The sequence below is a fragment of the Nonomuraea sp. NPDC003707 genome (genome assembly GCF_053587055.1).
The window spans coordinates 1-115110 of the sequence record NZ_JBSFNK010000034.1; the positions used below are offsets into that span (position 1 = coordinate 1).

Annotated in this window: 97 protein-coding genes and 1 pseudogene (1 of these 98 only partly in view); 33 read left to right on the forward strand and 65 right to left on the reverse strand. The window is 71.7% G+C overall.

Translation table 11 applies throughout. The features are described from left to right. Positions 1–391: pseudogene (locus tag ACWDRB_RS52000) on the forward strand (RNA polymerase subunit sigma-24); the annotation flags it as partial. On the opposite strand, the gene ACWDRB_RS52005 reads toward ACWDRB_RS52000, so the two are convergent. From ACWDRB_RS52005 to ACWDRB_RS52030, 6 genes are all read right to left on the reverse strand, one after another. Next, the gene (locus ACWDRB_RS52005) at positions 355–1596 is read right to left on the reverse strand and encodes a low temperature requirement protein A (RefSeq protein ID WP_449907722.1); all 1242 of its coding nucleotides are present in this window, start codon (positions 1594–1596) and stop codon (positions 355–357) included. The pseudogene ACWDRB_RS52000 and the gene ACWDRB_RS52005 overlap by 37 nt on opposite strands. A 245-nt stretch (positions 1597–1841) precedes the next feature. Then, entirely contained in the window at positions 1842–3062 is a 1221-nt protein-coding gene (locus ACWDRB_RS52010) for an amidohydrolase family protein (protein ID WP_449907724.1), read from the reverse strand. A 126-nt stretch (positions 3063–3188) separates the two neighbouring features. Continuing rightward, positions 3189–6077: a M36 family metallopeptidase gene (locus ACWDRB_RS52015; protein WP_449907726.1), complete on the reverse strand. Its 2889-nt coding sequence runs from the start codon at positions 6075–6077 to the stop codon at positions 3189–3191. A gap of 235 nt (positions 6078–6312) precedes the next feature. Next, the gene (locus ACWDRB_RS52020; protein WP_449907727.1) at positions 6313–7263 is read right to left on the reverse strand and encodes an ARPP-1 family domain-containing protein; all 951 of its coding nucleotides are present in this window, start codon (positions 7261–7263) and stop codon (positions 6313–6315) included. Then, on the reverse strand, positions 7260–8615 hold the full coding sequence (locus ACWDRB_RS52025; RefSeq protein ID WP_449907728.1) for a vWA domain-containing protein: 1356 nt from the start codon (positions 8613–8615) through the stop codon (positions 7260–7262). Before ACWDRB_RS52025 ends, ACWDRB_RS52020 begins: the two co-directional genes overlap by 4 nt. Positions 8616–8653: 38 nt before the next feature. Further along, positions 8654–9679 (reverse strand): macro domain-containing protein, encoded by a 1026-nt coding sequence (locus ACWDRB_RS52030; RefSeq protein WP_449907730.1) that lies wholly within the window; start codon positions 9677–9679, stop codon positions 8654–8656. A 468-nt stretch (positions 9680–10147) separates the two neighbouring features. Here ACWDRB_RS52030 and ACWDRB_RS52035 point away from each other — a divergent pair, with 468 nt between their 5' ends. Beyond that, positions 10148–10453, forward strand: a complete 306-nt coding sequence (locus ACWDRB_RS52035; protein WP_449907732.1) for a transposase domain-containing protein — start codon at positions 10148–10150, stop codon at positions 10451–10453. Here ACWDRB_RS52035 and ACWDRB_RS52040 read toward each other — a convergent pair. The 20 genes from ACWDRB_RS52040 to ACWDRB_RS52135 all read right to left on the reverse strand — a co-directional run bounded on the left by ACWDRB_RS52040 (position 10344) and on the right by ACWDRB_RS52135 (position 33018). After that, complete coding sequence (locus ACWDRB_RS52040; RefSeq protein WP_449907733.1) at positions 10344–10847, reverse strand: hypothetical protein; 504 nt, start codon at positions 10845–10847, stop codon at positions 10344–10346. The two genes, ACWDRB_RS52035 and ACWDRB_RS52040, sit on opposite strands and share 110 nt — an antisense overlap. A gap of 141 nt (positions 10848–10988) precedes the next feature. After that, complete coding sequence (locus ACWDRB_RS52045) at positions 10989–11612, reverse strand: DNA-binding response regulator (RefSeq protein ID WP_397369646.1); 624 nt, start codon at positions 11610–11612, stop codon at positions 10989–10991. Then, positions 11609–12739 (reverse strand): sensor histidine kinase, encoded by a 1131-nt coding sequence (locus tag ACWDRB_RS52050; protein WP_449907735.1) that lies wholly within the window; start codon positions 12737–12739, stop codon positions 11609–11611. The genes ACWDRB_RS52045 and ACWDRB_RS52050 overlap by 4 nt, the downstream gene beginning before the upstream one ends. Positions 12740–12808: 69 nt before the next feature. Next, positions 12809–13447 carry a response regulator transcription factor gene (locus ACWDRB_RS52055; protein WP_355201267.1) on the reverse strand — a complete coding sequence of 213 codons (639 nt, stop codon included), beginning with the start codon at positions 13445–13447 and terminating at the stop codon, positions 12809–12811. Continuing rightward, positions 13444–14637: a sensor histidine kinase gene (locus ACWDRB_RS52060; RefSeq protein ID WP_449907737.1), complete on the reverse strand. Its 1194-nt coding sequence runs from the start codon at positions 14635–14637 to the stop codon at positions 13444–13446. The genes ACWDRB_RS52055 and ACWDRB_RS52060 overlap by 4 nt, the downstream gene beginning before the upstream one ends. After that, complete coding sequence (locus ACWDRB_RS52065) at positions 14616–15419, reverse strand: ABC transporter permease (RefSeq protein WP_449907738.1); 804 nt, start codon at positions 15417–15419, stop codon at positions 14616–14618. Before ACWDRB_RS52065 ends, ACWDRB_RS52060 begins: the two co-directional genes overlap by 22 nt. Next, positions 15416–16333, reverse strand: a complete 918-nt coding sequence (locus ACWDRB_RS52070; RefSeq protein ID WP_355201272.1) for an ABC transporter ATP-binding protein — start codon at positions 16331–16333, stop codon at positions 15416–15418. The genes ACWDRB_RS52065 and ACWDRB_RS52070 overlap by 4 nt, the downstream gene beginning before the upstream one ends. After that, entirely contained in the window at positions 16330–16638 is a 309-nt protein-coding gene (locus ACWDRB_RS52075) for a hypothetical protein (protein ID WP_397369651.1), read from the reverse strand. The genes ACWDRB_RS52070 and ACWDRB_RS52075 overlap by 4 nt, the downstream gene beginning before the upstream one ends. 45 nt (positions 16639–16683) lie before the next feature. Beyond that, complete coding sequence (locus tag ACWDRB_RS52080) at positions 16684–16998, reverse strand: hypothetical protein (RefSeq protein ID WP_350736943.1); 315 nt, start codon at positions 16996–16998, stop codon at positions 16684–16686. After that, positions 16998–18383, reverse strand: coding sequence for a SagB/ThcOx family dehydrogenase (locus ACWDRB_RS52085; protein WP_449907741.1), 1386 nt, complete (start codon positions 18381–18383; stop codon positions 16998–17000). Before ACWDRB_RS52085 ends, ACWDRB_RS52080 begins: the two co-directional genes overlap by 1 nt. Then, complete coding sequence (locus tag ACWDRB_RS52090; RefSeq protein ID WP_449907743.1) at positions 18380–20638, reverse strand: TOMM precursor leader peptide-binding protein; 2259 nt, start codon at positions 20636–20638, stop codon at positions 18380–18382. Before ACWDRB_RS52090 ends, ACWDRB_RS52085 begins: the two co-directional genes overlap by 4 nt. 28 nt (positions 20639–20666) lie before the next feature. After that, positions 20667–23885 carry a type 2 lanthipeptide synthetase LanM gene (gene lanM, locus ACWDRB_RS52095; RefSeq protein ID WP_449907745.1) on the reverse strand — a complete coding sequence of 1073 codons (3219 nt, stop codon included), beginning with the start codon at positions 23883–23885 and terminating at the stop codon, positions 20667–20669. A 1-nt stretch (position 23886) separates the two neighbouring features. After that, the gene (locus ACWDRB_RS52100) at positions 23887–26496 is read right to left on the reverse strand and encodes an ATP-binding cassette domain-containing protein (protein ID WP_449907747.1); all 2610 of its coding nucleotides are present in this window, start codon (positions 26494–26496) and stop codon (positions 23887–23889) included. Next, the gene (locus ACWDRB_RS52105; RefSeq protein WP_449907748.1) at positions 26493–28658 is read right to left on the reverse strand and encodes a cysteine peptidase family C39 domain-containing protein; all 2166 of its coding nucleotides are present in this window, start codon (positions 28656–28658) and stop codon (positions 26493–26495) included. The genes ACWDRB_RS52100 and ACWDRB_RS52105 overlap by 4 nt, the downstream gene beginning before the upstream one ends. Next, the gene (locus ACWDRB_RS52110; protein WP_449907750.1) at positions 28651–29367 is read right to left on the reverse strand and encodes a hypothetical protein; all 717 of its coding nucleotides are present in this window, start codon (positions 29365–29367) and stop codon (positions 28651–28653) included. The genes ACWDRB_RS52105 and ACWDRB_RS52110 overlap by 8 nt, the downstream gene beginning before the upstream one ends. Before the next feature lie 6 nt (positions 29368–29373). Continuing rightward, on the reverse strand, positions 29374–29667 hold the full coding sequence (locus tag ACWDRB_RS52115; RefSeq protein ID WP_350736926.1) for a hypothetical protein: 294 nt from the start codon (positions 29665–29667) through the stop codon (positions 29374–29376). Positions 29668–29756: 89 nt separating this feature from the next. Further along, positions 29757–30047 carry a hypothetical protein gene (locus ACWDRB_RS52120; protein ID WP_350736923.1) on the reverse strand — a complete coding sequence of 97 codons (291 nt, stop codon included), beginning with the start codon at positions 30045–30047 and terminating at the stop codon, positions 29757–29759. 127 nt (positions 30048–30174) lie between these two features. Further along, the gene (locus ACWDRB_RS52125; RefSeq protein ID WP_449907752.1) at positions 30175–30954 is read right to left on the reverse strand and encodes a hypothetical protein; all 780 of its coding nucleotides are present in this window, start codon (positions 30952–30954) and stop codon (positions 30175–30177) included. Between the two features lie 286 nt (positions 30955–31240). Next, the gene (locus ACWDRB_RS52130) at positions 31241–31576 is read right to left on the reverse strand and encodes a thiocillin family RiPP (protein ID WP_397369660.1); all 336 of its coding nucleotides are present in this window, start codon (positions 31574–31576) and stop codon (positions 31241–31243) included. Positions 31577–31803: 227 nt separating this feature from the next. Further along, complete coding sequence (locus tag ACWDRB_RS52135) at positions 31804–33018, reverse strand: MFS transporter (RefSeq protein WP_449907754.1); 1215 nt, start codon at positions 33016–33018, stop codon at positions 31804–31806. Positions 33019–33104: 86 nt separating this feature from the next. Here ACWDRB_RS52135 and ACWDRB_RS52140 point away from each other — a divergent pair, with 86 nt between their 5' ends. Beyond that, positions 33105–33557: a winged helix-turn-helix transcriptional regulator gene (locus tag ACWDRB_RS52140; RefSeq protein ID WP_364259290.1), complete on the forward strand. Its 453-nt coding sequence runs from the start codon at positions 33105–33107 to the stop codon at positions 33555–33557. A gap of 262 nt (positions 33558–33819) precedes the next feature. On the opposite strand, the gene ACWDRB_RS52145 is transcribed toward ACWDRB_RS52140, so the two are convergent. Continuing rightward, positions 33820–34323 carry an N-acetyltransferase family protein gene (locus ACWDRB_RS52145; RefSeq protein WP_449907757.1) on the reverse strand — a complete coding sequence of 168 codons (504 nt, stop codon included), beginning with the start codon at positions 34321–34323 and terminating at the stop codon, positions 33820–33822. Between the two features lie 263 nt (positions 34324–34586). On the opposite strand from ACWDRB_RS52145, the gene ACWDRB_RS52150 reads away from it, so the two are divergent. The 3 genes from ACWDRB_RS52150 to ACWDRB_RS52160 all read left to right on the forward strand — a co-directional run bounded on the left by ACWDRB_RS52150 (position 34587) and on the right by ACWDRB_RS52160 (position 38089). After that, positions 34587–35339, forward strand: coding sequence for an NAD(P)H-binding protein (locus tag ACWDRB_RS52150; protein ID WP_449907759.1), 753 nt, complete (start codon positions 34587–34589; stop codon positions 35337–35339). Between the two features lie 90 nt (positions 35340–35429). Further along, the gene (locus tag ACWDRB_RS52155; protein ID WP_449907761.1) at positions 35430–37010 is read left to right on the forward strand and encodes a hypothetical protein; all 1581 of its coding nucleotides are present in this window, start codon (positions 35430–35432) and stop codon (positions 37008–37010) included. Positions 37011–37186: 176 nt separating this feature from the next. Then, positions 37187–38089, forward strand: a complete 903-nt coding sequence (locus tag ACWDRB_RS52160; RefSeq protein WP_449907763.1) for a TauD/TfdA dioxygenase family protein — start codon at positions 37187–37189, stop codon at positions 38087–38089. Positions 38090–38214: 125 nt separating this feature from the next. Here ACWDRB_RS52160 and ACWDRB_RS52165 read toward each other — a convergent pair whose 3' ends face one another. From ACWDRB_RS52165 to ACWDRB_RS52235, 15 genes are all read right to left on the reverse strand, one after another. Beyond that, positions 38215–38739 carry a flavin reductase family protein gene (locus ACWDRB_RS52165; protein WP_449907765.1) on the reverse strand — a complete coding sequence of 175 codons (525 nt, stop codon included), beginning with the start codon at positions 38737–38739 and terminating at the stop codon, positions 38215–38217. Between the two features lie 146 nt (positions 38740–38885). Further along, complete coding sequence (locus ACWDRB_RS52170; RefSeq protein ID WP_449907766.1) at positions 38886–39410, reverse strand: NADPH-dependent FMN reductase; 525 nt, start codon at positions 39408–39410, stop codon at positions 38886–38888. Next, positions 39407–40744 carry an LLM class flavin-dependent oxidoreductase gene (locus ACWDRB_RS52175; protein WP_449907767.1) on the reverse strand — a complete coding sequence of 446 codons (1338 nt, stop codon included), beginning with the start codon at positions 40742–40744 and terminating at the stop codon, positions 39407–39409. Before ACWDRB_RS52175 ends, ACWDRB_RS52170 begins: the two co-directional genes overlap by 4 nt. Continuing rightward, on the reverse strand, positions 40741–41631 hold the full coding sequence (locus ACWDRB_RS52180; protein ID WP_449907769.1) for an ABC transporter permease: 891 nt from the start codon (positions 41629–41631) through the stop codon (positions 40741–40743). Before ACWDRB_RS52180 ends, ACWDRB_RS52175 begins: the two co-directional genes overlap by 4 nt. After that, a complete protein-coding gene (locus ACWDRB_RS52185; RefSeq protein WP_397373327.1) occupies positions 41624–42430 on the reverse strand; it encodes an ABC transporter ATP-binding protein in 807 nt (268 codons plus the stop codon). The genes ACWDRB_RS52180 and ACWDRB_RS52185 overlap by 8 nt, the downstream gene beginning before the upstream one ends. After that, the gene (locus ACWDRB_RS52190) at positions 42427–43437 is read right to left on the reverse strand and encodes an ABC transporter substrate-binding protein (RefSeq protein ID WP_350736880.1); all 1011 of its coding nucleotides are present in this window, start codon (positions 43435–43437) and stop codon (positions 42427–42429) included. The genes ACWDRB_RS52185 and ACWDRB_RS52190 overlap by 4 nt, the downstream gene beginning before the upstream one ends. Before the next feature lie 174 nt (positions 43438–43611). Continuing rightward, entirely contained in the window at positions 43612–44736 is a 1125-nt protein-coding gene (locus tag ACWDRB_RS52195; RefSeq protein WP_449907772.1) for an LLM class flavin-dependent oxidoreductase, read from the reverse strand. Next, on the reverse strand, positions 44733–45773 hold the full coding sequence (locus tag ACWDRB_RS52200; RefSeq protein WP_449907774.1) for an LLM class flavin-dependent oxidoreductase: 1041 nt from the start codon (positions 45771–45773) through the stop codon (positions 44733–44735). The genes ACWDRB_RS52195 and ACWDRB_RS52200 overlap by 4 nt, the downstream gene beginning before the upstream one ends. Then, entirely contained in the window at positions 45770–46984 is a 1215-nt protein-coding gene (locus tag ACWDRB_RS52205; protein WP_449907776.1) for an LLM class flavin-dependent oxidoreductase, read from the reverse strand. Before ACWDRB_RS52205 ends, ACWDRB_RS52200 begins: the two co-directional genes overlap by 4 nt. Beyond that, the gene (locus ACWDRB_RS52210) at positions 46981–48303 is read right to left on the reverse strand and encodes an NtaA/DmoA family FMN-dependent monooxygenase (protein WP_449907778.1); all 1323 of its coding nucleotides are present in this window, start codon (positions 48301–48303) and stop codon (positions 46981–46983) included. Before ACWDRB_RS52210 ends, ACWDRB_RS52205 begins: the two co-directional genes overlap by 4 nt. Positions 48304–48399: 96 nt before the next feature. Next, positions 48400–49728 carry a lanthionine synthetase LanC family protein gene (locus ACWDRB_RS52215; protein ID WP_350736869.1) on the reverse strand — a complete coding sequence of 443 codons (1329 nt, stop codon included), beginning with the start codon at positions 49726–49728 and terminating at the stop codon, positions 48400–48402. A 32-nt stretch (positions 49729–49760) separates the two neighbouring features. Further along, entirely contained in the window at positions 49761–51368 is a 1608-nt protein-coding gene (locus ACWDRB_RS52220; RefSeq protein ID WP_449907780.1) for a dipeptide ABC transporter ATP-binding protein, read from the reverse strand. Further along, positions 51365–52171, reverse strand: a complete 807-nt coding sequence (locus ACWDRB_RS52225; protein WP_449907782.1) for an ABC transporter permease — start codon at positions 52169–52171, stop codon at positions 51365–51367. Before ACWDRB_RS52225 ends, ACWDRB_RS52220 begins: the two co-directional genes overlap by 4 nt. Beyond that, positions 52168–53139, reverse strand: a complete 972-nt coding sequence (locus ACWDRB_RS52230) for an ABC transporter permease (RefSeq protein ID WP_449907784.1) — start codon at positions 53137–53139, stop codon at positions 52168–52170. The genes ACWDRB_RS52225 and ACWDRB_RS52230 overlap by 4 nt, the downstream gene beginning before the upstream one ends. Next, positions 53136–54746, reverse strand: coding sequence for an ABC transporter substrate-binding protein (locus ACWDRB_RS52235; RefSeq protein WP_449907786.1), 1611 nt, complete (start codon positions 54744–54746; stop codon positions 53136–53138). The genes ACWDRB_RS52230 and ACWDRB_RS52235 overlap by 4 nt, the downstream gene beginning before the upstream one ends. A 112-nt stretch (positions 54747–54858) precedes the next feature. Here ACWDRB_RS52235 and ACWDRB_RS52240 point away from each other — a divergent pair, with 112 nt between their 5' ends. After that, a complete protein-coding gene (locus ACWDRB_RS52240) occupies positions 54859–55191 on the forward strand; it encodes a putative quinol monooxygenase (RefSeq protein WP_357745995.1) in 333 nt (110 codons plus the stop codon). Positions 55192–55285: 94 nt separating this feature from the next. Here the strand turns inward: ACWDRB_RS52240 and ACWDRB_RS52245 are convergent, their stop codons facing one another. Next, positions 55286–58123, reverse strand: coding sequence for a beta-galactosidase (locus ACWDRB_RS52245; protein ID WP_449907789.1), 2838 nt, complete (start codon positions 58121–58123; stop codon positions 55286–55288). A gap of 222 nt (positions 58124–58345) precedes the next feature. Between ACWDRB_RS52245 and ACWDRB_RS52250 the strand changes: the two genes are divergently transcribed. Genes ACWDRB_RS52250 through ACWDRB_RS52275 form a run of 6 tightly spaced genes read left to right on the forward strand, consistent with a single transcriptional unit; the run spans position 58346 to position 65837 of the window. Next, positions 58346–59569, forward strand: a complete 1224-nt coding sequence (locus ACWDRB_RS52250) for an ROK family protein (protein ID WP_449907790.1) — start codon at positions 58346–58348, stop codon at positions 59567–59569. Then, complete coding sequence (locus ACWDRB_RS52255) at positions 59566–60366, forward strand: ABC transporter permease (protein ID WP_449907792.1); 801 nt, start codon at positions 59566–59568, stop codon at positions 60364–60366. Before ACWDRB_RS52250 ends, ACWDRB_RS52255 begins: the two co-directional genes overlap by 4 nt. Beyond that, complete coding sequence (locus ACWDRB_RS52260) at positions 60363–61133, forward strand: ABC transporter ATP-binding protein (protein ID WP_397373340.1); 771 nt, start codon at positions 60363–60365, stop codon at positions 61131–61133. The genes ACWDRB_RS52255 and ACWDRB_RS52260 overlap by 4 nt, the downstream gene beginning before the upstream one ends. Positions 61134–61180: 47 nt before the next feature. Next, on the forward strand, positions 61181–62149 hold the full coding sequence (locus ACWDRB_RS52265) for an aliphatic sulfonate ABC transporter substrate-binding protein (RefSeq protein WP_449907795.1): 969 nt from the start codon (positions 61181–61183) through the stop codon (positions 62147–62149). Further along, the gene (locus ACWDRB_RS52270; RefSeq protein WP_449907796.1) at positions 62146–63615 is read left to right on the forward strand and encodes a sulfatase-like hydrolase/transferase; all 1470 of its coding nucleotides are present in this window, start codon (positions 62146–62148) and stop codon (positions 63613–63615) included. Before ACWDRB_RS52265 ends, ACWDRB_RS52270 begins: the two co-directional genes overlap by 4 nt. Further along, positions 63612–65837 (forward strand): family 43 glycosylhydrolase, encoded by a 2226-nt coding sequence (locus ACWDRB_RS52275; RefSeq protein ID WP_449907798.1) that lies wholly within the window; start codon positions 63612–63614, stop codon positions 65835–65837. The genes ACWDRB_RS52270 and ACWDRB_RS52275 overlap by 4 nt, the downstream gene beginning before the upstream one ends. Positions 65838–65873: 36 nt before the next feature. On the opposite strand, the gene ACWDRB_RS52280 is transcribed toward ACWDRB_RS52275, so the two are convergent. Genes ACWDRB_RS52280 through ACWDRB_RS52295 form a run of 4 tightly spaced genes read right to left on the reverse strand, consistent with a single transcriptional unit; the run spans position 65874 to position 69777 of the window. Further along, positions 65874–66680 (reverse strand): ABC transporter permease, encoded by an 807-nt coding sequence (locus ACWDRB_RS52280; protein ID WP_449907800.1) that lies wholly within the window; start codon positions 66678–66680, stop codon positions 65874–65876. Beyond that, positions 66677–67534 carry an ABC transporter permease gene (locus tag ACWDRB_RS52285; RefSeq protein ID WP_449907802.1) on the reverse strand — a complete coding sequence of 286 codons (858 nt, stop codon included), beginning with the start codon at positions 67532–67534 and terminating at the stop codon, positions 66677–66679. Before ACWDRB_RS52285 ends, ACWDRB_RS52280 begins: the two co-directional genes overlap by 4 nt. After that, positions 67531–68733 (reverse strand): ABC transporter substrate-binding protein, encoded by a 1203-nt coding sequence (locus ACWDRB_RS52290; protein WP_449907804.1) that lies wholly within the window; start codon positions 68731–68733, stop codon positions 67531–67533. The genes ACWDRB_RS52285 and ACWDRB_RS52290 overlap by 4 nt, the downstream gene beginning before the upstream one ends. Positions 68734–68742: 9 nt before the next feature. Then, positions 68743–69777 carry an ABC transporter ATP-binding protein gene (locus ACWDRB_RS52295; RefSeq protein WP_449907806.1) on the reverse strand — a complete coding sequence of 345 codons (1035 nt, stop codon included), beginning with the start codon at positions 69775–69777 and terminating at the stop codon, positions 68743–68745. Positions 69778–69939: 162 nt separating this feature from the next. Here ACWDRB_RS52295 and ACWDRB_RS52300 point away from each other — a divergent pair, with 162 nt between their 5' ends. Continuing rightward, on the forward strand, positions 69940–71925 hold the full coding sequence (locus ACWDRB_RS52300; RefSeq protein ID WP_449907808.1) for a glycosyl hydrolase family 28-related protein: 1986 nt from the start codon (positions 69940–69942) through the stop codon (positions 71923–71925). Positions 71926–71964: 39 nt separating this feature from the next. Here ACWDRB_RS52300 and ACWDRB_RS52305 read toward each other — a convergent pair whose 3' ends face one another. The 3 genes from ACWDRB_RS52305 to ACWDRB_RS52315 form a co-directional block, all read right to left on the reverse strand. Next, positions 71965–72840 carry a fumarylacetoacetate hydrolase family protein gene (locus ACWDRB_RS52305; RefSeq protein WP_449907810.1) on the reverse strand — a complete coding sequence of 292 codons (876 nt, stop codon included), beginning with the start codon at positions 72838–72840 and terminating at the stop codon, positions 71965–71967. 72 nt (positions 72841–72912) lie between these two features. After that, the gene (locus tag ACWDRB_RS52310; protein ID WP_449907811.1) at positions 72913–74370 is read right to left on the reverse strand and encodes a multicopper oxidase family protein; all 1458 of its coding nucleotides are present in this window, start codon (positions 74368–74370) and stop codon (positions 72913–72915) included. Continuing rightward, entirely contained in the window at positions 74367–74786 is a 420-nt protein-coding gene (locus tag ACWDRB_RS52315; protein WP_449907813.1) for a hypothetical protein, read from the reverse strand. Before ACWDRB_RS52315 ends, ACWDRB_RS52310 begins: the two co-directional genes overlap by 4 nt. 197 nt (positions 74787–74983) lie before the next feature. Between ACWDRB_RS52315 and ACWDRB_RS52320 the strand changes: the two genes are divergently transcribed. Together ACWDRB_RS52320 and ACWDRB_RS52325 are read left to right on the forward strand one after the other, a co-directional pair. Then, positions 74984–76105 carry a sensor histidine kinase gene (locus ACWDRB_RS52320; protein ID WP_355201351.1) on the forward strand — a complete coding sequence of 374 codons (1122 nt, stop codon included), beginning with the start codon at positions 74984–74986 and terminating at the stop codon, positions 76103–76105. A 65-nt stretch (positions 76106–76170) separates the two neighbouring features. Beyond that, a complete protein-coding gene (locus ACWDRB_RS52325; RefSeq protein ID WP_355201456.1) occupies positions 76171–76836 on the forward strand; it encodes a response regulator transcription factor in 666 nt (221 codons plus the stop codon). Between the two features lie 203 nt (positions 76837–77039). Here ACWDRB_RS52325 and ACWDRB_RS52330 read toward each other — a convergent pair whose 3' ends face one another. After that, positions 77040–78230 carry an Ig-like domain-containing protein gene (locus ACWDRB_RS52330; RefSeq protein ID WP_449907815.1) on the reverse strand — a complete coding sequence of 397 codons (1191 nt, stop codon included), beginning with the start codon at positions 78228–78230 and terminating at the stop codon, positions 77040–77042. Between the two features lie 193 nt (positions 78231–78423). On the opposite strand from ACWDRB_RS52330, the gene ACWDRB_RS52335 reads away from it, so the two are divergent. Both ACWDRB_RS52335 and qcrB read left to right on the forward strand, forming a co-directional pair. After that, positions 78424–79044: a hypothetical protein gene (locus tag ACWDRB_RS52335; protein WP_449907817.1), complete on the forward strand. Its 621-nt coding sequence runs from the start codon at positions 78424–78426 to the stop codon at positions 79042–79044. 65 nt (positions 79045–79109) lie between these two features. Further along, complete coding sequence (qcrB, locus tag ACWDRB_RS52340; RefSeq protein ID WP_449907818.1) at positions 79110–80624, forward strand: cytochrome bc1 complex cytochrome b subunit; 1515 nt, start codon at positions 79110–79112, stop codon at positions 80622–80624. 39 nt (positions 80625–80663) lie between these two features. On the opposite strand, the gene ACWDRB_RS52345 is transcribed toward qcrB, so the two are convergent. Beyond that, a complete protein-coding gene (locus tag ACWDRB_RS52345; RefSeq protein WP_449907820.1) occupies positions 80664–82280 on the reverse strand; it encodes an IS200/IS605 family accessory protein TnpB-related protein in 1617 nt (538 codons plus the stop codon). Positions 82281–82692: 412 nt separating this feature from the next. On the opposite strand from ACWDRB_RS52345, the gene ACWDRB_RS52350 reads away from it, so the two are divergent. Then, on the forward strand, positions 82693–83604 hold the full coding sequence (locus tag ACWDRB_RS52350; RefSeq protein ID WP_449907822.1) for a polysaccharide deacetylase family protein: 912 nt from the start codon (positions 82693–82695) through the stop codon (positions 83602–83604). A gap of 168 nt (positions 83605–83772) precedes the next feature. Here the strand turns inward: ACWDRB_RS52350 and ACWDRB_RS52355 are convergent, their stop codons facing one another. The 6 genes from ACWDRB_RS52355 to ACWDRB_RS52380 all read right to left on the reverse strand — a co-directional run bounded on the left by ACWDRB_RS52355 (position 83773) and on the right by ACWDRB_RS52380 (position 92947). Beyond that, entirely contained in the window at positions 83773–85692 is a 1920-nt protein-coding gene (locus ACWDRB_RS52355) for a serine/threonine-protein kinase (RefSeq protein ID WP_449907824.1), read from the reverse strand. A 193-nt stretch (positions 85693–85885) separates the two neighbouring features. Then, the gene (locus ACWDRB_RS52360) at positions 85886–88642 is read right to left on the reverse strand and encodes a DUF5682 family protein (protein ID WP_449907826.1); all 2757 of its coding nucleotides are present in this window, start codon (positions 88640–88642) and stop codon (positions 85886–85888) included. After that, positions 88639–89754, reverse strand: a complete 1116-nt coding sequence (locus tag ACWDRB_RS52365) for an ATP-binding protein (protein WP_449907827.1) — start codon at positions 89752–89754, stop codon at positions 88639–88641. Before ACWDRB_RS52365 ends, ACWDRB_RS52360 begins: the two co-directional genes overlap by 4 nt. A 12-nt stretch (positions 89755–89766) precedes the next feature. Then, on the reverse strand, positions 89767–91077 hold the full coding sequence (locus ACWDRB_RS52370) for a vWA domain-containing protein (protein ID WP_449907829.1): 1311 nt from the start codon (positions 91075–91077) through the stop codon (positions 89767–89769). After that, complete coding sequence (locus tag ACWDRB_RS52375) at positions 91074–92456, reverse strand: hypothetical protein (RefSeq protein WP_449907831.1); 1383 nt, start codon at positions 92454–92456, stop codon at positions 91074–91076. Before ACWDRB_RS52375 ends, ACWDRB_RS52370 begins: the two co-directional genes overlap by 4 nt. Beyond that, positions 92456–92947: a hypothetical protein gene (locus tag ACWDRB_RS52380; protein ID WP_449907833.1), complete on the reverse strand. Its 492-nt coding sequence runs from the start codon at positions 92945–92947 to the stop codon at positions 92456–92458. The genes ACWDRB_RS52375 and ACWDRB_RS52380 overlap by 1 nt, the downstream gene beginning before the upstream one ends. 209 nt (positions 92948–93156) lie before the next feature. On the opposite strand from ACWDRB_RS52380, the gene ACWDRB_RS52385 reads away from it, so the two are divergent. Next, the gene (locus ACWDRB_RS52385; RefSeq protein ID WP_350736787.1) at positions 93157–93795 is read left to right on the forward strand and encodes a GntR family transcriptional regulator; all 639 of its coding nucleotides are present in this window, start codon (positions 93157–93159) and stop codon (positions 93793–93795) included. A gap of 10 nt (positions 93796–93805) precedes the next feature. Here the strand turns inward: ACWDRB_RS52385 and ACWDRB_RS52390 are convergent, their stop codons facing one another. After that, the gene (locus tag ACWDRB_RS52390; RefSeq protein ID WP_449907835.1) at positions 93806–94519 is read right to left on the reverse strand and encodes a DUF1932 domain-containing protein; all 714 of its coding nucleotides are present in this window, start codon (positions 94517–94519) and stop codon (positions 93806–93808) included. A 51-nt stretch (positions 94520–94570) separates the two neighbouring features. Beyond that, positions 94571–94888: a hypothetical protein gene (locus tag ACWDRB_RS52395; protein ID WP_449907837.1), complete on the reverse strand. Its 318-nt coding sequence runs from the start codon at positions 94886–94888 to the stop codon at positions 94571–94573. 130 nt (positions 94889–95018) lie between these two features. Here ACWDRB_RS52395 and ACWDRB_RS52400 point away from each other — a divergent pair, with 130 nt between their 5' ends. After that, on the forward strand, positions 95019–95933 hold the full coding sequence (locus tag ACWDRB_RS52400; protein WP_449907839.1) for a ketopantoate reductase family protein: 915 nt from the start codon (positions 95019–95021) through the stop codon (positions 95931–95933). Further along, complete coding sequence (locus ACWDRB_RS52405) at positions 95930–96286, forward strand: ArsR/SmtB family transcription factor (RefSeq protein WP_449907840.1); 357 nt, start codon at positions 95930–95932, stop codon at positions 96284–96286. Before ACWDRB_RS52400 ends, ACWDRB_RS52405 begins: the two co-directional genes overlap by 4 nt. Positions 96287–96405: 119 nt before the next feature. Here ACWDRB_RS52405 and ACWDRB_RS52410 read toward each other — a convergent pair whose 3' ends face one another. After that, on the reverse strand, positions 96406–96642 hold the full coding sequence (locus ACWDRB_RS52410; RefSeq protein WP_449907842.1) for a hypothetical protein: 237 nt from the start codon (positions 96640–96642) through the stop codon (positions 96406–96408). A 303-nt stretch (positions 96643–96945) separates the two neighbouring features. Between ACWDRB_RS52410 and ACWDRB_RS52415 the strand changes: the two genes are divergently transcribed. Together ACWDRB_RS52415 and ACWDRB_RS52420 are read left to right on the forward strand one after the other, a co-directional pair. Then, positions 96946–97215 carry a hypothetical protein gene (locus ACWDRB_RS52415; RefSeq protein ID WP_394492397.1) on the forward strand — a complete coding sequence of 90 codons (270 nt, stop codon included), beginning with the start codon at positions 96946–96948 and terminating at the stop codon, positions 97213–97215. A 758-nt stretch (positions 97216–97973) separates the two neighbouring features. After that, positions 97974–98300 carry a hypothetical protein gene (locus ACWDRB_RS52420; protein ID WP_449907844.1) on the forward strand — a complete coding sequence of 109 codons (327 nt, stop codon included), beginning with the start codon at positions 97974–97976 and terminating at the stop codon, positions 98298–98300. 485 nt (positions 98301–98785) lie between these two features. Here ACWDRB_RS52420 and ACWDRB_RS52425 read toward each other — a convergent pair whose 3' ends face one another. After that, positions 98786–99121: a hypothetical protein gene (locus tag ACWDRB_RS52425; RefSeq protein ID WP_449907846.1), complete on the reverse strand. Its 336-nt coding sequence runs from the start codon at positions 99119–99121 to the stop codon at positions 98786–98788. A gap of 378 nt (positions 99122–99499) precedes the next feature. Between ACWDRB_RS52425 and ACWDRB_RS52430 the strand changes: the two genes are divergently transcribed. The 6 genes from ACWDRB_RS52430 (at position 99500) to ACWDRB_RS52455 (ending at position 106686) form a co-directional block, all read left to right on the forward strand. Then, positions 99500–100792 carry an outer membrane protein assembly factor BamB family protein gene (locus tag ACWDRB_RS52430; protein ID WP_449907848.1) on the forward strand — a complete coding sequence of 431 codons (1293 nt, stop codon included), beginning with the start codon at positions 99500–99502 and terminating at the stop codon, positions 100790–100792. Positions 100793–101004: 212 nt separating this feature from the next. Then, positions 101005–101742 (forward strand): PIG-L deacetylase family protein, encoded by a 738-nt coding sequence (locus tag ACWDRB_RS52435; RefSeq protein ID WP_363967067.1) that lies wholly within the window; start codon positions 101005–101007, stop codon positions 101740–101742. Next, complete coding sequence (locus ACWDRB_RS52440) at positions 101739–102437, forward strand: 4-carboxy-4-hydroxy-2-oxoadipate aldolase/oxaloacetate decarboxylase (protein WP_449907850.1); 699 nt, start codon at positions 101739–101741, stop codon at positions 102435–102437. Before ACWDRB_RS52435 ends, ACWDRB_RS52440 begins: the two co-directional genes overlap by 4 nt. A 5-nt stretch (positions 102438–102442) precedes the next feature. Next, on the forward strand, positions 102443–103603 hold the full coding sequence (locus ACWDRB_RS52445; protein WP_449907852.1) for a 4-oxalomesaconate tautomerase: 1161 nt from the start codon (positions 102443–102445) through the stop codon (positions 103601–103603). Positions 103604–103656: 53 nt separating this feature from the next. Further along, positions 103657–104607, forward strand: coding sequence for a VOC family protein (locus ACWDRB_RS52450; protein ID WP_449907854.1), 951 nt, complete (start codon positions 103657–103659; stop codon positions 104605–104607). A 138-nt stretch (positions 104608–104745) separates the two neighbouring features. Next, the gene (locus tag ACWDRB_RS52455; RefSeq protein WP_449907856.1) at positions 104746–106686 is read left to right on the forward strand and encodes a glycosyl hydrolase family 18 protein; all 1941 of its coding nucleotides are present in this window, start codon (positions 104746–104748) and stop codon (positions 106684–106686) included. A gap of 50 nt (positions 106687–106736) precedes the next feature. Here ACWDRB_RS52455 and ACWDRB_RS52460 read toward each other — a convergent pair whose 3' ends face one another. Then, a complete protein-coding gene (locus tag ACWDRB_RS52460; RefSeq protein WP_449907857.1) occupies positions 106737–107594 on the reverse strand; it encodes an aldo/keto reductase in 858 nt (285 codons plus the stop codon). Between the two features lie 175 nt (positions 107595–107769). On the opposite strand from ACWDRB_RS52460, the gene ACWDRB_RS52465 reads away from it, so the two are divergent. Continuing rightward, on the forward strand, positions 107770–108600 hold the full coding sequence (locus tag ACWDRB_RS52465) for a hypothetical protein (RefSeq protein ID WP_449907859.1): 831 nt from the start codon (positions 107770–107772) through the stop codon (positions 108598–108600). Positions 108601–108606: 6 nt separating this feature from the next. Here the strand turns inward: ACWDRB_RS52465 and ACWDRB_RS52470 are convergent, their stop codons facing one another. Together ACWDRB_RS52470 and ACWDRB_RS52475 are read right to left on the reverse strand one after the other, a co-directional pair. Further along, positions 108607–109551 carry a hypothetical protein gene (locus ACWDRB_RS52470; protein ID WP_449907861.1) on the reverse strand — a complete coding sequence of 315 codons (945 nt, stop codon included), beginning with the start codon at positions 109549–109551 and terminating at the stop codon, positions 108607–108609. An 11-nt stretch (positions 109552–109562) separates the two neighbouring features. After that, positions 109563–113036, reverse strand: coding sequence for a serine/threonine-protein kinase (locus ACWDRB_RS52475; protein ID WP_449907863.1), 3474 nt, complete (start codon positions 113034–113036; stop codon positions 109563–109565). Between the two features lie 229 nt (positions 113037–113265). Between ACWDRB_RS52475 and ACWDRB_RS52480 the strand changes: the two genes are divergently transcribed. After that, positions 113266–114267, forward strand: coding sequence for a LacI family DNA-binding transcriptional regulator (locus tag ACWDRB_RS52480; RefSeq protein ID WP_449907865.1), 1002 nt, complete (start codon positions 113266–113268; stop codon positions 114265–114267). Positions 114268–114282: 15 nt separating this feature from the next. Further along, positions 114283–115110: the 5' portion of a sugar ABC transporter substrate-binding protein gene (locus tag ACWDRB_RS52485; RefSeq protein WP_350736737.1), read on the forward strand. 450 nt of this gene lie beyond the right edge of the window; only the first 828 of its 1278 coding nucleotides appear in the window; the start codon lies at positions 114283–114285; the stop codon falls past the right edge of the window.

The following is a 115110-nucleotide window of genomic DNA, read 5'->3' on the forward strand; positions in this document are numbered from 1 at the left end:
CCTCCTCACCGCCTTCGTCGCCGCCGCCCGCTCCGGCGACATGACCGCACTCGAAGAGCTCTTCGCCGCGGACGTGATCAGCTACTCCGACGGCGGCGGCGCCGTCCGCGCCTCCCGCTTCCCCGTGGTGGGCGCGGAGCGGGTGGCGAAGTACCTGAGGGCGTTCGCGAGCCGGTTCTGGGTCGGGGTCGAGGTGGCCTGGGCGAGCACGAACGGCCAGACCTCAGCGCTGCTGAGCCGCGACGGACAGGTGTTCACGGTCCTCACCGTCAACGCCTCGGACCAGGGCATCGACCAGGTGCTGTGGATGATGAACCCCGCCAAGCTCAGCGCCATGTCCACCGCCGCCGAAGGTCACGACTCGCCGGAGGCGGACAGCAGCGGGCCCTGACGACGCCTCCCGACGGCCGCGGTCGTGATCGAGACGGCGACCAGCAGCACGCAGAGGGCCGTGATCGCCGCGACCACGGCGGCCACCCCGATCCAGGGCGCCGCGAGCGGCAGCAGCAGGACGGCGGCGACGCAGCCCAGGACCGCGGCGGGATAGATGACGGGCTCGGCGGCGACCAGCGCGTGCGCCGCCCACAGCAGAGCGAGATACACACCGACCGGGATGGCGACCGCGTAGCCGAGTGCCTGCGGCGACGCCGCGACCGCGTGCCCGCTCTGCTCCACCGCCACCTCCAGCCCCGCGCCGAGGGCCGCCAGTGCCGCGAAGATGCCGTAGTGGCCGTACCCCCACAGGTACGAGCGATGCCGGCGGTCGCTGAGCCCCTCCCCCGCCTCGATGAGGAAGTACAGCCACCAAAGCGCGAACAGCAGCACGAGCCCGCAACCGGCGATGACGACGAAGGCTCCCCTGATCTGGCCCGCTTCGAGCGCTCCCTCGACTCCCCTGCTCGCGGCCAGCACGCTCTCACCGAGCAGAATGATCGTGAACAGGCCGTAGCGCTCGGCGATGTGGTGCGGGTGCCAGGTGGTGGGCCTGGCCCGTTCCGCCCACCGCGGCACCGAGAGTTCCAGTACGTCCAGGAAGACAAGGACCAACAGTCCGACGAAGGAGGGCAGCAGGCCCAGCTCCGCGAACAGGTAGCGCAGCGCCCAACCCGCCGTCACGAGGCCGATGCCGGCGGCGTAGCGCAGCGCGGTGCGTCGGCCGGCCGGGTCTTCGAGACCGGCTCGCAGCCATTGGGCGACGAGCCCGATCCTCATGATGACGTAGCCGAGGGTGATGATGCCGTAGTCGGAGTGACTGAACGCGGCGGGCACGCCGGCGGCGAGGGTCAGCACGCCGGCCATCTGCACCATCGTCAGCAGCCGGTAGGCGACATCGTCGGTGTCGTAGGACGAGGCGAACCAGGTGAAGTTCATCCACGCCCACCAGATCGCGAAGAACACCTGGAGGAACGGGACCAGTGCGGCGAGGCCGTGACCGTCGGCGAGGTTGTGCGCGAGCTGGGCGGTGACGGCGGCGACCGCGACCACGAAGGTGAGGTCGAACAGCAGCTCGAGCTGGCTCGAAGCGCGGTGCGGCTCGTCGATGGGGCGGGCGCTCATCCGGACCCGCAGGCGGATGGTGGTGCCGGTGGGTGGCAAGGTCTCGCTCCTGTCGCTGCGCAACGTCCGGTCCGTCTGTAAGACAGGGCGGCGGCCCGGTCTGTGACAACTCGGCACCGAAAGCTGTCACAGATCGCAAGGGTGTCTTGTCTGAGCCGGCAAGCATCGTGGGGCCGACATGGGTAGCGACCGATCGAACAATTACGCGGTCAATCGGCTGGGCTGATCCTTTTGGCAGGGTTGGTGTCAGGCGGCCCACCGCCTCGTCGGGCAACGGGCGGGTGTCAGGCGGCCTGCCTACGTCGTACGCCGCCTCGCCACACCTCCTCGATGGCCCGGGAAGCCGTGATGTCCGTGGTCGGGTCGCCGTTCACGAGCAGCAGGTCGGCCCGGAGGCCAGGGGCGATGCGGCCCCGGTCCGTCAGGCCGAAGAGGCGGGCCGTGGTGCCGGTGGCCGCCGCGAGCGCCTGCTCCGCCGTCCAGCCCGCCTCCGTCAGCAGGAGCAGCTCGTGGTGCAGGCCCGCCCCGTGCACCGGCCCGAACGGGGTGCAGTCCGTGCCCGCCAGCACCGGCACCCCCGCGCGTCGCAGGGCCGCGGCCGCGTGCGAGGCGTTGATGACACCCTGGGAGTGCATGGGGATGTCCGCCCACTCCCGGCCGAACGTGGCCTTCGAGCGGTCCGACATGCGCGCGGCGATCCGCGGGTCGCGCAGCAGTTCCCGGCCGTTCGGGTCGCCGGTGACGGCCTCGATGTAGGTGATCGTGCTGATCACGAACGCGTCGTACGCGGCGATCCTGGCCGCCATCTCCTCGGCCTGCTCCTCGTTCACGTCGGAGTACAGGTGCGCGAGCCCGTCGGCGCCCGCGTCCAGGGCGATGAGCGCCTCCCTGGCGGTGACCGTGTGCGCGATGACCCGCAGGCCGGCGGCGTGCCCGGCCTCGACCAGGACGGCGGCGAGCTCGGAGCCGAGGGCGGGCAGCCGCATCCCGGACGACCCGCCGTCGTCGATGGCGATCTTGAGGTAGTCGACGCCCTCGGCCAGCCGGGCCTCCACGAACGCCTTGGCCTCGCCCGAGTCGGCCACCGTGTCGAGGGTGCGGTCCGTGCCGAGGGCCTTGAGCACGTCCGCGGTCATGATCTGGGTCGGGTGCCCGTTCGGGGCGGTGGCGATCATGCTGGAGCTGCGGATGTCGGCCACGTCGTCGCGTTCGGCGGCCTGGCGGCGCTGGGCGGCGAGGAGCGGCGGCAGGTTGTTCATGTCGAGCTCGGTGGTGACGCCGAACGTCAGCGCCTCGGCCAGGTCGCCCTCGAAGGCGTGCGTGTGGGCGTCGATCAGGCCCGGCAGCAGGGTCTTCCCGGCGCCGTCGATCACGGCGTCCACGTGGCCGGCGACCTCGCCGCCGATGGCGACCGCGCCGATGCGGTCGCCGTCGATCACCACGTCGGCCACCGGCACGGTCCGCTCGCCGTCGAAGACCCGGACACCACGAATCAGGGTACGCATACTTCTCCCCCAGATAATTCGATATCTAACTAGCTCTGCCTCGAATAGTACGACCTCGAACTACCAGAGAGCAAACACGCGAACGGCCCGCGCCCAAGAGGACGCGGGCCGTACGGAATCACGACCTCAGTGCGAGAACGCCTGGAACTCGGCCGCCCTCACCTGCTCCCGCTGCGGGCTGGCCGTGGCGCAGTCCGTCGCGGAGTTCGGATCCTGGTCCTGCTCACCGGCGTACAGCGGATTGCCGGTGCACTGCGTGCTGAGCACCCGGAACATCAGATGCGTGGCACTCGTGGCCCGCACGTCGAACGACTTGAAGATCATGTCGGCGCCGCGGGGACGCGGCAGCCCCGACTTGAAGGCGTCCGCGGGGCTGGTGTAGATCTTCGTGAAGTTCGCCGGGTCGGTGCAGCCCGAACCGCAGGCCAGCACCTCGAACGAGCGCACACTGGAGAAGCGGTTCTGCCCGCCCGGGTCGGCCGCGTCGTTGACGTTGGGCCGCAGCATCGCGCTCACCTGCACGCGGCGGACCTTGACCGGCGCGTCACCCGCCAGGTCCACCACGACCGACTTGCCGGCGGGCGCGCCGGTGAGCGAGGCCCAGTTCGTGGCCTCGGTCTCGTCGATCAGCTTGGCCTGGTTGACGCCGTCGCCCGCGGCCGTCGCGCCGCCCGCCGCCGAGGCGAGGTTGCGGGTCAGCGGCAGCGGGAGCGGCAACTGCACGCCGCCCACCACCACGAACTTCAGCCGCGTGTGCCCGAACCCGTTGCCCGCCACGATGAACGAGTACACGCCGGGCGTCATCTCCACCGTGTCGCCCAGCGGCGTCGCCGGGTCGGTGTCGGCGACCGGGACCGCGCGGCCCTCGTAGTCGCCCACGTACAGCCGCAGCGCCGCACCCTTCGCCTCACCCAGCGGCTTGAGCTGCAGCGAGCCGTTCTTGCCCGCGGGGTTGACGAAGCTCGGCGTCGGGTCGGCGTCGTTCGGGCCGGTGCTGGCCGCGCCCTTGCCCAGGCCGTGCTCGGCGAACGCGCGCCACATGATGTCCTGGTTCTTGCCGCCGAACCGCATCACGTCGGCCGCCAGCAGCGCGTCGCGGTGGTCGACGTAGCTGACCGCGCCCGAGGCCATCAGCAGCAGGGCGTCGAACGACAGCTGCGCCCAGCGCCGGTTGCCCGGGCACCGCTCGACCGGCGTCTGCCCGTCCGCGCAGGCCCGCTGCTGCCTGGCCGTGCCGTCGCCGTACCGCTTGACGAACGCCGCGCGCACGTCGAACTGGGTCGCCGACCAGATCTCGCCGTCCGCGTGCACCTGCTGGCCGACGATGTCGTACGCGACGTCGCTGTAGTTCAGCGGCGACTTGGACATGTCGTAGTTCCTGATGCCGCGTTCCTTGTCCCCGGTCACGTAGCCGCCGGTCACGTACGGGGTCAGGCCCGAGGGGCGGAAGCCGTACTCGAAGAGGTGCTCCATCGCGAACAGGTCGGAGGTGCTCTCGTTCATGGCCCCGGCCTGGGCGCCGCTCCAGCCGGCGTTCGGGCCGCCGATCATGCGGCCGGAGATCGCGTGCGTGTATTCGTGGCCGATGACCGACATGTCGTAGTCGCCGTCCACGCAGGGCGAGTAGAACGAGCCGGCGATCGGCTGCCACAGGTACATGTTCGTGATCGGCGCGAGCCCGTCAGGGCCGGTGATCTGGTTGGCGTTGTCGCGCACGGACAGCACCCGCGCGCCGGCCTGCGCGTTCCCCTGCTCGGCGTCGCCGCCGAGGCCGCCGCGGGCGCCGTTGTCCGCCTGCATGTTCCAGGCCGTCTCGGTGAAGCCGAGCCGATACGACCAGTCGTGCATGCGGTTGTGCATGGCGTTCAGGTTGGCGATGGCGGCTTCCAGGTCGGCCTCGCCGGCCTGGTCGAACACCGCCGGGTCGCACTTGGACTCGTGCCAGGTGTTCTTCCACGGGAAGAGGTAGTTCCTGCTCGGGGTGAGCACGTTGGTGCGGGTCCCGACGGAGAACGGGTCGCCGTTCGCCCGGTTCTCGGTCGTCTTGGTCGCGTTGCCGGCGCTGGTGTTCGTCGAGGCGTCCGTGGTGTGGTCGACGTCCCACGCCTTGCCGGTCGCCGGGTCGCCGCCGGTCACGTAGTCGCAGCCGGGGCCCGCCGCGAAGCACCAGGTCTGGCGGGTGTCGCGGGAGGAGTAGTCGTCGCGCGGGTTCGCCGGGAAGGCCTTCCAGCGCGGGTTCTCGGGGTCGAAGTGGTCGACCAGGTTCTCCCGTACGAGGATGGCGCCGCTGACGGCGTCCACGTGCGTCGTGTACCCCGCCGCCTCGCCGCTCGAGCCGCCGATCAGGACCACCTGGTACGCGCTGTGCACCCCGTCGGGAGCGGGCACCGCCACCGGCGTGGCCTGCTTGGTGGCCGCCGTGGCCAGGTCGATGCCGCCGTCCCTGGCCGCGAGCTCCAGCGCCTGCTGCGCGGTGATCGTCGCGGCCGGCGGCGCCTCCGTCTCGCGGGACAGCGAGGAGGTGACGTGCCTGATCTGGCCGTTCACCACGCCGATCGCGACGAGGCCGTCCACGCCGGCCGGCAGGTCGCCGAAGCGCTGGCGCAGCAGCACGGCGTGACCCGCGCCGACGGGGTTGACCGCGACCCGCTCCAGCGCGTCCACCGCCTGCGCGGACAGTCCGAAGACGGTGGGGTTGTTCTTGAGGTACGTGCGGGCGGCCTGCTCGGGATCGGACCCGAGTCCTTCGGCCAGCGGTTCGGCGCTGGTGACGGCCGCGGGGGTGCCGAGAGCGTTCCAGCGGATCTCGGCCGCCGTCCCGGCGCTGCGGGCGTTCAGTCCGGCGGGCGGGGCGACCCTGCCCTGCCGGTTGTCCACGTCCGGCTTGCCGTGCTCTTCGGCCTGGAAGTCATGGATGGGGGCCTGCCCGCCGGGTTCGCCCCGGGCGGGCCCTGCGAGGGGTAGTGCCGACGCGGCGAGCGCGACGGCGACGAGTGCACTGCGTAACCAGGACAACGGTTCCCTCCTGCGTCTCAGGGATGCGCGGATTGCACGCATCCCGCAAGAGGTAACACCGAGTCTGGGGGCTGGCAAGATCTCAGTGCGGGACCGGTGGCCGGCGCCTCGGCGGACCATAGAGCCGTTCTCAAAACGACGCCCTTACATGGCATGAGGGGTTGAGCCCGCCGTGCCCGGCGCAGTTCCCGCACTGATCATTCAACCTGTCGTCGTGGACCCGCCGCAACCGGATTTACCGGCTCGCGAACAGCGACGCGTACACCGGCCGCCCGTGCTCGGTGACCACCTGGCCGGCCAGCCCGTCGCCGGTCACGGTGGACAGCCGCAGGTCGAGGTAGCGCTCCTCCTCGACCATGCGCACGTCACCGGCCGGCGCGGGCAGCCAGGAGGCCACCTCTGCCTGACGGGCGGCCCGGTCGCGCGCCAGCTCCGCGCGCAGCTCGGCCAGGCTGCCCGCCTCGTACGGCTCCGCGTGGGCCTGCCCGGGCTCGGCCCGCCAGGCGGCGACCCCGTACGCGAAGCAGACCAGCGCCATCCACATCTCGGCGAAGTACACCGGATCGGGCGCCAGCTCCAGCCCCGCGAACCTGTCGCCCACGAAGAACAGCGCGCCGAGCTGCCCCGGCAGCAGTTCCAGCCGGCTCTGGAACTGGGTCAGCGTCGCCCGCTTGCGCGACAGGATCTGCTCCAGGTGCCCGCGCGACGGCAGCCCGCACGCGGCGTTGAGCTCGGAGATGTCCGGCCACAGCTTGGCGTAGTCGTGGTGCCCGCGCAGCTCCAGCGCCTTGGCCCGCAGCTCCACCGGCAGCACGAAGAACCACTGGTCGCGGCCCTCCAGGTAACCGCCCTGGCCGGCCTGGACGCAGCAGGCGTCGTCGAACCGCCTCGTCTGCCCGGCGCCCATCAGCGCCGCGGAGCACAGGGCGTGGTTCTGGGCGGCGTCCTGGATGTAGCCGATGTGCAGCGGCACGATGGCCACGCCCTCGCGGGCGCCGTTGAGCAGCTCGACCCGGCCGTACCCGACGACCCGCTCGAGCTTCAGCCCGGAACGGGGCGGCACGATGCCGGGCCGCTCGGGGCCCCAGATCGGCACCATGGTCAGCGCCCCGGCGCGCTGTGGCGCGCCCGCGCGGTAGCCGCGCAGGTCGAGCGGCGCGGGCAGGAGCGTCTCAAGTGCGGTCATGTGCGTCCTCCTTCCAGACGGCTCAGCATGGCCGTACGGATCCAGTCACGGCCGGGCGCGCAGTGGCCGAACAGCCACGGCAGCAGCCCGGCGAAGTCGTCCTGATGCCAGAACGGCCGGCGCGGCAGCAGCGACGCCGGGTCGCGCAGGGTCAGGTCGTCGCCGGCGGTGAACGTGGCCTGGCAGAGCACCACCGGAGTGGTGACGCCCGCGCGGGGCAGCGTGGCCGCCACCCTGGCCAGGTCGCCCGGCAGGACGTTCTCGTAGCCGTCGGTCACGATCACCACCAGGTCGGGGCGGGTGTCCAGGGCGTCGAGCAGCCGGGTCGCCAGGTCGGTCGCGCCATCGACGGTCTCGCCCGCCGTGAGGCGCTCGCGGACCTCGGGGGCCTCGGCAGTCTCGATCACCGTGAGGCGCTCACAAACCTCACCCGTCTCGACCACCGTGAGGCGCTCACAGACCTCGGCCAGGACCAGCCTCAGCGCCGCGGCCTGCGACATGACCGCCCACTCGCGATCGCCGTACCCGCGCATGGAGCCCGACGTGTCGAGCACCACGGCCACGTGGCCGGCCAGGCGCGGCAGCCCGCGCGTCGCCTCGGCCACGTAGCCCGCCAGCGCGGGCCGCAGCTCGGCGGCCGGCCCACCCCGGTAGAGGTGCACCAGCGTCGCGGCGATGTCGCCCCGGTTGGTCGGCGTCACGATCGGCGGGCGCTCCCCGACCTGGTCGAGCGGCGCCGGCGGCTCCTGCGGGGCCTCCGCGCCGTACGTGCCGGGCGCGTAGAGCGCGCGCACCCGCCCGATCGCCGCGGCCGGGTCGGAGGTGAAGCGCAGCAGGCTCCTGCGCAGCCGGCCGGAGCCGGTGTCGCCCTCCGCGATCAGGCGGGCGCACCCACGCGCGGTCGCCTTGCCGAGCGCATGCTCGAAGCAGTCGACCAGCGCCGGCCGACGCGCCTCGATGAGCGCGTCCGCCTCCGGGTGCTCCAGGACGAACGCGACGACGGCCCGTGTGGCGTGCTTGTGGTTGACGCGCAGCCGCCGCAGCGCCAGGAGCGCGGTGACGGCGTACGCCGGCGGCAGGCCGAACATGAGCGCCCTCGTGACCTTGGCCAGAGTCGCGCGGGTGCGCTCGTCCAGGCCGTCCTGCGAGGCGGCCAGCGTGCACAGCAGCACGCGGGCCCGCTGCCAGGGGAGCACACCGGGCACCAGCGCCAGCAGCGCGTATCCCTCGGGGTCGCTCAGCCGGGCAGTGCGGTGGAGCTCCGCGTCGTCCCAGGCCAGATCGCCGCCCCTGGACAGGATCAAAGGGGCGTCGTGCGTCCTGAAATGCTGGAGAAGAGCCGGGATGTCCACGAGATCGAGATTAAGGAATCCGGCCCGCCGGGCGACACCTATTTTTGGCGGGTACGTTTCTTCCCGGCCTTCCCGGCCGGAGAGATATGCGCGCCGGCGTCAAGTGCTTTTTCGCAGACCGCCAATTCCGCGTCGGTGTAGGCCAGCAAATAGACGGTTTCGACGTGCCGGGGGCGACCGTCGGCCAGGTGGGCGACAATGGCCGTCAGCATGCTCTGGACCGTGGACTCGACGTCGGCCGCCGCCTCACCGGTCCCGAAGATGGGAAACACGATCGAGGCGGCCCGCCGCCCGCCGTCGGCGATCTCCTCGGCCCGCAGGAACACGTTGCGCACGCACGTACCCAGATTGTCCACCCGGCGGTACCCGACGCCGGCGGCCCCGTGGACGGCGGCGGCGTGCACGATGCCCATGACGCCGTTGCGCTCGGCGAGCTGGTGCGCCCGGGTCACGATGGCGGTCCCCGGCTCCACGGGCACGTTGGCGCCCACCCGCCGGCCGAGTTCGTCGGCCACGCAGTCCTCGACCACCCGCTCGGTCAGGGGATCGCGCCGCGCGCCCTCGTACCGGATGACGGCGGAGATCGACCGCTCGTGGAACCTGGACATCTGCATGTCGGTGTTCTCGGAGTTCACCCAGACGTCCACGTCCTTGACGTTGCGCAGGTCGCCGGTGATGAGCACGAGCCGCCGGGAGGGCCGGCCATGGACCGTGTATTCGTACGTGCGGGTCTCCTCGATGGGCTGCGGCTGCCGCATCTTCGCGTGCGTGTCGATCTGCCCGCGCAGCACGCGGATCTCCTTCCGGTATTCGTCGGCCCGGCCCGCGGTGCGCAGGGAACGCAGCCCGTACCACCAGATGAACGCCCACAACCCGACGGCGCCCGTCATGGTGGCACCCTTGATCTCGGCGGAGAATTGGCTCTGCGGGAAGAATGAGAACAGGAGCGTGACGGGAAAGAGGGCGAGCAGGGTCCAGGAGATCATGTGCACCCGCTCGTTTCCACCGTCCGGCGCGCGCCACTGCCAGGCGAAGGCACCGAGACCGAGGACGAGACTGAACACCGCCGTAAGCAGAACAACGGGATCGGCCTTCATTCGCTCTCCCATCCGAAAAAAACGGGACGCGATTATCAGGCTAATACGTCAGCGAAGTTTACGGGGTAGGTGGGCCGAGAATCACCCACCCGTTGCCCGACTGGATGATGGTCCTGCTGACACCCACCCCGACACCACAAAGGACCTCGCTCCGCTCGGACTGCCCTTCCGGTGGCGCGCCTGACGGCGCACCCGCGCCTGACGGCGCCATCGAACCCACCCGTTGACCTGCGAAGCGGTGGGCCGTCTAATGCCCACCCCGGACCGTGCGCCTTCCGGGCCAGGTCGGCCGATGGCACGTCGTTTATTTGCCAATCGGGGCGACATTGATCGCCCATTACCCGACCACCCGTTCGCTGCAGGGCGCACCGCATAAGGAGTCCGGTGAGCGCTCCAATGCCGTTCAGATAGCGATCTTGCCGGTAGCATCACTTGATGATCTTGTCGGGTGATACAGGCGGTTCGGGGGGGTTGACGGATCTGGTCGCGGTCAGCGCGCTGACCTCGCTGATCCCTCGCCAGGTCCTGGACGCGGCCATCACCATGCACGGATGCGGGGAGCGTCGCGTTCGCAAGCTCCCCGCGCACGTGGTCGTCCACCTGCTGATCGCGTTGTGTACCCCGGGTCAGATCACCAGGGCGTCGTGCAGACCGCCCGGCTGCCGGGGACTCCCGCCGGGGCGCCGCAGGCGCGGAACTTCAGGTTCGGGTCGCTCGACGTGCGCGCGGCCGGCGTTATGACGATCTCGCCGTCCCAGCGCGCCTCGAACGGCCCGCAGTACCCCCACGTCCTGCCGCCGTCGGTGGTCACGTCCAGCGTGACCCAGTCGCCCTTCTTGGCCCCGGAGAGCTGGGCCCAGCCGTGCTGGATGCCCTGGATGTAGCCGGACATGACGTTGAACTGGGGACGCCCGTTGGCGCCACCCCACCGCACCATCCGCACGGACTGCGGATTGTTGCCGGTGTAGTGCCACCAGCCGCCGCAGTCGATCGGCCCTGCCGCCGCCCGCGCCCCCGTCGTCGCCGCCGTCGTCCCAATGGTCGTCGCCGCCCCCGCCGCGGCCGGGGCGGTCAGGAGCGCCCCCATGACGACGGCCGCCGAAGCCACGACCAGGCCGAGTTGCCTTCCACGCATGTGTTTTCCCCTCCGTGTCGAACCGGGTCCCCCTTGCACCGACACGTTAGGAAACGGACCTGTCGTGGCCCTGTCGTCGCGCTGTCGCCAGCCGGGCCCGGCCACCCCCCGGGATCGGGGTGCCGGACGAGCGAGGGCCGGTCAGGTGTGGCGGAGGCCTTCGATCCAGCCTGATTCGGCGGCGATGCGGACGGCGTCGGTCCTGTTGCGGGCGCCGGTCTTGGTGATGGCGCTGGAGATGTAGTTGCGGACCGTCGCGGCCGACAGGTGGAGTTCGGCGGCGATCTCGCCGGTGCTGGCGCCCGAACCGACCAGGCCGAGCACGGCCACCTCCCGCTCGGTGAGCGGGGTCACCGTGGCGCTCATCGCGGCCAGGGCCAGGGAGGCGTCGATCACCCGCTCGCCCTGGGAGACCCGGCGGATGCTCTCGGCCAGCCGCTCCGTGGGGGCGTCCTTGAGCAGGAATCCGCTCGCTCCCGCTTCCATCGCCCGCTTCAGCAGCCCGGCGCTGGCGAGGCCGGTGAGGATGAGCACGCGGCAGTCCGGCATCGCCGGTCTGAGACGGCGGGTGGCCTCGACGCCGTCGACGCCGGGCATCTCGATGTCGATGACGGCCACATCCGGGTTGCAGGCGAGAGCGCGCGGGACGACCTTGTCGCCTCGGTCGGCCTCGGCCACGACCTGGATGTCGCCCGTGAGGTTCAGCAGAGCTGTCAGGGCCCCCCTGACGACGCCGTGGTCCTCTGCGAGCAGGACGCGAATCACCGGTGACCACTCTCCCGATCGTGTACGGCGGGCAGGCACACCCGCACCTGGAACACGCCTTCCCCGGTGGCGCCCGCCTCCAGGGATCCGCCCAGTTTCTCCACCCGCCGGCGCAGCCCGGCGAGCCCCGAACCGGGTTGATGGCCCGTTTCGCGGCGAGCGCCGTCGTTGCGCACCAGCAGTTGAACGCGTCCGTCGACCTCGTCCAGCTCGATCAGGCAGTGCCGGGCGTCGCTGTGCCTGACGATGTTCGTGGCCGCCTCGCGTACTGTCCAGCCGAGTACGCCGCCGGTCTCCTTGTCGATCTCCTTGAACCCCAGGCGCAGGTCGCAGCTCGCGCCGGTGAGCTCGATCAGCGCGGCGGCCGCCGTCAGCTCCGCGCCCAGGTCGAGCGAGCGTTTGGCCTCCACGACGTCGCCGATCTCCGCGCGCGCCTCGCCGGCGATGGCGATCGTCCCCTCCAGCTCGGCGGCGGCCTGCCTGCGGTCCACGTCGACCAGGGCCAGGGCCAGCTCCGTCTTCAGGGTGATCGACGCCAGCGTCTGGCCGAGCAGGTCGTGCAGCTGTCCCGCCAGCCGCAGCCGGTCCTGGTCCACGGCCATCTCGGCCAGCGCGACCCGCAGCTCGCGCAGCTCCCGGACGAACCTCGCGTAGTGCACGATGCCCGCGGCGACCACCGAGGCGACGAGCACTCCGGCGCTCCGCTGCGCCGCGGAGGATGCCACGGGGGCCCACTCGACGAGCGTCAGTGGGTACTCGGCGGCGGCCACCACCAGGAGCACGATGACGCCGTACCGGAAGGGCAGCAGGAGCAGCCCGGCGGTGGCGACGACGAGCGGCGTGTAGATCCACACCGATCCCTGGAACGGGATCGCCCCGTAGACGACGACGGCGAACAGCAGGAAGGTCCGCGCCCGGTGCGGCCCCTGGCTCGTGCCCGCGATGTGCCGGGCGACGATCCTGGCGTACACCACGAGCAGCCCTCCGAGCAGCACGAGCGCCATCAGGGCCCGGCCCGGATCGCCGTTGAGCAGGAAGGCGAGCGGGGTGAGCCCCCACAGCGCCCCGGTGACCGCGACGACGGCCGTCGTCAACCACCTGACCTGCGCTTCGCTGTCCTGGGCCACCGGCGGGCTCCCACATGTCCGGATGCATCATGATTTCGTACTGATCGTGACGCCTTCCTGGCCCGCGAATCAACTACCGGCGGCCGCCGATCCCTCGTTCAGCCACCCGTTCGCCCGCGCGATGCGCACGGCGTCCTCGTCGCTGCGGGCGCCCGTCTTCAGGCGGGCGGCCGCGAGGTAGTTCCTGATCGTGTGGATCGACAGTCCCAAGGTGCTCCGCAGGTCGCTGCCCCGCCCACCGGCCGCGACGGCCGACAGCACGGCGATCTCCCGCGTGGTCAGCGGATTGGTGTCGATCTCCTGCTCGCCGCCGTCGGCGGCCACGTCGAAGTCGATGTAACGTTCACCCCTGGCCACCACCCGGATGGCGTCGGTGAGCCGGTGGGCGGGCGCGTCCTTGACCAGGAAGCCGCGCACCCCCGCGGCCATGGCCCGCTCGAAGTTACCGGGCGTGCCGACACTGGTGAGAATGAGCACCGGGGGCGGCTGTTCCAGCTCCTTGATCAGGCCCGCCGCCTCCAGGCCGTCGATGCCCGGCAGCCCGATGTCCAGCAGCGCCACGTCCGGCTTGGAGCCGACGACGGCGGGCACGATCTCGTCGCCCCTGGACACCTCCTCGACCACGCGGATGTCCCGCTCCTCCGACAGCAGGGCGATCAGGGCACCTCTGATGAGGTCGTGGTCCTCCGCGATCAGAACTTTGATCATCTCCGGTCTCCTGTAGCAGAGGTGAGTGCGGCCGCCGGGAGGCGGCCAGGAACGTCCAGCGACAGCGTGAACCAGCCGTCTTCGGTGTGCCGTCCGCAGCTCCCGCCCACCTGCGCGAGCCGCTCGTCGAGCCCGGCCAGGCCACTCCCGCCCACGGTCGCCTCGGCGTCCGCCGCTCCGGCGGCGATCGAGTCGCCGTCCGGGCGCACGCCGTCGTTGGCGACGGTCACGGTGATGCGGTCGCCGTCGGTCTCGACCCCGAGCAGGCAGACCGTGGCGTCGCTGTGGCGCAGCAGGTTGGTGGCCGCCTCGCGCACCGCCCAGGCCAGCGCCACGCGGACCTCCGGCGGCAGCGAGGGCGGCAGTTCGGCGAAGTCGCATCGGACACCGGCGGTCTCCAGCACCCGGCGCACCCCGCTCAGCTCCCTCTCCAGCGACATCTCGCGGTAGCCCTTGACCACCGCCCGCACGTCGTGCAGCGAGCGACTGGCGATGTCGTGGATCTCCGTCAGCTCGCGGCGCAGCCGCCCGATCTCCTCGGGCGGGATCCGTGTGCCCAGCTCGGTCCGCATGGCGATGACCGAGAGGTTGTGCCCCAGCACGTCGTGCAGCTCACGGGCGAACCTGAGCCGCTCCTCGGTGATGGCGAGCTTGGCGGCCTCCTCGCGGGTGCGCTGCAACTCGGCGAGCAAGGTCGCGAAGATGGTCAGGCCCGCGAGCGCGCCGGCCGTGAGCAGGTTCTGCAGGGAACCGAAGAGCACCCAGCTCAGGTCCTGCGAGGCCGGCAGGACCAGGCCGGCGGCCAGCGAGGCGAAGAACCCCAGCGCCGCCCACCGGCCCCGCAGCGTGACCGCGAACGCGAGCGGAAGCATGAACCCGACGCTCAGCCAGGTGGGCCCGGCGGCGAACGGCACGGCGAGGGCCGGCACGCACATCACGGCCAGCACCGCGAGATCCCACCGCGAACCCCGGTCGAGCACGGCCCGCACCGCCAGCCACAGGTAGCAGCCGGTGAGGCCGAGGATGAGGACGACCGCGGTCGCGACCCTGACGGAGGAGTAGGCGCCGAGCGCCTCCGCGAGCGGCACGGCGGCGAAGGCCGCCATGCCGACGAGGAAGACCCCGGCCGTGGCGCGGGCCAGCCGTACGATGCCCGGCCCGACGCCCCTCAGCCTCTGCGAGGCTCCCACTTGAACCACCTTCTCGCGGCGAGCAATGAGAGGACGAGCCAGGCGGCCAGGACGAGCCACCCCGGCCACATGACCAGGAAGCCCTCCAGGATCCCCACCTTGGGGGGCACGCCGGCCCCGGCGTGTCCCACGTAGTCCCGCCCGAGATAGGCGGTGCTGACCCCCTCGGCCACCCGTCCGAACGGGAGGAAGGAGGACACTATCTGCAACCAGCCGGGGAACGCCGAGACGGGGTAGGCGAACCCGGACAGGCCGATGGCGAGCAGCAGGAACGGCAGGCTCACCACGACCGTGGAGCCCTGCGCGGGAATCCTGCCGCTCACCGCGACGGCCATCGCGGCGAACACCGCGAGCCCGAGGAGCACCGTGACCACCAGCAGGGCGGGATTGGCCGGCAGCGCGACACCGTGCATCACCCTGGCCAGGCCGACGATCAGCACGAGCTGCAGCAGGCCGATCGACAGCACGGTGAGGATCTCCCCGCCGAAGATGGCGAGGTCGGGCAGCTCCGTCCCGCGCAGCCGCTTGAGTATCAGCAGTTGCCGCCGCACGACGAAGGACTCCACCAGGGTCATGAAGCCCAGGTTGGCGATGCCCATCACGATGACGCCGGTCATGATGGCGACATCGACCGGCGCCCCGTCCCTGGTCCCGCCCGGCAGCATCAGCGGCATCAGCCCGCCGAACACGACGGGGAAGAACAGGGCGACGCCGACCGACACCGGCGTGCGCCAGAACAGCGTCTGGGTCAGCCGGAAGTGCGCGAGCGTGTAGGCGGTCACGTCCTGGCCTCCTCCCCGCGCGCGCCGGCGATGTCGAGGAAGACCTCTTCGAGCGTCGCCTGTCGGACGTCCAGACCGCTGAGCCGCACGCCACGTACATGCGCCCACCCGAGCACGGAGTGCGCCACCGACTCGGGCTCGGCGGTGAGGATCACGCACCGCCGCCCGGTGACGGTGAGCGCGTCCTGCTCGCCCACCGGCAGCCCGTCGAGGGCGGTGTCCTCGGGCAGCTCGAAGGCGACCCGGCCCGAGCCCCGGCCCAGCACCTCAGCCATCGTGCCCTGGGTGACGATGGCGCCCTTGTCCATGATGGCCACCCGGCCGGCGAGCTCCTGGGCCTCCTCCAGGTAGTGCGTGGTGAGCAGCACCGTCATCCCGCCGGCCGCGAGATCCCTGACCAGGTCCCGGACCCGGTGGCGGGCCTCGGGGTCGAGCCCCGTGGTCGGTTCGTCGAGGAACAGCAGGTCGGGGCTTCCGAGGGTGGCCAGCGCGATGTCGAGCTTGCGCCGCTCGCCGCCGGACATCCGCTTGACCCGGGTCCGGGCCTGGCCGGACAGCCCCACCAGCTCCAGCGCCTCGGCCACGGGTCTGGCGCCGGTGGTGAACCTGCTCCAGGCGGCCACCGTCTCGGCCGCCGACAGGTCGCCGAACAGGCCGGACTCCTGCAGCACCAGGCCGATCCTGGCGCGCGGGGCGCGGTGTCCCGCCGGGTCCTCGCCGAACACCCGCACCGTGCCCTCGGTGGGCCTGAGGTAGCCCTCCAGGATCTCGATCGTGGTGGTCTTGCCCGCGCCGTTCGTGCCGAGGAGGGCGAACACCTCCCCCTCGCGTACGTCGAAGGAGATGCCGTCCACGGCCGTGAACTGCCCGTAGCGTTTACGAAGTCCGGAGACCTCGATCACCGTCTCGCTCACTGCGTGTCGCCGAAGCAGACCGAATTGCACAGGGCGGTGCCGATCGAGCTGGCCGTGCCATCCGTCGTGAACGCGACAGAGCCGCCGGCCGACTCCAGTTCGCTGATGTCGAACTCGCCCTCCGGCTGGGGCGGCAGCGGCGGCGTGGGCACCCCCTCGGGGTAGACGATGCCGTACTGGCTCAGCAGGGGCCTGGGGTCGCCGTCATAGCGGCCCCGCAGCCCGCCGTCCTGCCACGCCGCCGCCACCAGCCGGGCGAACTTCCTGCGGTCCTCGTCCCCGAAGACGTACATGCTCTCAGCCATCAGAGGTCTCCTTGTCTGTGTGGATTCCGGACAGAGCGCGATCGCTCAGAACGTGTCGCCCGTTGTGTTGGGGACGCTCGGCCCGGTCATGCTGGTGAGCGTGAGAATGGTGCTGACCGTGCCGGGCTCGGAAGAGCCGGCGGCCGACTCCAGGTCGGTGATGTCGAACTCGCCCTCCGGCTTGGGCGGCAGCGGCGGCGTGGGCACCCCCTCGGGGTAGACGATGCCGTACTGGCTCAGCAGGGCCCTGGGACCGCTCTCGTAGCGGCTCCGCAGCTCGGCGTCCTGCCACGCCGCCGCCACCAGCCGGGCGAACTTCCTGCGGTCCTCGTCCCCGAGGATGTAGATGCTTTCGGCCATCAGCGGTCTCCTTGTCTGTGCGGATCGGACTCTGCGGGGGCGCCGCCGATGAGGAAGTCCCCGACCGACGACTCGGTGGCCCAGTCGAGGCCGAAGGTGCGGGCGGCCAGGTCGGCGTCGCCGCTGCCGAGGCCGCAGGGCGCCATGCCCATCGCGGTGGCCACCAGGTAGAAGGTCTGGTAGAGCGCGCCGACTGTCTTCAACGTGGCGGCGTAGGCGATCGAGGAGTACTTCCACGACATGCGCTGGAAGCGCGAGGTGATGGTGATCAGCACGTCGGGGCTGGCCGTCCCGCCCGTGGCCAGGCTCGCCGCGGCCAGCATCGCCCGCGCGTCCTCGTCCCTGGCGGGGAGGGTGACGAGCCGGTGGCCGCGCGGGTCGTAGTAGTAGGCGCCGCTGTCCAGGCCCTCGCATCGGGCCACGGTCAGGTACAGCTCCAGCTCGTAGACGGCGCCGCCGCCCGGGTAGGGCCTGCTGCTGGCCTCGTACGGCATGCCGGGCGCCGGCCCGAAGACTCGCCTGACCCTGGCGGCCCGGTAGAGCAGCTCGCCGAGCTGCCGGACCGTCGGCGGGCCGGCGTACTGGCGCACCGATCTGCGCGACTCCAGCACGGTGGTGAACGGCGGGTCTGCCGCGGCGGCCTCCTCCAGGGAGGGCGTGTACAGCTCGACGGCGGCGCCCTCGGGAGGCTGCTTGATCACCGGTGGCGGCGGCGTCTCGTCCAGGAAGCGGAAGGTCGCGCCGAACGGCTGGTCGTGCCGCCCCGCTCTGCTCCTGGCGTGAAAGAGCAGGTCGTGGAAGTCCCACGAGCGCAGCGCGGGGTCGCGTTCCTCGGCGTCTCCGGCGAAGGCCATGCCGGCGGCGACGAGATGACCGATCGCCTCGGGCGCCTCCTTCACCATGACCGGGCGGCCGAGCGCGGAGAGCAGCGGCATGGCGTCCTCGGTGAGCGTGACGCGGTGCCGGGACAGCGGGGACTCCAGGACGAGTCCCTGATCCGTCCTGCGGACGAGCGCGAACCTCGACAGGCGCACGGTGTCACTGGGAGCGAGCGCGGGCAGCCGGAACCGGGCGTCGCGGGCGATGGGCACGACCCGCAGCAGCGGCTCGACCGCGTGGACGAGGACCGCGCTCAGCCGCGACAGCGTCAGGTACAGCAGGGCAGCGTCGTGGCTGCTGCCGCCCGCCGCGAGGAGCCGCTCGGCCAGATCGTCCTGGTCCGCCAGCGTGCCGGGCAGCTCGCGCAGCAGCGACTCGACGGCCTGCGGCAGGCCGCGCAGGGTGACCGTGCCGAAGGGTTGCGCGATGGTCAGCACGCCGCCCGCGGACTCGACGACCGCGTCCTCGCGCAGGCCCACCATAGAGAGGGGCGCCGGGCCGGTCACAGGAACATCGTGATGGGGTTCATCTGCTCCTCCGGGGTGGGCTCGGCGAGCCAGCCGAGCCGTACGGGCACGTCGTAGAGGCGGCCGGGGGCCAGCCGCCGCCAGAAGTGGCGCAGGCCGGGCACGATGACCTTGACGACCGGCAGGCCGATGTCGGGCCTGGTCTGGTCGAGCACGAGCATCTCCATCCCGCGCTCCTCGACCAGCGCGCGGGCCGCTTCGACGTCGTCGAGCAGGTCGGCGGTGGCCGGCCGGGCGTAGGCGGACGCGGGCACGGAGATCGAGGTGGGCGAGAGGTAGGGGTGGTCGGCGACGCGCGCGTTCGTCCACCAGTCGACCTGGTCGCGCTCGGGGAACCGGTAACGGGTGACGCCGTCCGGGCCGACGTCGATGACCGCGGGGATGAACTGGTTCAGCTCGGCCAGGGCGCGCTGCACGGCGATGCGCACGTCGAAGTGGGCGCCGAAGGCCATGAGGATGTCCTCGGTCGGCCCGTCGACCCGGCGGCTGACCGCGGCGGCCACCGGGACGCCGAGGTCGTTGGTGAGGTCGAGCACGTGCAGGTCGCGGCCGAGACCGGCGTAGACCTCCTGGAACTCGGCGATCCACGGGTCGGCGAAGGTGCCGAGATCGAAGGCGGGCCGGCGCAGGCGGTTGTACCACCACACGGCCACCGCGTCCCGCTCGACGAGCTCCATGAAGCCCTGCAGGACGGCGTCCTCCAGGGAGGAGCCGGCGGCGTTGCCGTTGGAGTCGGCCCAGGTGTAGAGCGGGCCGGTGGAGCGTTGGTCGTTGTAGTAGTAATAGAGGTAGCCGGTGGGCAGGTACTTGTGCCGCCGCTCGGTCAGCGACCACACGGGCGTCCATTCGATCGCGGCGTCCTCGTCGAAGGGGTCGTTGACGTAGGAGTAGCTGGAGGTGGCGCGGACCTCCCGGCGGGTGCGGTACTGGGCGTCGCTGTAGAGCGAGCAGGTGTTCGGGTGCACGGCGTCCGCGCCGAGCTCCCGCAGGCTCGCCGTGCGCCTGGCCTCGTCGCCCTGGAAGATGCCCGAGTAGCGTTCCATCGCCTCGCACATGGCGCTGACCTTGGCCTGCAGGTCGGTCATGCCCTTGCCGGCGCTCTGGGTCCGCAGGCCCTTGCGCAGCATGGCGAGGTCGCGGGTCTCCCGGGAGAAGTTGTGCCCGGCCACGTACGCCTTGACGAACGGCGTCCTGGTGTCCATCCGGGTGAGTTCACGGATGACGCCCGTGACCGGGCTGACCAGGTGGGCGTACCGCTCGGCGGTGTCCTCCGGGTGCTTGGAGCGGTGGCCGCCGTCGGCGGTGAAGGTCTTGGGCCGGGAGCGCAGCTCGACCGGGGACTGCGCGGCCGCGGCCATCAGGCCGTCGTCGCCGCACTCCGGGCACTGCGGCCTGCGCCGCAGCTCGTGGCGGGTGGCGCCGAGGCGCATGGTGTCGAAGGTGACCAGGTCGCGCTGCTGCGGATTCCTCGCCCCGGCCAGCCACTTCGCCGCCTCGGCCGCGACGAGCCGCACGCCCGCGCCGCGGGTCAGCGCCAGGTCGGCGGCGGGCAGGGCCAGCGGGCGGCTGCTCCGTAACCTGTCCTCCACGTACGTCAGCGACTGCCGGTGCCCTTCCAACCGCTGGGACAGGCATCGCCAGCAGCCGCCGTCGCCCTCCCCCGGCTGGAAGACGGGGCCCAGCCAGAGGACGGGGCCGGTTGTGCGGGCCGGCAGCCATGGCCGCCGCTCCGCCAGGTGCCGCCGGTTGACGTCGGCCAGCTCTCCGCGCAGGTAGTCGTCGGTCAGCACGACGGTCAGCGCCGCGTCCTCCCCGGGGCCGGTCACCTCCACCCCCTCGGCGACCAGCAGGTCCCGCAACTCCTCGGCGGGCACGTCCCCGACGGTGAGCAGCTCGGCCCGCCCGCCGCGCACCGCGGCGACCGCCTCCTGCGCCTGGAGTCCGGCCATCTCCCAGTAGGCGGCCGTCCTCCGATCCACGTCCTCGGTGACGTCGACCAGCAGATCGCGCTGCCTGAGCGTGTGGAGCACGTAGTAGACGTTCTCCGGCGGGACGTCCGGCTCCACCGCGACCAGGATGTCGTTGACGGTGTGCTTGCCGTCGAGCAGGCCGGCCACCGCCTCGATCGACCGGCCGGTGAGCACGTGCGTGTCGCGCTCGTTGATCAGGAAGACCCCGTCTCCCTCGATGACCTCGACCCTGAAATGGCGGCGGAAAGCTGGTCGGGCGTCCATAACGTTCCTTTCGGTCAGTGCACTCGGGTCAGTGCACGAGGCGCAGCGAGGCGACCTGGTCGTCGGCGAGCCGGAGGAGGGTGAGCCCCGCCGCGGCGAGCCCGTCGGTGGCGGACAGGGACAGGCGGTCGGCGCGCCGCCGGTCGGCGAACCAGCGGCCCGTGTGGTCGCGGCGGCGCAGCAGTTCGGCGGCCAGTTCGCGGGCGGACCGCTCCAGCGCCCCGTCGCCGGTCAGGCGGGCCGTGTGCAGCGCCACCTCGGCGTCCACGACGAGCCGCGCGCAGGAACGTCCGGCCTCGGGCGCGCAGTACCTGGCCACGCGCTCCCGCAGGTCGCCGGGCACCTCGCCGGTGAGGAGGTGGGCGGTGGCGACGGCGGCGAGCAGCGAGCCGGGCGTGTCGAGGGCGAACCGGTGCGCCAGCAGCGGCGCGGCGGCAGCGCCGATCTTCCCGGGGCCGGCCTTCCCGGGGCCGGCCTCCCCCAGCGCGCTCGCGCTGGCGGCCAGCGCCCACACCAGCCCGTCCACCCCGGTGGGCACACCGTCGAGCGCGGGCACGCCCGGCGGGTACGGCGACCGGGCCGCGCCGCCGCCGGCCAGCTCGGCCAGCAGCTCCTCATGCAGCCGCGCGGCGAGCGCCTCGGCCGCGGGGACCGCCGTCGGGGCGGCCTCGCGCAGCTTGTGCAGGGCGAGCAGCAGCCCGGCCCGGCCCAGCACGGGTTCGGCGCTGGTCGGCAGGGACAGCTGGGCCTCGGCGAGCGGCACCAGCGCGACCGCCCGCTCCACGAGCCTGGTGTCGGCCAGGGTGGCGCCGCAGCGGCTCAGCGCGTAGATGGTCGAGCCGAGGCCCACGAACGCCCCGACGGGCGCGAGTGTCCCGCACATCCTGCGGTAGACGCCCGACTGCGTGGACAGCGTCGCGAACTCGGCCGAGGCGTCCAGCGCGTCCTGCGCGGCCGTCCAGTGGCCGGGGGCGCCCGTGTTGGCGTACAGCTCGGCGAGGAAGACGGCGAGGCCGGCGGTACCGGTGAGCAGGTCACCCTGAAGGGGTTCGACCTGGTCCAGGCCGTGCGCGGGATAGGTGACCACGCCGATCCAGCCGGACCGCTCGCCGACGGGGCCGCCCGCGGGCGTGCCGAGCGGGACGGCGCTGGCGAGCACCTGGTCGGCGAGCTCGCCGGCGCGGGCGAGCAGCACCTCGGCCTCGGGCTCCGCCCGCCGGCCCGACAGGTCGTAGACGTACTGGCCGATCTCGCGCACCGTGCGGGGCCGGGGCCCGGGGCCGGGGCCGGGGAACGCGGTGGGCAGTTGCCCCGCGCCCGTGAAGTCCAGGCAGGTCTCCAGCACGGCGAGCTGCTCGTCCACCGGGAACCCCGCCAGGTCGGCGAGGCGGTCCTGAACCCGCTGCCACGCCGTGCCCGAGAAGTGCCCGGGGATCTCGACGCCGTCGGGGGTGAACACCGAGTCCGAGCCGGGCCTGGAGACGAACAGGGGGATGTCCATCCGGCGGAACGCGTCGATCTCCTGCTCGACGATCTCCAGGATGTCCTCGCGCCCCGGGTCCCGCCGCAGCGTCTCGCGGGCGCTGCGGAACAGGTGGGCGAAGGTGATCTCCCTGGCCATCCCGTCGATCAGCGCCCCCGGGCTCAGGCTCATGCCGAGCAGTTCGACGCAGTCCCAGGTGCTGCGCCAGATGTAGCGGACCGGCGCGTCCTCCAACAGCGCGAGCGGGCCGCGGGCGTCGGCCAGCAGCTCCCGGTTGCGCGTCAGGCAGTCCTGCATCTGCCGGTAGCCCTCGGCCACCTCGTCGGCGTAGCGGCTCGGGTCGGCCAGCTCGCCCGCGCCCCACGTGGGCCGGTACGGCGGCGCCTCCCAGCCGAGCGGGTACAACTGGGGGTTCTGTGCGACCTGCTCCTGCAGTCCGGCCATGCAGCCGATGTCGTGCGACTGGACGCCGCCCGCGATCACCCGGGGAAAACTGATGACGGCGGTCTTGACCACCGTCTCCTCGACCTGCCCCCACAGGGACTGGATGCGGTCTCCGATGAGGGCGGGCTTGCTGATGCGGCCCTGGAGGACGTTCTCCAGGTCGATGAAGACCGGCGTGTCCCCCTTGGCGACCAGGTTGTCGGCCCACAGGTCGCGGCACTCCAGGAACTGGGCGAGCCTGGCCAGCATGCCCAGGCGCGTGTAGTAGCGCCGTACGCTGTCCTCGTCGGTGGCGGGCTCGGCGGTGACGTACTCCTCCCAGCCGTAGCCGTCGCGCAGGACGACCGCGCGGGTGTGCAGGGTGAGCGGCAGCCCGTGGTTGTTCAGCAGGGTGCACACGTCCATCAGCCCGACCACCGAGCGCAGGTCCTTCGGCTTGTAGACGACCCGCTCGCCCGAGGCGAAGGTGAGCAACGTGACCACCCGGCCGTGGTTGTGCGGGTCGCCCGAGTCGCCGGAGTATCCCGTGACCGGTCCGGGGGCGGTCCAGCCCCACAACGTCCTGCGCAGCTCCGGCAGGTCGGCGTTCAACCGGTCGAAGAGCTCGTGAACGACGCGCCGCCACTGCAGGCAGGCCATGCCCATGACGTAGGCCAGCCCCGGGAGCGTCTCCAGCCGGTCGAGCCAGCCGGACTGGCTGACGTCCAGGCCGGGGCTCTGCAGCCAGGCGGACACGTCGTTGGCGGTGCCGGCGAGCTGCGCCTCGAACGCGAAGCCGGAGAAGCAGACCTGCGTCAGGCGCTCGATCAGCTGTCCCGCGATGTCCTCGCACGCCTCGGGGGTGACGGGTACGCCGCGTACCGTCCCGTCCTTCATGTCCACCAGCCGGTTGACGGCGCGCCTGAACGCCACGAACGGGGAGCCGGGCCGCCCGGACGCGGGGTCGGCCGCGGCCGTGGGCGGCTGGGCGAGCAGGAAGTCCACCAGGGCGTAACCCCAGTCGGGCAGCCTGCCCGGGTCGGCGAGCCGGACGTCGACGAGCCCGGCGCCGAGGTCGCGGCCGGAGCGCCTGCGGTGATGCAGCAGCGCCCGCTTGGCGTCCTCGTCGTCGCCGACGGCGGCCTTCAGCCAGCGTTTGGTGCGTTCGGACGCCTGGCGCGGGCTGCGCCCCGCCACGGGGACGAAGAACTCTCCCGACACGCGCTCGGGGAAGGGCGCCGCCGCGGCGAGCACGGCTATCAGCCGTTCGTCCCCACCCGGAACCGCGAGCAGGCCCTCGCCCTGCGCTTCGGCGTATCCGGCGTGAACCGAGACCGTCATCTCAGACCTCCTGTCGGCGGACCATGCGGGCGAAGAGCCGGCTGTCGTCCATCAGCTCCTCGAAGGGGCCGTCGGCGACGACCCTCCCCTGGTCGAGTACGTAGATCCGATCCGCCGACTTGATGGTGCTCAGCCGGTGCGCGATCACGATCCGGGTGATGTCCAACTCGGCGACCCTCCGGCTGACCAGCGCCTGGGTGTGGTTGTCCAGGGCGCTCGTCGCCTCGTCGAGGATGAGGATGCGCGGGCGTTTCACCAGCGCTCTGGCGATGAGCAGCCGCTGGAGCTGACCGCCCGAGAAGGACGCGTTGTCCTCTCCGACGACGGTGTGCAGGCCCATGGGCATCGCGGCGATGTCGCCGTCCAGGTCGGCCAGGCGGGCCGCCCACCAGGCGTCCTCCTCCGTCGCGCCGGGCACGTCGCCGATGATGTTCTCCAGGATCGAGCCCCTGAGCACTCTGGCCTGCTGCATCACCACGCCCACCTGGGCGCGCACGCGCCGCAGATCGAGGTCGCGCAGGTCGCCGCCGTCGTAGAGCACCTGGCCGGTGCGGGGCGGTTCGAAGCCCAGCAGCAGCCGTACCAGCGTGGACTTGCCCGCGCCGGACGGGCCCGCGACCGCGACGAACTCGCCCGGCTTGAACACCATCGACACGTCGTCGAGGATCCGCATCGCGGTGCCGGGGTAGGCGAAGGAGACGCCGCTGAGCCGGACCAGCCCGCTCAGCTCGCCCGGGTCCTTCGCGCCCGGCGACGTCTCGGGCGCCCGCTCCAGCACCGGGCGCAGCCGCTCGAACCGGGGCAGGAGGGCGAAGGCCGCTTCCACCGCCCTGTTCATCTGGCCGAGCGCGAGCACGAACTGGCCGAGCGCCACGGCGGCGATCACGAAGGACGCCGTCGGGACGCCCCAGGCCAGGCCGGTGGCGGCGAGGAGCAGCAGCAGCGCCGGCTGCGCCGAGGCGCCGATCGCCGTCGACACCGCCCGCTCGCGCTGGATCGCCTCGGCCGCGCGCTGCTGAGTCGCGAACAGCCGGGACCACAGCCCGAACACCTGGGCCTCCCGGCCCGCGACGTGGATCTTGTCGATCGCGCCGAGGCACGCGTACAGCAGGGAGTAGACCTTCCCGTACTGCTCGTGCATGACCAGCTCGTGCCGCTGCTGGCGGACCGCGCGCCCGGCGAGCACGGCGAGCAGCGCGACCACCCCGCCCAGCGCGACCAGGGCCAGCCGCCAGTCCACGGCGAGCAGCGCCAGCAGGCCGAACAGGGAGAACATGCCGCCGAGGAGAGAGCTGACCGCGGCCTCGCCGAGCGCCTTGCGCATGTCGGAGATGGCGTTGGCGCGCTGGACCAGCTCGCCGGTGCTGTACCGGTTGAAGAACGGTAGGTCGAGGGAGATGAGGTGGCTCCAGACGGCGGGTTCGAGCCGTTCCTGGAGACGTCCGTGGACGCGTACGAGCACCGAGTTGCGCACGGCGAGGAGCAGGGCGCTCGCGCACACCATGGCGGCGATGATCACCGCGGTCCAGATCGTCGCGGGCCGGTCGGCGGGGTTGGACGCGGAGGTCAGCAGGCTGAAGGTGAACAGGGGGACGCCGAGCGCGAGCAGCCCGGCGCCGCCGCCGGCCGCGAGGAGCCAGGCCAGCTCCCTGCCCGCGCCGCGCAGGCCGAACCTGAGCAGCGCGACGGGGGTGGCGACGCCCTCGCCGAGCGGCGGGTAGATCTGCCAGGCGTCCGGGGCGAGGCCGGCGGCCACGGACTCGGTCACCCGGCACGGGTCCGCCGCCGGGTCCGCGGCGCGGTAGCCGCCCCGGTGCGGCAGGAGCGCCACCGGCCGCCCGCCCTCCCGGGTGAAGCCGATCATGGGGACGGTGGCCGTGCGCCACCATCGTCCGGAAAGGCGTACCCGCCGGTGCCTGACCCTGGCGGCGTCCAGCGCCGCGCCGAGCGGGTCGCCAGACGCAGAGCCGGCGTCAGGGCCGGCGTCGGGGCCGGCGTCGGGGCCGGTGTCCGGGGCGCTCTCCCGCACGGCGAACCCGCAGTGGTCGCCGAGCGTCTTGACCACTTTCGCGGCGTGTTCGGCGGTCGTCCGGGGCCGGTCAGGGGAGGGCGGCGCGCCGGCGGCGACCCCGACATCGGCGAACGACCGCCGGAGCGTCTCGCTCGTGGCCGCCACCCTGGCCACGCGCCAGTTGTCCCGGTCGGCCTCCTCCGCCTCGGCCAGCAGCAGCACCTGCTCCAGCGCCCCGCGGTGCAGTGCGCGCAGCTCGCGCTCGCTCGGCGGGTCGAGCGCCGCCGTCCGGCCGCCGCCCGCGCCGTGTTGCGCGATGGGCCGGTGGAGGCGGCGCGCCCACGCCGACAGCGCGCCCGCGTCCCTGCGGACGCGGCGCACCGACGTCCCGTCGGCCGGGGAGGCCAGAACGGTGTAGCCCCGCGGCAGGTCGGTGGCGGCGAAGCCGTGCATGAGTTGCCCGCTCTCCACGCGGACGACGCGGCGGCGGGGGCCCTGGCCGTCCACGGGCGCCAGCAGGACGTCGACGGAGCCGCTGACCACGTGCCAGCAGGCATAGGGGTCGATCAGCTCGATCTCGCTGACGGGGTAGCCGTTCATGCCGCTTCCTCGACGAGTGTGCGGTAGGGGCCGGACTCGGCGATGAGCTCGGCGTGGGTTCCCCGCTGGACGACCTTGCCGCGGTCCAGCACGAGGATCAGATCGCTGTCGCGTACGGTGCTGAGCCGGTGCGCGATGACCACGCACGTGCAGCCCCTGGCTTTGAGGTTGGCGTCCACCAGGGCCTCGGTCTCCGCGTCCAGCGCGCTGGTGGCCTCGTCCAGCACCAGCACCGAGGGGGACAGCGCGAGCGCCCTGGCGATCTCCAGGCGCTGCCGCTCGCCGCCCGACAGGTTGCGGCCCCGCTCCTCGACCCAGCCGCCCGACAGCCCGCCCCTGCGGTGGACCACCTCGGCGATGCAGGCGTCGCCGAGCGCACGGCGCAGCCGGTACCCGGGAACCGTCGGGTCCCACAGCGTGAGGTTGTCGGCCACCGTGCCCTCGAACACCTGCAGGTTCTGCTCCACGTAGCCGATCGAGGTGGACAGCGTCTCCCTGGGCATCTCGTCCCTCGGCACCCCGTCGAATCTGATCTGCCCGGACCACGGCACGGCCGCTCCGGTGAGCAGGCGGGCGACCGTGGACTTGCCGCTGCCGGTGCGGCCGACGATGGCGATGCGCTGGCCGGGCTCCGCGCGCCACGACAGCCCCTCGATCACCGGCCCGTGCTGGCGGTCGTAGCCGAAGGTGACCCCGTCGAACTCCACCGTGCCGCGCAGGCCCCCCGCCCCCTCGGGGGCGCCGGGGGGCTCGGCGTGGCGGGGGTCGGGCTCGGCATGCAGCGTGTCGTCGAGCATGCCGGTCTGCGCGACCGCGACCTGTGCCTCGGCGCCGACCCCGACCAGCGAGGACATGGGTACGAGGAAGGCGCCGACGAGGAGCTGGGCCGCGATGACGGTCTCCATCGTGACCTCACCGCGGGCCATCAGCACCGCCCCGGTGATCACCATGGTGGCCCCGGCGAGCGAGCCGAGCGCGGCGGGCACCACCATCAGCGCCTGCGTGACCCGCATCAGTTCCTGGACGGCCGACATGGTCCGCGCCGACAGCCCCGCCCACTTGGCGAAGAACCATCCCTCGGCGCCGTCGGCCTTCAGCGACTCGGCCATCGAGACGCCGTTGAACGCCATGCTGTCCCTGCGGTGCTCGTCGAAGATGAGCCGCTGCTGGTGCGGGGCGGTGCGGCGGCTGACCGCGCGCATCGCCACCAGATTGACCGCCGCGAGCAGCACGGCGACGGCGGCGAAGGCCGGGTGGAAGGCGAACAGGATCGACGAGTGCACCACCATGGTGAGCAGGGCCGCGATGACGGCGGCGACCCGGTCCGACAGCAGCAGGGCCAGCCCCGCGCCGAAGGACGTCCTGGTCACCAGGCCACCGGTCTGCCGCCGGTGGAAGTGGTCGCCCGGCAGCCTGAGCAGCCGCCACACGTACCGGCCGGACAGGTCGGCCGCCATCGCCAGCTGCACGGCGCCGAGCAGCCGCTGCTGCGCCCACATGCCGGCCAGGGTGAAGCCGACGCAGCCGAGCAGCCCGAGGAGCACGGGCGCGGACCAGGCCGCGCCGCCGGCGACCAGCACCTTGCCCAGCAGGAGCCGGGTCAGCAGCGCGGTGACCGCCGCGGGCAGGGCCAGCATGAAGGCCATGACGGCGATGGCGAGCAGCGTGGACAGGTACGGCCGCACCTTCGCCAGCACCGAGCGGGCCATGGGGAACCGCGGCCCTCCCGGTGTGAAGCCCTCGCCCGGACGCGGTACCAGCACGATCCCGCTGAATCGCCGCCGGAACTCCTCCCTGCTCAGCCGGATCCTGCCCACGGCGGGGTCGTTGAGGTAGGCCCACCGCTTGCGCATGCCCTCCAGCACCACGTAGTGCCGCTGATCGACGAAGATCATCGAGGGGACGGGGAAGCTCTCCAGCGCGTCGGCCTCCACCCGCCAGCCGCCGATGGTGAAGCCGTACTCCTCGGCCGCCGCCTTGAGCCCGGCGCCCGTGAGGCCGTCCCTGCCCACTCCGCACCGTTCTCTGATCTCGCGTACGGGGACGCGCAGTCCGTGGTGGGCGAAGATCGTGCTCAGGCAGGCGGGCCCGCAGTCGGCGTCCTCCATCTGCGGCCGGCGCTCGGTGCGGACCGGCCGCGGCCTGGTCGCGTGCTCAGCCACGACGTCCTCCGGCGAACAGGGCGTCCACGGGGCGGACGACGGCGACGGTGATCTCCCCCGACACCGGGGTGAGCGTGGCGCCCGGCCAGGCCGGCCGGTCGAGGTCGACGGTCACCAGGTGCCGCCCGTCCGCCCGCAGGGCCTCGCCGAACAGCGGGCGCAGCAGCTCGCCCGAGGCGGGGTACGGTTCGACCGCGCTCACCCGGCCCCGCGCGCCCGTGCCGCCGAACGTGACGGTCTGGCCCGGGGCGAGCGCGCCGATCCTGTCCCGGCCGACCATGAGCAGCGCCCGCAGGGGGCCGGCGGCCGGGTCGACCGCCGCGACGGTGCCACCCGCGGCCAGGACCGCGCCGGGGGCCGCCGTACGCAGCACCCGTCCCTTCGCGGTGCCCGTCACGACGTGCCTGCGTCCCCGCTCGTCGGCCAGCACGGCCAACGGCGTCGCCGGGGTCACCTCCTGGCCCACCCGGACCAGGACCTCGGCCACGCTGCCGGGCACGGGGGCGGCCACCGGCACGGGACCGGCGCCCGCCACCAGCACGCCGGTGCCGGCGACCACGTCACGGACCTGCCCCAGCCAGGCCCAGCTCGCCGCGCAGCCCGCGACCAGGATGAGCGCGGCCGCGGCGAGCCATGCCTTGGCCCGCACCGTGGAGACGAGCTCGTCGATCCGCTCGCCTCCTGGCGCCTCCGTCGCGGTCATGGTCATCGCGTGTCACTCTCCCGGGGTCGGTGTGTACAGGCAGAAGCAGAGGCTGAGCAGGCACGGAGGGGGTGGCGGCATCTCCGCGGACCCGTCGAGGATCTCGATGACGAGCTCGGCGCCGGGCTCCGGCGGCAGCGTCGGGGCGCCTGCCCCGTCGGCCGGCCGGAGGTTGTACTCGGCCAGGACCGAGAGGGGATCGCGCTCGTACCGGAGTCTGAAGTCGGCGTCGAGCCACGACCTCGCGGTCAGCTCGCCGAACGCCCTGCGCTGAGTCGTGTCCCAGCCGATCGTGTCCACAGTCATCACAAGTCCTCCCGCCGCGGGTGTGTGAGATGCTGGTCTGGCGAGGTGGTGGGCATCTGGACTGCCCACCACCACGCCTTGCGAAGTCGTCAGGCGCTCTGTCCGCCGGAGAAGCATCCGGTCGGGCAGCTCACCGTGCCGATCGTGCCGAGGGCGCCGCCCGCGGACGATTCGAGGCTCTCCAGGTCGATGGCCTGGCCGGGTTGGTCAGGCAGGTCGGGCGGGGCCAGCTCACGCGGCCAGTCGACGCCCGCTTCGGCGAGGGCGGCGCGCGGGTCTCGTTCGAACTCCCGCCTGAGCGACTCGTCGGACCAGGCGCGTGCGACGAATCTGGCGATCTGCCTGCGCAGTTCTGGGGACAGGGTGGGGTCTTCTGGCATGAGGTCACCTCGTTGATGAGGCCCCGGGGTTCCGGGTGGGTCGGGGGCGGCCGCCTACGAGGTCCAGATTCGTCATCAGCGGCAAAAGCCGCCAGAAACAACTAACACCGACATATCGTGATGTTCATCATTTCTGGTAATCAGGATTTCCCGATGGGAGCCGCTGCTCCCGATGCGCGAAACCGCGCATCTCTCTCTGGGCCTCGCGGGCCATGTCGAGCATGCGGCCCAGCTCTTTCTTGACGTTCTCCGCGTCGCCCTCCACGCCGGCGACGGCCCTGCGGCCCTGCTCGGCGATGGCGTCGATCCGGCTGCCGAGGATGCCCTCCAGCTCGCCCATCGCCCGCGCGCGCTGCGCCGCCACCTCGACCATGGCCAGCTCGGCCCGGGTCGCGTAGAGGACCCGCGCCGTTTCCGCGAAATGCGTCAGACCCGCCAGGGGGATGGCCGCCACGGAGAGGGACAGGGTCCAGGACAGCCCGCCCACGAGATCGTCGCCGAGCACCATCGACTTGGCCGTCTCGGCGACGGCCACCAGCAGGAACGCCGGCAGCGGGTACGGCCTGGGCAGGAGCCCCAGCGCCATCGCGGCGAGGAAGACGCCCGACGCGGCCCACCACTCGCCCAGGAACGGAAGCGGCAGGTAGACCAGGAGCGCCATGACCCCCACCGCCCACCGGTGCCACGGCCCGCGCGGGCCGGTGCAGCCGGCCGCGATGTAGAGGGCGAGGACCGCGATCGCCAGGAGGATGCCTGGGATGCGCCAGGGATGTGGATTCTCGATGTAGTAACCGAACGTGGGAAAGATCAGGTAAACGGCGAACGCCACGATCGCCGCGCGGCCGAGCCGCACCTCCAGTGGCGCGCGAGCCGCCACCCTCGAACCGGGAACCCCTGTCTGGGTCACAAGCGGATCATGACAACCGATCTCGGCGGAGGCAACGCATCACTGGTTACTTTTCTCGCATATCGGATTTTTCGTGGCTTCCGCACCGAACAGTCCGGCGCCGTTGATGCCGACGCCGCTGACCGGAGGCTTGACCGTCGCCCGCGAGCCCGCCCTGACCGGGGAGACATCTGCCCGCCCGGCCGGGGATGGGGCGGTGGTGGCACCCGGCGGCGGCGGGCCGCCGGGTGCCACGGCAAGGGCGTGGGAGCGCGCCGCGGGCCGGACCGCGCCCCCCGCGGCACTGTCAGGTCTCCGCCACGCCCGCGCAGCCGAAGGTGGAGGCGGTGGCGACGCAGCCGGTGAAGCAGCTGACCGAGCTGGCGGAGCCGAAGCAACCGTCGGCCGGGGCCTCGGTGCCGGCCGCGACCTCGAGCTCCTCGATGCTGAACTGACCGGCGGGCTTCGGGGGCAGCGGCGGCGTGGCCACACCCTCCGGGTACGCGATGCCGTACTCGGCCAGCAACAGGCGAGGCTCGCGGCCGTAACGGGTCTTCACATCGTCCTCCGACCACGCGGCGGCGATCAGCCTGGCGAACTTCTTGCGGTCCTCGTCACCGAGAATGTAGAGGCTTTCGGCCATCGGGCCCACTCTCCTTCCGCCTCGGCTCGCAGCCGAGATCCGATGGGAGTGGCAGCGGGCATCTGGACTGCTCGCTGCCCCTTGTTGCAGGTCAAGCCTCGCCCGCCGGGCCCCTTCGCCGGTAGAAACAACTAACACGAACCCCTGTGACAACTGTCATGTGACACTTCTCCCGGGTGACGTCGGCGGGCGCAGGAGGACCCGAGAAGCGAACGCGCCATCGAGTGTCAGCGGGACGTGTCCGATACGGACGCACGTGGTCGCTGCGCCTGCGGTAGAGCGGTGAAGCGTCGGGTCGAGGTGGCGACGAGGAGTCCGAGTGCGGCGTAGGCCGCGCCGAGCAGGCTGGCGGCCGGCCATCCGGCGGCGCTGTAGGCCCAGGTGGTGGTGATCGCACCGAGCGCGGAGCCGAGGGAGTAGAAGGCCATGTAGGCGCCGATGACGCTGCTGCTCTGGTCGGGGCGGGCGTTGGTGAGCAGGTGCTGGCTGCTGACGTGAACGGCTTGCACGGCGAAGTCCAGGACGATGACGCCGACGATCAACGGCCACAGCGACGACCCCGCTTGGGCGATCAGCAGCCACGAGGCCGTGAGCAGGGCCAGCGACCAGCCGGTGACCGAGGGCGCCAGGCCCCGGTCGGCCCATCGGCCTGCCCGGGCCGCGCCCAGCGCCCCGATGAGACCGGCGAGTCCGAACAGTCCGATCTCGGTAGTGCCCAAGCGCCAGGGCGCGGCGCCGAGCGGGAGCGCCAGCCCGCTCCACAGCGTGCCGAAGGAGGCGAACAGGAAGAACGCGACCAGTCCCCGGCTGAGGAAGAGCCGGTCGCCGACGACCAGACGACCCAGCGATGACAGCAGCTGCCCGTACCGGGCTCGGGGGCGGCGGATGTCGGCCTCGAGGGTGAATCGGGCGGCGAACGCGAGCATCCCGCAGAGTCCGGCGATCACGAGGTAGACCATGCGCCAGTCGGCCAACTCGCCCAGCGTGCCCGCGACCACCCGCACTCCGAGGATCCCGATGACCACGCCCGAGGTGACCGCTCCGATGTTGCGGCCGCGCTCGCCGGCCGGTGAGACGGCGGCGACGTAGGCCACCGTGATCTGGACGACCACGGCGAACAGTCCGGCCAGGGCCAGGCCCGCGATCGCGACGACACCGCTGGGTGCGGCGGCGGCCACCCCCGCACCTACCGCTGTGAGCAGCATGTGCACCGTGATGAGTCGGCGGCGGTCGAACAGGTCACCGAGCGGTACCAGCAGCACCAGCCCCGCGAGATAGCCGATCTGGCCGGCGGCGACCAGCCACCCCAACGCTCCTTCCCCCAACCCGAGGTCCTCGCCCGCGGCCTCGATGACCGGCTGGATGCCGTAGATGGTCGACACCGCCACCGCGCACACCAGCGCGAGCACGGCCCGCTGCCTCCCGGTCAATCCTGACGACATATCACCCTCCAGTAAGTTGCAAAATGCAACCTATCTGAAGCTAGGGCATACTGGTTTCATATTGCAACTCATCTTGGAGGGGGCCGGTGGACGTCGCACTCGCCGCAGGAAGCGCTTGGACCGACCCGGCCTGCCCGGTCGCACGGACCGTCGACCTGATAGGCGACCGGTGGAGCCTGCTGATCATCCGCGACGCGATGGACGGGGCGACGACCTTCACCGAGTTCCTTCAACGGCTGGGGATCGCCCGCAACATCCTCACCGACCGGCTCCGCAAACTCGTCGAGCACGGCATCCTTGACAAGAGCGCCGCGGCCGACGGCAGACGGCACACGTACCGGCTCACCGAAGCCGGGCTGGACCTCTTCACGGCCGTCGTCGCCCTCCGCCAATGGGGCGAGCGCCACGCCTTCGCCCCGGACGAGTCGCACTCCGTTCTCGTCGACGACCAAGGGCGGGAGCTTCCCGAACTCCACCCGCTCAGCCGAGACGGCGCGCCGCTCTCCGCCGAGGCGTCGCACGTTCGGAAAATTGCCTGAGCCCAGCCGCGCAAGTGCCCGTCCCATCGGGCTCTGGATGCCCCTCCACCTGCGCACTCGCCTGTCGGCAACTGCACCAGGGGTGTTCGCCGGAGGGGCTCCACCGCAGGCTCAACGGCGTGGTCGTGGAGGTGTGGGATCCCGGTCGTGAGCCGCCGGGGTGGATCACCCTGACGCGTCGGAAGTGGGTGTCCGACGTGAAGGGAATGGCTGACTCCTCCAGCGTGGAGATGGACGTGTGACCGTGTCCCGGTCTGGCCCTTCAGCTTCCTGCCGGTTCCCGCACCATGAAGACGTCGACCGGGTCCTCGGTCTCCACAGTGAACCCGTGGCGTTCGTACAGCCGTTGTGCGGCGCTTCCCTGCAGGACGTTCAGCCGGACGGTCAGGCCTTCGGCGTCGGATCGCTCCAGCAGTTCGCGCAGCACGGCCGAGCCGAGGCCGCGGCCCTGGAGTTCCTGGGCGAGGTAGAAGTGCTCGAACCACCACGTGTCCTCGCCCGGGCGGAATGTCACGCAACCCGCGAAGTCGCCGTCCGTCTCGATGACCGACGTGTAGTCCGGGGAGAAGGCGTCCCGGAACCGCTGACGGACCCGGTGCTCGTCGAAGCGGCCCAGCCGCTGCAGGTCCGGGCGCATGACCGACGCGCGCAGGTCCGCGATCGCCTCGACGTCTGTCGGCTCCGCGCGGCGCAGCGTCCACGTCATCGGGTGGTCCGACCCGATCCCGTGCGTCGCGAACCCCGGCCGCCCCCCGTCTGTTGTCATGCGCGGGAGTATCCCAGAGGGCCGTCCGCGGGCTGGTAGCAGGGGGTGGCCGGTCGGGCCCGCACCGGGCGACCGAGGGTGGGCGGGCCCGCCGGCGCCAGTGACCAGGGTGGGTGGGCTGGCAGGCCGAGGGCCGGGGTGGTGGGCTCGTAGGCCGGTGACGGGGGTGGGGCGTAGGCCGGTGGCCGGGGTGGGTGAGAAATGGGTGGCAGGCGGCGGGTCGTGGGCGGTTGACTTGGCCGATCTTCGTCGGAGGGAGTTCCATGATCGTGGTCACCGGGGCGTCCGGGGTGCTCGGTCGTCTGGTCATCGACCGGTTGTCCGCTCGGCCCGATGTGGTGGCCGTCGTGCGCGATCCCGTACGGGCCCCGCAGGGCGTCCGGGTACGGCGGGGCGACTACGACGAGCCGGACAGCCTGCACGAGGCGTTCGAGGGGGCCACACGGCTCCTGCTCATCTCGTCGCCGGAACTCGACCCGGCGCGCAGGATCAAGCAGCACCTGGACGCGGTCGCGGCGGCGGCCGACGCCGGGGTCGGCGCCATCGCCTACACGAGCCTGCTGGGAGCGGGCACCGTCGCCACCGGCGCCACCGAGGCCCATCACGCCACCGAACGGGCCATCCTCGACAGCAGCCTGCCGTACACGCTGCTGCGCCACCCCTACTACGGCGACGCCTTCGTGCCGCAGGTCTCCGGCGGCGAGCTCGCCGGCAGCACCGGCGGGCGCGGGCTGAACACCGCTTTCAGGTCCGACCTGGCGGATGCCGCCGTTCGGGTGCTGACCGGGGACGGGCATCTGGGGCGGGCGTACGACTTCACCGGGCCGTTGTGGACCTACCGGGAGGCAGCCGAGGTGCTGGGGGTGCCCTACCGGGAGGTGCCCGATGCCGGGCCGGGGCCGATGAGCTGGCTCAATGCGCAGGTACGGGCGGGGGCGCTGGAGTTCCAGAGCCCGGACCTGGCTCACGTGCTGGGCAGGCCCGCAGAGTCGATGCTCGATCGGCTGCGCGAGTAGCACGCCTGACTCCTCGGGCCTCAAGTTTCACCCAAGTCCCGCACAACCCTCTCCCGCCAGACTCCCGGGATCAGTCCGATCTTGAGGAGATTGAGGAGATCGAGGTGCGTAGAGCATGGACGGCACTGGCCGCCGCTCTGGCGCTGGCTGCGCGGCGACGGCACCAAGGGGCCTATCCGCACGGCCCAGGTCAAGGGCGGGGCGGTGGTCGTACGGGATCGGCAGATGTTCGCGGCGAGCACGTCGGGGTGGCAGGCGCTGCAGGTGCTCAGCCCCCGGAAGGCGACCTCGGCCAAGGCCCGCTTCACGGTGTCGTGTGACCCCCTGCGGTTGGAGGACGTTTCCGAAGACAGAACGCGCATCGGGGTCACGCTGGCCACGCCCGCGCCGTACCGGGGAGCGTGCCGGGCGCCCGGCCGCACGGTGACGTTCGACGGGCGGATCACGGTGTCGAGGACGCCTGCGGCGGTGGCGTACCGGTGGGTGGACGGCGACGGCGGCGCCGAGCCGGTCGAGCGGCTGTGGCTCACCGCGCGGAGCACGGCGGTCAGCTCCCGCCGGACGTTCCTGACCGGCCATTCCGGCCATCGCCGGCTGGAGATCCTGGACGTCAAGGGCCGCGTGACGGACTCCGCCCAGGTCCCCTACCGCGTGACCTGCACCGACCCGCCCCAGCCCGGCCCGGTCGCCGCCGCCGCCAACCCGCGGGTGACGCCCGCGCGGTACGAAGGGCCGTGCGGACGGCCGGTGGAGTTCGTGTTCCGCGTCGACCTCGCGGTCACCAAGCCGGCCAAGGTCACCTACCAGTGGGTACGCGGCGACGGCACGACCATCCCCGGCGAGGTCATGCTCGGAGGAGACCTGACCACGGTGCTGGAGACCACCTGGAAGGTGACGGACCCGTCGAAGGTGAGCGGCGGCTCGGCGTACTTGCGCGTCCTCACCCCGAACGCGACCACCACCCAGCCTGCCGCCTTCACGATCACCTGCCGGAACGGCGACGCGGTCACGATCACCGGAACCCAGGTCATCGAAAGCCGGAACCCGCAGCCCTGTCCGGGAACGTCCAAACAGTTCACGATCCTCTCGCAGGTCACCCCGACGCCCTCCGCGTCGCTGCCGCTCACGATCAGCTACCGGTGGCGCTGGGCCGACGGCAGCTACACCGCGCCGTTCACCCACACCTTCACCCAGGCCGCCGCACTGCGTCCGCAACGGGTCTGGGACGAGTGGATCAGCAAGACCGGCAAGATCTGGCTGGAGGTGACCGCGAACGACAGGGTCACGCGCGGCGAGGCGATCGGCTACGCGGTCGACTGCGGTGGCAAGCCGCCCGCGGATTCATACCCGCACGTGGTCTCGGTCACCGAAGCCTCCGTCACCCCGGCGACCTACCGGGGCGAGTGCCCGGTCACCTTGAAAGCCCGGGCCAAGGTGACGGTGTCGGCGCCGATGGAGCAGATGATGTACGCGCAGTGGTACTTCGACGAGACCTTGGCCGCCTGGCTCGACGGCGCGGCCTTCCCGCCGGGTGATCCGCTGACCAAGGTCATCGAGCGCGAGTTCACGGTGGACGAGTCCACGGGCAAGACCGTCACCGGATACATGGAGACCAGGCTGCCCAACGTCATCGCCTCCGGCCCGATGACGTACTTGGTCACCTGCACATAGAGAAACCCTAATTCCCTACCAATTCAATTGACTTTAGAGGTAGGGCGATCTACGTTTGATGGCGTGACGACGACGGCTCTGACCATCAGGGGTCACGTGGACTTCTGCCGCGTGGCCAGCGCGCTCTGTCCTTCCTTCCCAACGCAGGCAATCCCTCTAACGGAAGGAAAAATCCCATGTCATCCCTGTCCATCATCCCCGTCGCCGGCCGGATAGGCGCGGAGATCTCCGGCGTACGGCTCGGCGGCGATCTGCCCGCCGGCGTCGTCGCGGAGATCCGCCTGGCGCTGCTCGGCCACAAGGTGGTCTTCTTCCGCGGACAAGACCATCTCGACGAGCAGAGCCAGGTGGCCTTCGCCCGGTTGCTCGGCGAACCGACCGCCGCGCATCCGACCGTCCCCTCGCTCGACGGGAACGACCACGTCCTCGACCTCGACTACCGCGACGGCCAGAAGGTGGATCGCTGGCACACGGACGTGACGTTCGTGGACCGGCCGCCGCTGGCGTCGGTGCTGCGGGCCGTCGCCGTTCCGGCGGCCGGCGGCGACACGCTGTGGACCAACACCGTGGCCGCGTACGAGCACCTGCCCGCCGAGCTGCGGGACCTGCTCGACCGGCTGCGGGCCGTGCACACCAACCAGCACGACTACGTCCGCATCGCCACCTCCGACGATCCCGAACGGGCGCGGGAACGCGCCGAGGTGTTCGCCTCCACGGTGTTCGAGACCGAGCACCCGGTGGTGCGGGTGCACCCGGAGACCGGCGAACGCTCGATCCTGCTCGGGGACTTCGCCAAGCGGCTGGTGGGGCTGTCGGCGCACACGTCCGCCTCGCTCATCCGGCTGATCCAGGAGCACGTCACCGAGGTCGAGAACACCGTGCGCTGGCGCTGGGCACCCGGCGACGTCGCCATCTGGGACAACCGGGCAACGCAGCACCGGGTGGTGCACGACTTCGGCAACCGTCCGAGGCGGCTGCACCGGGTCACGATCGCCGGTGACGTGCCGGTGGGCGTGGACGGCCGGCCCAGTGTCGTGCTGAAGGGCGACGCGGCCGCCTACTCCCCGATCGCCGCCTGACCTCTGCTCCTTGTGCATGGCCCTGGCCCCGATGACGTGGCCAGGGCCATACGCATGTCCGGGCCCTGTGGGTGGAAATGGAACGGCCGCCCGGCGATGTGCCGGGCGGCCGCTCAGTCGTTTCTCTAGGGGTGGGCGATGAAGCGGCCGAAGCGGCCCTGGTGGTAGATGAGGGGACGGCCCGGGCTGTGCACCCTGGCCTCGGCTACCAGGCCGACCACCAGGGTGTGGTCGCCGACGTCCACGGTCTCGTGCGGGAGGCAGATGAGGTGGGCGGAGACGTCCTGGAGCAGGGGCGCGCCCAGAGGGCCCGGACGCCAGCGGGTGGGCTCGGCGAACCGGTCGATGTCCTTGCGCGCGAACCTGGCGGCCAGCTCGGCCTGGTCGCTGGCCAGGACGTTGACCGCGAAGTGGTCCGCGTCGCGCAGCCAGGGCCAGGTGGTGGAGGACTGGTCGACGTAGAACGAGACCAGGGGTGGGTCGAGGCTGACGGAGGAGAAGGACGTGGCCGTCAGCCCGACGGGGATGCCGTCGTTCTGGGCCGTGATGATGACAACCCCGGCCGCGTGTACGGCGAGCGCCCGACGGAACCCGTCGGGGTCGACCGCACTTCTCTCCGGCTCCTCCGGGGCCGGGCGCGTCGCAGGCACCGTCGGCGCCTCGGACGCGCGCCCATTGCGGGAGCCAGGCACAGGGCGGGAGTCGGGCACAGGGCGGGGGTCTGAGGTGCGGCGGGCGTCCCGGGCCTGGCGGGCCTCTCTGGCTCGGCGGGCCTCCCGGGCGGCCACCGTCTCCGTCACGAAAGCGCCCCTTCCTTGAGCACAGCGGCCACCTGCGGCGCCACACGATCGGCCCACCCCGCCACCACCTCTCCCAGCTCCGGAATCTGCGACTCCAGCACCGCCAGTCCCGGTGTCGGCACGAAGGCGCCCAGTTCCACCAGCAGCGGGCGCAGGTGCACCTCCACCGCCAGCGAATGCTTGGGATCCCCCATGACCAGGAGCGGCAGCGCCGCCGTGCCCGCCAGCGCGTCCGGTGGCAGGCGGTCGAGGAACGACTTCAGCAGCCCCGTGTAGGTGCCCTTGTAGGTGGGGCTCGCCACGACGAGGATGCTCGCGCCGGTCACCAGTTCCAGGGCCGCGCGCACGTCGGGGTGCGCGACGGGTGACAGCAGGTGGGGCGCGAGGCCCGACAGGTCCACGACCTCGTACGCCTCCGAGGCAGCACCCAGGCGGTCGCCGACGGCCAGGGCGGCGGAGGTCGCCACCGAGAGCGTGCGGGAGCCGGGCCGGGGGTTGCCCACGAGGGTCACGATGCTCATCGCGCCACCGCCACTTCGCGGCGTCCGCCGGCGGCGTAGCGGGACGGGGGTCTGGGCAGGCCGTAGTTCTCGCGGAGCGTGCGCCCCTCGTACTCGTACCGGAACAGGCCCCTGATCTGCAGCTCCGGCACCACGTGGTCGACGAAGTCGCTCAGGCCGCCGGGCAGGATCGGCGGCATGACGTTGAACCCGTCGGCCGCGCCGGCCAGGAACCATTCCTGGAGCTGGTCGGCGATCTGCTCCGGCGTTCCCGCGAGCACGCGGTGGCCCCGGCCGCCCGCCAGGCGGTTGAGGAGCTGCCTGACCGTGAGGTTCTCGCGCCTGGCCAGGTCCACGACGAGCTTGCGGCGGCTCTGCGCGCCCTCCGTCTCCACGGGCACGTCGGGCAGGGGCCCGTCCAGCGCGTCCTCGGTGAGGTCGATGCCGGTCATGTGGGAGAGCTGCGCCAGCCCGTACGCGGGGATGATCAGGTCCTCCAGCTCCTTCTCCAGCCGCAGCGCCTCGCGCTCGGTCGAGCCGATGATCGGCGAGATGCCCGGCAGGATGAGCACGTCCTCGTGCCGCCGCCCGTAGGCGGCCAGCCGCCGCTTCAGGTCGGCGTAGAACTCCTGCCCTTCCCGCAGGGTCTGCTGGGCGGTGAAGACGGCCTCGGCGTAGCGGGCGGCGAAGTCCTTGCCGTCCTCCGAGGACCCGGCCTGGACCAGGAGCGGGTGGCCCTGGGGTGAGCGGGAGGTGTTCAGGGGGCCGCTGACCGAGAAGTGCTCCCCCGCGTGCTCGATCGGGTGGATCTTGCCGGTGTCGGCGTAGTCGCCGGCGACGCGGTCGCCCAGGATCGCGTCGTCCTCCCAGCTGTCCCACAGCTTCCGCGTGACCTCCAGGAACTCGCCGGCCCTGGCGTAGCGGTCGGCGTGCGAGGGACGGACGATGCCGAAGTTGCGGGCCTCGGCCTCGCCGGCGGAGGTGACGATGTTCCAGCCGGCCCGGCCGCCGCTGATGTGGTCGAGCGAGGCGAACTTGCGGGCCACGTGGAAGGGCTCGTTGTACGTCGTCGACACGGTGGCGATGAGGCCGATGTGATCGGTGACGGCGGCCAGGGCCGACAGCAGGGTCAGGGGTTCGAGGCCGCCGAGCGCGTTGTGCCGGACGTTGCCGTGCAGGGCCACGCCGTCGGCGAGGAAGACGGAGTCGAGCTTGCCGCGTTCGGCGATCCTGGCGAGCTCCTGGTAGTGGCGGACGTCGGTGAGGCGGGCGGGTTCGGTTCGGGGGTGTCTCCAGGCCGCCTCGTGGTGGCCGACGCCCATGAGGAAGGCGTTCAGGTGGAGCTTTCTCGTCAAGTGGTCCTCCAGGTGGAGAAGCGGCGCTCGACGCCGACCAGGAGCAGGTTGAACAGCAGGCCGAGTACGGAGATCGTGATGATTCCCGCGTACATGTCGGGGATGCGGAAGCTGGACTGGGTGTCGAGGATGAGATACCCGAGTCCGGCCTTGGCGCCCACCATCTCGGCGAAGAGCAGGACGAGGATCGAGTACGCGCCCGCCAGCCGCACCCCGGTGAAGATGGTGGGCACGGCGGCGGGCAGGATCACCTTCTGGAACAGGCGGACCGGGCCGAGGCCCATCGACCTGGCCGACTTGATGAGCAGCGGCTCGACGGTCTTCACGCCGCTGATCGTGTTGAGCAGGATCGGCCACGCGCACGCGTACAGCACGAAGGTGACCTTCGTCGTCTCCCCGATGCCCAGGATCAGCGTGAACACCGGCAGCAGCGCCACCGCCGAGGTGTTGCGGAACAGCTCCAGCAGCGGGGTGAGGAAGTCGGCGACCGGCTTGTACCAGCCGATCAGCAGGCCGAGCGGGATCGCCAGCACGATGGCCAGGCCGAAGCCGGACAGCGAGCGGGCGAGGGACGCCTCGAGGTGCTCGGGGAGCTGGCCGCCGACGAGGAGGTCGTACCAGGCGACGAGGTTCTCCGAGAGCGGCGGGACGAAGACGGGGTCGACGACGCCGAGCCTGGGCAGCACCTCCCAGGCGGCGAGGAGGAGCAGGATGGCGGTGGAGTTCGTGACCGCCCGCCTGAGCCACCGCCCGCCGAGAAGCCGCCGGCGCGACGGCTCCGTCAAGGCCGAAGCCGAGGTCGGAGCCGGAGTCGAGGCCGGAGTTGGAGCCGGGGTGGCCTCGTAGTACTGGTGGACGTCGCCGGGGAGCAGTTTCTGGTCAGCCACGACTGGTCGCCACCTTCCGCTCCTGCACCTGCGCCGCCGCGACCTCTTCCCGCAGCAGCCCCCACACCCGGTGCCGGTATTCCCCGAACACCGGATCCGCCCGCAGATCTCCCTCGCGCGAGGCGAAGCGCACGTCGATGACCTCCTTGATCCGCCCCGGCCGGGAGGTCATGACGGCGACCCGCTGCCCGAGGTAGACGGCCTCGTCGATGCCGTGCGTGATGAACACGACGGTCTTGCCGGTCTGCTCCCACACGTGCACGAGCTCCTCCTGGAGGGACTCGCGGGTCTGCGCGTCCAGGGCGGCGAACGGCTCGTCCATCAGCAGCACGTCGGGGTCGAACGCGAGGCTGCGCGCGATGGCCACCCGCTGGCGCATGCCGCCGGACAGCTCGTGCGGATAGCGCTCCTCGAACCCGGCCAGCCCCACGAGCGCGAGGTGCTCGCGGGCCCGCCGCGCCCGTTCCTTCCTGGGCACGCCCTTGGCCTCCAGCCCGAACTCGACGTTGGACTGCGCCGTGCGCCAGGGGAACAGCGCGTACTGCTGGAAGACGATGCCCCGGTCGAGCCCGGGCCCGGTCACCTGCGCGCCGTCGATGAGGATCTCGCCGGACGTCGGCGCGGTCAGCCCGGCGATGAGGTCGAGCAGGGTGGACTTGCCGCAGCCGCTGGGGCCGACGAGCGTGAGGAACTCGCCCTCGCGCACGTCGAGGTCGATGCCGGACAGCGCGGTGAACGGCTGGTCGGCGTCCCTGACCTGGAACGTCTTGGCCACGTTCCGGATGCTGATCTTGGTCATGACCCGCTCCCGCCGGCATAGGGGTTGAACTGGTTGGTGTAGAGGTCGGAGACCTTCACCTGGCCGGGCTTGATCTCGCCCTCGCGCTCCAGCCAGCCGGTCCAGGTCTTGAACTCCTGGTCGGCGATGACACCGCCCTTGGCGGCGATGCCGGTGCTCTTCCAGAACCGCACGGCGTCGGCGCTCTCGTTGCGGCCGCGCTTGGCGATGATCTGCTGGAACTTGGCGACGACCTCCTCGCGCGAGTGGGTTTGCGCCCACTCGATGGCCTTCGCGAATCCGGTCACGAACGTCTTGACGGTGTGGGGGTTGGCGGCGATGAAGTCCTCGCGGAGCACGACGGACCCGGCGGTGAACGGCCCGAACAGGTCCACGTCCTTGAACAGGGGGCGCAGGCCGCCACGTTCCAGCGCCTTGTCCCTGAGCACGCCGCCGAGGGTGCCGACGTCGAGCTGCCCCTGGCGCAGGGCCTGCTCGGTGTTGACCGGCGGGATCACCACGAGCTGGACCTGCTTGACCTCCTCGGGCGTCAGCCCTTCGCGCTTGAGGTACTCCTTGATGACGGCCTCGTGGTGGGCGCCGAGGGTGTTGACGCCGATCTTCTTGCCGATCAGGTCCCGGGCGGACCTGATCGGGCTGTCCTCTTTGACGTAATAGCCGTTGTAGGTGGCCTGGTCGGAGCCGTAGTAGCCGATCACGGCCTTGATCGGCGCCTTGGCGGCCTTGAGCTTGACGATGGCGCCGTTGAAGGCGCCGCCGAAGTCGGTCTGCCCGGTCGCGGCCGACTGGATGTCCTGGGGGCCGGAGGTGGTGTTGCCGACCCACTTGAGCTTGACGTCGCCGAGATAGCCGAGCTCCTCGGCCAGTTCGGGGAAGGTGACGTTGCCGGCGCTGCCCTGGTAGCGCAGCACCTTCACCTCTTGTTGGGGGTTCGCCTGGGCCGTGCCGCAGGCCGCCAGGACGGCGGACATCAAGGCGGCCAGGAGGGCATGTCTGGTCTTGATCACGTTGTTTCCTCTGAAGGGGAGAGAGGGGGGTTCAGCGGTACGTGATCAGCGACACTGCGCGCTGGCGACGTGGCCGAAGTCCACGTGCGGGCGCCGGGTCAGGTAAAGGCCCATGCCTACGAAACTACGTTCCCCGGTCCCTAAAGTCAACTTTTCCTACTGGACATACATGAATTACCGCCAGGCGTCCGCGAGCAGCTCATACGAGCGGACGCGGTCGGCGTGGCCGTGCGTGATGGTGGTGATCAGCAGCTCGTCGGCCCCGGTGACCCGCTGGAGCACCCGCAGCCCGTCCGCCACCGCCTCCGCGTCCCCGACGAACTGGGTGTCGAGGCGGTCGGCCACCAGCTTCCTGTCCTCCTCGCTCCACACGTGGGCGTCTGCCTCCTCCGGCGTGGGGTACGGCATCGCGCCCTGCCCGGTGCGGATGCTGCGTACCCACAGGCCGTAGGGCTTGGCCAGCTCCCGCGCCGTGGCCGCGTCCCGCGCCACGACGACGTCGGCGGACACGATCACGTACGGCTCCTCCAGGACGTCGGACGGCTTGAACGCCTCCCGGTACGCCTCCACCGCCTCCAGCACACTGGCCGGGCTGACGTGGTAGTTGGCGGCGAACGGCAGGCCCCGCTCCCCCGCCACCTGCGCGCTCTGGCCGCCGCTGCTGCCCAGGATCCACACCTCGACGTCCGCGCCCTCGCCCGGGATCGCATGGGCGCTCCGCCCGTCGGCGGAGGTGTAGGTGCCGGCCAGGAACGCCTGGACGTCGTCGAGCTGGTCGGCGAAGTCCGGCGTCTCGGCGCCGGGCTGCTGGAGGAGGGAGGCCTGGACGGCGAGGTGCGGCGCCGCCCTGATCAGCGCGGAGAAGTCGAACGGGGGCGGGATGAGCAGCCCGTCCACCACCCTCGCCTCGGAAGGAGGAGGCTCCGGGGGACGTTCCGAGGGGCGGGCGAGCTCGGCGCGGCGCTGGCCGGAGCGGCCGAGACCCAGGTCGATGCGCCCCGGATGGGCCGCGTCCAGGAGGCCGAACTGCTCCACCACCGCCAGCGGCGTCTGGTGACCGAGCTGCACCGCCCCCGAGCCGACCCGGATCCGGCCGGTCGCCGCGGCGACCAGCCCGATGAGCACGGCGGGCGCCGAGCTGGCCACACCCGCCGCGAAGTGGTGCTCGGCCAGCCAGTACCGGTGGTAGCCGAAGGACTCGGCCTGCCGCGCCAGGTCGACGGTGTTGCGGATCGCGTCCCGGCCGGTCCCGCCGGAGGGGATCGGCGCCAGGTCGAGGATGGACAGGGGGACCGTCATGAGGAGCCTCCGGGGAACGGGAGCGGCCTGCTGGGTATCTCCTTGCGCAGCACGGGAGCGATGTCCGACTGGAACAGCTCCAGCGCCGAGCGGTGCTGCGCGTCCGTCAGCCCGTCGGCGTCCGCGTGCAGGTGCATCACCTCGTGCCCGAACCGGTCGTGGTAGCGGTGCACCTTGTCGATGATCTGCTGCGGGCTCCCGACCAGGATGGAGCTGCGCTCGATGGCGTCCTCCAGCGAGTGGAAGACGAGCGGGGCGCCGTACCGCTTGAAGGTCTCCTGGCGGGCCTCGAAGATCGGCCGGTACGTCTCGATGGCCTCCTGCGAGGTCTTCGCGGCGTAGTAGCCCGCGGTGCCCGCTCCGACCAGGGCTTCGGCCGGGTCGTGCCCGTAGTGCGCCCACCGCTCCCGGTAGTGTTCGATCAGCTCGGCGTAGGGCTCGATGGGGTTGGTGACGTTCGCGGAGAAGAGCGGGTCGCCGAAGCGCGCGGCCAGGTCCACCGACTCCTTGCTGGTGGCGCTGCCGTGCCAGACGCGCACCGGCCGCTGGAGCGGGCGCGGCCAGGTCTCGGCCTCGGTCAGCGACGGCCTGAACCGCCCCTCCCAGGTGACCTTGTCCTCCCGCCACAGCCTGCGGAACAGCTCGTACGACTCGCGGTTGCGCTCCCACTGGTCCTCGGCGGTGACGTGGAAGAGCTGGGCCTGGGCGGCGCCGTTCCCCTTGCCGATGATCAGTTCGAGCCGCCCGCCGGACAGGTGATCGAGGGTGGCGTAGTCCTCGTACGCCCGGACCGGGTCCAGCAGGCTGAGCGTGGTGACCGCGGTGAACAGCCGGATGTGGGAGGTCCGGGCGGCGATGTGGCTGAGCACCACGGGCGGGGAGGAGGAGATGAACGGCCGCTCGTGCCGCTCCCCCACCCCGAACCCGTCGAACCCGAGCTCCTCGGCCAGGACCGCGTTGGAGACGACCTCGCGGAATCGCTCGTTGGTGGACGTGCGGCCGTCATGAGCGATCAAGGTGATGGCCAGAAATTTCACGCAATATCTGCTTTCTGGGAGGCGTAACGGTTGATCGCGCGCGGCAGGCCGAGGTGCCCGCGCAGGGTGGCGGCCTCGTACCGGCTCCTGAAGGCGCCGCGCCGCCGCAGCTCGGGGACCAGCTCGCGGGTGATCGCCGCCAGGTCGTGCGGCACGGCGCCGGGCCGCAGCCGGTACCCCTCGATCCCGGCCTCCTGCCAGTCCAGCAGCAGGTCGGCCAGCTCGGCGGCGGAGCCGGCGAAGGTGTACGCGTCCGATTCGGGCGGCGCGGCGAGCCCGTCGAGCCGGTCCTTCCGGTCAGCCGCGTGGTCGCCGACGTGGACGAGCAGGTCGGCCAGGATCTTGAGCGGGTGCCCGTCCCTGGGACGGCTCCTGACCTGCTCGACGATGTCCCGCGCGTGGTCACGGCTGTGCGGGGTGACGAGGACGACGTCGGCGGCGCGGGCGGGCAGCTCGTACGGCACCGGCGACCCGCCGTGGTCGAGCACGGTCACGACCGGCTGCCCTTGCGGCGGCCTGGGCGTGATCGACGGCCCCTTGACGGAGAACCGGGATCCGGCGAAGTCGATGTAGTGGAGCTTGTCCCGGTCGACGAACCGGCCGGTGGCCACGTCGCGGATCTCGGCGTCGTCCTCCCAGCTGTCCCACAGCCGCCTGGCCACCTCCACGGCGTCGGCCGCCTCCTCGAAGAGGTCCGCGATGAGCTCTCGGGCCCGCTCGTCGGGCTCCCACCGGCCCGCCGTGTCCCGTTTGGGGATGAGCGCCGGGATCTCCCTGCGGCCGAAGTGAGCCGCCTCCCAGGCGCGGGCCGAGACCTGGACCCGCCACCCCGCGCGCCCCAGGCTGACGTGGTCCAGGCTCGCGATGCCGACGGCCACGTGGAACGGCTCAGTGTGCGTCGTCGTGGCCGTGGGCACCAGCCCGATGCGCGTGGTCAGCGGCGCGAGCGCCGCCGCGAGCAGCACCGCGTCGAACCGGCCGCGCACCTGGTCGGTGCGGTCGTCGGGCCCGTCGAGGCCCGAGGACTGCAGGCCCAGGGCGTCCTCGATGGTGACGAAGTCGAGCAGACCGTGCTCGGCCTCGGCGATCAGCCCGGCCCAGTGGCGGGCGGTGAACAGCTCCCGCGCGTCGACGGCGGGGTCCCGCCAGGCGGCGGGATGCCAGCCGGCGCCGTCGAGCGCGACGGCCAGGTGCAGGGGTGGCCGCGTCATGCCGCGCCTCCCAGCCCGAGGTGCTCGCGGAGCGTGGCGCCCTCGTAGTCGGTACGGAACACGCCGCGGTCCTGCAGCAGCGGCACCACCTCGGCCACGAAGTCGTCCAGCCCGCCCGGCGTGAGGTGCGGGACGAGGATGAACCCGTCGGCGGCGTCCGTGCGCACGAACTCCTCGATCTGCGCGGCCACGGTCGCGGGCGAGCCCACGAACGACTGCCGCCCGGTCATGTGGATCACCAGTTCGCGGATGCTCAGCTCCTTCTCCTCGGCCACGGCCCGCCATCGCGCCGCCACGGCGACCCGGTCGGCCACCTGCACCCGGCCCTGGGAGACGCCCTGCTCGACGGCGGGCTCCACGTCGGGCAGCGGTCCTTCGGGGTCGTAGGCGGACATGTCCCGGCCCCAGATCTGCTCCAGGAAGGCGATCGCGGTCTGCGGCCCCACCTGCTGGCGGCGGATCTCGGCGGCGCGCTCGGCCGCCTCGGCGTCGGTGTCGCCGAGCGCGAACGTCGCCGCCGGCATGATCTTGAGCTGGTGCGGCTGCCGCCCGTACGTGGCCAGCCGGCGTTTGACGTCGGCGTAGAAGGCCCGGCCCTCCTCCAGCGTGCCGTGGCGGCTGAAGATGACGTCGGCGTTGGCCGCGGCGAACTCCCTGCCCTCGTCGGAGTCCCCCGCCTGGATGACCACGGGGTGGCCCTGCGGGCCGCGCGGGACGTTGAAGCGCCCCTCGACGGTGAAGTGGCGGCCCCGGTGGCTGACCGCCGAGACGGACCCGGGCCGCAGGAACCGCCCGCTCTCCTGGTCGGCGAGCACGGCGTCGGGCCGCCAGGAGTCCCACAGCTCGCGCGACAGCCGGACGAACTCCTCGGCCCGCGTGTAGCGCTCGGAACGATCCAGGTAGCCGCCGCGGCGGAAGTTCTCACCGGTGAAGGCGTCGGAGGTGGTGACCACGTTCCAGGCGGCCCGGCCCGCGCTGAGGTGGTCGAGCGTGGCCAGCCGCCTGGCCAGCTCGTACGGCTCGTTGAAGGTGGCGTTGACGGTGGCGGCCAGCCCGAGGCGTTCGGTGACGGCGGCCAGCGCGGCCAGCACGGTGAGCGACTCGGGGCGGCCGACCACGTCCAGGTCGTGGATGCGGCCCTTCAGCTCGCGCAGCCGCAGGCCCTCGGCCAGGAAGAAGAAGTCGAACTTGCCCCGCTCCGCGGTGCGGGCCAGGTCGGCGAACGACTCGAAGTCGATCTGGCTGCGGGAGCGGGGGTCGGTCCAGACGGTGGTGTTGTTGACGCCGGGGAAGTGCGCGGCCAGGTGGACCTGCTTCATGCGACCTGCTCGCGGTGGCAGGGGACGTCACATTCGGTCATGATGTGCTCCTTGGCTCAATACCCAGTTAAACAGTAGGAAAACTGGGTATCGCTGTCAACGGAGCGCGGAAGCAGGCAGCGGGATGGCGGGGAACGGATTGTCGGGCAGCAGGATGACGCGGCGCGGATGGTCGGCCTGACCTGCGGCGTCGAGGTGGAGGAGGGCGGCGCCGATGCCGGCCGCGCCCACCATGTAGCCGGTGTCGGCCGTCACCTCGCCCGGCCGCAGCCGCCGGTAGGCCTGGTACCAGCGGTAGCCGCGCCCGTCGTGGTCGGTGGCCCGGCCGATCAGGTCGGTGGCGAGCCCGCGGGCGTACTCCAGGTGGGACTCCTCCCCCGTCGCCGCCCACAGCCCCACGAAGAACTCGATGAGCCCGGCCGTCCCGCAGCACTGGCAGGCCACGTTCCAGTAGCCCTCGGTACGGCGGCGCGGCACGCCGCTCTTGACGATGCCGCTGGCCAGCCGCTCCACCCACTCCAGGTCGCCGGGGTCGCCCCCCACCCGGTACAGCTCGTAGAACATCCTGGCCACGCCCGCCGAGCCGGAGCAGAAGCCCAGATAGTGCAATTCCCTGGCGTGCGGCACGTGGTGCGGCACGACCGCGCAGCCGCCGGCCACGACGCTGACCTCGCGGACGAAGGCCGCGCCGCTGCGCGCGGCGAACAGGAAGCGCTCGTCGCCGGTCACCCCGTACAGGCGGGCCAGCAGGAACGCGGTCCCGGCCGTGCCGGCGAGGAAGCCGGGCGTGACGGCGTCCACGGGCAGGTCGGCGCAGTCGCCGAACCGGTGCCCGGGGACGGGCAGCCGGGCGATCCGCAGGCCCGCCTCGACGGCCGCCTCCTCGTACGCGGGCACGCCGAGGTGGGCGGCGGCCCGCAGCAGCCCGAGGATGACGCCACCCTCGCCACGCTGCGCGGGATCCCGCGACCACCCGACACCGCCCTCGGACTCCCGGCCCCGGCGGACGATCACGTCCGCGATCGCGGCGGCCTCGGCCTCGAACGCGCCGTCGCCGAGCACCCAGCCCGCCTCCATGAGCGCGACCATCGTGCCGGTCAGCCCGTGGTAGAGGGAGACGTCGTCCTGCTCGCGCCAGGTGGCGGCGAGCCTGCGGGCCCCCTGCCTGGCGTCCTCCAGGTACGCCTCGTGGCCGGTGGCCGCGGCCAGTTCGAGGAAGAACAGCACGACGCCCGCCGCCCCCGAGTAGAGGGACGAGGGCTCGGAGGTGACCGCCGACCCGCCGTGCGGATCGGGATTGGCCAGCCAGCGCCTTCCGTGCTCGTCGTCGGCCGCGGCGGATCTGATCCATCGCCCCGCCAGGATGGCGGCGGTCAGCGGGGAATCGGCTCGGGCGCTCGACGCGCGGATCCTGTCCAGACTCACCCGTCCAGTATCCCACACATTTGGTAGGAAATTCAGGAAAGCCGAGGAACCGCCGCGACCAGTTCCCGCGTGTACGGGTGCCGGGGGCGGGTGAACACCTCCGTCACGTCGCCCTCCTCGACCACCCGGCCGTCCTTCATGACCAGGACCCGATCGCTGACGTGGTGCACCACGCCGAGGTCGTGGCTGATGAACAGCATGGCAGTACCGTACTCGGCCTGGATCTCGGCGAGCAGGTCCAGCACCTGGGCCTGGATCGAGACGTCGAGCGCGGAGACCGGCTCGTCGCAGACCAGCACGTCGGGGCGGGGTCCGAGGGCCCTGGCGATGGCGACGCGCTGCCGCTGGCCGCCCGACAGCTCGCGCGGGTGGCGGCCGGCGACGCCGGGCGGCAGGCCGACGCGTTCGAGCAGGTCGAGCACCCGCGCCCGGCGCTCGGCCGCGGGCAGGTCGAGCGGCTCGGCGACCAGGCGGCCGACGGTGTGGCGGGGGTCGAAGGAGTCGAGCGGGTTCTGGGAGATGAGCTGGATCCGGCGGCGGAGCGGGCGGCGCTTGCGTTCTGGCACCTGGCTCCACGGGCGGCCGTGCAGGGTGACCTGGCCCGCGTCCGGTTCGAGCAGGCCGAGGGCCAGGCGGGCCAGGGTGGTCTTGCCCGAGCCCGACTCGCCGACGACGCCGAGCGTCTCGCCCTCGCACAGGGTGAACGAGACGTCGTCGACCACCCGGCGCGGCCCGTACGACCTGGACAGGCCGGTGCCGGCGAGCACCGGCGCCGACGGGTTCGGCGTGCGCCGAGGCAAAGGCGAGCCTGGCAGCGCGGTGGACAGGCGGGTGCCCCGGGAGGCGGCCGACGGGACGGCGGCCAGCAGCGAGCGGGTGTAGTCGTGCGACGGCGCCGACAGCACGCTCCCGGCAGGGCCCTCCTCGACGACGCGGCCGTCCTTCATGACGAGGATGCGGTCGGCGATCGAGGCGACGACGGCCAGGTCGTGGCTGATCAGCAGCAGCGCGCAGCCGGCGGCCCGGCGCGCGGCCAGCAGCCGCAGGATCTGGGCCTGCACGGTGACGTCGAGCGCGGTGGTCGGCTCGTCGGCGATGATCAGCTCGGGTCCGGCCGCGATGGCCGAGGCGATCAGCACCCGCTGCCGCAGCCCGCCGGAGAGCTGGTGCGGGTGCTGCCCGACACGCAGCGGCGGATCGGGCACGCCGACCGCGTCGAGCAGTTCGAGCGTCCTGTCGCGGCGCCGTGCCCGCGGGACGACGTCGTGGACGGCCAGCACCTCGCCGATCTCGGCCCCCACGGTCCGCAGCGGGTCGAGGGAGACCAGCGCGTCCTGCAGCACCAGCCCGGCGAACCCGCCGCGCAACCCGCGCCACTGCGCCGGTCCGAAGCCGAGCGCGTCCCGGCCGCCGACGCTGAACGCGGCCGCCCGCACGGTGGCGCCCGGCCCGGCCAGGCCGAGCAGCGTGCGGGCCGTGACGCTCTTGCCGGACCCGGACTCGCCGACGACGGCCACGCACTCGCCCGGGGCGAGCGACAAGGAGACGCCGCGCACGACCTCGGTCCCGCCGAAGCTCACGCGCAGGTCCTCCACGGCGACCAGGGTGGCGACCGTCGGAGGGGAGACAAAGGTCGTCATGGGGTTCTCCCCTCGAAGCGGCGTTGGAGCCGGCGGCCGACGACGGTGAGGCTGACCACGGTCAGCGTGATCGCGACGCCCGGGAACAGCGCCTCCCACCAGGCAACCCGCAGGTAGTTGCGGGCCTCTGAGAGCATCGCGCCCCATTCGGCGGCCGGGGGCTGCGGGCCCATGCCGAGGAAGCTGAGCCCGGAGGCGGCGATGACGGCCTGGCCGAGCCCGATGGTGGCCAGGACGGGGATCGGCCCGAGCACGTTCGGCAGCACGTGCCCGGCCGTGATCGCGGCCCTGGACCGGCCGAACGTGACGGCCTGCTCGACGTATCCGGCGTGGCGCACGACGAAGGTCTGGGCGCGGATGACGCGGGCGTAGTTGGGGATCTGGGCGACCGCGATGGCGAAGATGACATTGCCCGTGCCGGGGCCGGTGACGGCGATGACGAGCAGGGCGAGCAGCAGCTCCGGCAGGGTGGACAGGACGTCGAACGACCTGGCCAGCGCCTCGTCCAGCCACTTCGGCGACAGCCCGGCGGCCAGGCCGAGCAGCACCCCGGCGGCCACGGCCAGGGCGGTCGCGGTGACGCCGATGCTGAGCGAGTGGCGGGCGCCGTGCACGACCCTGGACAGCACGTCGCGGCCGAGGTGGTCGCTGCCGAACCAGTGCGCGCCGCCCGGCGGCGCGAGCGCGCTCACCGGGTCGGCCGCCAGCGGGTCCACGCCGGCCAGCAGCCCGGGGGCGGCCACCGCCACCGCCAGCAGGACGAGGAACGCCGCGGGCGCGAGCAGCGAGCGCGACGAGGTCACGGCCGGCCTCCGATCCGGGGGTCGATGGCGCGGTAGGCCAGGTCGAGGAGGGTGCTGATGGTCACGTACACGATGGCCGACAGCAGGACGACGGCCATCACCACCGGCATGTCCCGGCCCGTGACGGCCTGCATCGCCACCTGCCCGAGCCCCGGCCGGCCGAAGAGCACCTCGGTGATGACGGCCCCGCCGAGCAGCGTCCCGGTGAACCACCCGGCCAGCGTCACGGCGGGGATCAGCGCGTGCCGGAGCGCGTGCCTGGCCACCAGCCGCGGCTCGCTCAGCCCACGTGCCCTGGCCGTGACCGCGAACGGCTGCTCCAGCGCCCGCTCCAGGCCGCCGCGCAGCACCTGACCGAGCACACCCGCGATCGGCAGGCCCAGCGCGAGTGCGGGCAGCACGAGCGCCTGCGGCCCGGACGCGCCCGACACGGGGAACCAGCCGAGCGTGAACGAGAACACCGCCAGCAGCACCAGCCCGATCAGGAACGGCGGCACCGACACCGAGACCAGCTCGGCCGCCGAGGCCGCGCCGCGCAGCCACCGGCCCCGCCCCGCGGTCACGACGGCGATCACCCCGGCGAGCGACACTCCGACCCCGGCCGCCGCCAGCGTGAGCTGCAGGGTCGGGCCCACCTGGGTGGACAGGATCTCGCCGACGCCGAGCTGGAGCTGGTACGAGCGGCCGAGGTCGCCGTGGAGCAGCCGCCACAGGTAGGACACGTACTGGACGACCTCCGGCCGGTCGAGCCCCCATTCGGCGACGATCCGCGCCCGGATCTCGGGGGTGTCGGGGCCGTCGCCGACCAGGATGTCGACGGTGTCGCCCGGCGCGAGCAGCAGCGCGACGTACGAGGCGCTGGCCGCCGCCCAGAGCACCGCGAGCCCGGCGAGCACCCGCTTGACGACACCCCTGACCCGGGCTTTGACGGCGTCCCTGTCGCGGGCCGTCGCCGGCTGTCCGGTCATGTGCCGATCCGGACGTCGTACGCGCTGCGCGGCGTGCCGGAGCCGGCCTCGAAGCCCAGGCCCTGTACGCTCTTCTGCGCCGCGATCTGGTCGGCGGGCACGTAGACCGGGAACACGATCGCCTTGTCCTTCACCACGGCCTGCTGCACCTTGGCGTACAGCGCCTTCCGCTCGTCCAGGGAGGCGGAGGCCGCGGCCGTGGCCAGCCACTTCTCCACGTCGGGGTCGGAGAAGCCGGTGCGGTTGATCGGCCCCTTGCGCGGCAGGATCAGGTTGAGCGCGGCGCCCGCGTCGGCGTCGCCGCGGGAGTTCTCGAAGATCTCGTACTCCCCCTCGGTGTAGGCCTTCTGCGCCGTTCCCTGGTCCACGATCTTGACCTGGAGGTCGATCCCGGCGCTCTGCTTGACCTGCGCCTGGATGGCCTGGGCGAGGATGTCGCGGCGGTCGCGGACGAACGGCGCGGAGGCGACGGAGCGCACGGTGAGCCGCCTGCCGTCCTTGACGCGGTAGCCCTGGGCGTCGCGCTGCTTCCAGCCGGCCGCGTCGAGCAGGGCGTTGGCCTTGGCGGTGTCGCCGCCGAAGGCGCCCTCCAGCGAGGCGTCGTAGAACGGCCCGCCCTTGGTGACGACGCTCCACGCCCTGGTGGCGGTGCCCTGGTAGACGGCCTTCAACACCGCGTCCACGTCCACGGCCTCGCGGAACGCCTCCCGTACGCGCTGGTCGTCGAAGGGGGCGTGGGCGGTGTTGAAGTAGTAGGAGAAGGAGGTGCCCGAGTTGAGCGAGGTCTGGTACGTCAGACCCGGATCCTGCTTGATCATGGCGGCGTCGGTGGCCGGGACGCCCTCGATGACCTGCACCTGCCCCGAGGTGAGCGCGCCGACGCGCACCGCCGCCTCCGGCAGGAACCGGTACGTGATCCGCGACAGGTAGGCCGGCCCCTGGTGCCCGGACCCGGCGGGCGGCCACTTGTAGTCCGGGTTGCGCCGGTAGCGGATCTCCTGGCCCCGCACGTACGACTCCAGGATGAACGGCCCGGTGCCGACCAGGTCGGGCCCGCCGGACTTGAGGTCCTTGGCCGCCTTCAGCGACTTCGGCGAGACCTGCCCCGCGAGGGGCGAGGCGAGGAAGTCGAGGAAGAGCGCGTCCGGCTCCTTCAGCGTGATCTCGACGGTGGTCGGCGATTTCACCTCGGCCTTGGCGAAGGACTTGAGCTGGATGGAGGCGATGCCGGGGTTGTAGCCGGGCACCAGGAACTGCTCCAGGTTCGCCTTGACCGCCGCCGCGTCGAACTTCGTGCCGTCGTGGAAGGTCACGTCGTCGCGTAGTTCCAGCGTGTACGTCAGACCGTCGTCCGACACCTTCCACGACTTGGCCAGCCATGGCTGGAACGTGCCGTCCTTCTGGCGCGAGAGCAGCGCGTCGAACTGGTTGAACACGAGCAGCCTGACCTTGTTCTGGCCCCATTGCTGGGGGTTCAAGGTGAGCGGCTGGGTCTCGATGGCCCAGGTCAGGGAGGTGTCCTGGGTTGGCTGGGCGGGCTGCTGAGAGCCGCAGGCGGTCAGGGAGACGACGAGGACGAAGGGGACGATGCCCTTGAGTCTCTTCACACGCATTCCTTGGGGCCGAGGCATTACCTAGCTAAACGGTAGGTAATGCATGAATGCCTGTCAACGTCATCTCGATACGCTTGATCCCCACGGACTCGAAGGAGCCAGCCCGATGATCTTCATTACCGCCAAGTTCCGCATCCTGCCCGAGCACGCCGACCGCTGGCCGGAGATCGTCGCCGACTTCACCGAGGCGACCAGGGCCGAGCCGGGCTGCCTGTGGTTCGACTGGTCGCGCAGTGTCGAGGACCCGGTGGAGTACGTCCTGGTGGAGGCGTTCCGCGACGGCGACGCCGGGGCGGCGCACGTCCAGTCGGCCCACTTCAAGCAGGCCCAGCAGACGCTGCCGCCCCACCTCGCCGAGACGCCGCGCATCGTGAACGCCACCGTCCCGCAGGACGACTGGTCCCTGCTCGGCGAACTGGCCGTCCCGGACCGCGACTAGCGGCCCGCGTGTGGCGGCCGGCCCTCCGAAGCCCGAGGGCCCGAGCGCGGCGCCCCCCTCCCCCCTCGAAGGGACCTTCGCCGGAGTACGGCGGTCAGCGGCCCTGGCGGACGTTGCCGTAGGTGAACAGGCTGATCGGCCCGGGGCCCGCCACAGGCTGCTCGGCGGTGACGGCCAGGGCGATCGTGTTGGTCCCGTGCTCGTCCAGGATCCCGGCGGGGAGCACGAAGTCGCGCTGCGGGCCGATGTCGCCGCCGTACTGGCCGACGTTCCAGCCGTTCAGGAAGATCTGCACGCGGTACGCGGGCGACGGGTCGCCGCCGAAGCGGAGCCCGACCGGCGCGTCCTGGCTCTTGGGGAGGTCGAGGCGGAACGCGGTCCGGAGCCAGGTGACGCCGGGGGCCAGCTCAGCGCTGGCGGTTTTCCAGGATTTGTCGGGATAAGTCGGCAGATGCCAGCCGGTGCGCTCCCCGTACAAGCCGCCGTTGTTGAGCGGCCCGCGCAGCGGGTCCGTGCCCGGTGAGCCCTGGATGCGCCACGAGATCGGGGTGCCGCCGACAGGGCCGCCGACAGTGGCGGCCACCAGGCCGCGCGGCTGCTTGAAGCGCAGGTCGTCGGCGATCCAGTCGTCGTTGTGGCCCATGTTGGCGACGAGGACGGAGATCACGTTGTCCGCGCCCGGCCTGAGCACGCCCGCCGGGAGGTCGAAGTGGCCGGGGCCCGGGTCGGGGTTGGGCGGGGTCGACGCGTCGCCGGAGTCCGCCTCCACGCCTCCCGCGGCCGAGCCGAGATAGCGGCCGTTCAGCCAGACCAGGTAGTTGCCGCGCAGGCCGGTGACGGCGTTCAGGTCGATCCTGGTCTCGGATCCGGCGGCGGTGAAGTGGCCCCGGTACCAGACGTTGCCGTAGTGGTAGCCGTAGTCGTCGGCGTACAGGACGGGCAGGGTCTTCGGCTGGTGCGGGCTGATGGTCGTGGTGTGGTCGGCGGCGGTCCAGCGGGAGTCGTCGAAGCCGGGCGCGGCCTCCGGGGCCTCGGCGCGGGAGCGCCAGGCGGTCAGCGTGGGCAGGCGGACCGGTTCGGGGGCGCGGGTGGCGCCCAGGAGCGAGCCGCTCAGGGTGCGGGTGACGGGTACGTCCTCCGCGCCGATCCGCAGCCGCCTCGCCGCGGGGCCCGCGAACACCTCGACCTGCCCGCCCGCGGTGTCCGCCGCCAGCCTCAGGGTGTCGCCGCTCGCCGAGGCCGAGCGGACCAGCTCGGTGCCGCGGACGAGCACCGGCCCCGCCCCCGTCTCGGCCCGCCAGAACCCGGCCGCCGCTTCGTCCGTGCCGAGCAGGAGCAGCAGCGGCCGCCGCCCGCCGCCCGTGACGAGCACCCGGGCCAGGCCGTCGTGCGTGTAGTCGAGGCGCAGGTCGCCCTCGGTGTACTCGGCCCGTACGTCCCCTTCGAGCACCTTGACCGCCGGCCGCGAGCCGTAGCGCAGGATCGTGGCGCCGGGCGAGCCCGCGGTGCCGTACAGGACGGCGACGTCACGGCCGCCGATGGAGGCGTGCGTCATGATCTCGGACGTGGACAGGACCAGGCGCTGGCCGCCCAGGTCGTACCCGGCGACCAGGACGTGCGCGTCGCGCCCCTTGACCCGCACGGGCACCCGGTGGCGGCCGTCAGGGGCGGCCCAGTCGAGGGTGGCGTCGTCCGTGCCGGTGGCGGCCAGGTCGGCATGTTTGACCAGGACGAACTGGGTGCCGGTGTCGGGGTTCGCGCGGGCCGTGGTGGTGAGGGCGGGGTTGTCCGGCGCGGCCGGCGAGGTGACCGAATCGGTCTTGGCCAGCGGCGCGACGGCCTCCAGGAAGTAGCCCTGGCGCTTGAACTCGTCGTACTTGGGCGTGAGCTGCCGGGCCTCGGTGATGGCGGCGCCGTAGTCGTAGGAGGTGTAGACGTCGTTGGGCTGGGCCAGCCAGCCCCAGTTCGTGCCGCCGTACCCCATGTAGTACGAGAACATCGTCGCCCCGGTCGTGACCAGGTTGTTCTTGTAGAAGTACTTCATGTAGGCCGGTCCGGTCAGCTCGCGGCACTTGTCGTACCCGGCGTTGCCCAGGTCGATCGCGCCCGCCTGGTACTCGGCGGCGAACACCGGGATGTCGTCGCGCAGCCGCTCGGTCAGCCCTTCCCCCCAGGGCCCCCAGACCTCGGGAGTGGCGCACTCGAAGGACTGCGGGTAGTCGTCCACCCCCGGGATCTGCACCGCCCCCGGGCCGGTCGCCCATGTCGAGCTCCAGCTCCCGGCGTCGCAGCAGTCGTTGGTGGTGATCGGCACGTCGATGCCGTCCGCCCGCGCCTGGTCCTGGATGTCCTGCATGTACGCGGCGTCGGTGTTGACCTGGTACTCGTTCTCCGCGTTGTAGAGGATGACCGGGCCGCCGCCGGTGACCTGGTGCCGGGCGATGATCGGGTTGATCCGGTGCAGCCACTCGCGATAGGCGGCCTGGTAGCCGGGCGCGCTGCTGCGGGCCCGGCCCGGTACGGTCTTCACCCAGGCGGGCAGGCCGCCGCCGGTGCTCTCGGCGTTGATGTACGGCCCGGGGCGGGCGATCACGTACAGGCCGGCCTGCCGGGCGGTCCGCAGGAGGCGGTCCACGTCGCGCACGCCGGTGAAGTCGTACACGCCGGGCTTCGGCGAGTGGTACGCCCACGAGAAGTAGATCGAGACCGCGTTGAACCCGGCCGCCCTGAGCTTCTCCAGCACGTCCCGCCACAGCTCGGGGCTCGGCAGCCGGAAGTAGTGGAACTCGGCCGACTGCAGGACGAGCCGCTCGCCGTCCACCTTCAGCGAGTACCTGTCGTACGTGACCTCGTGCGCGGCCGCGCCGACGCCCGCGGGCGCTCCCAGCAGGACGCAGAGCAGGACCGGGAACACCGCGAGCAAGCGCCTCATGGTCGCCTTCCAGGGTCGGCTGCGGACTGTCTTTAATTTGGCGACCATCCAAACAAAAGTCAACGGATCGGACTTGCGGGGCGATCACCGCGCACGGCCTGTTACCGGAAAGTTACGAGCGCCGCGAAACCCTTCGCACGGCGTTCTCCCAGCTCATCGCCATATTTGTGGTTTTTTCCGGGTTATTGACGAAAAACACGCAAGGTCGGCACACTTCGCGTTATGTCACACCCCCGTGGTCCCTTGGCGCAGCTGAGGCGCGGGCACGAAGAGCTCGTGCTCGGGCTGCTGCGCAAGCACGGCCCGCTCAGCCGGGGCGAGCTCGGCAAGCTCTGCCAGCTCTCCCGCACCACCCTGTACGACATCCTCGCCGGGCTGGTCGCCGGCGGCGCGGTCGTCACCGCCAGCCCGCAGGACGCCCCGCGCGGCCGCGGCCGGCCGGCCGAGACGCTGACCCTCAACCCGGAGGCCGGCCAGGCCATCGGCATCGACTTCGCCCGCCGCGCGGTGCACGTCGCCGCCGTCAACCTGGCCCACGAGATCGTCGGCTCGGCCAGCGAGCCGCACGACGCCGACCTGCCCTGGGAGCAGCGGGTGGACCTGGCCGAACGGCTCGTCGGCTCCCTCAACGACGGCGGCCTGCGGCTGGGCGCGCTCAGCGCGATCGGCGCCGGCGTGGTCGGCCCGGTCGGCTGGCCGGAGCCCGAGGACGACCTGGAGTCGGACGAGCCCGCCCACCCCGTGCAGTCGCTGCTGCGCGAGCGGTTCGGCGCGCCGGTGCTGCTGGACAACAACACCAGGCTGGCCGCCCTGGGCGAGGCGATCTGGGGCGCCGCCGCCGGCGACCGCGACGTGCTCTACCTGCGCCTGTCCCACGGTGTCGGCGGCGGCCTGGTGGTCGGCGGCGCGCTGCACCGGGGCGCGTACGGGCTGTCCGGCGAGTTCGGCCACATCACGGTCGACCCGGACGGCGCGCCCTGCGACTGCGGCGGCGCCGGCTGCCTGGAGACCGTGGCCTCGATAAGAGCCGTGCTGGACGCCTACCGCGCCGCGGGCGGGCGGGCCGACGACGTGCCCGAGCTGGTGAAGGCGATCAGGGCGGGCGACGGCACGGCCCTGACCCTCCTGAAGGACGTGGGCGGCGCGATCGGCGGCGTGCTCGCGGCCGTGTGCAACGCGATCGGCCCCTCCGCGATCGTGGTCGGCGGCGAGCTGGCGGAGACCGGCCCCGCGCTGATCGAGCCGGTCGAGCGGGCGCTGCGCGCCCGGGTCATGCCGGTCTCCAGGCACCGCGTCAGCCTGCGCCGGGCCACGCTCGGCGAGGCCGCGGGCGCCCTCGGCGGCATCGCCCTGGTGCTGCACGAGTCCCCGCTGCTGTCCCGCTACCCCGCGGGCCCCGATCTCGCCCCCGACCTCCTCGAGGACACCAAGCAGAGGCAACCATGACTCAGCTCACCACACTGGCCAAATCCCCGGCGGTGCGGCGCGCACCCAGGCACCCTCAGCGGGCCGTCGCGCTCAACCTGATCGCGGTCGCCGCCGGGCTGGCCGTCTGGACGCTGCTGGGCGTTCTGGGCGTGCAGGCCCTGCCGACCCCCCTTGAGGTCGCGGCCAAGGCAGGCGAGCTCATCGCCGACGGCACGCTCCTGGGCGACGCGCTGGCCAGCCTGCGCAGGGTGCTGCTGGGCTTCCTGCTCGGCACCCTGCTGGCCGTCCCGATCGGCTTCCTCATGGGCTGGTACGCCACCGCGCGCGGCCTGCTCGAGCCCTACATCCAGTTCTTCCGGACCATCCCGCCCCTGGCGATCATCCCGCTGGCCATCGTGCTCCTCGGCATCGGCGAGGTGCCGAAGGTCTTCGTGATCTTCCTGGCGGCCTTCCTGTCCAGCGTCGTGGCGACCTTCCAGGGCGTGGTGGACGTGGACAGGACCCTGATCAACGCCGCCCGCGTGCTCGGTGCGTCCGACCGGACGATCTTCCTCAAGGTCGTGGTGCCGGCCTCCACGCCGTTCATCCTGGTCGGCATGCGGGTCGGGCTCGGCTCGGCCTGGGGCACGCTGGTCGCCGCGGAGCTGATCGCCGCCCAGGAGGGCCTGGGCTTCCGCATGCAGCAGGCCCAGCTCTACTACGACCTGTCCACGATCTTCGTGGGCCTGATCGCCATCGGCGTGCTCGGCCTGCTGATGGACCGGCTGCTGCTGCTGGCCGAGCGCCACCTCACCGACTGGCAGGAACGCCGATGAACAGCAAGATCTCGTTCCGGGACGTCATCAAGACGTACCCGATGAAGGACACCACGTTCACCGCGCTCGACCGCGTGTCCCTGGACATCGCCGACCGCGAGTTCGTCACGGTCGTGGGCCCGTCGGGGTGCGGCAAGAGCACGCTGATGAGCATGGCGGCCGGGCTGGTCGAGCCCACGTCGGGCGAGGTGCTGGTGGACGGCGTGCCGGTCACCGGGCCGGGGCCCGAGCGGGGGGTGATCTTCCAGCAGTACGCGCTGTTCCCGTGGCTGACCGTGCGCAAGAACGTCGAGTTCGGCCTGAAGCTGGCCCAGTTGCCCGCCGACGAGCGCAGGCGGCGGGCCGAGCGGGCGATCGAGCTGGTCGGGCTGTCCGACTTCGCCGACGCGCTGCCCAAGACGCTGTCCGGCGGCATGAAGCAGCGCTGCGCGATCGCCCGCGCGTACGCGGTGAACCCGCAGGTCCTGCTCATGGACGAGCCGTTCGGCGCGCTCGACGCGCTCACCCGGGTGCAGCTGCAGGACCAGCTCCTCGACACCTGGAGCCAGGAGCAGCGCACGGTCATGTTCATCACCCACGACGTGGACGAGGCCGTCTACCTGGCCAGGCGCGTGATCGTCATGGCGGCCAGACCCGGCCGCGTCCAGCAGGTCATCGACGTGGACCTGCCCTACCCGAGGACAGAGGAGATGCGGCTGTCGCCCGAGTTCGGGCGGATCCGCAACGAGGTCTGGCACTCCGTCTACCACCAGGCACCCGCGGCCTGACCCTGCTCCCTCCCCCCTCCCCCCTTTCCCGAAAGGAGCCACCCGCCATGCGTTCTCTTCGCCGCGCCCTGACGGCCGCCACGGCGGCGACCGTGCTGGCACTCTCCGTGACCGCCTGCTCCGGCGACGGCAGCACGGTCCGCTTCGGCTACATCAGCGACTACAACGGCGCCAGCCTGCTCGCGATCGCGAACAAGCAGGGCCTGTGGCAGAAGCAGGGCCTCACCCCCGAGATCAAGGTCTTCACCAACGGGCCGCTGCAGATCCAGGCGCTCGGCGCGGGCGACCTCGACTTCGGCTACATCGGCCCGGGCGCCATGTGGCTGCCCGCCACCGGCAAGGCCAAGGTCGTCGCGATCAACACGCTCGCGTACGCCGACCGCGTCATCGGCCGCCCCGGCATCTCGACCATGCAGGACCTCAAGGGCAAGAAAGTCGGCGTGCCCGAGGGCACGTCCGGCGACATGGTGCTCAACCTGGCGCTGAAGAAGGCCGGGATGACCGCCCAGGACATCCAGAAGGTGCCGATGGACCCGGCCACCGTCGTGTCGGCGTTCTCGGCGGGGCAGATCGACGGCGCCGGCATCTGGTATCCGCTGATCGACACGATCAAGCAGAAGGTGCCGGGCATGGTGGAGGTGGCCAGCACCAGGGAGTTCCCGGACAACTCGTTCCCGACCGCGTTCGTCGGCGGCCCCAAGGTGGACCAGGAGCTCACCGGCAAGGTCATCAAGGTGCTGCAGGAGGCCAACGACTGGCGGGCCGCCCACCCCGACGAGGCGATCACCGAGGCCGCCGCGCTGCTCAAGCTCGACCCGGCCAAGGTCAAGGCCGACGCGGCGAACGTCCAGACGATGACGACGGCCGACCTGGTCGCCAAGACCAAGGACGGCACGGTCGCCAAGTGGCTGAACAGCCTGGGCGACTTCTTCGTCGGCACCGGCCAGCTCAAGTCGCGGCCCGACCCGGCCACGTACTACACCGGCGACCTCTACGAGAAGGCGTTCACCAAGTGAACCTGCTGTTCCTGATGACCGACCAGCACCGCGTCGACACCCTGGGCTGCTACGGCAACCCGCACGTGGCCACGCCCAACCTGGACAGGCTGGCCGCGACCGGCACCCGGTTCGACCGGTTCTACACGCCGACGGCCATCTGCACGCCGGCGCGGGCCAGCCTGCTCACCGGGCAGGCGCCGTTCCGGCACCGGCTGCTGGCGAACTACGAGCGCAACGTCGGCTACCTGGAGGACCTGCGGGAGGACGCCTTCACCTTCCCCGGCGCGCTGAAGGAGCGCGGCTACCAGCTGGGGCTGATCGGCAAGTGGCACGGGGGCACCACGCGCAACGCCGCCTCCTACGGCTTCGACGGGCCCGACCTGCCCGGCTGGCACAACCCGGTCGATCACCCCGACTACCTGGCGTACCTGGAGGAGCGAGGGCTGCCGCCGTACCGGATCTCGGACCTGATCCGGGGCACCACGCCCAACGGCAACCAGGGCAACCTGCTGGCCGCCCGGCTGCACCAGCCGGAGGAGGCCACGTTCGAGCACTACCTGGCGACCCGGACCATCGAGCACCTGGACAGGTACGCGGCCGACGGCCGGCCGTTCTTCCTGGCCGCGCACTTCTTCGGGCCGCACCTGCCCTACCTGCTGCCGGACGAGTACTTCGACATGTACGACCCGGCGCTGGTCGAGCTGCCGCCGTCGATCGCGGAGACGTTCGAGGGCAAGCCGCCGGTGCAGCGCAACTACAGCGAGCACTGGACGTTCGACACGATCCCGATCGAGGTCACGCGGAAGCTGATCGCGGTCTACTGGGGCTACGTGACGCTGATCGACCGGCAGCTCGGGCGGATCCTCGACCGCCTCGACGAGCTGGGTCTGTCGGACCAGACCTCGGTCTTCTTCACCGCCGACCACGGCGAGTTCACCGGCGCGCACCGGCTGCACGACAAGGGCCCGGCCATGTACGAGGACATCTACCGCATCCCCGGCATCGTCCGGATCCCCGGCGCGGAACCGCAGGTCAGGACCGAGTTCGTGACGCTCACCGACTGCACCGCGACGATCCTGGAGCTGGCGGGCTGCGACACGGAGCCCGCGGTGGACAGCCGCAGCCTGGTGCCGCTGGTCCGGGGCGAGCGTCCGGAGTGGCCGGGCGAGCTGCTCGCCGAGTTCCACGGCCACCACTTCCCCTACCCCCAGCGGATGCTCCGCGACGACCGCTACAAGCTGGTCGTCAACCCGGAGTCGGTCAACGAGCTGTACGACCTGCACGCCGACCCGTACGAGCTCGGCAACCGCTACACCCACCCCGAGCTGGCCCCGGTCCGCCGCCGCCTGATGCGCAGGATGTACGACCTGCTGCGGGAGCGCGGCGACAACTTCTACCACTGGATGACCCCGATGTACGACATCGGCCATTCCGACTACGACCCCACGCTGAGCGCTTTCGAGAAAGAGGGCACCACGGGATGAAGATCCTCTTAGGCGTCGCCGCCCTGCTGTCCGGGCTGTTCACCAACCCGGTCTCGGCCGGCGTGGTCGACTCCCTCCCCGACCCGACGGTGATCCACGCCAGGGACGGGCTCTGGTACGCCTACGGCACCCAGAACCCCGTGTTCAGCAGCAAGGGCGAGGCCGGCGAGCGGATGCTGCCGATCCTGCGCTCCAAGGACCTGGTGAGCTGGGAGTACGCCGGCGAGGTCTTCACCCCGCAGACCAAGCCCGCCTGGCACGCCGGCGCCCGGCTCTGGGCCCCCGACATCCGCTACGTCGACGGGCAGTACCACCTCTACTACTCGCTGGCCTCCGGCGACGTCGGCCTGGCCACCGCGCCGGGCCCGACCGGCCCGTGGACGGACCGGGGCGACGTGATCCCGGCCGCCGCCCAGGACGCGTGCCCGACGAACACCATCGACCAGGCGCAGTTCACGGACGTGGACGGCAGCCACTACCTGTACTGGGGCAGCTACGACACCATCTGCGTCGCGCGGATGAACGCCGACGCCACCCGCGTCGAGGGCCCGGTGATGCAGATCGCCAGGGGCCGCCGGATGGAGGGCGGGTACGTGGTCCGCCGCGGCGGCTTCTACTACCTGTTCTACTCCGACGCCGGCTGCTGCGACGGCTCCTACAGCGGCTACCAGGTCAAGGCGGGCCGCGCGACCAGCCCGCTCGGCCCGTTCACGGACGACGAGGGCGTGGACCTGATGGAGCTGACCTCCAAGGGCGCCATCGTCGTCGGCGCGAACGGCAACCGCTGGGCCGGGCCGGGCCACAGCGGCTTCGTCACGGACCTGTCCGGCCAGGACTGGCTGGTCTACCACGCCATCTCGACGGCCGACCCGGACTTCCCGCCGATCACCAACGGGCCGTCGGGGCTGACCAAGCGCCCGCTGCTGATCGACCGGCTGGACTGGATCGACGGCTGGCCCGTGGTCCGCGCGGGGGCCGGGCCGTCGGAGGGCGCCCAGCCCGCGCCGGTCACCTCGTACGACGCCGGGGGCACCTTCGGCGACGGCTCGCTGAACGGCTGGCAGACCGGGCCCGGCTGGCAGGCGAGGACCGGCCAGGACGCCCACGGGTACGCGGGCCACACCGGCGCCCTGTCCTACCTGGTCTCGGCGAAGAAGACGACCGCCGCCGACGTGCGGGCGCAGGCGGACCTGCGGGTGTCCTCCGGCGCGGCCGGGCTCACGCTCGCCCACGTCAACCGGAACAACCACGTGGCGGCCTGGCTCGACCGGGACCGCAACGCCCTGGTCACCGACGTGGTGATCGGCGGCACGAGTCGCGGCGCGCAGGTGACGGCGCTGCCCGCCGGATTCGACCTCGGCACCTGGCACACCGTGGTCGCCGAGTTGCGCGGCACCCGGCTCACCGTCCAGGTGAGCGGTGACAAGCTCGGCGATCCGGTCGCGGAGCAGACGCGCTCCCTGCCGCGGGCCGCCGCCCGCCCCGGCTCGGCCGGCGTGGTGGCGCGCGGCGCGGCCGACGCCGACAACGTCGGGGCCGCCAGGCTGTACACGCCCGTCACCCAACGGGTGCCCGAGCCGTCGCCCGGGGAGCTGCTGCCGGAGTTCGGCGACGAGTTCGACGGCACGGCGATCGACGCGAAGTGGCAGTGGGTACGCGGCCCGGCGCCCGGGGTCGCCGTCTCCGGCGGCGCGCTGTCCTGGCCCACCCAGAACGCCGAGCTGCACCGGGGCACCAACACGGCGTCGGTGCTGCTGCGGGAGGCGCCGCAGGGCGACTACACGGTCGAGGCGAAGCTGGACTTCGCGCCGACGCAGGGCAACCAGCAGGCCGGGCTCGTGCTGTACGAGAACGACGACCGGTACTTCAAGATGGCCCACTCGGTGCTGCCGCTGGCCCGCGGCAACGGGGCGATGCTGCAGGTCAGCGAGTTCTCCAAGGAGGGCGAGCGGCCGACGACCACGCCGCCGACCGCCGTGTTCAACGGGCCCATGTTCGGGGGGCCGGCGGCCGGGACGATGTGGTTGCGGATGTCGTACCACTTCGACGCGGCCAACGGCGAGAACGAGGTGCGCGCGGCGACCAGCCGGGACGGCCGGCGCTGGGTGCGCAACGGTGTGTGGACCCTCCCGGCGAAGGGGCCGCTCAGGATCGGCCTGATCTCGATGAACCGGTCGGGCGCCCTCGCCGAGTTCGACTACGTCCGCACGTACCGCGACTGACACACGCCATCCCGTGGGCGCCCCCCTGAAGGCGGGTCAGTGGGCACCCACGTCGGTGGACAGTCGCTGGGCGAGGTAGACCGGCGCCACCGAGGCGACGATCAGCGCGGCGGCCACCACGTTCACCACCGGCGCCTGGTTCGGCCTGAAGAGGTTCTCGAAGATCCAGATCGGCAGCGTCCGGACCCCCGCCCCCGCCGTGAACGTGGTGACGATGATCTCGTCGAACGACAGCGCGAACGCCAGCAGCCCGCCCGCCAACAGCGCCGAGCGCATCATCGGGAACGTCACCAACCGGAAGGTGGTGAACGGGTCCGCCCCCAGATCCGCCGACGCCTCCTCCAGTGAGCCGCCCATCCGCCGCAGCCGCGCCAGCACGTTGTTGTAGACCGTCACCACGCAGAACGTGGCGTGCCCCACCACCACCGTGAACAGCCCCAGGCCGATCCCGAACGGCTCCAGCACGGTGCGGAAGGCGTTGTTCAGCGCGATCCCGGTCACGATGCCCGGCAGGGCGATGGGCAGGATGATCACGAGGGAGACCGTGTCGCGGCCGAAGAAGCGGTAGCGCTGCACGGCGAAGGCCGCCATCGTCCCCAGCACCAGCGCGACGGCCGTCGCCCCCAGCCCCGCCTGCACGGACGTCCACAGCGCGTCGCGCACCCCCGACGAGTTCCAGGCCGCGCCCCACCAGCGGGTCGTCAGCCCCGGGGGCGGCCAGCCGAAGGTGCGGTCGGCGTTGACGGAGTTGAGCAGCACGACGAGCAGCGGCACGTAGATCACACCGAGCCCCGCGAAGAGCGCGAGGCGGAACAGCAGCCGGGCCGTGCGCGAAAGGTTCACAGGTTCTCCAAGGCCCCGGTACGGCGCACCGCCGCCAGGTACGCCAGCATGATCACGACGGGCACGGTCGCCACCGCGGCCGCGAACGGCAGGTTGTTGGCCGCCCCGATGTTGTCGTAGACGACGTTCCCGATGAGCTGGCTGCGCCCGCCGACGATCTTGACGGCGATGTAGTCGCCGAGCGACAGCGAGAAGGTGAAGATCGACCCCGCGACCACGGCGGGGAACGCCAGCGGCCACACCACCGTGCGGAACACCCGCCACGACCGCGCCCCGAGATCCCCGGCCGCCTCCAGCAGCGAGTCCGGCAGCCGCTCGAGCCCCGCGTAGATCGGCAGGATCATGTACGGCAGCCACAGGTACGCCAGCGTCAGGATCGTCGCCGTCACCCCGAACCCCCACCCCAGCAGCCCGCCCGACGACAGCATGACCCGCCACGCGTACGCCTTGACCAGGTACGACGCCCACAGCGGCGTCAGCACCGCGATCACCAGCCAGCGTCGCGCCCGCGGCGAGGCCAGCTTGGCCATGGCGAACGCCATCGGGAAGGCCACCACCAGATCGATCGCGGTCACCGCGAGCGCCACGCCGACCGAGCGCAGCGCGACCGTCCTGTAGACCTCGGTGGTGACGAGGTCCCGGAAGTTCGCCCAGGTGAACGTCCTGACCAGGTTCCCGGTGAAGGTGTCGGTGGTGTAGAACGCGGTGACGAACAGCGCCGCCAGCGCACCCAGGTACGCCAGCCCGAGCCACGCCAGCGGCGCCGACAGCAGCAGCGACAGCCGCACCCCGGCCCGGCGGTGCAGGAAGCCCGCGAGCCACCGCCGCGCCGGGCCCCGGGCGGCCGCTCTCACCCCTTGATCTCCGTCCAGGCCCGCGTCCACTCGGCGTAGTCCTTGCACTTCACGTCGGTGCGCCCGTCGAGGCACTGCGCGATCGGCGTCGTCCAGTAGTGGACCTTGGAGAAGTACGCCTCGTCGGTGGCGTGGAACGTGTCGCAGTGCTTGGGGTCGGCGGTCTCCCGGCACGCCTTCGCGTTCGACGGCGCCTCCCCGAAGTACTCCGCCACCTGGGCGTTCGCCTTCGGCGAGATGATGTGGTCGAGCCACTTGTACGCACAGTTGGGGTGCGCGGCCTTGGCGGCCACCATCCACGTGTCCGACCAGCCGGTCGCGCCCTCCTTCGGCAGCGTGGCCTGTACCGGCGCCTTCTCGCCCTGCGCCACGTTGACGATCACCTGCCAGGTGGTGCCGACCACCGAGTCGCCGCTCTTGAACGCCTGGATCTCCTTGGTGTAGTCGGACCAGTACTCGCCGACGATCTGCTTCTGCTGCTTGAGCAGGTCGACCGCGGCCTGGAACTGCCGGTCGTCCAGCGCGTACGGGTTCTTGACGCCGAGCTCCGGCCTGGTCGCCATCAGGTAGACGGCCGCGTCCGCGATGGAGATGGGCGAGTCGTAGGCCGTCACCTTGCCCTTGTACGGCGAGGCCGGGTCGAACACCACGCTCCACGAGTCGGGCGCGGGCTTCACGGTGTCGGTGCGCCACATCAGCAGGTTGGCGCCGCGGCCGTGCGGGACGCCGTACGGGACGCCGCCGACCGAGTTCCACGGCTTCTCCTTCAGGCCGTCGAACACGTCCGCGTAGTTCGGGATCAGGCCGGTGTTGACGGGCGCGACCGTGCCGGCCGCGATCAGCCGCAGCGAGGCGTCGCCGGAGGCCGAGACCGCGTCGTACTGGCCGGTCTTCATGAGGTTGACCATCTCGTCCGAGGTGCCCGCGACCTTGGTGTTCACCTGGCATCCGGTGGCCTGCTCGAACGGGGTGACCCAGTCGACCTTGGGGTCGTTGCCGCCGTCCTCGACGTACCCGGCCCAGGCCACGAGGTTGACCTGGCCCTCGCCCGCGCCGAGGCTCCCCAGCGCGTCGATCTTGGGCGGCACGAAGCCGCTCTGGCCCGGCGCCGGCGCGCCGCCGGTCGTGGCGGGGCCGCCACCGCAGGCGGTGACGAGCGCGAGTGCCGCCGCGGTGATAGCTAATCCGCTCGGTCGCATGTCCTCTCCTTACCTGGACGTGATCGCGAACTCGTGCCGCCGCTGCCACACGAGCCGGACGCGGGCACCTCGCAGGCCCGTCACGTCCATGGACGAGACCTGGAGGTTCTGCTGGAGCGCGATCAGCCTGCCGCCGGCATCGAGGTCCACGACGAACCTGGTGGCGGCGCCGGCGTACACGATCTCCGCGATCGTGCCCGCCGCCGACTGCTCCCCCGGACCGGCGTCCGGGGCGCCGTCGAGGGCGACGCGCAGCTTCTCGGGGCGGATGCTGTAGGTGCCCGCGCGGCCGAGCACCTTCTCGGCCGCGGCGCCGGAGATGAGGTTGGAGGTGCCCACGAACCCGGCCACGAACTCGGTGGCGGGCCGCTCGTAGACCTCGGCCGGCGTGCCGACCTGCTCGATCCTGCCCCGGTCGAACACGGCCACCCGGTCGCTCATCGTCAACGCCTCCTCCTGGTCGTGCGTGACGAACAGGAAGGTGATGCCGACCTCGCGCTGCAGCTCCTTCAGCTCGACCTGCATCTCCTCGCGCAGCTTGAGGTCGAGCGCGCCGAGCGGCTCGTCCAGCAGCAGCACGCGCGGGCGGTTGACCAGCGCGCGGGCGAGCGCGACGCGCTGCCGCTGGCCGCCGGAGAGCTGGGCCGGGCGCCGGTCCTCGAAGCCCTCCAGGCGCACGGAGCGCAGCGCGTCCCGTGCCCGCTCGCGCCGCTCGGCCCGCGGCACCCTCTTCACGCGCAGCCCGTACTCGACGTTGGCCAGCACGTTCATGTGGGGGAAGAGCGCGTAGTCCTGGAAGACGGTGTTGACGTCCCGCTCGAACGGGGCCAGGCGGGTCACGTCCCTGCCGTCCAGCTCGACGCGGCCCGCCGTCGGCGCCTCGAATCCGGCGATCATCCGCAGCACGGTGGTCTTGCCCGAGCCGGACGGCCCGAGCATGGCGAAGAACTCTCCGTCGCGTACGTCCAGGTCGATGCCGTCGACGGCCGTGACGGGTCCGAACTCCTTGCGCAGCCCGCGCAGCCCGACGGCCGTCTCGCTCATATTCATGAACATAAATGCGCATCCCTGACAAAGCCATGGTCCGCAACAGAACGCAAGTCGACGCAAGAAATCAGCAGATTCGCGAAACTACTTCACAACATCTTGTGTATCGGTGTGCGGACGCCTACTGTCGCCTCACCCCCCGAGAGAAACGAGCACCGGATGCCACGCACGGTCCTGGCTGTCTTATGCGCGGCCGCGACGGCCCTCTCCGTCTCCCCGGCCCGCGCCTCTTCCGGCCCCGCCCCCGTCGTGACGCGGGCGGCCCTCGATCCGGCGCTCGTCGCGGGGCGGGGCGCCGCCGTGGACTTCCTGGAGCAGGAGGCGGAGAACGCCGTCACGAACGGCACGGTCATCGGCCCCGACCGCGGCGCGTACACGCTGCCCGCGGAGGCGTCGGGCCGGAAGGCGGTGCGGCTGGCGCCGGGGCAGCACGTGGAGTTCACGCTGCCGCGCGCGGCCGACGCGATCACCGTCCGCTACAGCATCCCCGACGCGCCCGGCGGGGGCGGCATCACCGCGCCGCTCGACGTCACGGTCAACGGCAGGGGCCGCCGGACCATGACGCTGACGTCCCGGTACGCGTGGCTGTACAACCAGTACCCGTTCTCCAACGACCCCGGCGCCGGCCTGCTGCACCCCGACTGGTGGATCACCGAGTGCTCGTGCGTGCCGAGCGCCACGACGCCGCCGCCCGTGATCGCGAAGCCGTTCCGCCCGAACCACTTCTACGACGAGCAGCGCCTGCTGCTCGGCCGCACGTACCGCGCGGGCGACCGGGTACGCCTCACGGCCCCCGCGGGGAGCGCCGCCGCCTGGACGGTCATCGACCTGCTGGACTCCCAGCTCGTGGGACCGCCGCGGGTCAGGCTCGCGGCGGCCGATGTGCTGGCGTTCGGGGCCGACCCGTCCGGACGGCGCGAGTCGTCGGACGCGTTCGACCGGGCCATCACCTTCGCCAAGCGCAAGCGACTGGAGGTGTACGTCCCGCCGGGCACGTACCAGGTGAACCGGCACATCATCGTGGACGACGTGACCATCACGGGCGCGGGGAACTGGTACACGATCATCAAGGGCCATGAGGTCCCGCTCGGGAGCCCGGCGCCGGACGGCTCGGTGCACACGGGCGTCGGCTTCTACGGCAAGCCCGGCGGCAGCACGAACGTGCACCTGTCGGGGTTCGCCATCGAGGGGGACGTGCGGGAGCGCGTCGACACCGACCAGGTGAACGCGATCGGCGGCGCGATGAGCGATTCCACCATCGACGGCCTGCACATCCGGCACACCAAGGTCGGCATGTGGTTCGACGGGCCGATGACGAACGTGCGGATCACGAACAACGTGATCGTCGACCAGATCGCCGACGCCGTGAACTTCCACACCGGCGTCACCGGCTCCGTCGTGTCGAACAACTTCATCCGCAACAGCGGCGACGACGCGCTGGCCATGTGGTCGGAGAAGAGCGCAGACAGCGGCAACACGTTCGACCACAACACCGTCCAGACGCCCGTGCTCGCCAACGGCATCGCCGTCTACGGCGGCAGGGACAACACGATCTCGAACAACCTCGTGGCCGACCCGGTCAGGGAGGGCAGCGCCATCCAGGTCGGCTCCCGGTTCGGCGCCGAGCCGTTCACCGGGCGGCTGCTGATCACCGGCAACACCACGGTCAGGTCCGGGACGTACGAGCTGAACTGGAACATCGGGCTCGGGGCCATCTGGTTCTACGCGCTGGAGAGGGACATCTCCGCGGACGTCCAGGTGGTCGGCAACCACTTCCTGGACAACACGTACAACGCGATCATGCTGGTGAGCGAGTGGTCGGTGAAGGACCTGTACTCGATCACGAACGTGCACTTCAAGGACATCCGGGTCGACGGGACCGGGACGTCGGTGGTGAGCGCGCGGGTGAAGGGGTCGGCGACGTTCGAGAACGTGGACGCGCGGAACGTCGGCGCGGTCGGGGTGAACAACTGCGGCTCGTTCGGCTTCCCGCCCACGGGCTCGGAGTTCGCCCTGACCGATCTCGGCGGGAACGACGGTGGCGGCGCGGCGGGGCCCTGGCTGGCGCCGTGGCTCCTGCCGAACACCATCACCTGCGACGACCGTCCGCCGGTCGTGGCGCCCCCGCCTCCGTCCCCCTGGTGACCGGGCCGGCGCGCTCGCCGCGCCGGCCCCGCCGGGGGCTCACACCGGGCGGCGCATGGCCTCCAGGCCCCTGACCACGGTGGTCGTCAGGATGCCGATCTCGGCGATGCCGATCGTCACCGTGTCGCCGTCCTGCAGCGTGAACGGCAGGTCGGGCACCAGGCTGGTGCCGGTGGCCAGCACGGCGCCGTCGGGGAAGGAGTCGGCGCGGAACAGGTAGCCCGCCAGCTCGTCGAGGCGCCGGTGCAGGCCCGACGTGGACGCCTTGCCGTCCCACACCGTCTCGCCGCCCCTGGCGATCGTGAGCGTGATGTCCAGCGCGTACGGGTCGGAGACCTCCCACACGGGCCTGATCGCCGGGCCGACCGCGCACGCGCCCAGGTAGATCTTGGCCTGCGGCAGGTACAGCGGGTTGACGCCCTCGATGGTGCGTGAGCTCACGTCGTCGACGACCGTGTAGCCGGCGATCTCCCCCGCCGTGTTCAGCACCAGGCCGAGCTCCGGCTCCGGCACGTCGATCTCGGAGTCCGACCGCACCGCGATGCGCCCGCCGTCACCCGAGACCTTCCAGGCCACCGACTTGAAGAACAGCTCCGGGCGCTCGGCGTCGTAGACCAGCTCGTACACGTCGGCGGCGCGCTCGCTCTCCAGCACCCGCGCCTCGCGCGAGCGCCGGTACGTCACGCCGGCCGCCCAGACCTCCATCAGCCCGTCCACCGGCGCGAGCCGCCGCACGGACGCGGACGGGTGACCCTGCCCGTCGGCCCCCGCCAGCCGCTCGCGCAGCCCCTCGACCGGGAGCCGCAGCAGCTCGGCCATGGTCGTGACGCCGGCCAGCTCCACCACCTGCTCGCCGTCGTCGACGCCGACCGCGGGAGCGTCGGTCAAAGGGCTGACGAACCGTACGATGTGCATGCCTGCTCCTCATTCTCATCAGACGAGTCTGATGAGAGTCTTCCCTACCCGGCCGAGCAGGCTTCTGGTGGGTCAGATCACCTCGAAGTCGGCCATCATCGCCATGTCCTCGTGCTCCAGGTTGTGGCAGTGGAGCATGTACCGGCCGCGGTGGCCGTCGAAGCGGGCGAGCACGTCCACCACCTCGTACGGGCGCACGTCCACGGTGTCCTTCCACCCCGCGTCCGAGGCTGCGGGAGCCCGGCCGTTCCTGGCCAGCACCAGGAAGTGGGCCAGGTGGACGTGCACGGGGTGGTGGAAGTCGCTGGACAGGCGCCAGACCTCGGCGGTGCCCAGCCGGGGGCGGGCCAGCGGGACGCCGGGCCGGTAGGGCCGGCCGTTGATCGTCCATACCCCCTCCGCCGATCTGCGGAAGTCGAACCCGCGGGTGGTCACGGGCGCCACGCGACCGGGCGGGCGGGACAGCACGGCCGGTACGGCGGTGTCGTCGGCGGCCCGGCGGGCGACGACGAACCGCATGACGTTCCGGGCGGGGCCGTCGGCGAGGGTGTTGAGGAGGGTGACCGCGGCGCCGACGGGGTAGGCGGAGAAGTCGACCACCACGTCGTACCGCTCGCCCGGCGAGATCGGGAGCTCGTCGTGCGCGACGGGCGCGGCCAGCAGGCCGGAGTCGCTCCCGATCTGCGTGAACCGGCCGCCCGGCGCGAGCCGGAGCCGGTAGCGGCGGGCGTTCGAGGCGTTCAGCAGCCGCAGCCGGTAGCGGGTGGCCGTCACCTCGGCCACCGGCCAGGGCGCCCCGTTGACGAGGATCACGTCCCCCTCGACGCCTTCCATATAGTCGCCGTCGACCGCGGCCATGTGGCCGCCCATGTGACCGGTGTGACCGCTCTCGGGCGGGCTCGGGTACCGGAAGGAGCCGTCCTCGTCGAACGCCCGGTCGCAGATCATCAACGGCAGCTCCCGCTCCCCCCTCGGCAGCGGCAGCGCGTCCTCCTCCTCGTCGCGCACCAGCGCCATCCCGGCCAGCCCCCGCCACACCTGCGGCCCGGTGAAGTCCATCCGGTGGTCGTGGTACCAGAGCGTGGCGGCCCGCTGCTCCAGCGGGTAGTCGTAGTCCTTCGTCCCGCCTCCGGGCGCCACGAGGTCGGTCGGGTAGCCGTCGGAGCCGGGCGGGGTGACGCCGCCGTGCAGGTGGGTGGAGGTGGGCACGCTCAGCTCGTTGCGCAGGGCGACCGTGACGCGGCTGCCGCGCCGCAGGTCGAACGTGGGGCCTGGGAAGGTCCCGCCGTAGCCCAGGACCTCGGTGGTGGTGCCGGGGATGATCTCGATCCTGGCGGCCCGCTGCGTCACCTCGTAGCGGCCGGGGCGTACCGGGCGGGCGACCTCGGGGATCGGGAGCGGCACGGTGAACGGCCGGGGCAGGGTCAGCCGGCTGCGCAGCAGCTCTCCCGAGATCTCGGCGCACCCGGCGGCGGCCAGCGCGGCCCCGCCCAGCACCCCGAGGAACCCCCGCCTGGTCAGGGCGCTCATGCGGCGCTCGGGCGGTCCGCGCCGGCGCCGCGGCGGTAGGCCCGCCAGGTCCAGACGGTGAAGACGGCGGACAGCCCGAAGATCGCCATGCCGATCGGGAAGTGCAGCCCCAGCACCCGCCACTGCCCCAGCGCCACCTGCGCCGTCTCCAGCGCCACGAGCCCCAGACTGGCCGGCGCCGGCCAACCCGGCCCCCGTCCCGGCCGCCACAGCAGGACGGCGGCCACCAGCTGCAGGTAGAGCAGGCCGTGCGTGAACCCGGCGTTGTTCTGGTGCCAGGCCAGCAGGTCGACGTCGCCGGTGACGAAGAGCCCGGCCAGCGCGGCCTGCCCGAGCACTCCGGCCAGGTGCCCGGTGGCGAGCACCCGCAGCGACCAGACGATCCAGCCGGGCGGAGGGGAGGGTGATGCGGTCATGCACGGAATGCTCCAGGCAGGCCCCCTGGAGCCGCGTCCCACGCAGGAGGGCTTCCGGGCATACGCCCCGTGGAGTACGCCACCCGTCCGGGGCCGCGAACGTACGACCGTGGGATGACACCGGGCCTGCACCAGGGCCGCGAACATACAACCGTGGGGCGACGACCGGACCCGGCCCGGTCGCCTACCTTGTGAGCATGGACAGCCGGAGAACGGACGCCCTCGTCGCGGCGGCCGCCCTGGCGGCGATCACGGGAGGGACGTACGCGAACCTCTCGTGGACCGGCCCGCTGGAGCGCCCCCTCGACCCGATGGGCCTGACGCTGATCGTGGTCGCGTCGCTGACGCTGGCCTTCCGGCGCGCGGCGCCGCTGGCTGCGGGCGTGGTCGCGGCGGCCGCCGGGGTCGTCTACTACGCGCTGCACTACCCGGGCGTGTTCACCTCGGCGCCCGCGCTGGCCTCGATCTACACGCTGGCCTCGCTCGGCCGCCGCAAGGCGGCGATCTGGCTGTCGCTGGCGCTGGCCGCGGGGATGTACGGGCTCATGGCGATCGGCGCGGACGATCCGCCCCCGGGCAGCTGGATGGGGCTGCTGAGCGGGTGGCTGGTGGCCATGGTGGTGATCGGCCGGCTGACCGGGCAGGGCCGCGCGTACCTGCGGGCGGTGGAGCAGCGCGCCGAGGAGGCCGAGCGCACCCGCGAGGAGGCGGCGCTGCGCAGAGCCGGCGAGGAGCGGCTGTGGATCGCGCAAGAGCTGCACGACTCGCTCACCCACAGCATCTCCGTGGTCAACGTGCAGGTGGCGGTGGCCATGCAGTTGCTGGAGCGCGACCCGGCGCGGGCCAGGGAGTCGCTGGTCGCGATCAAGGAGTCGGGGCACGAGGCGATGCGCGAGCTGCGGGCCACGCTGGGCGTGCTGCGCCAGAGCGAGCCGGAGGAGGCAGGGCTGTCCAGGCTGCCGCGCCTGGTCTCCAGGGCCGAGGGTGCGGGGCTGCGGGTGGCGCACACCGTGGCCGGGACGCCGTACGCGCTGCCGCCCGAGGTGGACCGGGCCGCGTACCGCATCGCGCAGGAGGCGCTGACCAACGTGCTGCGCCACGCGGGCGCCGCGACGGTCACGGTCGCGGTCGAATACGATCCGTCGAGAATCGTGCTGCGGGTGGAGAACGACGGCGAGGCGGGCACCGCCGGGCCGGGGATGGGGTTGATCGGGATGCGCGAGCGCGCGGTCGCCATCGGCGGCTCGCTCACCGCGGGGCCCCACGAGAACGGCGGCTTCGCGGTCCGCGCCGAGCTGCCCGTCCGGGTCCCGGCATGACGGCGTCCGACGGGGGCGGCGGTGACGGTCCCGACGTGACAGCGGCCGGCGGCGCGGGTCCTGCGGTGATCAGGGTTCTGCTGGCGGACGACCAGCCGCTGATCCGCGCGGGGTTCCGGGCGCTGCTGGAGCTCACCGACGACATCACCGTGGTCGGCGAGGCGGCCAACGGCGTGGAGGCCGTGGAGCTGGCCAGACGCCTGCTCCCGGACGTGGCCCTGCTCGACGTGCGCATGCCGCTGCTCGACGGCATCCAGACCACCCGCAGGATAGGCGCCACCCCCGACCTCGACGGCGTCCGCGTGGTGATCCTCACGAACTACGCGCTCGACGAATACGTCTTCGCCGCGCTCCGGGCCGGGGCCAGCGGCTTCCTGCTCAAGGACATCGAGCCCGGCGACCTGCTCCAGTCGGTGCGGGTGGCCGCCCGCGGCGACGCGCTCCTGTCGCCCTCGGTGACCCGCCGCCTCATCGAGGAGTACGTCAGCACCCCTCCCCGCCCCACTCCCGCGCCCGGCCTCGAACGCCTGACCGACCGCGAACGCGAGATCGTGGCCCTGGTGGCCCGGGGCATGTCCAACGAGGAGATCGCCGAGCACCTGGTGATCAGCGGCGCCACCGCCAAGACCCACGTGAGCAGGTCGATGACCAAGCTCGGCGTGCGCGACAGGGCGCAGTTGGTCGTCGTCGCGTACGAGTCCGGCCTGGTGGTCCCGGGAACGAGCGCCTAGATCGTCAGCAGGAACTCGTAGGCGTTCAAGAGCCAGACCAGCAGCCACAGGGCCACGGCGGGAAGCCGGGCCATCCCCCGTCCGATTCCGTCATTCAGCACGCAGTTTCACAACGCCCTTCTCTCGACGGCGATGACAATTCCGGTGTGCCTCCCAGACCATGCCCGGCCCGGATGCTGACGTAACAGGGAGATCCAGGACGACTAGCTGTTGATCGGCTTGCCCAGGGCGCTGCCCGCCAGCCAGTCGTCCCACGACTTCGCCCACGGCGTCGGGCCGTTGCCGAAGCGCAGTTTCCGCGACGTCCCCTTGACCTCGATGATGTCCCCTCGCTGCGTGAACTCGTAGAACCAGCGGGCGTTGGCCGGGCTGGCGTTCACGCAGCCGTGGCTGACGTTGCTGTTACCCTGCGCGCCGGTCGACCAGGGGGCGGCGTGGAAGAAGGTGCCGCTGTAGGTCATCCGGACGTTCCACTTGGTGGTGATGCGATATTCGCCCGGCTTGCCGATGGTGGCGGAGTCCATGACGGTCGACGCGGCCTTCTCCTGGGCGATCATGACGCCGGAGTAGCTGTCGTCCCCGGGCTTGCCCAGGCTGACCGGGATGGTCTTGACGACCTCGCCGTTCTCCCGCACGACCGCCTGGTGGGTGGCGTTGCTGACCTCGGTGATGTGCTCGTCGCCGACGGTGAACGTCAGGCTGCGGTCCTTCGTGCCCCACAGGTCCCGGCCCGCCCGCAGCCCGGCCAGGTGCGCGACCACCGTGACCTGCTCGCCGACCGGCCAGTACTCGCGCGGCCTGAACTGGACCTCGCGGTCGCTCACCCAGCTCCACGCCCCCTCGACCGGCTTCGACATCCGCACCACCAGCGACCTCTCGACCGCGACCCGGTCCTTCTCGGCGGTCACGGGCTGCGAGAGCAGGAGCTGGACGGGCATGCCGACGCCGACCTTCTCGCCGTCCAGCGGGGACATGCCGCTCTCCAGCACCCGCTTCGGCTTGAGCGTGGTGAACGTGGCCCGCGCGGTGACGGGCTTGCCGTCCGTGCCGGTCGCCTGCGCGCTCACCGTGTACGCGGTCGAGGGCCGCAACGGCCACCTCGGGTGCCACATCCCGTCCGCACCGAGGGTCCCGCGCACCTCACGCCCCTTGGCGTCGGCGACGGTCAGCTTGGTGACCTTGCCGTCGGTGGCCTTGACGCTGACCCCGGCGTCCGGGGCCACCTTCTCCGTGCCGTTCGCGGGGGTGATCGACAGCTTGGCCACCGGTCCTTGCTCCTGCGACGTGCCGGGCGCGCCGGGGCCGCCGCCCGAGCCTCCACCCGAGGTGCAGCCGGCGGCCAGGAGCAGGGCCGTGGCGAAGGTGCCGACGAGTACGGTCCGGGCGTTCCGCATCGCTAATGCCTCCCACAACCTGACAAATAGGGACATTTCACACTAGACGGTATTTCTATAGCCCGGTCCAGTTCTGCCCCGAACGGCTGCGGACATGCGGCGCCCCGGCCACCCGGCCCGGGGCTTCGTCGCGAAGGGAGAGCCGCCGCGTGTGAGATTGCCGTGCCATCCGCCCAGGACAATCATGGGGCGGATGGACTACTACCTGATCTCCGGCCCCCACGGGATCCTCGTGGAGGAGTTCGCCCTCCACCAGGATTACACCGCCGCCGGCATCGACAGCGCCGTGTGGAGCCCGGAGGCCGGCAGGTGGTCCGCCTCCCCCGATCTGAGCCGCGAGCTGCGCTCCGACGCCCGGCTCCGCGCGCTGGTGACCCCGATGGGCCGGCGCGCGGCGGCGCAGGCGTACGCGCGGCTCGGCGGGGGCGAACTGCCCGGGGAGGAGCGGCTGCGCGGGCTCTTCCGGCAGCGCCAGCCCCTGCCCACGACCGCCCCGCTCGACCTGGGCTCGCCGCCGGACGCGCACCGCTACCGCATCCTGTTCGCGGGCGACTTCGACGCGGACGGGCTGGCGAACGCCCGCGCGGCCCTGCGCCTGGAGCCCGCCGACGACCCGCGCGTGGCGGGCCGGGCGTCGGGCGACGGTTTCGCGTGGGAGCTGCGCAGGATCGGCGCGGGCATCGCGTGGTGCGTGGACGTGACCGTACGCCTCGGGAGCGGCCCGGCGGGCGTGCTCGGGGCGCTGCTGGACCACCACCGGCAGGCGATCCGCGAGCAGGGCCTGATTCCGGTCACCGTAGAACGTTTCGCCTGACTGTCACATTTCCCAGCCCTATTCCGTCTTGTCTGTGACGTATCCATCCAGTCATAGGCGGGGTGATGATGAAGGCCAGCTCACTGGCCCAGGCGCTCGACGATCGGATCGGCGGGGCCGGGTTCCTGAAGAAGGCGATGCGGAAGGTCTTTCCCGATCACTGGACGTTCCTGCTGGGCGAGATCGCGCTGTACGCGTTCGTGATCGTCCTGCTCACGGGCGTCTTCCTCACGTTCTTCTTCAAGCCGACCATGGAGGAAGTCGTCTACGACGGCACCTACGTGCCGCTGCGCGGCGTCCAGATGAGCCAGGCGTACGCCTCCACGCTGGACATCAGCTTCGAGGTGCGCGGCGGCCTGCTGATGCGGCAGATGCACCACTGGGCCACGCTCGTCTTCCTCGGCGCCATCGTCATCCACCTGCTGCGCAACTTCTTCACCGGCGCCTTCCGCAAGCCGCGCGACCTGAACTGGCTGATCGGCGTGGCCCTGTTCGGGCTGGTGATGCTCAACGGGCTGTTCGGATATTCGCTCCCCGACGACCTGCTGTCCGGCGCGGGGCTGCGCATCCTGCACGGGGTCACGATCTCGGTGCCGCTGGTGGGCACGTACCTGGCGATGTTCCTGTTCGGCGGCGAGTTCCCCGGCGCGGACATCATCTCCCGGCTGTTCAGCCTGCACGTGCTGCTGATCCCCGGGCTGCTGCTCGTGCTCCTGCCGCTGCACGCGGTGGTGCTCACGTGGCGGCAGACGCACACCCAGTTCAGGGCCAAGGGGCTGAACGACGGGGTGGTGCGGGGCGCGCCGTTCTTCCCGGCGTTCCTGGCCAAGACGACGGTGTTCTTCCTGTGGGTGCTCGCGGTGGTGGCGGCGCTGGCCACGGTGTTCCAGATCAACCCCATCTGGCTGTACGGCCCGTACGCGCCCAGCACGGTCAGCGCGGGCTCGCAGCCCGACTGGTACATGGGCTTCCTCGAGGGCGCGCTGCGGGTCATGCCGCCGTGGGAGTTCACGGTCTTCGGGCACACGGTGACCATGAGCGTGCTGATCCCGGCCCTGGGGGCGCCTGGCCTGCTGTTCACCGCGCTGGCGGTCTACCCGTTCGTGGAGCGGTGGATCACCCGGGACCACGCGATCCACCACCTGCTGGACCGGCCGCGCGAGGCACCGGCCCGGGTGGGCCTCGGGGTCGCGGGGATCGTCTACTACGGCGTGCTCTGGCTGGCCGGCGGCAACGACGTGCTCTCCTCGACCTTCCACATCTCGCTGTACGCGACGACGTGGATCTTCCGGGTCCTGGTGGTCGCGGGGCCGGTGCTGGGGTTCGTGATCGCCCGCCGGATCTGCCTCGGGCTGCTGGCGCGCGACCGGCACACGGTGGCGCACGGGGTGGAGACCGGCGTGATCGTGCGCGGCGCGGACGGCGCGTTCACCGAGATCGAACGGCCGGTGACGGACGAGGAGTCCGCGGTGCTCGTGCCGCCCGCGCGGCCCGCGCTCCCGGTGGCGGCCGACGGCGACGTGCCTCCCCCGGCCCGCCGCCGCGTCCACGACGCCGTCCAGCGCTCCTGGTCCCGCTGACGGGCCCGCTCGCTGCCCGGACTCCCCTCCAGACCGTTCCTATGGACTGAGCCTGAGGTGTACGTGCTCAGCCGAACGCTCCGAACGGTGTTGAACGTTCTGGTCGCCCGCGTTCGCGCCGCGTCCGGGCGGCACGGATCGTGTCCGTGGTCCGGGGATGCGGGGGCGGGGTCCCTCACGCCCGCGGGCTTGCGGTCCGGCCTGGATGGTCCGATGCCCCTGCTCATCGCTCCGGTGGGCAGGGGGCGGTGCCGTCCGTCGCCGGATCGGGTGCCCTTGGGCGCGTCTGCCGATCGCCACGGCGGCTGCGTCGTGGCGGGTGGTCGTGCGTTTCGTGGAGGTCAGCGGGGCCTGCCAGTGCTGGGCGCCCCACCGGGAGGTGTAGGCCGGGTCGGCGGCGATGATCCCGATCCCGCTCTGGTCGGCCATCGACGTAAGCCGGGCGCGCAGCCTGCCGGTGGGCATGCTGGAGATCACCTGGCGAAAGCGTTTGCGGCGGCCGTGCTTCTCCCGCGTCTTCTCGCTATCGAAGTCGAGGTCTTCGATAGCGATGGCGTTCACCCCGCAGGCCCTTGCCCAGTGCAGCAGCCGGGTCAGGGCGTGGCGGACCTGGGCGTCGCGATGATCTGCCGACCCGGACAGGTCGTAGGGGAAGCGGCGAGGGTTGCCGATCGGGTTGCCGTGGGTGTCCAGGCGCCAGGCAGCCAGGTGGTCGGCATTGGTGTCCACACCGATCACCCCTGCGGCGAGCGCGGCAGCCATGGGCACGGCCGGGGCCGCGGGAATCTGCCAGGAGGCGGTGATGTACCAGCGTCCTCGGTGCGCGTCCAGGTGGATGCGGTAGGCCACCGCCCGGTCGGCCTCGATACGATCGGCCCACTCGGTGCGCCGGTGGGCGAAGGCCACCCGGCAGGCCAGCACGTAGCGGCCGTGCGGCGCGTTCGCATGGTGGGCCAGCGGCGCGGGCAGCCGGATCGACACCTGGCCCTCGGGGGTGATGCGGATGGTCTCGTTGCCGTAGCGTTTGCCGGACTCGCCATCAGCGGCCAGAAACCACCGCTCGGCCTCCCACGTCTGCCGCCACTCGGTCTCGGTAAGCCCAGCCACCTCCAGGTGGTGCCGGGCACGGGCCAGCCGTTTGCCGCCCCGCACCACACGCACCCGCCCGGCCTGCTGGTCGGCCCGCCGTTGCTGCAGCCGATCCTGCAACACGCCGAGGCGGCGGGACTTGGCGAACCACTCCTGTGCTGAGCGGTATCCGCCAGGCTCCTTGCGGGTGCCCTTCTTCCCGACGGGCAGTGACAGCCGACGGGTGATCGCCCGGATAACGGCTTCAAGATCGCGGATGTGGTCGGCCTGGCCGCGGCGGGCCAACGCCCACTGATCATGGGACGCTTTGGTGATGGCCCCGGCCCAGCGCGCCGACGACTGCACCGTCAACTCACGCTTGCGCGCCGCCCAAGTGCCGGCGCTGTGCCCCAGCCCATCGGCGCACCTGGTCTTCAGATCGCGCGAGGCCAGCACGCCCAGATGCGCGCCAACCAGACGCAACACCTGCCCGTCTGCGGGGGTGAGGTGCTTGAGCCGGTCGCGGACGGCGACGCCGGACGGGCCGGGCACGACGAAGGCGGCGGCAACCGGGCGCAACTCAGCCATGCCGGAAGGCCTGCAGTGCGATGGCAGCACGGTCGGCGGCCGACGAGCGGGCGGAGGCGCGTCGCACTGCCGATGCCGTTGGACAGTGGCCGAGCGGGCACGCTCGCATGATGGGCACTCCCCCCGGTTTAACGTTACGTGACCATAATGATACCAAGAGTTGAACGCGCCGGATAGAACACGTGCGCGATAAGTACCAGGGGATACCATCGCGCAATGTAGCCGCCCAGCCCCACACGGCGGTCAAGCACCACTGGTCGGGTCGGTCGCTGCCGGGTTTCGTCGTCTGTCATCTGGAAAGCGGTCTCCGGCGAACCAGGAGTGGGCGGCGGTTGTCGTACTCAGTGGAACGATCCCCGCCGGGGTCGTCACTATGGGGAGACGCGCCGGGGGCGGTGCGCGAGGGGGATCGATGGACATCGGTGCGAGGTCACGCCCGCCCTTCCTGGGCGGGGCCAGGCGGGGGACGGCCAGGACGGTCGCCACTGCGGTGCTGGTGGCGATGACCTGCGGCGCGAGCACACTGGCGGCGCCTTCCCAGGCCGCCCACGCGGCTCCACCACCGGCCGCGGCGACGAGCGCCGCGTCGAGCACGGTGTCGAGCACGGCGGCATCCGGGGCATGGGGCGCGGCGGCGTCCGGAGCGCAGGGGGTGGTGGCGATGGCCGCCCCCGACGACAGGGCCGAGGTCCGGCCGCGGCCGCGGCCCCGCGTGGACTGCCGCCGCGTCAAGTGCGTGGCGCTCACGTTCGACGACGGCCCCGGCCCCTACACCGACACGCTGCTGGCCTACCTGGCCGCCTACCACGCCCAAGCCACGTTCTTCGTCGTGGGCAGCAACGTCGTGACGTACCCCAGGGTCCTGCGCCGCACCGTCGCGGCCGGGCACGAGATCGGCAACCACACCTGGTCGCACCCCGACCTGACGAGACTGTCGCCCGCCCGGGTGCGCTCCCAGCTGGGCCGCACCGACCAGGCGATCAGGGCGATCACCGGCATCGTGCCCGGGCTCGTCCGCCCGCCGTACGGGGCGATCAACGCCACCGTGCGCCGTCAGACCGGCCGACCGATGGTGCTGTGGAGCGTGGACACCCTGGACTGGCGCTACCGCAGCAGCGCCACGGTGGCCCGCCGGGCGCTCAGGTCGGTGCGGCCCGGCAGCGTCATCCTGTTCCACGACATCCACCCGACGACCGTGCGGGCCATCCCGCGCGTGCTGCGGAAGCTGGCCGGGCGCGGCTACCGGTTCGTCACCGTCAGCCAGCTGTTCGGCGGCCACCCGCCGCGCCTCGTCTTCAACGCCGCCCCGCCTGACCTGCACTGATCGATCCTTCCGGCCAAGCGTGAACTCTTCTCGCATCCTCCGCGTATCTCCGGGTGTGAGCGGTGATCGCGCTTAGGCGCCGACCAGAAAGGATGCGTCACCGGCAGCAGGGACACCGCGTGGGCCGGCCGGGCTGCCGGCCCGCGCGGGCTGCGGGGGTCGGGCTGGTCAGCGGACCAGGGCGAGGTTCCAGGTGCGGGCGGTCTGGTCGCGGCTGCCGCTGACGGCGACCGGCCGGCCGTCGAGCAGGCCCACCGCCACCGACCAGACGCAGTCGGAGTGCCCGGTGAACGGGCTGCCGAGCGGTCTCCTGGTGTTCAGGTCCCACACGCGTACCGTTCTGTCCTCGCTGCCCGTGACCGCCACGGGCGTGCCGTCGAGGTTGCCCATCGCCACCGACCAGACGACGCCGGTGTGGCCGGTGAGCGGGGTGCCGAGCTGCTTCCAGGCGATCAGGTCCCAGATCCGGGCGGTCATGTCCTCGCCGCCGGTGACCACCACGGGCGTGCCGTTCAGGAAGCCCAGCGCCACCGACCGCACCCAGCCGGAGTGGCCGGTCAGCGACCGGCCGAGCTGCTTCCTGGAGGCCAGGTCCCAGACGCGCACGGTCCCGTCGTCGCCGGTGGTGACGGCCACGGTCGTGCCGGCGGCCTGGCCGACGGTGACCGCCCACACCCCGCTCTCGTGGCCGGTCAGCGGGTCGCCGTACTCCTTGGCCGTACGCAGGTCCCAGACGCGGGCGGTGCCGTCGGTGGAGGCGGTGACGGCGACGTGCCGGCCGCCGATCCGGCCGGTCGCCACGCACTTGACGTCACCCTTGTGCCCGGCCAGGACGCGGGACGCGCCGGCGGGGAGGTCCCAGACGCGGGCGGTGTCGTCGTCGCTCGCGGTGACGGCGATCGGCGCGCCGTCGAGCTGGTCGAGGACGACCGATCTGACCCATTCGGTGTGGCCGGTGAGCGGGCGGCCGATCTGCTGGGAGGTGCGGAGGTTCCACAGGCGGGCGGTCTCGTCGTCCGAGCCGGTCAGGGTGACGGGGACGCCGTCGAGGGTGCCCAGGGACACCGCCCGCACATCGTTGGTGTGGCCGGTCAGGGGCTTGCCGAGCTCCGCGCCGAACCGGAGGGCGGGCGCGGCCGGGCGTACCGGATCCCGCTCGCGCGGCCACATCGCCACGGCCACGGCCGCCGCCGCGGCGGCCACGCCGACGGCCAGCACCGCGCGGCGCGGCACCCGGCGGGGCGGCGCGCCCTCGAAGTCGGGCGGCGAGGCGTCGGGCATGGTCAGGGTGTCGTCGCCGGTCAGGGCGCGGACCAGGTCGTCCGCCGTGAGCCGCCGCGCGGGGTTCTTGTCCAGGCACGTGGTCACCAGCGACCGGAGCGACGCGGGCACTCCGGACAGGTCGGGCGGGTCGTACAGGAGCGCGTGCAGCACCGCCGCCACCGACTCCCCGGCGAACGCCCGCCGCCCCGTCGCCGCGAACACCATCGTGGCCGCCCAGCTGAACACGTCGGCCGCAGGCCCCACCTCCCCGCCGCTCACCTGCTCGGGCGCCATGTACCCGGGTGTGCCGAACACCCCGGTCTGCGTGACGGCGTGGTCGAGGGCCCGCGAGATGCCGAAGTCGATGACCACGGGGCCCTCGGGCCCGAGGATGACGTTGCCCGGCTTCAGGTCGCGGTGGACGACCCCGGCGCGGTGGATGGCGGCCAGCGCCGTCGCCGTCGCGACCGCGAGCCGTTCCAGCCCGCCGCCGGTGCGGGGGCCGTCCTTCCTGACGGCGCGTTCGAGGGACTCGCCGCGTACGTATTCGCTCACGATGTACGGCCGGTCGGCCTGCATGCCCATGTCCAGCACCCGGGCGGTGCAGAAGGGGGCGACCCGGCGGGCGAGGTCCACCTGCCGGAAGAACCGGCGCCGCGCCTCGGGATCGTCCGAGAGCCGGGCGTGCAGCACCTTGATCGCGACCTCGTCGCCCGACGGGCTCAGGCCTACGTAGACCACGCCCTGCCCGCCCTCGCCGAGGAACCGGACGAGGCGGTAGGCGGCGATCTGACCGAGGTGATCCCCCGATTGCGGACGCGACACTGCTTCCCTCTTCGAATCGCGCAGGAGCTTCAGCACCGGATACTACGATTCGGAAGGCCCTCATGGATGACCCCGGAGGGCGACATAAATGGACATATTTGCCCTGGTCAGAGAAACGTCATGCGCTGTTTCCCGGTGATTCATCTCCCGGAGAGCGCGGGCGGCCCCGTACCGGACGGGGCCGCCCGCGGCGTCAGGCGAGCAGGCCCGCCAGCGCCAGAGCGGGCTCCGGGTGGCCGGCCAGGAGCGCGGCCACCTCCCCGCGGCCCGGAGGCGGGGCCTGCCACGAGCCCTCGCAGCCGAGCAGCCCCGCCACCGCGTCACACGCGGCCGGATGTCCCAGGAGCAGCTCGGCCACCGGCCCCGACGCGACCGGCCCCGACCCGACCCGTGCTGCGGCGGGACGCGCCGTCCAGGCCGGCACCCAGCCGTCCACGGCGGCCAGCGTGCCGGGGAACGTGCGCCCGGCCTCGCGGACGAGCACCGGCATCAGCTCGCCCGCCTGGTCCCGCAGCGTCGTGATCAGCTTCGGCAGCCACGGCAGCAGCACCTGGTCGGGCAGCTGCCCGAACGCCTTCGAGATCACCTCCACCACGAAGCCCGACAGGGTCGGGACGGGCTCCATAGCCTGCACGAACCCCAGGATGTAGAGCGGGAACGACGGGACGACCAGCGGGTTGGCCAGCAGCTCGTCGCACCGCGCCCGCAGCTCGGCCAGCGGCAGCAGCCCGAGCTGGGTCCGCGCCGCCCACAGCAGCGCCACCTTGTCCGGCGCCTCCGGGTGCGACTGCTGCACGGCCAGCTCCAGCTGGGCCCGGTCGCAGCCCAGCGAGAGCGCGAGGCTCTCCATGGAGAACAGGAACCCCAGCATGGCCGCCACCTGCCGCGCCCCCGTGTCGTCGGACACGAAGGCCGTCGGCAGGAGGGTGCAGTAATGCGCGTAGCCGGAGGTCGCGAACTCCTCGCACCAGGCCGGCAGCTCCGGCTCGTGGGCGCGGTAGTAGGACATCAGCCGCCGGATCCTGCGCAGCACCTCGGGCGCGTCGTCCACGCTGCGCTCGGACGCCAGCAGCTCCACCGCCCGCTGCCCCAGCTCGTCGGCGAAGCGGCGGCTGCCGAGGAAGAGCACCGCGTCCTCGACGGCCGCCAGCGCGACGGCCGCCGTGGCCTTGGGGTCCCACACCGAACGGCGCAGCCGCTGCTCCATCACCTGCTCGATGGTGACGCCCTCGTAGCCCAGCTCGATGATCGAGCGCTGGTGCTTGCCGAACGCCAGGTCCCAGCTCTCCTGGATCGAGCGCTCCCCCAGCCCGCGCTCGCCCATGATGGGGCGGACGGCGTCCGACGGCAGCAGGTACCGCAGCATCCACAGCAGGTCGGAGCAGGGCACCAGCTCGGGGTTGGCGTTGAGGTCGAGCAGCGCCCGCTGGATCGTGCGCTTCTCCAGGTCGAGCTTGAGCGGCGCGAGCCGGTCGTACACGTCGCGGGCCAGCGGCGGCAGGGCGTCGTAGCCGACCTCGCCGACGCGGTCGCCCCCGAGCATGATCTCGCACAGCCGCCGCACGTCGCGGCGGCCCGGCACGACGTCCTTCTCGATGCAGGTGACGGCCGCGTCCTGGAAGTCGTACGGGGTGGGCCTGGCCCGGTTGCGCATGCCGGCGAGCAGGATCGAGGTCTCGAACACGGCGATGGCGTCGGCGGTGCTGGCCAGGTAGCCGTTGCGGCGGGCCAGCCGGACGATCTCCACGCTCCAGCCGAGCAGCTCGGCCTCGTCCAGCTCGTCGAGCGCGGGCGGCTTCGACAGGAACCCGGTCAGCTGGTCGGCCACCTCGCCCTGGGGGACGGGCGCGGGCAGCTTGGCCACGCGTTTGCGCGCGCCCCTCTGCCCGGCCAGCTGGAACGGGGTCAGCTTGCCGCGGGTCAGCGCCTTGTCCCAGGTCGCCGCCGCGATCGACACCGAGCCGGAGGCCAGCCCGAACTGCGCCTCGATGGCCGAGTGGCTGGACGGGATGAGGCCGTACACCCATTTCGTGCCGGTTCGCGGGGTGATCTCGAACGTCGCCGTGGACTTCAGCCCGAACTGCTCGACGTGGCTGGCGGCGTGGAAGGCGCCGCACACGTACAGGCAGTCGGCCGGGTCGGCGCCCGAGGTGGCCAGGTGCTCGCGCATCCTGGTCCACATGTAGCGCTCGCGGTCCTCGTCCACGGTCCGCCGGCCGCCGTCGCGGTCGAGACGGCGGAACAGGCTGCCGATCAGCACCATGACCTGGCGGTAGGTGTCGTAGTCGGCACCCGACAGCGGCTGCTCGACGTACTGGTCCCACCACTCGGACCAGTGGCGCACCTTGCCGTGGTGCAGCAGGTGCTCCTCCAGTTCGGCGAAGCGCGGGCGCAGGTCGCCGAGCTCGACGCCCACCGCGTCGCCGTGCAGGCCGGCCTCTTCGGCGTGCTCCTTCTTGCCGGGTTCCTCCTTCGGCGCCCACTGGAAGACGTGGTCCGTCGAGCGGTCGACCAGCACCAGCTCGACACCCGGGGTCTCCAGCGCGTACGAGATGGCCTGGTACTCGGCGGACGCCTCCGTGATGGGCGCCACCACGCTGAGCGGCGCCCACGACGGCGGGAAGCCGTCGATGTCGGTCGCGAACGCCTGCACCGCCACCGGCAGCCGGCAGTTGCGCAGCTCGGTCAGCAGCGGCCGCAGGTCCTCGCAGAGCTCCAGGTAGATGACCTTCGGCTGCTTCTCGCGCAGCCTGCGCACCATCGCCAGCGCCGAGGCCGGCGAATGGTGGCAGACCGGGAAGATCTCCAGCTCCTCGCGCAGCGCCCGGTCCACGTCGTCCACCAGGCCGGACAGGATGTCCGACACGGCCACGGGACTGCCGGCGAACGCGCCGGCGGCGTCGAGGAGCTGCTCGCGGAGCGCGCCGAACGGGCTCGTCTGGCCGGTCATGAGAGGGTGGCGATGGCCTCGCGGCCGCCCACGAGGAACTCCGGCCACTCCCCGCCGTCCTTCTTGCTGCGGGGCTCGACGACGCCGTGCCAGTACTTGTTGAGGATCGCGAGGTCCTCGGGGCTGCGCCGGGCCAGCGAGCTGACCAGCGAGCCGGCGAGGGTCTGCGCGCGCAGCACGCGGTCGCCGAAGAAGTTGCTGTGCAGGATGGCGTCCTCCAGCACGCCGATCTGCTCGGCCGTGGACAGCGCCGACTCCAGCTTCTCGTCGTCGCTGGTGGCCGACGCGGCGGCCGAGCGCAGGTCGGCGAAGCTCTGCAGCAGGATGTCCAGCAGCGTCGGCGGCAGGTCGAGCTCGATCTTGTGCCGGCGCAGCAGCTCCTCGGTGCGGAAGCGGACGATCTCCGCCTCGCTCTTCTTGTTCGTCACGACGGGGATGCGGACGAAGTTGAAGCGGCGCTTGAGGGCCGAGGACAGGTCGTTGACGCCCCGGTCGCGGCTGTTGGCGGTGGCGATGATGGAGAAGCCGGGCTGGGCGAAGACGATGTTGTCGTCGTCGAGCTCGGGGATGGAGACGTACTTCTCCGACAGGATCGAGATCAGCGCGTCCTGCACGTCGCTGGTCGAGCGGGTCAGCTCCTCGAAGCGGCCGATCACGCCCCTCTCCATCGCCGTCATGATCGGCGAGGGGATCATCGAGTGGCGGGACTGGCCCTTGGCGATGACCATGGAGACGTTCCAGGAGTATTTGATGTGGTCTTCCGTCGTGCCCGCCGTGCCCTGGACCACGAGGGTGGAGTTGCGGCAGACGGCCGCGGACAGCAGCTCGGCCAGCCAGCTCTTGCCGGTGCCCGGGTCGCCGATCAGCAGCAGGCCCCGGTCGGAGGCCAGGGTCACGATGCTGCGCTCGACGAAGCTGCGGTCGCCGAACCACTTCTGGGAGATCTCCCGGTCGAGCCCGTCGGAGCGCTCGGAGCCGAGGATGAACAGCCTGATCATGCGGGGGCTCAGCCGCCACGAGAACGGCTTGGGGCCGTCGTCGATCGACTCCAGCCAGTCGAGCTCCTCCGCGTACTTCACCTCTGCGGGGGCGCGCAGCATGTCGTCACTCATGGGTGAGGTCTCCTAAGCGAGGAAGTTCTTGAGCTCGAGGACGAGCTTCCGGATATGGCCTGAGATCACCGGAGTGCCCAGGTCCTTGAATTTCTTGCGGAACCACGGGTCCACGCTCTGCTGGCCCGAGCTGTTGACCGAACCGACGGGGATGAACTTCACCCCCGAGCGGTAGACCGCCTCGATGCCGTCGTAGAGCGGCTGCGAACGGTCGAACTCGTAGAAGTCGGAGATCCACACCATCACGGTGTTGCGCGGATCGGCGATCTTCGGACGGGCCATGGCCATCGCGACCGGCCCGTCGTTGCCGCCGCCGAGCTTGGTGCGCAGCAGCACCTCGAACGGGTCGTGCACCCACGGAGTCAGGTCGAGGGCCCGGGTGTCGTACGCGATGAGGTGCACGTCGACCTTGGGCAGCCCGGCGAAGATCGAGGCCAGGATGGTGCAGTTGACCATCGAGTCCACCATCGAGCCCGACTGGTCGACGACCACGATCAGGCGGGCCGGCGTGGTGCGGCGGGCGGTCTGCTTGTAGAAGAGCCGGTCGACGTAGAGCCGCTCGTCCTCCGGGCTCCAGTTCGTGAGGTTCTTCCAGATGGTGCGCTCGACGTCGAGGTTGCGGAAGACCCGCTTCGGCGGCACCGAACGGTCGATGACGCCTGCACTGGTCTGCTCCACCTGGGTGCGCAGCACCTCGGCGACCTCGTCCACGTACCGGCGGATCAGCGCCTTGGCGTTGGCCAGCGAGACGCCCGACAGGTTGGACTTGTCGCGCAGCAGCTGCTCGATGAGCGACATGCTGGGCGTGAGCTGTTTGGACAGCACCGGGTCGGCCAGCACCTCGCGCAGGTGCATGCGCTTGACCAGGTCGCCCTCCAACCCGGCGAGCAACGCGGCCAGCTCTTCGTTGCCCGGGCTGTGGCGCAGCCCGCCCGCCTCGCAGCCCATGCCGCGCTCGAACCAGGCCGTGTCCTTCTTCCACGCCTCCAGCTGAGCCGCCGAGACGTTGCCCGAGCCGGTGGCGAACACGTTGAGCAGCAGCTTGGAGACCAGGGCCGCGCGACGGACCTCGTCGCCCTCCTCGTGGTCCCGCTCCGCCATCAGGCCCTCGAACTCGGCGGCCAGGTCGGGGAAGCGCTGTACGAGGTTGTCGACCGAGACGCCGGGGTCAAGCAGCGCGGGCGGGAGGCCGAGGTCGTCGACGATGGCCACGCTCGCCCGCTCCAGGGTGGGCTGCTCGTCGGGGCTGAACAGCCGGGACAGCAGGCGCCAGTAGAGCACCTGGCGCCGGGTCGCGTCCGATGTGGTGGGGGAATCGGTCATTTCCTCAGCAACCGCCCCGCTCGCTCGCGCAGCACGGCGACCACGTCGCCGGCCTTGGCCTCGGCCTTGACCACCTTGGGGTCGGTGGGGCCCATGGCCCAGTCGCCGTTGTGCGCGGTGACGGCCTTCTTCTTGACCGTGGCCTGCACGGCGAGCGGCTGCAGGAGCCACTGCCCGCCGTCCCAGCGCATCAGGCCGATGCAGGAGGAGGAGGCCGACACCAGCTCGGGCGTGAGCGGCCCGCAGGCCGGCAGCCGGTCGAGGGCCACCGGGAGCGAGCTGCCGCCCAGGTCGAGCGTCTCGTCGCGGATCGTGTAGCCCTCCAGGAAGACGGGCTCCGCGATGCGTACGGGATGGCGGTCGAGCGGCGGGGTCGCCGGGGCCACGGCCTCGGCGAGCTGGACCCGCGCGGTCGCGAACGGGTCGGCCGCCGCGCCGGCGCTCGCCTTGCCGTCGTGCCACACCAGGTCACCGCCCGGCAGCAATGGCATGTCGGTGAGCTCCAGGCTGAGGTGCCCGGCCAGCGCGCCCATGAGCACGGGGTGATCGCCCATCAGCCGCCACACGGACGGGCCGGAGATCGTGTCCACCTTCGCGGCCGCCACGCTCGTGCGTACCAGCCGGGAAGCGGCGCCGCCCGCGGGCTCGAGGATGCCGTGGACCTGCACCCGCACCACGGTGGCGTGCTCGTGCACGTCGGCGCCGAGGATCAGCAGCCGCCCCGAGACCGGCTCGGCCGCGCCGTGCCACGTGCCCTTCTGGGACAGCAGCAGGGCGCGCGTCCACAGGTCGGCCCACCTGCGCACGGGCAGCCGGTCCATCGTGCCCACCGGGCAGGACGCCCGCAGCTCCGCGGCCAGGCCGTCGAGCAGCACCGCCAGCCCGCGCAGCCCGGGCGCGGCCAGCAGCGCCTCGATGGCCGGATCGGCGGAGGAGACCACGTCGTGGTCGACGCCGCGCCAGCCGGTGATCGCCAGCTCGCGCAGCCAGCCCCGGCAAGCGGCGAGCACGCCCGCCGGGTCTCCCGCGTCTCCGGCGGGCTCCCAGGCCGCGCGGGTGCGGCCCAGCGCCGTGTCGAACCGGGCGAGCAGCGCGTCGTGCACCGCGCCGAGCAGCGCGGCCCGCCCGCCGGCCAGCGCCGCCAGGTGCTCGTCGCCGACCGACCCGGCGCTCACCTTCTCCGCCGCCTCGGCCAGCCGGTCGCCGAGCGGGCTGCCTGCCAGCGCGCCCGCCAGGGCGGCCAGCGCCCCGGACGCCTCCTCGCCGAGCCGGGCGAACCCGTGGGTGAGCGCGTCGTCGAACCCCGTCACCAGGTCGAGCGCCTCGCCGGCCCCGGCCGGGGCGTCGCCCTGCAGCTCTCCGAGCTGTACGTCGAGCATCAGCGCACCGCCTTCGTCGCGGGGAACCAGTGCAGCTCGGCCAGCGGCTCCGTGCTGTCGGGCACCTCCAGGTAGGCCAGGTGGCGCAGGAACCTGCTGAACACCACGGCGGCCGGGGTGCGCTCGACCGGCCCCTTGATGGAGGACATCAGGAACTGGCCCTCCGGCACCTCCACCCCCAGGTAACGGGCCACCCGGTCCAGCCCGTACTGCAGGACCGCCTCGTCGGCCAGCTGGTGGATGTGTTTGCAGGCGTAGCCGTGCAGCGCGCCGCACGGCCGGTTGTTGTTGGTGCTGCAGCTCAAAGCGTGGGTGCCGGCGGTGACGGACGAGACGTAGACCCGTTCGATGTCGGATCCGCTCGACACGACCCCCTGCAACCGCCCGTCGGCCAGCTCGACGAAGGGAACCTTCGCCAGTTTCCTCGGCTCGACAGGCGGCACCACCCGTACCACGCTGTGCTGCTCCCACGCGGCTCTGTCCGCGTCCACGACCTCGAACCCTCCCGCCCCGGCCGGTTCACGGGCGCAGGCGGGAATGCCCGCGCCTTCGCGACCGGCTGATCAATGAACCGGGAACTTACCGGAGCTCACCGACAGATCGGGTCTAAACGATCAAAGCCCAAGGTCCGCGCGGGTTCAGGCCTCCTGGGATAATTGTCGATAATATTGTCAACGAAGCTCAACTACGGGAGGATTCCGTGACCCCTGAGTCCCCGCTGGAGGAGACGCTGACTGACCGGCTCAGAGCGGCCGTGCTCGGCGGGGACTTCGTGCCCAACCAGCGGCTGGTCGAGGCCGACGTGTGCGAGCAGTTCGGGGCCACCCGCGCGGCCGTGCGCGAGACGTTCAGAGAGCTGGCCTCGGAGGGGCTGGTCGAGATCCTACGCAACAAGGGCGCCCGCGTAAGAGCGATCTCCAAGGCGGAGGCCATCGAGATCACGGAGGTGCGGATGGTGCTGGAGGGCCTGTCCGCCGCCAAGGCCGCCGAGCGCGTCACCCCCGAGCAGGCCGGGCGGCTGCGGGAGATCGTCGCCGAGATGCGCGCCGCCGTGGAGCGCAACGACCTCGACCGATATTCCGAGCTCAACGCGACGCTGCACGCCAAGGTCCGCGAGATCGCCGCCCACCAGACCTCGGCGTCGATCATCGAACGGCTGGGGGCGCAGGTGATCCGGCACAAGTTCCGCCTGGCCCGGCAGCCGGGGCGGGCGGCGCTGTCGTTGCCGCAGCACGAGCTGATCGTGGCCGCCATCGTCGCCCGCGACCCCGAGGCGGCGCAGACGGCCATGCAGCAGCACCTGCGCAGCGTCGCCAAGGCCCTGGAGGCCACCGACTGACGAGCCACCATCACCTCGGAGACCACCGACCGACGGACCACCATCGCCTCGGAGACCACCGGCTGGCGGGCCGCCATCGCCTCGGAGACCACCGGCTGGCGGGCCGCCAACACGGCCTGCCCGGGGAGGGTGGGACGCCGGTGCGGGTCACCTCTTCCAGGGTGGCGGTCATGGCGTGCGGCACCCCGAGCGACTCCAGCATCCAGGTGGCCGCGTGCATCTCGTGCACCCGGCGCACGCTGTGCTGCCCCGCCCCTTCCAGCAGCCGCACCACGAACCGCTCGTCGGCCGCGGACACCGTCTCCAGCAGGTGCTCCCAGAACCACTCCCCCAGCCCTGCCGCCTCGGCGGCGCGCCGGGACTCGATGACGAGCGCGCTCAGCCCCTTCACCAGCACGCTGCGCGGCAGCTTGCGGGCCGCCGCGTCGCCGGGCGAGCCGCCGATCGGCGTCACGTCCATGCCGTAACGGCCGGCGAAGGCAGCGAAGCGGAGCTTGTCGCCGGGCGCGCTCGTGGACAGGTCGGCGTAGAGTGCGCCGGGCCTGAGGTTGGGGCGCGACTCCTCGCAGGCGGTCAGGCTGTCGGCGCCGGTGGTCACGGCGATGACGACGTCGGCCCCGCGTACGGCCTCGGCGTTGCACGCGACCAGCGGCGGCCCGCCGGACGGCGACGGCGGGTGGGCGGGAGCGGTAGCTGGTGGACGAGCCGATGCGGCCGCGCTCACGCAGGCCGGGAGCGACGGCGCGCTACCGCAGCGAAGACACCGCGAACAAGATCATGGGGACGGTCGGCGAGTTCCTGTCGTGGTGCTGTCTGCAGGGGTGGGTGCCTGCTTGAGAGCGACGATGTAGCCGTTCTTGACACCGTATCCCGTCGCCGCGGGGACGAAGCCCTTCGCCGGCACCAGCGGTCGCTTGCCGTCCGGCGGCGCCGCGACCGGCTGTGGCGTGCTCTGCCGTACGGCCTGCGCCGACGGGTGGCGGTTACGGGCGCCGTTGCCGGCCGGATGGTCAGCGGTGGACGCGTTGGCGGGGAGCGAGACGAGGGCTGACGCCGCGGCCAGCAAGGGCACCGCGAGTCTGACAGGTAACACCGAGCCTCCCAACATGAACATTGCCAGGGAGCTGGTCAGCGTGACGGTGGCACGCTGGTCGCTGTGGAAGCTGGGACTTCTGCGATGATAATGTTCTACATATCCAAATATTTAGATATATGGAGCAGCGATGTCAAAGGTGCTGATTGTCGGGGCCGGGGCGCTGGGGCAGGTCTTCGGGTTGTGGCTGGCCGCGGCCGGGGCCCGGGTCAGCTATTTGGTGAGGCCGGGCCGGGAGAGCTGGGAAGGGGCTTCGCTGTACCGGCTCAGGCGGGGGCGAGCGCCGGTGAGCGAGCGGATTGTGCCGTACGAGGTGATCAGTGAGCCGCGCCGCGAACAGTGGGACATGGTGTGGCTCTGCGTGGATTCGCCCGCGTTGCGGGGCGAGTGGACGCGTGCGCTGCGCGCGGCGGCCGGAGCGGCGACGGTGGTCACCATCGGCCAGGACCCGGGCGATCTGAGCACCCTCGCCCGGGTCTGGCCACAGGAGCAGATCGTCCAGGTGGCCCCGACTCTGCTCGCCTACCAGGCGCCGCTGGAGCGAGAGGTCCCCGCGCCGGGGGTGGCGTACTGGGTGCCACCCGGTTCGGCGGTGGGCGTCACCGGAGCGCGCGCCTCGCAGGTCGTCGCCGCACTTCAGGCCGGTGGCGTGCGGGCCAAGCGGGTGACGCGGGCCGGTGCGGGGGAGCTCGCCGCCGCCCGCATGATCCCCTACATCGCCGAGTTGGAGGCCTCCGGCTGGAGGCTGCCCGCGTCGAGCACACGGTTGCGGGGCGCTACCGCGTCCGTCCGGGAGGCCGTCGCCGTGGTCTCCGCTCAGCACGGGCTGCGCGCTCCCGTCTCCGTCCCGTCCTGGGCCGTGGGCCTGGCGTTGCGCGTGCTGCCATGGCTGCTCCCCTTCAACCTGCGCAGCTACCTGGAGACGCATTTCACGAAGGTGAGCGCGCAGACGCGGCTGATGCTGGACGGCTGGATCGCCGAAGGCGCCGCCAGGACGCTACCGGTCGGCCATCTGTCCGCTCTGCGCGACTCATTGCCCGCATGAGCGGCTCGATCGAGGCCCAGGACGTCCTCGCGCTGTTCGCGCGGACCCGGCCGCTGTTCACCGCCCTGGGGGATGAGCGCAGGCAGGAGATCGTCGTCTTCCTCCTGGAGTCCGCGGCCCCACGCAGCGTCGGTGACATCGCCGCGCACCTGGAGCTGTCCCAGCCCGCCACCTCCCACCATCTCAAGATCTTGCGCGATGCGGATCTGCTGACGGTACGGCGCAACGGCGCCCTGCGCCTGTACGACCTCAACGCCAAGGCCTACCCGGACCTCCTGACCCCGATGCGCGACCTCATCACGTTGATCATCTCTTGTGCTTCCGGCCTGGGGGAACAGCCGAGCAGCCAGTAGCGACATGCGCTGATCATCATGTTGACCGGCTGGGTACGGGCATGGTCGCCGTGCGGGCGACCCGCGGCACACCCGGCGACGGCTGGACGCCGCACCAACTGCGCCACTCGGCGCTGACCCTACCTGGCCGCCGCCGGGCGCACCGCGCCCGAGATGTGGGTGAAGTCGGCGGGCAGGCCGGTGCGGTCGAAGACCTCCAGCAGCAGCTCGGGGAAGTCCATCCGGGGCAGCATGCCGTCGACCAGGGCACGCGGCTCCTTCATCAGCGGCGGTTCGGCCAGCGCGCCGGGCCTCTCCAGCCGCAGCCGGCCGCCGACGAACTGCACCGCGGTGTTGGATCCCAGCCCGTCCAGCACCCGGGCGTAAGCGCCCTCCAGCCGGGCCCGCGGATCGCTCCAGCGCCACCTCTTGAGGGCAACTCAACATTATTGCGATCCAGAAAACGAAAACCTTATTGCGGTTATCGGATAGCTTTCGAGAGAAAGCGTACTAAGATACCCACGCATTCCCACCATGGGGATATGCCTAAAGCATGCATAATCAATATTCCCCCCGTGTTCACTCGAAGTTCTCGCGGCCGGGTTCGGGCCTCGGCGACAATCCTTGATGGAAGCGCTTTTGTGAATCCACGAAAGCACGTACCGAATTTGGAGATCTACATGAAGAAGTTCCTGGCGCTCGCGGGCGTGAGCGCCGCCCTGGCGGCCGGCCTCCTCGCGACCGCACCCGCTCACGCGGCGACGGCAAACGCTACTTCTCCCAGCGCGATGTCGCCCTTCCGTTACTACGACACCTTCTACGGGCCGAATCCTTGGTGGTCATGCGCCCAGCGCGGAAATCTCGGGCTGCAGAGAGGTGAGTGGTATGACTATGACTGCAGGCCCGGCACCAGCTGGGTGGATCTCTATATCCAGGTAAGCCCCAACTAGTCCAGCGAGCGAGCAGATCCCGCTACGGATATCCAGCGATTATCCGGACGGATGCTTATCAATGTCAGCTTCGGCAGTGCCTCCGCGATGACCCAATACCGGAGGCACTGCCAGGCCAGGCGCTCGGCACTGATGTGAACTCAGCGAATTGCCGGGCTCGTGGAACAAAGCCGTCCGAGCCGCACGGATACAGGGCTTTGACCAAGAGACGGGATGACCCCTGACCGGTCAGCCAGGGAAGAAGACGGCAGTCCTGGGCAGGCCGGGTTCAAGGCGCTCGCCCGCCGGTGGATCTGTCGCCACAAGCCTGAAGGGCTTCGAAACTCGCGCGTCCAGGTGACCCGGCGGTGTTTGCGGCGCAGCCAGCCGGCCCCAGGCGACGCAGCTTGCCGTTCGCCTTGGGAATCATCCGCCCTCGGACCGGCAACGGGGCAAAGCTGCGCTCCTTCAGCGAAGTGCGCAGCTCGCCGCGGAAGTCTTCGACTTCGAGGTCTTACGGGAGGAGCCGGCCAAGACCGGTGTCGACCCGGACGGGCATCTGGGCACGCTGGAGCAGCTGTATCAGCTGTCCTTGGAGGTCACCGAGTCGGAAGTCGCCGAGAGCGCGTCGGCGGGGTCGCCTGCCGGCCAGCCGAGCGCGGCTGCGGACGTTCCGGCCGCCGAGCCCGCGCACGCAGCGTCGTGGCCGGCTCACCGTCGATGACCTCATCCAGGACCAGGACGAACTACTCCTTAAGCTCGGAGACCCGCCCACTCCCGTGCCCGAACCCTTCGCCGGCCTGCTTCGAGAGCCGGCCGACGACCGGCCCCACCTCAACACCGCGACCAACCCGGACGCGCGCCGGCTATTCCCCGGCCGACGGGCCGACCAGCCCGCCCATGCCGGCACCATCCGCGAGCACCTCCGACTCGCCGGCTTCGCCGCCGGAACGGCCAGAGCCTCAGCGCTCCGCCAACTCGTCCTGCAAGCTCCCGCCCCAGTGATCGCCAACTCCCTGGGCTTCCACCACAAGACCACCACCCGCATCGCCGCGGACGCCGGAGGATCCTGGACTCACTACTCCCCCAGCGACCACACCCAGTGATCAACTGAACAAGCAGCCCGACGAATACCGATCACTCGATCAACGACTCCTGCCGGTCCTGGAAGCCAACTCGTCGTCCCGGTCCTGGTGGCCCGCTCGGAGGGCCGCCTGGACGAGACCGTCTTCAACGCCCCGCCCCAGCCGCTCGACCGCGAGCCGGCCGGGACGCTGCGGACACCGGAAGCGGCCGTGGCCTGACCTCCGGAAACGAAGGGCGGGAACCGTACGGTCCCCGCCCTTCGTCCTGCCTGGAGGACCCCTTGCCGACCGCCTGGCCCTTTGTCCGGAGCAGCTGCGCTCCCTTGTCGCCGCTCAGATCACGCCGACGGAACGCCCGATTCGCGACTCTGCGGACCAGCTTTTTCCAGCCGAAGCCGCCGGCCTCTCACGGGCTTCCTGGCAGCTACGCGGACGAGACGAGCCTTCGATCAGCCATTACGTCACGCCCTCGTCCTCCGTCCTGCCGGGCGCACGGAGGGCTGAGGTCAAAGGGCGACGGTCCACGCGTCAACGACATGGCAGCCATTTGGCTGCCCATAGACCGAGGAAGTCGGCCCGAACTGCTGTTCTGTGCTTTTGTAAACCACCGGGCCGTCGATGTTTCTGGTGTACGGCCAGTGGGCCGAGTTGCATTCGACCACTACGCGATAGTTGCCGTAGCCTTCGTAGCAGGTGGTTTGTCCCACGTTGCGGGTGGTATCGACGTATGGCTCGCAGCGCCATACTTCAGCCTGAGCAGCTGGGGCCCCCAGCACGGACGTGAGACAGAGGACCGTGCCAAGCATCGTCGTGCTGATCATTGCCTTTTTGACAGGCTTCATATTTTCCTTACTCGTACTTCGGGATCGTGGACTTACCGCGTTCCGCACCCAGATCGCATGGCCCGTCGGGGAACGTCATCAGTCGTAACCGGGAACGGCCATCCCGCTCATCGGGCTGCTGGGTGCGCCTCAGATTGAACCAAGGAACATGGCCTGCGACTATCCGGGCCGCGTCCCGAAGATCGCGCTTTTCGGATAGGGCCCCGCCCCTGGCCTCGGTGGCTCAGCTGCGGACCGCTTCACCTGGCGGGATGCTCGGTGTCGTCCCCCGGTGCGGCGGGCTCCGGCGTCGATTCGGGGCGGACGCCGAACGGGCCGGCCCGCGCGAACCAGTAGTTTGCTGCATTGGCGAACGTGAATGCCGACGATGGGGATTCGATGCGATTAATCACGGGAATCGTGCTGGTGCTGGCGGCGGTTGGCGGGTGTACGTCCAGGCCGATCACGCCGATCGAACCGGTGGACCCCGGCAACCGCTTCACGTCGAGGCCGCCGGTCGACCTCAAGTCCATCGACCCGCCCACCCGCTTCAACGCCGCCGCCGCCGCGCCGCTGGAGGTCTCCACGAACGCGGATGAGGTGCTGCTGCACGGCACCACGGCGGTCGTCCCGATCCATGGCAGCAAGCCGACCGTGTCCTCCGGGGAGGAGATCCGCCTGATCGACACCCGCACCAACAAGGTGCGGGAGGTGATCAAGCCGACCTACCCGCAGCCGAAAATCGGCACGGTGATCGCGCTGCCGACGCTCACGTCCGTCCAAGGCCGGCCGACCGTGCTCGCGCCGTTCCTCGGCGAGGCACCGGGACAGGGCACTACCCCGGGCCGTCCGCTGGTCGAGGTCGTCTCGATCGACCCAGAGAACGGGAAGACCGACTGGCGTACCGAGATCCCCATCGAGGGGTGGACCGGGACGGACCGTTCGAGCGGCGTCGAGGTCTCGTTCGCGGGTGTGGCCGACGGGGTGGGGGTCGTTCGGATCGTGGACCCGTCGCTGTCGGCTCGGCGCGGCGACACGTACGCGCTGGACCTGAGTAGCCGCAAGGTGCGGTGGAGCATGCGCGGGTTCGAGGCCCGAGCCGTGGCGGCGGGGATGGTCGCGGGCCAACAGCCCGGAACCGGGCAGACGCCGAAGGTCCAGGTCCGCGGGATCGACGCGCGGACCGGTCGGCAGCGATGGGCGTCGCCCCGCGATGCCTACTCGGTCGAGGTATTCCCGGCCGGCCCCTCCAAGGCAGTCGTCCGAGGACGCACCGACCCGGGCGGGAAGAAGTACGTCGATGTCGTGGAGATCACGACGGGACAGGCGGTGACCGTCACCGAGGAGAAGCCCGGTGAACCAGCCCCGCATCCGTTGAATTGCCTGTACGACGAGCAGGCCATCGCAGTCTGCTCAGGCGGTGACTGGGTCGCCGCGCTCGACGCGCAGACCGGCTCGTGGCTGTGGTCGATCACGAAGGGCGACGGGCGCCTGGTTCCCCTCGTGACCGGAGCCTGGCATGGGGTCGTCTACGGAAGAACCGCCAACGGGCCCGTCGTCCTCGATGGCAGGACCGGAACGGACCGGGAGACCCAACCGGGAGTCGCACCGTCGGTGGTCAACAGCTCCATGGCGATCGGCCCGTGGCCCGGCGGCGGCCTCGGGTCGAGCAGCTACCCGGTGATCGGCTGAGCTGAGACTTAGCTCAATCCCAGCCAAGACCTACCTGGCGGCTGGGAACACGTCCAGGAGCGGAGGGCCGAGCACTGCCACCTGCATAAGAGAGCCCATATCGTTGACAATATTGTCGAAGTCCACGCTCGACCAGGCCCCGATGTTGCGCTAGAGGCAGATTGCCGATGAAACTGTTGACAATCTGATCGATCGGCTCGTAGCGTCAGCGAGTGACCTCGGCAAAGACCCCCACACTTCTGGTGATCAGCGCCCACGCGGGCGACTTCGTCTGGCGCGCGGGCGGCGCCATCGCGCTCGCGGCCGGCCGCGGCGAGCGGGCCAAGGTGGTCTGTCTCAGCTTCGGCGAGCGCGGCGAGTCCGCGAAGGCGTGGCGCGCCGGCCGCACTCTCGACGAGATCAAGGCGATCCGCCGTGAGGAGGCGCAGAACGCCGCCGCGGCCCTGGGCGCCGAGATCGAGTTCCTCGACGCTGGCGACTATCCCCTGGTGGAGACCCCGGAGCTGGTCGACCGGCTGGTGCGGATCTACCGGGAGGTCGAGCCCGACGTGGTGCTGACGCATCCGCTGGCCGACCCGTACAACGGCGACCACCCCGCGGCGGCCCGCATGGCGTTGCAGGCGCGCGTGCTGGCGCAGGCCGCGGGCTACGACGCGCCGGGCGAGCCGCTCGGCGCGCCGCCCGTGTTCTTCTTCGAGCCGCACCAGCCCGAGCAGTGCGACTTCAAGCCCGACGTGCTGCTCGACATCACCCCGGTGTTCGACAGGAAGCGCAAGGCGATGGAGTGCCTGCCGGCCCAGCAGCACATGTGGGACTACTACACCGACCTCGCCAAGCGCCGCGGGGTGCAGCTGCGCCGCAACGCGGGCCCCAACCTCGGCCTGCCGCACGACACCATGGGCGAGGCCTACATGCGGCTCTACCCGCAGGTGACGGACGTGCTGGCATGAGGCACGTGGTCGTCACCGGCACGCCGCGGGCGAGCCTCGACCGGATCGACACCCTGGCCGCGTACGGCGTCGCGACCGTCCACGAGGCGCTCGGCCGCACCGGCTACCTGGGGCCCGGGCTGCGCCCCGCGTGGCCCGGGTGCAGCGCGGGCGGCAACGCGGTCACGGTGCTGTGCTGGCCGGGCGACAACCTGATGATCCACGTCGCGGTCGAGCAGTGCCAGGAGGGCGACGTCCTGGTCGTGACCACGACCTCGCCGTCCACCGACGGGATGTTCGGTGAGCTGCTGGCCACCTCGTTGCGCTCCCGGGGCGTGCGCGGGCTGGTGATCGACGCGGGCGTGCGCGACGTCGCCGGGCTGCGGGCCATGGGCTTCCCGGTGTGGAGCGCGGCCGTCAGCGCCCAGGGCACGGTCAAGGCGACGCCCGGGGCGGTCAACGTGCCCGTCACCGTGGGCGGGCAGCTCGTCCGGCCGGGCGACACGATCCTCGGCGACGACGACGGGGTGCTGGTGGTGCCGTGGGGCGACCTCGAGCGGGGCATCTCCGCCTCCGCCGCCAGGGCCGCGAAGGAGGCCGCCGCCCGCGAGGCGTTCGCCAAGGGCGAGCTGGGGCTCGACCGCTACGGCCTGCGCGAGCGCCTGCCCGGGCTCGGCATCACGTACGTGACGGCCGCCGACTACGGACCGATGTGACGGGCATGGGCGACCACGACCGCCGACCACGGACCGGTGCGACGGACATCGGCGCCGACGGGCGCCGACCACGGACCGACGTGACGGGCATCGGCGACGACGGCGGCGTGCGGTGCATGCTGATGCGCGGCGGCACCTCCAAAGGCGCCTACTTCCTGGCCGACGACCTCCCCGACGATCCCCGCGAGCGCGACGACCTGCTCCTGCGCGTCCTGGGCAGCCCCGACCCGCGCCAGATCGACGGCATCGGCGGCGCCCACCCGCTCACGAGCAAGGTGGCCGTGGTGTCGCCCAGCGCCGATCCCGGCGCGGACCTCGACTACCTCTTCCTCCAGGTCGCGGTGGACGAGCCGGCCGTCTCCGGGCGGCAGAACTGCGGCAACCTGCTCGCCGGCGTCGGCCCGTTCGCCGTGGAGCGCGGCCTCGTCCGTCCGCGAGGCGACGACATCGAGGTCCGCATCCGCCTGGTGAACACCGGCGGCCTCGCCACCGCCCGCTTCCCCACCCCGGGCGGCCGCGTCGACTACCGCGGCGGCACGGCCATCTCCGGTGTTCCGGGCACGGCCGCGGCCGTGGTGCTCGGGTTCGAGGACACCGCCGGCTCGGGCACGGGGCGGCTGCTGCCCACCGGCCGCGAGGTGGACGTGATCGACGGGATCGAGGTGACCTGCGTCGACAACGGCATGCCGGTCGTCGTGGCGGCCGCGGAGGACCTCGGCATCACCGGCTACGAGCGGTACGAGACGCTCGTGGCCGACGCCGGGCTCCGCGAGCGCGTGCAGTCGCTGCGCGTTCAGGCGGGCAAGCTCATGGGGCTCGGCGACGTCACCGGCGAGGCCGTGCCCAAGACCACGCTGGTCGCGCCGCCCCGCGACGGCGGCGCGCTGTGCACCCGCACGTTCATCCCGGTCCGGCCGCACACCGCGATCGGGGTGCTGGGCGCGGTCAGCGTCGTCACCGCCGCGCTGCTCCCGCACGGCGTGGCCCGGCGCTTCGCCCGGCTCCCCGAGGGCTCGCGCGTGGACGTCGAGCACCCCACCGGCCACCTGGAGGTCGAGGTGGAGCTCGACCTGTCCACCAGCCCGCCGACCGCGGTGCGGGCGGCGAACGTACGCACCGCGCGCAAGCTCTTCGACGGCACCGTCTTCCCCCGCCCCCGAGGCTGAGATGCCGCCCGACGTTGAGATGGCCCCAAGGTCGAGATGCCCCCGAGGTTGAGATGAACGCCCTGCTGCACGACATCGCCCACCTCGGCCACGTCGAGCTGCTCACTCCCGAGCCGGAGCGGAGCCTGTGGTTCTTCACCGAGATCCTCGGCATGACGGCCGCCGGGCAGGACGGCGACTCGGTCCACCTGCGCACGTACGACGACTACGAGCACCACAGCCTCACGCTGACGGCCCATCGCACCTCGGGCATCGGCTCGACCGGACTGCGGGCGAGCAGCCAGGAGGCGCTGGAGCGCCGGGTGCGCGCGATCAAGGACGCCGGGCTGGGCATCGGCTGGCGCGACGGCGCCCCGGGCCGCGGCCCGACGTACGCCTTCCGCGACCCCGACGGCCATGAGCTGCGCCTCTACTGGGAGTCGCAGTGGTACGAGGCGCCCGAGGAGCTGCGTCCCGCGCTGAAGAACCAGCCGCAGGCGTTCCCCGGCCGCGGGGTGGGCGTGCGCCGCCTCGACCACGTCAACTTCCTGGCCGCCGAGGCCGCGACCGCCGGGGCCTTCGTGCGCGACGTGCTCGGCGCCCGGGTGACCGAGCAGATCATGCTGGGCAGCGGCCGGATCTCCGCCCAGTGGCTGCACTTCGCGAACAAGTCCTACGACCTCGTCTACACCGACGACTGGTCGGGCGCCTCGGGCCGGCTGCACCACCTCGCGTTCGCCACGAACACCCGCGAGGACATCCTGCGGGCCGCCGACCTCTGCCTGGACAGCGGCGTGTTCATCGAGACCGGCCCGCACAAGCACGCCATCCAGCAGACCTTCTTCCTGTACGTCTACGAGCCCGGCGGCAACCGCGTCGAGCTGTGCAACCCGCTGACCAGACTCATCCTGGCGCCCGACTGGCGGACGATCACGTGGACGGAGGCCGAGCGGGCCAGGGGCCAGGCGTGGGGGCTGAAGACCATCGCCTCCTTCCACACGCACGGCACCCCGCCGACCGAATAATCGGCTTTACATCGAAATTTCACTCATTGACGCCTCCACAGGCAGAGGCTAACGTCGTCTCATAACTTAAAGGAAACTTTCCTAATAGTTTCCTGACATCCCACCCCTCGTACACCCCCAACCGGATGTCGGAGAGTCATGAGACACAGTGTCCTGAGCAAGATCCTGGTGGCGTTACTGCTGCCCCTCACCGCCGTGGCGGTCGCCCCGCCGCCGGTCTCCGCCTCGGCGTACGCCGCCCTCGCCGAGTGGGCCCCGTGGACGGCGTACACGGCGGGCACGCACGTCACGTACAACGGCGTCGAGTACGAGTGCATCCAGAGCCACACCTCCCAGCCCGGCTGGGAGCCCCCGAACGTGCCTGCCCTGTGGAAGCCCTCGACCGGCGGCGGCACCGACACCACCGCCCCGTCGGTGCCCGGCAACCTGCGCTCGACCGGTGTGACCGCCGGCAGCGTCTCTCTGGCCTGGGACGCCTCCACCGACAACGTCGCCGTCACCGGCTACGAGATCTACCGAGGCGGCACCCTCATCACCACCGTCACCGGCACCACCCACACCGACACCGGACTGGCCGCCGGCACGGCCTACAGCTACACCGTCCGCGCCCGCGACGCCGCCGGCAACCGCTCCGCCAACAGCAACACCGCCACCGCCACCACGACGGGCGGCGGCACGGACACCAGCCCGCCGACCGTGCCGGGCAACCTGCGCTCGACCGGCGTGAGCGGCAGCAGCGTCTCCCTCGCCTGGAACGCCTCCACCGACAACGTCGCCGTCACCGGCTACGAGATCTACCGAGGCGGCACCCTCATCACCACCGTCACCGGCACCACCCACACCGACACCGGGCTAGCCGCCAACACCGCCTACAGCTACACCGTCCGCGCCCGCGACGCCGCCGGCAACCGCTCCGCCAACAGCAACTCCATCACCGCCACGACCACGGGCGGCGGAGGCGGCGGGAACAAGGTGCTCGGCTACTTCGTGCAGTGGGGCGTCTACCAGCGCGGATACCACGTCAAGAACATCGACACGAGCGGCTCCGCGGCCAAGCTGACCCACATCAACTACGCGTTCGGCAACGTGCAGAACGGCCAGTGCACGATCGGCGACAGCTACGCCGACTACGACCGCTTCTACCAGGCGGGCGAGAGCGTGGACGGCGTGGCCGACACCTGGGACGCGGGCGCGCTGCGCGGCAGCTTCAACCAGCTGCGCAAGCTCAAGAAGAAGTACCCGAACCTGAAGGTGCTGTTCTCCTTCGGCGGCTGGACCTGGTCCGGCGGCTTCACCCAGGCCGCGCAGAACCCCACGGCCTTCGCCAACTCCTGCTACAACCTGGTCGAGGACCCGCGCTGGGCGGACGTGTTCGACGGCATCGACATCGACTGGGAGTACCCGAACGCCTGCGGCCTCACCTGCGACTCCAGCGGCTCGGCGGCGTTCAGGAACGTCATGTCGGCGCTGCGCTCCCGCTTCGGCTCCGGCAACCTGGTCACCGCGGCCATCACCGCCGACGGCACGAACGGCGGCAAGATCGACGCGGCCGACTACGCGGGCGCCGCGCAGTACATCGACTGGTACAACGTCATGACGTACGACTACTTCGGCGCCTTCGCGCCGCAGGGCCCGACCGCCCCGCACTCCCCGCTCACCTCCTACACCGGGATCCCGACCCCGGGCTTCTACTCCGACGCCGCGATCCAGAAGCTCAAGGGCAAGGGCGTGCCGGCGAGCAAGCTGCTGCTCGGCATCGGCTTCTACGGCCGCGGCTGGGCCGGCGTCACGCAGGCCGCGCCCGGCGGCACCGCCTCGGGACCCGCGCCGGGCACGTACGAGCAGGGCATCGAGGACTACAAGGTGCTCAAGACCCGCTGCCCGTCCACCGGTACGGTCGCGGGCACGGCGTACGCGTACTGCGGCGGCCAGTGGTGGAGCTATGACACGCCGAGCACGATCGGCGGCAAGATGAGCTACTCGAAGAGCCAGGGCCTCGGCGGCGCCTTCTTCTGGGAGCTCAGCGGCGACACCACGAACGCCGAACTCCTCACGGCCATGAAGTCCGGCCTGAACTGACCACCGTCCTACGGCGGGCCGCTGGAAGCAGGGGCCCGCCGTGGGGCCCGTCAGCGGGCGGCCGCCGTCAGCTCGCTCACCTGCTCACCCGTCAGCTCCACGGTGGACGCGGCGAGGTTCTCCTCCAGATGGGCCACCGACGACGTGCCCGGAATCGGCATCATCACCGGCGAACGCGCCAGCAACCAGGCCAGGCTGACCTGCGCGGGCGTGGCCCCGACGGCCTTGGCCACGTGGTCCACGGGACTCCCGGCCACCGCCAGCGCCCCCTTGGCGATGGGGCTGAAGGGGATGAACCCGATCCCCTGCTCCTCACAGTGCTCCAGCACGTCCTCCGAGAACCCGTTGGTGAGGCTGTAGCGGTTCTGCACGGTGACGATCTCGACGATGCGCCGCGCCCGCTCCAGCTCCTCGACGCTCACCTCGGACAGGCCGATGCTGCCGATCTTGCCCTCGTCCCGCAGCGCCTTCAGCTCGCCAAGCTGGTCCTCCAGCGGCACCTCCGGGTCGATGCGGTGCAGCTGCAGCAGGTCGATCCGGTCCACCCCGAGCCGCCGCAGGCTCATCTCGACCTCCTGCCGCAGGTACGCGGGCCGCCCCACGACCACCCACTGCCCCGGCCCCGGCCGCACGAACCCGGCCTTGGTCGCGATCAGCAGCCGTTCCGGGTACGGGTGCAGCGCCCCCCGGATGATCTCCTCACTGATGTAGGGCCCGTAGGAGTCGGCGGTGTCGATGAGATCGACGCCCAGCTCCACGGCCCGCCGCAACACCCGCACGGACTCGTCGTGATCGCGCGGCGGCCCCCAGACCCCGGGCCCGGTGAGACTCATGGCCCCGAAACCGAGCCGGTGGACGGTCTTGTCACCGATGGCGAACGTGCCGGTGGACTGAAGCTCTATGGACATGCGGGGTTCCCCGTTTCGCTGTCATCTGGGCCGTCTACGCACCTCCCATCTTCCCGTCAGCCGGATCCCCGCCACCCGCCGGGGGCCGCTGCAGCCATCATCCGAAATGGAATTGCCAATTACCACATTTCTCGCCGCTTAGACTAGGAACCCACCCGCTCGGAACAAAGGAGAGATGGTGCTTCGGACGACGTCCGTCATTGCTTTTTTGATGTGTCTCTCTTTGCCCGCCGGATGCACCGTTGACGTGGACGAGGGCCGAACGGACGATCGGGCACGCCGGATCGTCTGGGTGAACGCGCTCGCGGTGGCGAACCCGGATTACCGGGTGATCCACGAAAAGATTCAGCGACCCGAGCGCCGCGACAGCCGGTCGATCGACATTCAGCTGGAGGCCAGATGGCCCATTCCCGGCGTCACGTTACCCACGCGCGGCCGCAGAGACGCCGTCCTCACCGGCACCCGACTGGGCGGGGTCGAGGCACCCCGGCTGACCTCCTGGAGACTGACCGAGCTTCTGCAGGGCCTCGGCTCCGGCGATGGTCAGAAGGACGTCAAAGAGGCGGCGAGCCGGTTGGAGGCCCTGAAGGGCGCAGAGGTCAGAGTCCTGGCCGTCATCGAATTCAAAAAGCCCCTGCCGGAGCGTGACGTCCGAATCATATGGCCGTATCAAATAGACGTCGGACTCTTCTCCCCGGGCCGGCCCATGCCTATTTCATGGGATCAGTCCGGATACTGCGACTCGAGGGGCTTCGACGCGTGCAAACTCGGCATCAAAGACTCCCTTGCCAAAGAGTTCAGCGAATGGGTGGGCATGCTGACCTCTGCGGACCGAACGGCGTTGGATTCCTTCGGACTTGACTTGGCCGAGCTCGAAGAAAGCGCCCAGCGAGGCCTTTATCACGGCATGATTCTCAATGCGTATCCTGAGCGCGTCATACCGCTGACCAAGCTTCCCGAGATCCTCTCTGTCAAGATCGCCGATGTGGCGCTTGCCGGGCAGTGAGCGGAATCACGGCGCGGGCTTGGCGTCGCTGACGACGCCCGCCGCCAGGTTGGTGCCGAAGTACTGCACCCGCCACACTCCCCCGCTCTTCGACCCGGTGCGGACCTCGAAGCGGCCCTGGCTGAGGACCGGGCTGTCCCGGGTCAGGGTGCTCTTGTTGACCGAGTTGAAAGCCCCGGACGGCGCGCCCGGCTTGCGGTAGAAGACCCAGATGCGCTGGTTCCCCAGCCCCACCCAGGACGCGCCCGGCTTGCCGCGCAGCCGTCCCGAGTGGACGGTGCTGCCGCCCGCCCGCCGTACCGCGTAGTCGAGCTGTGTCGCGTACCGCTGCTCGGCCGTCGCCTCCACGAACACCGCCGCGCTCACCGCCCCGATCACCTCGGGGCCGCTGCGGACCTCGGCCCGCCACTCGCCGCTCTCCATGACGGGCGCCTGGGCGAGGAACCGGCCGAGGTCGTCGGTGACCGCGTCGGCGAGCTCGCGCCAGCCGCACGTCTCCTGCTCCTGGTACGCGATCACGACGGTCAGGCCGGCCGCCGGGCCGGAGGCGCCGTTCTTGACCAGCTCCAGCCGGCCGATGAGCCGGATCAGGTCGCCCCTGGGGACCTGCCGGGGCTGCGCGTCGAAGGACTCGAACCGCGCCTCCGCCTTCGCCCCGCGCCGGTCGACGTCGAACTCGTGCACGGCCGTCGCCCGGCCGGCCCGCGCCTCGACCTGCCACGTTCCCTCCGGGTCGGCGGGCCGGAGGGTGTGCGTGGCCAGCCAGTCGCACGGCGGCGGCTGGGCGGCGAAGTCGAGCGGTACGCGCGTCCCGTCCGGGCTCAGCAGCCGGCCGCGTAACCGGGTGGCGTTCGCGGTGGACACCTCGATCCGGAGCGCGACCTCGCCGGTGTCCAGGACGACCGGCTGTGGCGTCACCTGGATGGCGACGATGTCGGGCGAAGCCTGCATGTCTCCTCCTGTCAGCAGATCTCGCGGTAGGGCGTGCCGGGGATGAGCCGGTCCCACTCGCTCCGGGAGAGCGAGCGCCCGGCCCTAGCGCACAGGGCGGCGGCCACGCCGGCGGCGGTGGCGGGCTGGTCGCCGAGCGTGCCGTCGGTCCGCAGCCAGCGCAGTTGCCCGGCGTCGAAGGCCAGCGCCACCACCTCGCCCGCCGGGTACACGGCGGGCGAGCCGAGCGGGGCGCGTTCGGCGACGTCCCAGAGCTGGACGCGGTTCGAGCCGCCGACGGCCAGCGTCCGCCCGTCGGGCGAGAACGCCAGCACGTCCACCGCCCCGAACCCCTTGAGCGGCAGGTGGGCCAGCTGCCGGCGGTCGGCGGCGTTCCAGAGCGTCACCCCTGCGGCCAGCGCGCCGGTGGCGATGACCTTGCTGTCCGGGCTGTACGCGATGGCCCGCACGCCGTCCGCGCTCTCCCCGAACGGCCTGGTGACGGCCTCGGCCCCGCCCAGCGACGCGAGCGCGCCGTCCGCGCCGTTCACCGCCAGCTCCCGCCCGTCGGGGCGGAAGATCATGCCGGAGCCGCCGGGGACGCTCAGCGTCCGCGTCCTGACCCCGCGGCGGACGTCCCAGAGCTGGACGTCGCGCCAGTTGTTCGCGGGCGGGGTGACGGTCTCCTGGAAGGGCGCCACCGCCAGCGTCGTGCCGTCCGGGGCGAACGCGAGCCCGCCCACCTCGCTCGCGCCTTTGACGGGGAACGTCCGGTCCTTCGTGCCCGTCGTCAGGTTCCAGAGCGTGACCCGCGCGGGATCGGCCGTCCCGACGGCCAGGAGCGTGCCGCCGGGGTTCAGTGCCATCGCGGTCGGGGACACCGGCAGGGCCGCCGGCCGCGCCGGCTCATCCAGGCGCCAGACCTCCACCCTGGGCCGCCGCACGATCACCGTCCGCCGCGCGGGGTCGAACAGCCCGGCCTCGACCCCGGGGGCCAGCGTGCGCGGGCGGGTGAGGTCGGAGACGTCCAGGGTCACGACCGTGCCGTCGAGCAGGCCGAAGGCGAGCGTGCCTGGGCCCAGCCGGAGCCCGGACACGAGCTCGCCGACCGGATGGGACAGCAGCCGGGTGCCGTTCCGCGACCAGAGGGCCAGGTCGGAGCCGTCGTAGGCGGCCAGGTGGCGGCCGTCCTGGCTGAAGCGCAGCGCGCGGGCCCCGAATCCCTTCAGCACTGGCTCCCGCCAACGCCGCGCGACGAGGTCCCAGAAGCGGACCTCGCCGCCCGCCCGTACCGCCAGCTCGCGCCGCGCCGGGTCGAACGCGAGCGCCGCGCCGGGGAGCCGGGCCAGCACGCCCTGCCAGTCGCGCAGCTCGATCCGGCCGCCGGGCAGGGTCGTGGCCATCAGGGCGTCGTCGGCGGAGAAGGCGACCTCGGTGGCGTCGCCGACGGCCAGCGGGCGCTGGCTGGTGAGGTCCCACACCCGCACGCGGCCCTCGGCCGTGGTGGCCGCCAGCAGCAGCCGCCTGGGGCTGAACGCCAGCCGCTGCGCCCCCTCCCCGAACTCGGCGACCCGCACCCCGCGCTCGGCGTCCCACACGGAGATCGACCGCTCGCCCGCCACGGCCAGCCTGCGGCCGTCGGCGCTCAGCGCGATCGCGCTCACGGGCCCGCTCACCCCGCCGAAGACTCGAGCGGGCCGCCCGGTGATCGCGTCCCACAGCGTGAACCTGCCGTCGTCCAGCACGGCCAGCCGCGTGCCGTCGTCGCCGAGGTCGAAGCGGGCCGAGCCGGAGACCGGGCCGGGGCGGAAGGCCGAGCACTCGCGCTGGGCCAGGGAGGCGTACATGGCGGAGCGCGCCTCGGCCACCGGCGCGATCCGCCACGCGGCCACGCTCAGCAGCAGCGCCGTCAGCGGGTCGCCGGCCCGGGTCCGGTTCGCGAGCGCGGTCACCCGGCGGGCGGCCGACGTGTCCCGCTGGCGCGTGCCCAGCACGTCCTGCACGACCACGACCCCCACCGCGGCCAGCAGCACCGCGACGAGTGCCGCGATCGTGCCCCGGACGCGCCGGCGCCGCCTGGCCAGCTCCCGGGTGCGCTCGCGGGAGGCGTCCAGGAACGCCTGCTCGCGCTGGTTCGGCCGGAGCGGCCCGCGCCCGTTCGCGGCCCATTCGACGGTCTCGTCCAGGACCGTGCCCCGGTAGAGGTCGTCGGGGCGGCGGCCGTTCGCGTGCCACACGGTGGCCGCCCTGTTCAGGGCGTCGTGGACGCTCAGCGCCGCGCGGTCGGCCTCCACCCAGTCCCGCAGGCGCGGCCACGCCCGCAGCAGCGCCGCCCCCGCCAGCGTGATCGACTCGCCCTTGTGGACGAGCAGGCCCGCGTCCGTGTACGCCTGGAGCACCCGCTGCACGCCGGCCGGGTCCCGCGCGCCGTCGACGAGATCCCGGGGGGCCGCGTCCCTGAGCGCGGTCTCGGCGCTCTCGTCGGAGCGGACCATGCGCAGCAGCGCCGAGGGGACGAGCGCCTGGTCCTCCGGGCTGAGCCGCCCGTAGACGGCCTCGGCGACCTCGGCCGGCGGCGGCTCGGCCGGATCGGCGGCCAGATCGGCGGCCAGATCGGCTGGGGGCCTGACCTCGGCGGCGGCCCGGCTCCCGCTGCTGAGCAGCCCGGAGAGCCCGCCCTGCGAGAGGCCCGGCCCGTTGACGGCGCTGTTCATGGCGATGAGGTCGAGCAGGAGGGAACGCGCCGGCGGGCGGGCCTGCGCGTCCAGCGACATCGCCTCGGTGACCAGGCGCCGCAGCGGCTCCGCCAGCACGGTGAAGTCGGGCCGCGTGCCGGTCACCTGGTAACGCAGGAGGGCGAGGTCGCCGGAGAACGGCGGCCGCCCGGTGGCCGCGTACAGCATCATCGCGCCCCACGCCCACACGTCCACGGCGGATCCGCCGCGCTGCCCGGCCAGCCGCTCGGGCGCCATGTACGGCGGCGTGCCCGCCGCGAACCCGCCCTCGGTCGTCTGCGACATCTCGCCCGTCCTGGCGAGCCCGAAGTCGATCACGCGCGGCCCGTCGGGCCCGAGCAGCACGTTGCCCGGCTTCAGGTCCCGGTGCACCACGTCCGCGTCGTGGATGGCGGCCAGCGCCGTGGCCACCCCGACGGCCAGCCGGTGCAGCCGGTCGGCGTCGAACGGCCCGTGCCGCTCGACGGCCGTGCGCAGGCTGGGCCCCTCGATGTGCTCGCTCACGATGTACGGAGCGGGCCCGTCGAGGTCGGCGTCGATGATGCGGGCCGTGCAGAACGAGGCCACCTTCCGCGCGGCCGTCACCTCCTTGACGAAGTCGGCCCGGGCCCCGGCGTGCTCCAGGAACTCCGGGCGGATGACCTTGATCGCCACCCGCCGGCCGGCGTCGTCGTAGGCGTCGTACACGACCCCCTGCCCGCCCGCGCCCAGCCGGCCCGCCAGCCAGTATTCGCCCAGTTGTGCCGGGTCGCCCGGCAAAAGAGGCGTCACAGGAACCCAAGCTAGCGATTGCCCACGATCGCGCGCCACCGGGTAGTCCCTAGGGAAAACCCGAGCCGGTGGGGTTGATCCGGCGAACGTCGGAGGCATACGGTGCTAATCGATTAACATGCCGTCGGCGCAGCCGGTGAGAACCATCGGCCTGCCGACGTCCTCATCCACATCAGCGGCCAGAGATTTCCCTTTATCTCTATAGGGAATGCTAGGTTATACGACTAACATGAGACCTACAGCGCGACAAGTGGCCGAGCTGGCGAACGTGTCAGTGGCGACCGTCTCCTACGTGCTCAGCGGCCGGGACCGCCCCGTGGCCGCCGAGACGAGGCAGCGGGTGCTCGAGGCAGCCAGGCAGCTCGGCTACACCCCCAACCAGGCCGCCAGGAGCCTGCGCAAGCGCCGCACCCAGCGGATCTGCCTGGTGCTCAGCTCGCTCGGCGGCGTGCCGAGCGACGAGCGCCTGGCCACCGATCTGCACGAGATGGCCGACGCCCGCGGCTACTCCGTGGTGACGCTCGCCGTCTACTCCGAGGCCCGCGCGAAGGCCGCCGTCGACGTGCTGCGCGGCGGCGTCGCCGACGGCGCGCTGATCAACCTCGCCGGCGACCACCTCACCCGCGACCTGGTCACCGGTCTCGCCGGCACCGGGCTGCCGATGGTGGTCCTGAGCAACGAGGACGGGCTCGAGGGCTGCGACGTCGTACGCACTCCGGAGACGGAGGCGTGCGCGGAGGCGGTCGAGCACCTGCTGGCCCAGGGCAGGCGGCGCATCGCGTTCCTGGCGCACCGCCACGAGCTCCACCGGGAGCAGCCCGCGGGCCGGCTGCTCGGCTACACGACCGCCCTCGACCGGCACGGCGTGAGCGAGCGGATCATCACCACGGGCGCGGACGACCGCGTGGCGGCCTACCAGACCGCCGCCGAGCTGCTGCGCTCGCCCGACCGCCCCGACGCGATCTTCGCGGCCTCCGACCGGGCCGCGATCAGCGCGATCTGGGCAGCCAGGGACGCCGGGCTCAGCGTGCCCGGCGACGTCGCGATCGTCGGCGCCGGCAACATCGACGAAGGTCTCATCAGCAATCCGCAGCTCAGCACCGTCGGCCCGCTCCGCCACGACTACACCGACGTCGCACGCCTGCTCTTCGACCGCCTCCAGGCCGAGGAGCAGCCACCCGCCCGCGAGATCGTCCGCTCCTGGACCTTCCTGCGGCGGGGCTCTTCGTAGAAGGGAAAACCCGAGATGTCCTCCCCTCTGTCTCGCCGTGACCTGCTCCGCCTGGCCGCCGCCACCGCCACCGCCACCGTCGCCGGCCCCGTCCTGTCCTCCTGTGCGGGCGCCCCGACCACCCAGGCCGCCGCGCCCGGGACGTTCACCGTCTACTGGAACGCGGGCCACGACTACCAGGCCTACCGGAAGGTGATCGCCGAGTTCGAGCAGGCCAACAAGGTCAAGGTCAACCTGCAGAAGTACCAGTGGCCCGACCTGCGCACGCGGCTGCTGGCGGACTTCGCCTCCGGGACCGTGCCCGACCTGGTCGAGGAGCCCGGCGGGTGGGTGCAGGAGTTCGCCGTCTCCGGCAACGCCCGCTCGCTGCAGGAGTACGTCGACCGCGACGGCCAGGCGATGGGCTTCCCCTCCGACTGGCAGCCGGTCACCGTGGAGCGCAACTCGTACCAGGGCAAGGTGTACGGCGTGCAGCTCCACCTGACCTGCAACACGCTCTTCTACAACAAGGCCATGCTCAGGGACGCCGGGGTGGAGGTGCCGGCCACGTGGGAGGAGTTCCTGGCCGCCGCCAAGAAGCTCACCAAGGACGGCGTGTACGGCGTCGCGCTCAACCAGGACTACACCTACCTGTGGCCCTGGCTGACCCAGGCCGGCGTCACCCCCTACGACCCGTCGACCGGCAAGGTCATGACGCCGGTCGAGGACGCGGTCGCCGCCCTGCAGTTCCAGGCCGACCTCGTCCACAAGCACAAGGTGGCCCCGGTGCCGGTGTCGGGCACCGACTACTCGGGCCCGCAGAAGCTGTTCTCGGCCAAGCGCGCCGCGATGATCTTCACCGGC

Bases quoted from the DNA above. Each gene is read 5' to 3' on its own strand.
- ACWDRB_RS52055 (WP_355201267.1), bottom strand. From the start codon at position 13,447: ATGATCAAAGTTCTGATCGCGGAGGACCACGACCTCATCAGAGGTGCC.
- ACWDRB_RS52310 (WP_449907811.1), bottom strand. From the start codon at position 74,370: ATGAGCGCCCTGACCAGGCGGGGGTTCCTCGGGGTGCTGGGCGGGGCC.
- ACWDRB_RS52460 (WP_449907857.1), bottom strand. From the start codon at position 107,594: ATGTCCATAGAGCTTCAGTCCACCGGCACGTTCGCCATCGGTGACAAG.
- ACWDRB_RS52480 (WP_449907865.1), top strand. From the start codon at position 113,266: ATGAGACCTACAGCGCGACAAGTGGCCGAGCTGGCGAACGTGTCAGTG.
- ACWDRB_RS52315 (WP_449907813.1), bottom strand. From the start codon at position 74,786: ATGACCGCATCACCCTCCCCTCCGCCCGGCTGGATCGTCTGGTCGCTG.
- ACWDRB_RS52415 (WP_394492397.1), top strand. From the start codon at position 96,946: ATGAAGAAGTTCCTGGCGCTCGCGGGCGTGAGCGCCGCCCTGGCGGCC.
- qcrB (WP_449907818.1), top strand. From the start codon at position 79,110: ATGATGAAGGCCAGCTCACTGGCCCAGGCGCTCGACGATCGGATCGGC.
- ACWDRB_RS52335 (WP_449907817.1), top strand. From the start codon at position 78,424: ATGGACTACTACCTGATCTCCGGCCCCCACGGGATCCTCGTGGAGGAG.
- ACWDRB_RS52370 (WP_449907829.1), bottom strand. From the start codon at position 91,077: ATGACCGATTCCCCCACCACATCGGACGCGACCCGGCGCCAGGTGCTC.
- ACWDRB_RS52035 (WP_449907732.1), top strand. From the start codon at position 10,148: ATGATCTTGTCGGGTGATACAGGCGGTTCGGGGGGGTTGACGGATCTG.
- ACWDRB_RS52255 (WP_449907792.1), top strand. From the start codon at position 59,566: ATGACTCAGCTCACCACACTGGCCAAATCCCCGGCGGTGCGGCGCGCA.
- ACWDRB_RS52470 (WP_449907861.1), bottom strand. From the start codon at position 109,551: ATGCAGGCTTCGCCCGACATCGTCGCCATCCAGGTGACGCCACAGCCG.
- ACWDRB_RS52195 (WP_449907772.1), bottom strand. From the start codon at position 44,736: ATGACGGTCCCCCTGTCCATCCTCGACCTGGCGCCGATCCCCTCCGGC.
- ACWDRB_RS52455 (WP_449907856.1), top strand. From the start codon at position 104,746: ATGAGACACAGTGTCCTGAGCAAGATCCTGGTGGCGTTACTGCTGCCC.
- ACWDRB_RS52020 (WP_449907727.1), bottom strand. From the start codon at position 7,263: ATGACCGCACTTGAGACGCTCCTGCCCGCGCCGCTCGACCTGCGCGGC.
- ACWDRB_RS52090 (WP_449907743.1), bottom strand. From the start codon at position 20,638: ATGGACGCCCGACCAGCTTTCCGCCGCCATTTCAGGGTCGAGGTCATC.
- ACWDRB_RS52440 (WP_449907850.1), top strand. From the start codon at position 101,739: ATGAGGCACGTGGTCGTCACCGGCACGCCGCGGGCGAGCCTCGACCGG.
- ACWDRB_RS52150 (WP_449907759.1), top strand. From the start codon at position 34,587: ATGATCGTGGTCACCGGGGCGTCCGGGGTGCTCGGTCGTCTGGTCATC.
- ACWDRB_RS52250 (WP_449907790.1), top strand. From the start codon at position 58,346: ATGTCACACCCCCGTGGTCCCTTGGCGCAGCTGAGGCGCGGGCACGAA.
- ACWDRB_RS52465 (WP_449907859.1), top strand. From the start codon at position 107,770: ATGGTGCTTCGGACGACGTCCGTCATTGCTTTTTTGATGTGTCTCTCT.
- ACWDRB_RS52040 (WP_449907733.1), bottom strand. From the start codon at position 10,847: ATGCGTGGAAGGCAACTCGGCCTGGTCGTGGCTTCGGCGGCCGTCGTC.
- ACWDRB_RS52305 (WP_449907810.1), bottom strand. From the start codon at position 72,840: ATGCACATCGTACGGTTCGTCAGCCCTTTGACCGACGCTCCCGCGGTC.
- ACWDRB_RS52010 (WP_449907724.1), bottom strand. From the start codon at position 3,062: ATGCGTACCCTGATTCGTGGTGTCCGGGTCTTCGACGGCGAGCGGACC.
- ACWDRB_RS52290 (WP_449907804.1), bottom strand. From the start codon at position 68,733: ATGCGACCGAGCGGATTAGCTATCACCGCGGCGGCACTCGCGCTCGTC.
- ACWDRB_RS52365 (WP_449907827.1), bottom strand. From the start codon at position 89,754: ATGAGTGACGACATGCTGCGCGCCCCCGCAGAGGTGAAGTACGCGGAG.
- ACWDRB_RS52275 (WP_449907798.1), top strand. From the start codon at position 63,612: ATGAAGATCCTCTTAGGCGTCGCCGCCCTGCTGTCCGGGCTGTTCACC.
- ACWDRB_RS52345 (WP_449907820.1), bottom strand. From the start codon at position 82,280: ATGGCTGAGTTGCGCCCGGTTGCCGCCGCCTTCGTCGTGCCCGGCCCG.
- ACWDRB_RS52425 (WP_449907846.1), bottom strand. From the start codon at position 99,121: ATGAAGCCTGTCAAAAAGGCAATGATCAGCACGACGATGCTTGGCACG.
- ACWDRB_RS52130 (WP_397369660.1), bottom strand. From the start codon at position 31,576: ATGGCCGAAAGCCTCTACATTCTCGGTGACGAGGACCGCAAGAAGTTC.
- ACWDRB_RS52400 (WP_449907839.1), top strand. From the start codon at position 95,019: ATGTCAAAGGTGCTGATTGTCGGGGCCGGGGCGCTGGGGCAGGTCTTC.
- ACWDRB_RS52240 (WP_357745995.1), top strand. From the start codon at position 54,859: ATGATCTTCATTACCGCCAAGTTCCGCATCCTGCCCGAGCACGCCGAC.
- ACWDRB_RS52080 (WP_350736943.1), bottom strand. From the start codon at position 16,998: ATGGCCGAAAGCATCTACATCCTCGGGGACGAGGACCGCAGGAAGTTC.
- ACWDRB_RS52445 (WP_449907852.1), top strand. From the start codon at position 102,443: ATGGGCGACCACGACCGCCGACCACGGACCGGTGCGACGGACATCGGC.
- ACWDRB_RS52265 (WP_449907795.1), top strand. From the start codon at position 61,181: ATGCGTTCTCTTCGCCGCGCCCTGACGGCCGCCACGGCGGCGACCGTG.
- ACWDRB_RS52245 (WP_449907789.1), bottom strand. From the start codon at position 58,123: ATGAGGCGCTTGCTCGCGGTGTTCCCGGTCCTGCTCTGCGTCCTGCTG.
- ACWDRB_RS52320 (WP_355201351.1), top strand. From the start codon at position 74,984: ATGGACAGCCGGAGAACGGACGCCCTCGTCGCGGCGGCCGCCCTGGCG.
- ACWDRB_RS52135 (WP_449907754.1), bottom strand. From the start codon at position 33,018: ATGTCGTCAGGATTGACCGGGAGGCAGCGGGCCGTGCTCGCGCTGGTG.
- ACWDRB_RS52450 (WP_449907854.1), top strand. From the start codon at position 103,657: ATGAACGCCCTGCTGCACGACATCGCCCACCTCGGCCACGTCGAGCTG.
- ACWDRB_RS52145 (WP_449907757.1), bottom strand. From the start codon at position 34,323: ATGACAACAGACGGGGGGCGGCCGGGGTTCGCGACGCACGGGATCGGG.
- ACWDRB_RS52170 (WP_449907766.1), bottom strand. From the start codon at position 39,410: ATGAGCATCGTGACCCTCGTGGGCAACCCCCGGCCCGGCTCCCGCACG.
- lanM (WP_449907745.1), bottom strand. From the start codon at position 23,885: ATGACGGTCTCGGTTCACGCCGGATACGCCGAAGCGCAGGGCGAGGGC.
- ACWDRB_RS52350 (WP_449907822.1), top strand. From the start codon at position 82,693: ATGGACATCGGTGCGAGGTCACGCCCGCCCTTCCTGGGCGGGGCCAGG.
- ACWDRB_RS52110 (WP_449907750.1), bottom strand. From the start codon at position 29,367: ATGACCATGACCGCGACGGAGGCGCCAGGAGGCGAGCGGATCGACGAG.
- ACWDRB_RS52375 (WP_449907831.1), bottom strand. From the start codon at position 92,456: ATGCTCGACGTACAGCTCGGAGAGCTGCAGGGCGACGCCCCGGCCGGG.
- ACWDRB_RS52185 (WP_397373327.1), bottom strand. From the start codon at position 42,430: ATGACCAAGATCAGCATCCGGAACGTGGCCAAGACGTTCCAGGTCAGG.
- ACWDRB_RS52295 (WP_449907806.1), bottom strand. From the start codon at position 69,777: ATGAGCGAGACGGCCGTCGGGCTGCGCGGGCTGCGCAAGGAGTTCGGA.
- ACWDRB_RS52430 (WP_449907848.1), top strand. From the start codon at position 99,500: ATGCGATTAATCACGGGAATCGTGCTGGTGCTGGCGGCGGTTGGCGGG.
- ACWDRB_RS52330 (WP_449907815.1), bottom strand. From the start codon at position 78,230: ATGCGGAACGCCCGGACCGTACTCGTCGGCACCTTCGCCACGGCCCTG.
- ACWDRB_RS52210 (WP_449907778.1), bottom strand. From the start codon at position 48,303: ATGAAGCAGGTCCACCTGGCCGCGCACTTCCCCGGCGTCAACAACACC.
- ACWDRB_RS52160 (WP_449907763.1), top strand. From the start codon at position 37,187: ATGTCATCCCTGTCCATCATCCCCGTCGCCGGCCGGATAGGCGCGGAG.
- ACWDRB_RS52205 (WP_449907776.1), bottom strand. From the start codon at position 46,984: ATGACGCGGCCACCCCTGCACCTGGCCGTCGCGCTCGACGGCGCCGGC.
- ACWDRB_RS52300 (WP_449907808.1), top strand. From the start codon at position 69,940: ATGCCACGCACGGTCCTGGCTGTCTTATGCGCGGCCGCGACGGCCCTC.
- ACWDRB_RS52120 (WP_350736923.1), bottom strand. From the start codon at position 30,047: ATGCCAGAAGACCCCACCCTGTCCCCAGAACTGCGCAGGCAGATCGCC.
- ACWDRB_RS52100 (WP_449907747.1), bottom strand. From the start codon at position 26,496: ATGAACGGCTACCCCGTCAGCGAGATCGAGCTGATCGACCCCTATGCC.
- ACWDRB_RS52360 (WP_449907826.1), bottom strand. From the start codon at position 88,642: ATGACCGGCCAGACGAGCCCGTTCGGCGCGCTCCGCGAGCAGCTCCTC.
- ACWDRB_RS52405 (WP_449907840.1), top strand. From the start codon at position 95,930: ATGAGCGGCTCGATCGAGGCCCAGGACGTCCTCGCGCTGTTCGCGCGG.
- ACWDRB_RS52220 (WP_449907780.1), bottom strand. From the start codon at position 51,368: ATGACGACCTTTGTCTCCCCTCCGACGGTCGCCACCCTGGTCGCCGTG.
- ACWDRB_RS52075 (WP_397369651.1), bottom strand. From the start codon at position 16,638: ATGGCTGAGAGCATGTACGTCTTCGGGGACGAGGACCGCAGGAAGTTC.
- ACWDRB_RS52115 (WP_350736926.1), bottom strand. From the start codon at position 29,667: ATGACTGTGGACACGATCGGCTGGGACACGACTCAGCGCAGGGCGTTC.
- ACWDRB_RS52230 (WP_449907784.1), bottom strand. From the start codon at position 53,139: ATGACCGGACAGCCGGCGACGGCCCGCGACAGGGACGCCGTCAAAGCC.
- ACWDRB_RS52260 (WP_397373340.1), top strand. From the start codon at position 60,363: ATGAACAGCAAGATCTCGTTCCGGGACGTCATCAAGACGTACCCGATG.